Source organism: Bordetella bronchiseptica (assembly GCF_900636925.1).
Classification (GTDB): domain Bacteria; phylum Pseudomonadota; class Gammaproteobacteria; order Burkholderiales; family Burkholderiaceae_B; genus Bordetella; species Bordetella pertussis.
In genome coordinates this window covers 4,354,713-4,466,123 of record NZ_LR134326.1, presented here as the reverse complement: position 1 = coordinate 4,466,123, position 111,411 = coordinate 4,354,713, and the positions used below count along the sequence as shown (strand labels likewise).

Below are 111,411 nucleotides of genomic sequence, written 5' to 3'. Positions count from 1 at the left end.
GCTGTCCTCGAAGGCGCCCGGTCCGGCGTCCTCGACCACCAGCCGGCCGACGCGCCCCGGATGGCGCGCGGCGTAGACGATCGCGTTGATGCCGCCCATGGAGTGGCCCAGCAGGTCGAAGCGCGCCAGCGACAGCTGGTCGGCCACCGCGGCCAGGTCAGCCACATAGGTATCGGTGTAGTAATTGCAGTCCGCGTCCCAGTCGGTCCGCCCGCGCCCGCGCTGGTCGAAGGCGATGACGCGGTATTCCGGCTGGAGCGCGGCCGCGATGCCCGCGAAGGTCTCCGCGTAGCCGCGGATGCCGTGCAGCATCACGACCGGCAGGCCTTGCGGGCTGCCCCATTCCGTGACGTGGAAGTCCAGCCCGGCGTGGGCGAGGCGGTAATCGCGGCGTTGCATGGCGGGCGGGTTCCGGCGAGCGTGTTCAGTTGAGGCCGTCATGGCCCTGGACGTCGCAGGCGGCGAGTCCGCCCAGGCGGGCGTTCAGGCGGCCGCGCGTGGCGAAGGCCCAGATCAGGACGACCTCGTCGCGGTTGGGGCCGTCGTTGAACTGGGCGCTGACCGTATCGTAGTGGGACCGCACGTAGAGCGCATCCTTGTGGGCCAGCGGGATGTCGATGATGGTGCCGGGGCCGCCGCGCTTGCCGGTGGAGGGCACCCACGATTTCGCGCCGCCCAGCGCGTCGCGCACGGGGTTCGCGGCGGGGTTGGTGAGCAGGGCGTTGCCGTGCTCGTATTCGCCGTCGGCGCCGACCAGGCAGGCCTTGCCGTAGCTGGCGATGGCCTGGCCTTGCGCGGCCTCGCGCACGCGCCGGCCGAACTCGGCGCCCAGCCCGGGCGAGGCGTCGATCCACAGCGTAAGGTCTTCCACGTATTTGCCGGCGTACGGATTGTGGATGCACGCGGCCAGGACGATTTTGCGCAGCGGCTCGCCGTCTGCGGGCGCGCCGGTCTCGCCGGCCAGGGTGTCCTCGACCTGCAGATACCATTTGCGGATGTGGTAGACGCTGAAGTTGGGCGTTTTCATTGCTGCTCTGATGAAAGTGGAAGGGGGCGTGGCCGCCCGGTCAGATCGATTGGGGATGGGCATGCACCGGGGCGACGTGGGGCGTCCACGCGACCGAGGTGATCTCGCTGAAATCGCGCCATTCCTTGTACCAACTGCGTCCGCCGTCGGTGGAGCGCAGCAGGTGGCCGTACTTGGTGCCGGCGAACACCAGCGCGGGATCGCTGGGATGGGCGCCGAACGCCCATACGGTCGAGTTGGGCGCGGTGTGCAGCAGCGCGGGCGCCCAGCTCCGGCCGCGATCCTCGGACCGGTAGATGCGGGTGCGCGTGCCGGGCGTGCCGTCGCCTACCGCCAGCAGCAAGGTCTGGCCGGCGGCATCGAGCGGATAGACCGCGCGCGTGTAGTACAGGCCGTCGAAGCGCTCCCTGGATGCCTGGCAGTCGAAGCTGCGCGCCTCGTCGACGCTTTGGCAGACCGAATTCACCGTCACCACGATCTGCGTGGCCGGCTGGCCCGAGGCGGCGGGCAGCAGGGTGATGCTGTGGATGTCCGAGTTGTTGATGCCGCGCCCGGGCGCATCGATGCGCTCCCAGGTGTCGCCGGCATCGGTGCTGCGCCAGGCGCCGCCTTCCTCCACGCCGAACCAGACTTCCTCGGCCCGTTCGGGGTGGGCGCAGACGGTCAGGATGCGCGGCCGGTGCACGCCGCTGCAGAACTCCGGCAGTTCGGGGCTGAGCTGCTCCCAGCTCTGGCCGCCGTCGCGCGAGCGGTACATGCGGGCGCGCGAGGGCGCGCCGGAGCCCGCGAACACCAGGCGCGGATCGCGCGGGCTGAAGGCGACGGACCAGATCGTCTGGCCGTTGGCGGGCGAGTCGACGAGGCTGAAATGCGCGCCGCCGTCGGTGCTCAGGCAGATGCCCGCGTCGGCCCCGGCCAGCACGCGGGCGGGATTGGCGGGGTCGACCGCCAGGCTGCGCACGGTGCCGTCGAATTCGATGGCTTCCTTCAGGCCCAGGCGGTGCCAGCTGGCGCCATTGTCATTGCTGCGCAATATGCCCTGGCCGGCCGTGCCTACCAGAATGGTTCCCTGCATATCGGTCTCCTGTCGATGCGGTCGTGTTCATGAAGGCGCCGTGTGCGGCGCCTCGGGCGTGACGTGATGGATGCGCCTGGGCGTGGCGGCAGGGCCGCGCGCCCAGGTTTCCCCTAGTAGGACAAATCGTGCATCGCTGACAGAATTGTAGTACTGAATTTGTTTAAAGTGAATATATCGTACTACCAGAGCGGATTTTTCATCGTTCGGGTGGACGCAGGGCTTTTCCAACACTCTTGAGGATGCACGGGCATGAAGTTCTATCACGAGGTGCGCGGCTGCTCGCTGGCCGTCGATATCGTCGCGCGCGAGCTGGGGCTGGCGCTGGACCTGCAGTGGGTCGACATGGCCAATAAGCGGCTGGCCGACGGGTCCGATTACCTGAAGGTCAATTCGAAGGGCACGGTGCCGACGCTGGAGCTGCCCGATGGGCAGTTCCTCAGCGAAGGCGCGGTGATCATGCAGTACCTGGCGGACCAGCGGCCGCAGCAAGGCATGCTGCCGGCCGCCGGCACGCTGGCGCGCTACCGGGTGCTGGAGTGGATGAGCTTCATCGCCGCAGACCTGCACAAGGGCGGCTTCATGCCGCTGTTCAAGGCGATCACGCCGCCCGAGTACCGGCGCATCGCCCGCCAGTACCTGGACGGCCGCCTGCAGTGGCTGAACGATCAGCTGGCGGGCCGCGAATTCCTCATGGGCGAGACGTTCACCATCGCCGACGCGCATTGCTACACGATCGCCATGTGGACCCGCGCGCACGACATCGACACGAGCGCATGGCCGCACCTGGAAGCCTACCTGGCGCGCGTGGGCGCCCGGCCCAGCGTGCGCGCCGCCGAGCAGGCCGCGCGCGACGAAGGCGAGCGCCAGCGCGCGGCCGCCGCCCGATGAGGCCATTTTTCAAACCCTGGATGACACGAGGTAGCGCATGAACTGGACCAAACGCATTGCCATTGTGCTGGCCGGCCTGGCGGCCGCGCCGCTGGCCCTGGCGGCCGATCCCGCCGCGCCGTTGAAGCTGGTCGTCGGCTTTCCGCCTGGCGGCGGCACCGACGGGGCGGCCCGTATCGTGGCCGAGCACTTGCCGCAGCAGCTCGGCCGCCCGGTGGTGGTCGAGAACCGCGCCGGCGCGGCCGGCACGCTGGGCGCGCAGGCGGTGCGGCGCGCGCCGCCGGACGGCAATACGCTGTTCTTCGGCACCAGCGCCGAACTGCTGATCAACCCGATCACGCGCAAGACCGCGCCCTACGATGTGCAGAAGGACTTCATGCCGGTCACCGAAGTCGGCAGCGTGGCGTTCGTGCTGGTGGCGCCGGCCTCCTCGACCGTGCGCAGCGTGCCGGACCTGATCGCCGCGGCCAAGGCGCGGCCGGGCAAGCTGAATTTCTCGTCGTTCGGCATGGGCTCGACCAATCACCTGATCGGCGAACTGTTCCTGTCGACCACGGGCATCTCGGCCTCGCACATCCCGTACCAGGGCAGCGCCCAGGCCATGACCGCGCTGCTGGCCGGGGACGTGAATTTCACCTTCGATACGGTGGCGGTGGCCCAGCCGCACATCCAGTCGGGCAAGCTGATCGCGCTGGCCACGCCGTCGCCGGCGCGGCTGGCCGAGCTGCCCGAGGTGCCGACGCTGCGCGAGCTGGGCTACGCGGACCTGACCGCCGAAGGCTGGATGGGGATCTTCGCGCCGGTGGGCACGCCGCCGCAGGACATCGCCAGCCTGAACGCGGCGTTCGCCAAGGTATTGGCGTTGCCCGATGTGCGGGCCAAGCTGGCGGCGCGCGGCGTGGGCATCGTGGGCGGCTCGCCCGAGCAGTACCGCGACAAGCTGGCGACCGAGAGCCGCAAGTGGCGCCAGGTGGCGCAGGACTCCGGCATCTCGCTGGAATAGCGGCGTGCCGCATGGGCCGCGCAGGCGCGGCCCATGGACGTGCGCTCAGCCGCCCAGGCCGTCGGGCCGGGTGGCGAGCACCTTCTGGTAGATACCCAGGGTGTCCAGCAGCGAATCCTGCAGCGCCTGCGGCGACGAGCCGACCCAGTCGTAGCCCTGCCCGGTCATGCGCTGGCTGGCGGCGGCATCCTTGCCCAGGCTGGCGGCAAGCGCCGCGATGGCCTCGCGCCGCGGGGCCGGCGTGCCGGCCGGCGCGAACAGCCCGAACCAGCCGCTGAAGTCCAGTTGCGCCACGCGCTGCTCTTCGAAGGTCCTGGCGTCGGGGAACACGCGCGTGCGCGTCTTGCCGGTGACGCCCAGCACCCGGACCTTGCCTTCGCGCGCCAGCCCTTCCAGCGCGCTGCTGGTGAGAAACACCGCGTCGATATGGCCGCCCAGCAGATCGGTGGCCGCCTGGCTGGAACCCTTGTAGGGCACGTGCGAGAGCCTGGCGCCGGTCGATTGCGCCAGCAGCAAGCCATACAGGTGCGCCGAGGAACCGGTGCCGAAGGTGCCGTAGGTCAGGGCCTGCCCGCGCGCGTCGGCGACGAAATCATCGAGCGTTTTCCAGCGCGACGTGCTGGCGACCGCCAGCACATTGGCCGTGGTGGCCAGCAGCGTGACGGGGCTGAATTCCTTGACGATGAGGGCCGGATCGGCCTTGGCGATGAGCGGGCCGAGCGCGTGGGTGCTGGAGGTGCCCAGCAGAAGGGTCGCGCCGTCGGGCTGCTGGCGCGCGACGTGGCGCGCGGCGATGGCGCCATTGGCGCCGGGTTTGTTCTCGACCACGAAGGTCGTGCCGGGCGCGCGCGACTGGGCGAAGTGGGCGAATTCGCGGGCCAGCTGGTCGGCGCCGCCGCCCGGGGCGAACGGCGCCACCAGGGTGACCAGGGACGGCAGCGCGGCGTCCTGCGCCATGGCGGGCCGGGTGCGCACCAGGGCGCCGCTTGCCATCAGGCCCAACAGCCCGATGTTGAATGTTCTTCGCTTCATGACCGCAATGCTCCTTGGGCAGGGTGGCGGCCCGAGCGGGATGCGCCCGCGCGCTGGCCGCCAAGAATGTTGCTTGGCGGCCAAATCGTACTACGAAATTAATAAAAAAATCTATTTGGTACTACGATTTAAGTTGCCAGCCTCAGGATTGGCGGCTGCGCAGCACCTGCAAGGCGGTGCGCGAAGCCTGGCGCACGTGGTGCAGCGCGGCCTTGCCGGCGGCGATTTCGTCGCGGGCTTTCAGGGCCTCGAAGATCTGGGTCAGTTCGTAGAGCGTCTCGGGCAGGCGGCTGGGCTCGGACAGCGACGTGCGGCGCAGCAGCACGATGCGGTTGTGCAGCTGGCGCAGCATGTTGCCCAGCAGGCGGTTGCCGCAGCCGGCGGCGATGGTGTCGTAGAACGTATCGCTGAGCGCCAGCGTGCGCGGGATGTCGCCCTGGCGCGCCGCCTCGCTGAGCGCGTCGAAGGCGGCGGCCAGCGTTTTCATGTGGCCACTGCCGGCGCGCAGCGCGAAGCCGGTGCAGGTCTGCGCTTCCAGGATGCCGCGCACCTCGTAGATTTCCTCGGCCTCTTCGTAGCTGAGCACCGCCACCACCGGTCCGCGGTTGGGCACGATCTCGATCAGGCCCTCGGCCTCGACCTGGCGCAGCGCTTCGCGCACCAGGGTACGGCTGGCGTTGAGCAATTCCATGAGCTCGCGTTCCTTCAGCCGTTCTCCCGGCATGAAGCGCCCGGAAAGAATCGTCTTGCGCAACGCGTCCTCGGCCTGGCGCCGCAGGGGCATCGAGGCCTTGTCGTCGGTCGCGCCGTCGTGGGGCACGTCGGGTTCCATCATTCTCATCTACTCGCATCAAGGGGGCAGCCCGGCAGATAGTAGTGCAACGGGTCCGCGCCCGTCTCGTGCGCCGGTGTTGTGCCGAAGCCGATTTTTCATTTATCATATTTTTGGAATTGAATTCCATAAAATAGAAAACTGGCGGTCCGGCAGCCATCTGCCGGAGGCGCGGCCCGCGCCGCCCGCCGCTTGCGACCATCACCTGAAAGGATCCAGATCATGACGACAGTGCATAGCGCGACTCCCGAGGAAACCAGGCGCCTGTTGCAGCAGCTGGGCGTAGACCCGGCGCGGTACGACGGCGGCACGCTGGAGGTGCGCTCGCCGATCGACGGGCAGGCGATCGCGCGCCTGCCCGAGCTGACGGCCGAACAGGCGCGCGCCCGCGTGGCCGATGCGCGCCAGGCTTTCCTGGCCTGGCGCAAGGTGCCGGCGCCGCGGCGCGGCGAGCTGGTGCGCCTGCTGGGCGAGGAGCTGCGCGCCGCCAAGGCCGAGCTGGGCCGGCTGGTCAGCATCGAGACCGGCAAGATCCTCTCCGAAGGCGAAGGCGAGGTGCAGGAAATGATCGACATCTGCGACTTCGCCACCGGCCTGTCGCGCCAGCTGTACGGCCTGACCATCGCCACCGAGCGCGCCGAGCACCGCATGATGGAAACCTGGCATCCGGCCGGCCCGGTGGCCATTATTTCGGCCTTCAACTTCCCGGTGGCCGTCTGGGCCTGGAACGCGGCCATCGCGCTGGTGTGCGGCGACTCGCTGCTGTGGAAGCCTTCGGAGAAGGCGCCGCTGACGGCGCTGGCGACCCAGGCGCTGCTGGAGCGGGCCCTGGCTCGGTTCGGCGACGCGCCGGCCCATCTTTCGCAGGTGCTGATCGGCGGGCGCGAGGTCGGCGAGGCGCTGGTCGACGACCCCCGCATTCCCATCGTGTCGGCGACCGGCTCGACGGCCATGGGCCGCAAGGTGGGGCCGAAGGTGGCCGAACGCTTCGGCCGCTCCATCCTGGAGCTGGGCGGCAACAATGCCGCCATCATCTGCCCGTCGGCCAACCTGGACCTGGCGCTGCGCGGCATCGCCTTCTCGGCCATGGGCACGGCCGGCCAGCGCTGCACTTCGCTGCGCCGCATTTTCGTGCACGAACAGATCGCCGATGACCTGGTGGCGCGCCTGAAGCAGGTCTACGAATCGGTCGCCATCGGCGATCCGCGCGACAGCGGCACCCTGATCGGTCCGCTGCGCGACCAGGCCGCCTTCGACGCCATGCAGCGTTCGCTGGCCGATGCGCGCGCGGCGGGCGGCCGGGTGACCGGCGGCGCGCGCGAGCCGGTCGGGGGCCACGACCAGGCCTATTACGCGCGGCCGGCCCTGGTCGAGATGCCGGCCCAGAGCGAGGTGGTCGAGCGCGAGACCTTCGCGCCCATCCTGTACGTGATGCGCTACCGCGACCTGGACGAGGCCATCGCGCTGCAGAACGACGTGCCGCAGGGGCTGTCGTCGTCGATCTTCACCAACGACCTGCGCGAGGCCGAGCGCTTCGTGTCGGCCGAGGGCTCGGATTGCGGCATCGCCAACGTCAACATCGGGCCTTCGGGCGCGGAGATCGGCGGCGCATTCGGCGGCGAGAAGGAGACCGGCGGCGGGCGCGAGGCCGGCTCCGACAGCTGGAAGGCCTACATGCGCCGCACCACCAATACGGTGAACTATGGCAATGCGCTGCCGCTGGCGCAGGGCGTGAAGTTCGACGTGGCCTGACCGGGAAGCCCGCGCCATGAAACCCGATACCCGGTTGGTGCACCTGGGCCGCGATCCCGAGCGGTTCGAGGGGCTGGTGAACATTCCGCCGTGCAGGACCTCGACCTTCCTGCACGCGTCGGTGGCGGATTACCAGGCGGCGGCGTCGCGCAAGCAGGACAGCCTGTACTACGGCCGCTTCGGCAGCCAGACCAGCCGGGCGCTGGAGGCCGCCTGCACCGAGCTCGACGGCGGCCATGGCGCCATGCTGTTCCCGTGCGGGCTGGCGGCCATCACGCGCGTGCTGGGCAGCCTGCTCGAACCGGGCCAGCATCTGCTGATGGCCGACACGGTGTATGGGCCGGCGCGGGCGTTCTGCGAACAGGAGCTGGCCCGGCTGGGCGTCGAGACCACCTGGTACGCGCCGGACGCGGACCTCGACGCGCTGGTGCGGCCCGCCACGCGCGTGATCTACGGCGAGGCGCCCGGTTCGCTGACCTTCGAAATGCAGGACCTGCGCGCGCTGGCCGAGGTGGCGCGCCGCCACGGCCTGGTCTCGGTGGTGGACAACACCTGGGCCACGTCGTGGTTCTGCCAGCCGCTGGCGCTGGGCATAGACATCAGCATCCAGTCGGCCTCCAAGTACATCGTGGGCCATTCGGACGCGATGCTGGGCGTGGCGGTGGCCAACGAGGCACAGTTTCCGGCGCTGCGGCGCGCGGCCGCGCAGTATGGCAACGCCGTCAGCCCGGACGATTGCTATATGGCGCTGCGCGGGCTGCGCACGCTGGGGGTGCGGCTGGAGCGCCACCAGGCCAGCGCGCTGCGCGTGGCGCAGTGGCTGCGCACGCGCGCCGAGGTCGAGCAGGTGCTGCATCCGGCGCTGCCCGACAGCCCCGGCCATGCCTTGTGGCGGCGCGATTTCTCCGGGGCCAGCGGCCTGTTCGGCGTGGCGTTTCGCGCCGGCGACGACGCCGCGCTGGCGCGCTTCGTGGACGATCTGCGGCTCTTTGGCATCGGCGTGAGCTGGGGCGGGTTCGAAAGCCTTGCCTTGCCCAGCCATCCGGTGCGCAATACGTCGGCGGCGGCCCTGGGCGGCCGGCCGCTGGTGCGCCTGCACATCGGCCTGGAAGACCCGGACGACCTGATTGCCGACCTGGCTCGCGCGCTGGACCGCCATATGGCGGCGGCGCGCGGCTGACTATCAATAACGATGAGGGGAATGCAGCAAATGAGCGATATCCAGTATGTCGAGACCAGCCCGCGCTACAGCAAGGCGGTCATCCACGGCGACACGGTGTACCTGGCCGGCCAGGTGGCCGACGACCCGGGCGGTACGGTGCAGGACCAGATGCGGCAGATCCTGGCGCAGATCGACGCGCTGCTGGCGCGTTGCGGTACGGACAAGTCGCGCCTGCTGTCGACCATGGTGCTGCTCAAGGACATGCGCGATCTCGAGGCGATCAATCCGCTGTGGGACGCCTGGGTGGTGCCGGGCCGGGCGCCGACCCGCACGCCCAGCGAGGCGCGGCTGGCCTTGCCGGGCTACCTGGTGGAAGTGCAGGTGACCGCCGCGCGCTGAGCGCCGCCTCTTGCGGCCTGCTTTTTCCAGCCGCCCAGCGCGGCTTTCGGCGCTGCGCATCGCGTGCGCCGCGCCGCGCGGAAAGTCGTGGAAACCGCGTCTTGACAGCGGCAAAAACCGGCTCGTATCATCTCGCATTGATCGATTAATTTGGAATTTGATTCCATAAAATAGAATTATCGAGGCGGCCGACAACCGTCCCGCAGCAGCACCCGCAGCAACCACTCCCGTGCACGCAAGGCCAGGTCCATCGTCGAGCGCGCCGGCACGCAAAGATCATCGAAAGACCAGGAGGTGGTGGTATGAAGAAGCTGATTGTGGCGGCGCTGTTCGCCGTTCTGCCCAGCATGGTGGGCGCGCAGCAGGCGCCCAGGGGAACCATGACTATCGTCAATCCATTCACGGTAAGCGGACTGACCGACCTGGTCGCCCGCATGGTGGCCGAGAAAGCGCATGCCAAGTTTCCCGACGGCGTGGCGGTGGTGAGCAGGCCCGGCGGGGGCGGGTCGATCGGCATCGCGTCGGTGGTCAATGCGCGGCCCGACGGCAGCAGCATCGGCTTCACGCCCACCGGCGCCGTGGTCGATGCGCCGCAGATGATGAAGGGCCTGGCGTACAAGACGCCCGATGACATCGATCCCATCATCAATGTGTTCTCGTCGTACCAGATGCTGGCGGTGCGCGGCGACGCGGACTGGAAGACGGCGCAGGATTTCATCAAGGCCGTGCGCCAGTCGCCCGGCAAGTACAGCCTGGGCCACACGGGCAACGGTACCGCCTCGCACCTGAACATGGCGCAGCTGGTGCAGGCCGCCAAGCTGAACGTGCTGGAAGTGCCGTACAAGGGCTGGGCGCAAAGCAGCGTGGCGCTGCTGGGCGGGCATGTCGACGCCATCGTCATCAATGCCGGCGAGGGCCGCGCGCTGGTCGACGAGGGCCGCCTGCGCATCCTGGGCGTGTTCCAGGCCCAGCGCGTGCCCTACCACCCCGACGTGCCCACCTTCAAGGAGATCGGCTACGACGTGGGCGTGGGCCTGAAGTTCTTCTTCTTCGGCCCCAGGAACATGGACGCCGGCGTGAAGCAATACATCCACGACGCCTTCAAGCAGGCCATGCAGAACGACGATTTCAAGAAGTTCATCGCCTCGCGCGAAGTGGAAGTGGATTACATGGACGGCGCCCAGACCAAGGCCATGCTGTGGTCGGAGTACAAGCAGCACACCAAGCTGCTGGACTCGCTGGGTTTGCTGGCAAAGCAGTGATGCACGGTTACCTGGAGGATATTCATGGCTAGCATCAAGGGGTTGCGGGAAGTGGCGTATTTCGATTGCGCCGGCGGGGGGCAGGTCTACGTGCAGGGCAACTACGCCTACATCGCGCACATGGACGCCCCGGCGGGCACGACGATCGTGGACATCAGCGATCCGCGGCATCCGCGGCAGGTGGCGCACATTCCCATTCCGGACGGCGTGCACACGCACAAGGTGCGCGTCGAGAACGACCTGATGCTGGTCAACTGGGAGTGTCCGCCGCCGTACATCCTGGGCGAGAACTTCCAGGGCGGCCTGGCCATCTATGATGTGTCGGATCCCACCAATCCGCGCCAGATCTGTTTCTGGAAGACCGCCGGCACCGGCGTGCACCGCTTCGACTTCGACGGCCGCCACGCCTATATCACGCCCGAGGTCGAGGGCTATCACCTGAACATCGCGATGATCCTGGACCTGGAGAATCCGGCCAAGCCGCGCGAGGTGGGGCGCTGGTGGATGCCGGGCCAGTGGGTCGCGGGCGGCGAGACGCCCGACGAAGGCTATCGCATGACGTGGTGCCACCAGGTGCTGCGACGCGGCAACCGCCTGTACGTGGCGTACTGGCACGGCGGGATGGTCATCCTCGATATCGAGGACATGAGCAAGCCCAAGCTGGTGTCGAAGTTCGCGTACAGCCCGACCTTCGCGCACCCCACGCATACCGTGCTGCCGCTGCCGTTCGAGCTGGCCGGCCGCAAGATCGCCATCGTGGCCGACGAGGACGTGCGCAAGGTGCGCCCGTCGCCGCCGCCGTTCATGTGGCTGTTCGACATTACCGACGAAACCCAGCCGGTGCCGATCTCCACCTACCAGATCGAAGAGCTGATGGACAAGAACATGCCCGAGTTCACGGGCTGCCACCAGCCGGCCGAGCAGGTGTACGGCACCGAGATCCCGGTGGCGTGGTTCGCCAAGGGCCTGCGCGTGGTCGACGTGAAGAACCCGCACGCGCCGCGCGAGGTGGCGCACTTCGAGCCGGACATCCCGGGCTTCGACCGGGCGCAGACCAACGACGTCTTCCTGACCAAGGAGGGGCTGATGTACATCATCGACCGCAACCGCGGCATGCACATTCTCGAGCGCATCTGAGGAGGAGGGCAGTCATGTCGGAAGCCACGCGCAAGGTGCCGGTGACGGTGTTGACGGGACACCTGGGGGCCGGCAAGACGACCCTGCTCAACCGCATCCTGACCGGCCAGCACGGGCGCAAGTATGCCGTGATCGTCAACGAGTTCGGCGAGATCGGCATCGACAACGATCTGATCGTGGAATCCGACGAGGAAATCTACGAGATGAACAACGGCTGCATCTGCTGCACCGTGCGCGGCGACCTGATCGGCATCCTGCACAAGCTGCTGCGCCGGCCCGGCCGCTTCGACGCCATCGTGGTGGAAACCACCGGCGTGGCCGATCCGGCGCCGGTGGTGCAGACCTTCATGATGGACGAGGAGGTGCGCGAGAAGACCGAGCTGGACGCGGTCATCACCATGGTCGACGCCAAGCATTTTCCGCTGCGGCTGGCCGACAGCCAGGAGGCCGAGGACCAGATCGTCTACGCCGACGTGGTGCTCATCAACAAGGTGGACCTGGTGTCGGCCGGCGAGGCGGACCAGGTCCAGCGCCGGGTGGCGGCGATCAATCCGTACGCGGCCTGCCACCGCGTGCAGCGCGCCGAGATCGACCTGGCGCGCATCCTGTCCATCGGCGCGTTCGACCTGCAGCGCTGCGTCGAGCTGGAGGCGCGGGCCGCGCCGGCCGGTTGCGGCCATGAGCACGAGCACGACGCGCATTGCCAGGGCGGGACCGACCACCACCACCATCATCACGAGATCTCGGTGATGTCGGTGTCGCTGCAGGCCGGCGCCCTGGATGGGCGGCGCTTCTTTCCCTGGATACACAGCCTGGTGGAAAAGCAGGGGCCGGACATCCTGCGCATGAAGGGCATCCTGGCGCTCGATGACGACGCGCGCCGCTACATCATCCAGGGCGTGCACATGATCGTCGAGGGCGAGCACCAGCGCGCCTGGCGCGACGACGAACCGCGCGCCAGCAAGCTGGTCTTCATCGGCCGTGGCCTGGACGCCCAGGCGCTGCGCGCCGGATTCGAGGCGTGCAGATCGCAATGAAGATGCTCAACCGCCTGGACCTCGGCGTGCCGTGCCTGCGGGCCGGGTTCGCCGGCGAACAGGCGTTTTTCCTGGCGATGGACGGCCGCCTGCACGTGCAGCAAGGCGACCAGCGCCGCGTCGTCGCGCTGCATGACGGCGATGTGCTGTCGGCGTGCGCGGCGCCGGGCCAGGCCGATGCGGCCGCCTGGCTGCTGAGCGCGGGCGAGGACGGGCGCGTGATGCGGGCCGGCGCGGGCGAGCCGGACTGCGTGGCCAGCGTGCCGAACAAATGGGTGACGGCGCTGGCCGTGGCCGCCGATGGCGCCCTGGCCTACGCCAGCGGACGCACCGTGTGGCTGGCCGGGGGCGGCGGGGAGGCGGCGGCCCTGCCGCAGGAGCGGCCCGTGCAGGCGCTGCGATTCAGCCATGGCGGACGCTGGCTGGCCGTTGCCGGCTACGACGGCCTGGCGCTGTACGACCGCCAGGCCGGCGGCGAGCCGCAGCGCCTGGACTGGAAAGGCATGCCCACGCGGGTGGCGTTCTCGCCGGACGACCGTTTCGTGCTGGTGGCCACGCGCGATGCCGTGCTGCATGGCTGGCGGCTGGATACCTTGCGGCATTTCCGCATGGTCGGCTATCCGCGCGCGGTGGGCAGCTGGTCGTGGCTGGCCGGCGGGCAATGGCTGGCCACCGACGGCTCGGCCGGGGCGGTCCTGTGGCCGTTCGAGGGAGAGGAAGGACCCATCGGCAGTACGCCGCTGGCCCTGGGCGAGCGGCCCGACGGCGAGGTGAGCGCGGTGGCCTGCCATCCGGCACGGCCCTGGGTCGCGGTCGGCTACGCCGACGGGCTGATGGTGCTGGAGAGCACCGACGGCGCGCTGCGGCGCATACTGGGGCAGGCCGGGCGCGACCGTGTCGCCTGCCTGGCCTGGGATCGGGCCGGCGCGCGGCTGGCCTATGGCACGCCATCGGGGGCGTGCGGCGTGATCCAGGCCGATACGGGCGAGGAGGGCTGAACATGTGCGCGGAAGTGGACTATGAAGACCGCGGCACCTATCGCAAGGTGCCGCCGCCATCGGAGGCGCTGGTCGAGCGCACCCGCCAGGTGGAGGCCGGCATGCCCGGCGAGCGCGTGCCCGAGCAGGCCTGGGGCACGTTCTTCGCGGTGTCGTGCGGCGTGATGGACATGGGCAGCTTCCAGCGCATGTTCGAGGCGCGCCGCATCGCCTTGTCGTACCTGGCGATGCAGCGCGCCCGCTATGCGCGCCGGCACGGCGGCGGCACCGGGCTGCGCTGCATCGGCGATTGACGGGCCGAAGTGGGAGACGATTCCATCTTGTAGAATCCGCTATCCGGACACTGAGCATCGGCGCGCGGCATGGCGCGCTGCGGGATCTTATGGGAAAGACACTGGTCAAGGGTTTGCATTTGCTCGAGCGGCTGGCCGCCAGCCCCGAGCCCATGGGTATTACGGAACTGGCCGCCGATCTCGATCTGGTGCAGAGCAACGTGCATCGCCTGCTGCAGACGCTGATGGAAAGCGGCTATGTGCAGCAGGACGCGCTGACGCGCCGCTACCGCTGCACCATGCGCTTATGGGAGATGGGCACGCAGATCGCCGACCGCATGGACCTGTCGCGCATCGCCCGCCCGCACATGCAGGCGCTGGTCAAGCAGAGCCAGGAAACCGTGCATCTGGCCATCCTGGACGGCGCCGACGTGCTGTACATCGACAAGATCGACAGCCCCCAGCCGGTACGCTCGTATACCCGCGTGGGCGGGCGTGCGCCGGCTTATTGCACCGGCACCGGCAAGATGCTGCTGGCCTATTGCGATGACCTGGCGGCCGCGCTGCCGGCCAAGCTGGTCAAGCATACCGCCCGCAGCATCGCCAGCCACGCGGCCCTGAAGGCCGAGCTGCGGCGCGTGCGCGAGGAGGGATTCTCCGAGAACGCAGGCGAATGGCGCGAGGACGTCTACGGCATGGGCGCGCCGCTGTTCGACGCCACCGGCAAGGTGTCGGCGGCCATCGGCATTTCCGGCCCGCTGGCGCGCATGGACGCCGCCGTGGTGGCGCGCGTGCGGCCCATGCTGCAGGAGACCGCCCGCATCATCTCGCGCGAGCTGGGCTACCGGGGGTAGGGCATGCCATCCGGTGCCTGTCCCCGCGGGACAGATACCGTCTTGGCCATCAAGCGCCGATGGCGTACGGCAGTGTGCCTGTCCCAGCGGGGACAGGCACACGCACTGACAGACGCCATGAAATCTTGCAGGCGCCAGGCCCCAAGCAGGGGCCGGCTCCAGAAGCGAATCCTTGCGTGAAGGCGGGCGTGCCCGATGCGCCCGTCGTCCATGCGGCACGCGCGCGATCCCCTCATGAACAAGCACCCGACGCGGGAATGCGCCATGGCGCGTCCGCGCGCCGGCTCGCGCCCACGAAAAGGGAAAACCCGCATTGAGGCGGGTTATTTCAATCATCTATCATTATATTGTGATTCATATAAATTGCAATGCAATTCATTGATGGGTGGAAGATGTTGATCAGTGCCAGGACTTTGCGCGGCATCATCACGGCCACGCCCACCCCGTTTACGCGGGAAGGCGGCGTGGATCGTGAGGTGCTGCGATCGCATATCGAGTTCCTCATCGGCCGGGGCGCGGCCGGGCTGGCGCCGCTGGGCGGCACCGGCGAGTATCCCGCCCTCTGCGCGCGGGAGCGCGCCGACGTGGTGCGCTGGACGGTGGAGGCGGCCCGGGGCCGCGTGCCGGTCGTCGCCGGCGTGCTGGCCACCGGCTACGAGGACGCCGTGCAGGCGGGCCTGGCGGCCAGGGAGGCCGGCGCCGACGCGCTGATGGTGGTCACGCCGTATTACGCGCTGGCCGGCGACGCAGGCGTGCGCGCCTATTTCGAGCGCTACCGCGCGGCCGTGGACCTGCCCATCGTGCTGTACGAGATTCCGCGCCGCACGAACGTGGAGCTGCGCGCCGAAACCATCGCGGCGATGGCCGGCGACGGGACCATCGTCGGCATCAAGTACAGCGGTTCCGATTTCGCCAAGCTGACCCGCCTGATCCACCTGGCCGGCGACACGCTGGCCGTGCTGTCGGGCGAAGAGCCGTTGTTTCCCGCCGCGGTGGCGCTGGGCGCGGTCGGCGGCGTGCTGGCGATGTCCAACCTGGATCCGGCGCCCTGGGCGCGCATCCAGTCGCTGGTCGAGTCCGGCGAAATGGCGCAGGCCTTGCAGTTGCATCACCGCCAGGGCGCGCTGGCCGATGCGGTCTATTCCGAAATGAACCCCGTGGGCCTGAAGGCCGCCCTGCAACTGAAGGGCTTCGCGTTCGGCGAGGCGCGGCTGCCGTTGCAGCCGGCCGGCCCGCAAACCCTGCTGCGCCTGCAGCAGGCATTCGAAGCACTGGAGTCCTGAATGAATACGATCTCCGACAGCGCGGCCGTTGCCGCCGGGCGGCGTGTCGCCGCGCGCATGGCGCGGGTGACCACATCCAAGATCTACCTGGCCATCGCCAAGGTGGCCGATATGCAGGCCCAGGGAATGCAGGTGGCATCGTTGACCGCCGGCGAACCCGATTTCGACACGCCGGCGCACGTCATCGAAGCCGCCGTGCAGGCCATGCGCGGCGGCGATACGCATTACACGCCGGTGCGCGGTTCGCTTGCCATGCGGGAGGCGGTGCGCCAGAAGTTCCAGCGCGAGAATGGCCTGGCGTTTCGCGACGAAGAGGTGATGGTCGGGACCGGCTCCAAGCAGGTCATCGCCAACGCCCTGGCCGTGACGCTGGAGACCGGCGACGAAGTGCTGCTGCCGGTGCCGTACTGGGCGGCCTATACCGGCATGGTCTACGCCGCCGGCGGCGTGCCCACGTTCGTGGGCACCCGTGCCGAGGACGGCTACAAGCTGACGCCGCAGGCCCTGCGCGCGGCGCTCGGTCCACGTACCCGCTGGGTGATCCTGAATACGCCGAGCAATCCTTCGGGGCTGGTCTACGGCAGCGACGAGCTGCGCGCGCTGGGCGAGGTGCTGCGCGAGCGGCCCGACGTGCTGATCCTGACCGACGAAATCTACGAGCATCTCAACTACACGGCCGAGCCGCCGGCGTCGCTGCGCAAGCTGTGCCCGGACCTGGCCGAGCGGATCGTGGTGGTCAACGGCGTCTCCAAGGCCTATGCGATGACGGGCTGGCGCCTGGGTTTCGCGGGCGGCCCGGCCGACATCATCGAGGCCATGGCCAACCTGCAGGCGCAGACGACGCTGGCGCCATGCTCGATCAGCCAGGCTGCCGCGGTGGCCGCGCTCAATGGCCCGCGCGAATCGATCGATGCGATGGCGGCGGCCTACCGCCGCCGCCGCGACCTGGTCATGCAGATCGCCGGCGGCCAGCCCGGCGTGCGGCTGCAGCGCCCGGACGGCGCGTTCTACGCCATGCTGGACCTGTCCGAGGCGCTGGCCGGCGGCGAGCGCTTTCGCGGCGATCCCGAGCCCGACCAGGCCTTCTGCGAATGGCTGCTGGAGACGCGCCACGTGGCGGCGGTGCCGGGGTCGGTGTTCGGCGCGCCGGGTTCGGTGCGGATTTCCTTCGCGACCGACGAGCAGACCATAGAACGGGGCCTGACCGGCCTTCTGGACGCGGCGGCGCATTGCTAGCCGCGCTTTTCATCGTGCAGCGACTGTGATTGAAAACACGGGCGGCCGCATACCAGGCCGTCCATCCAACGGGGAGTTACAGACATGAATGCAGTGATCCGCAAGATGCCCGCCATGCTCAAGTGGCTGATGGCCGTTCCGCTCGCGCTGGGCCTGGCCCACGCCCATGCCGAGACCGTGCTGGAGAAGGCCCGGGCCAAGAACGAGATCCGGATCGCCACGTCCGACTCGCTCAAGCCCTGGGGCTACATGGACGACACCAACAAGCCCATCGGCTTCAATCTGGATGTCTCGCGCGAGATGGGCAAGCGCATGGGGTTCGGGAAGGTGACGTTCGTGACCGACTCGTACAAGAACTTCATCTCCGGGCTCAACGCCGACCGCTACGACATGGTGGTGGCCATCCTCACGCCCACCGAGGAGCGCCGCAAGTCCGCCGATTTTTCCAATCCGTACATGGTCGTGTCGAAGAATATCTTCGTGCGCGACGACAACACCTCCATCCGTTCGCTGGAAGACCTGGCCGGCAAGCGCCTGGGCGTGGCCGCCGGCACCACCGACGAGGCGTGGGCGCGCCAGCATGTCAAGGACGCGCAGATCCGCGTGTACGACAACTTCTTCCTGGCTCTGCAAGATCTGGCCATCGGCCGCGTGGATGCGCGCATCACCGACCGCGTGACCGGCATGACGGCGGCCAAGGAAGGGCGCTTCCCGGTCAAGATCGCCGGCCCGGACCTGTCGCAGGACATCGGGGCTATCGCCTACAAGAAGGGGCAGGACGATCTGGCGGCCATCGTCAACAAGGTCATCCAGGAAATGGTGGATGATGGCTCGCTGAACGAGATCTCCCGCAAGTGGCTGGCCGGCATCGAGATGGGCGAGGAGCTCAAGAAGCTGCCCAAGGACGCGCGATGATCGAATTGCTGCACAAGGCGGCGCCCATCATCCAGGGCGCCTTGCTGATGACGCTGCTGCTCGGCCTCAGTTCCGCGGTGCTGGGCACCGCGCTGGGGCTGGTGCTGGCGTTGTTCCGGCTGTCGCCGGTCGCGCCCTTGCGCTGGCTGGCGTTCTGGTATGTGTCCATCTTTCGCGGCACGCCGCTGTTGCTGCAATTGCTGCTGATCTATTTCGGCCTGCCGCACTACGGCATCGAGCTCGAGCCGGTGCCGACGGCAATCCTGGCCTTGTCGCTGTGCTCGGCCGCCTACCTGAGCGAGAATTTCCGCTCGGGCATCCTGGGCGTGGACCGTGGCCAGATCGAGGCGGCGCAGTCGCTGGGCATGGGGGCGGCGCGCAGCCTGTTCCGCATCATCCTGCCGCAGGCGATCCGGATCGCCGCGCCCACCATGGGCACGCGCTACATCGCGCTGATGAAGGACACGTCGCTGGCCTCGACCATCACCGTGGTCGAACTGACCAAGATGGCCGAGCAGGTCGGCTCCAATACGTTCCGCTACATGGAGATGTTCATCATCGCCGGCGCGCTGTACTGGGTGATCAACCAGATGCTGACGTTCATCCAGGTCTGGGTGGAGAGCAAGCTGGGCAAGGGGGTGGCATGATGCAACACGACCAAGCAGCCGGGGCGCCGGTGGTCCAGGTCGAAGGGCTGCGCAAGTCCTTTGGCGCCAACGCGGTCCTCAAGGGCGTGGATCTGACGATCCGGCGCGGCGAGGTGGTGGTGGTGATGGGGCCGTCGGGTTCCGGCAAGACGACCTTCATCCGCAGCCTGAATTTCCTCGAAGTGCCGGACGAGGGCGCGATCACGATCTGCGGCACGCAGGTGGCGGTGCAGGCCGGCGCCGGCCTCAAGCGCGAGCAGCGCCGCCGGGTGCGCGAGATCCGCCAGAAGACGGCGATGGTATTCCAGTCGTTCAACCTGTTCTCGCACATGACGGTGATCAAGAACATCATCGAAGGCCCGGTACAGGTCAAGGGCGCAGCCAGGGACCAGGCCATCGAGCAGGCGCGCGCGCTGCTGCGCCAGGTGGGACTGGCCGAGAAGGAGAACGAATACCCCAGCCGCCTGTCCGGCGGCCAGAAGCAGCGGGTCGCCATTGCGCGCGCGCTGGCCATGAAGCCCGAAGTGATCTTCTTCGACGAGCCGACCTCGGCGCTGGATCCGGAGTTGCGCGACGAAGTGCTCAGCGTCATGCGCAAGCTGGCCGACGAGGGCATGACCATGGTCGTGGTGACGCACGAAGTGCGTTTCGCGCGCGACGTGGCCGACCGGGTGATCTTCATGGAGGGCGGCGTGGTGCTCGAGGATGCGCCCTCGGCCAGCTTCTTCGATGCGCCGGCCAGCGAGCGCATCCGGCAATTCCTGCGGAGGGTGCAATGACGGCCGGCGCGCGGCCCGGCTGGGCCGCCGATCCGCTGGTCGAGGCGGTCGGGCGCGAGACGGGCGAGCTCATGCGCGGCATCCGCCATGACCTGCACGCCCACCCCGAACTCAGCTTCGAGGAGCATCGCACGGCCGGCCGGGTGCGCGCCTGCCTGCAGGAGTGGGGCATACCGGTGCTCGACGGGCTGGGCGAGACGGCCGTGGTCGGGGTGCTGCGCGCCGGGGGCGGCGGGCAGGCGATCGGCCTGCGCGCCGACATGGACGCCTTGCCGATTCACGAGACCAATACGTTCGGGCATGCGTCGCGCCATGCGGGCCGCATGCATGCCTGCGGGCATGACGGCCACACGGCCATGCTGCTGGGCGCGGCGCGGTACCTGCAGCGCCATCCCGACTTCGACGGCACGATCTACCTGATCTTCCAGCCGGCCGAGGAGAACGGCCGCGGGGCGCGCGCCATGATCGAGGCCGGGCTTTTCCGCGACCATCCCATGCAGGCGGTATTCGGCCTGCACAACTGGCCTGGCCTGGCGGCGGGCAAATTCGCGCTGACGGCCGGGCCCATCATGGCGTCGTCCTCGCGCGTGAAGGTGACATATACCGGCAAGGGCGGCCACGCCGCCCTGCCCGAGCAGGCCATCGATCCGGTGGCCGCGGTGGCGGCGCTGCACCAGGCGCTGCAGACGGTGGTGACGCGCAATACCGCCGCGCACGACAGCGTCGTGCTGTCGATAACGCAGCTGGGCGGCAGCGACAATCATTGCGTCATTCCCGACCAGGCCTGGCTGGCGGGTTCGTTGCGCACCCTGTCGCCAGCGGTGCTGGAACGGACCTGCGCGCGCATACGGGACATCGCCCAGGGCGTGGCGGCGGCGTTTTCCTGCGCGGCGCGGATCGAGATCGAACACGCGGTGCCGGCCACCATCAACGACGCCGGCGCCACGGCGCTGTGCCGCGACGCGATCGTGCAATGGCTGGGGCCGAAATGGTTAAATGACGGGTTCATCCCGACCATGGGGGCGGAGGATTTCGCCTTCATGCTGCAGGCATTGCCCGGCTGCTACCTGATGCTGGGCAATGGCGGCGGGCGCGAGGGTGAAACGGCGACGGTATGCGGGTTGCACAACCCCGGCTATGACTTCAATGACGAGATCGCCGCCGTCGGCGCCGCCTATTGGGTCAGGCTGGCCGGCCATTGCCTGCCCCGCGGCGGGGCGGGCCCGCTGGCATAGCGCCGGCTACCCGGCCTGCGGAACACACTGCCGCGCCTGGACAGGGCGGCATTCGGAATTTTGGAGGGATCTATGGCGTCCAAGAAGGCCGCTGGCGAGGCGGACAAGGATCATCTGTTCGTCAATAGCGTGGCCAAAGCCTTTCGGTTGCTCGAGGCGTTCGACAAATCCAGGCCCATGAGCGGCTTTTCGCAGGCCGCGCGCGAGATCGGCATGGAAAAGAGCGCCGCCCAGCGCGCCGCACACACGCTGTGGCGGCTGGGCTACCTGGACAAGGTGGGCCGCGACGGCGAGTACCGCCTGTCGCGCCGCTGCCTGGACATCGGCCAGCGTTATCTCGAGACCAATCGTCTCGTCGTGTGCACCAACCCGTACCTGAAGTTCCTGCGCCGCAAGACCAACGCCTCGGTCAACCTGGCCATGCTCGATGGCACGGACACGGTCTTTCCGGTGCGCTATACCAGCCAGGAAATGCTCAACAACGACCTGGGCGAACGGGCGCGCATTCCCGCCTACTGCACGGCCACCGGGATAGCCATCTTCTCGGCCATGCCCGACGAGGCGGTGCGCGAGGTGCTGGAGCGCTCGGATCTCAAGCCGCTGATGCCCAACTCCATCTGGCAGATGGACCGCATCATGGAGCGCGTCGAATCGGCGCGCCGCGACGGCTACGTGCTGGGCGTGGAAGAGGATTTCGCCAGCGACATCACCATTGCCTGCCCGATCAGCGACCCCGCCACGGGCGACGTGGCCGCCATCGGCGTGTCGTATTCCAGCGAAGTGACGGCGGTCGAACAGGTGGTGCAGGACTGGTGCCCGCTGGTCATGTCGACCGCGCGCGAGGTCACCGCCCGGCTGGCCGAAAGCTGATGGCCGCCCCTGTCCCAACCCTTTCCGGAGATCCGCCATGACCGCTGCTTTCGCATCCCTGGGCCAGACCATCGTCGAGCAGGCCGCCCGGCTTGCCAGCCACTCCGACATGGAAGGCGGCCTGACCTGCGCCTACCTGACGCCGGCGCACCGCGCGACGCAGGCGCAGCTGGCGCAATGGATGGAGGCCGCCGGCATGGCGGTGCGCATCGACGCCATCGGTAACGTGATCGGCCGCTACGCCGCCGACCCCGCCGTGCCTGCGCCGCGCGTGCTGATGACCGGCTCGCACTTCGACACGGTGCGCGATGGCGGCCGCTATGACGGCCGGCTGGGCATCCTGCTGCCGGTGGCGGTGGCCGGCGCGCTGCGCGATGCCGGCGTGCGGCTGCCATACCACCTGGACGTGGTCGCCTTCGCCGAAGAGGAGGGCCTGCGCTTCAAGACCAGTTTCCTGGCCAGCGGCGTGCTGGCCGGCAGCTTCGATCCGGCGCTGCTGGCGCGCCAGGATGCCGATGGCGTGACGCTGGCGCAGGCCTTGGCCGCAAGCGGCCTGCCCGGCGCCGGCGACCCCGCGGCGCTGCGGGCCGCCGCGCTGGATCCGGCCACGCTGCTGGGTTTCGTCGAAGTGCACATCGAGCAGGGCCCGGTCTTGCTGCACCACGGGCTGCCGCTGGGCGTGGTGACGCAGATCGCCGGCAGCAGCCGGTTCATGGCCCGCGTCGAGGGCATGGCCGGCCATGCCGGCACCACGCCCATGAACCTGCGCCAGGACGCGGGCGCGGCCGCCGCCGAGATGGTGCTGCTGGTCGAGTCGCGCTGCAGCCAGGTTCCGACGCTGGTGGGCACGGTGGGCCAGTTGCAGGTGCCCAATGGCTCGGGCAATGTGATCCCGGGCGTCTGCCAGTTTTCCATCGATATCCGTGCCGCCGAAGATCCGGTGCGCGAGGCGGCGGTGGCCGACGTGCGCGCGGGCATCGAGCAGATCGCCCGCCGCCGCGGCGTGCGGGTGAGCCTGGACGCGGTGCCGCCGGTGGGTAGCGTGCCGTGCGCGCGCTGGCTGATGGACCAGTTCGGCGCCGCGCTGTCCGAGGCGGGCCTGGCGGTCCATGAGCTGCCGTCCGGCGCCGGCCACGACGCCATGGTGATGCAGCGGATCGCCGACGTGGCCATGCTGTTCGTGCGCTGCGGCAATGGCGGCGTCAGCCACAATCCGCTGGAGACGCTGTCCGCCGAGGACGCGCAGCAGGCCGCCGAGGTGTTTGCCGCTTTCCTGCGCCGCTTCGCGCCGCGCGGCTCAGGCCGCTAGGCGGCGGCTTCGATCCAGCGCGCCCAGCCCAGCAGGGCGGCGTCGCCGCCATGGCTGCCCGCCAGCTGCATGGCCAGGGGCAGGCCGCGCGGGTCGGCGCCGTTGGGCAGGCTCAGGGTGGGCACGCCCAGCAGCGACCAGTTGCGGTTCAACAGCGAATCGCCCGAGGACGCGATGCCGGCGGGCGCGGCGCCCAGCGCGGCCGGGGTGACGATCAGATCGTAGTCGGCCCACAGCTCGGCGTAGGCGCGGCGCGCCCGCCGGGTGCGCTGCCAGGCGGCCCGCAGGGCGTCCGGCGAGCAGGCCTGGCCGGCCTCCAGGGCGGCGCGCAGCGCCGGGCTCAGTTGCTCGCGATGCTGCCGGTACTCATGCAGCAGGGCGCGCGAGGCCTGCTGGTTCATGATGTCGCGCTGGTCCTGGTACAGCGGATGCAGCGCCGGCAGGTCGGGCACCTCGGCTACGCGCGCGCCGTGCCGTTCGAGGCGGCGCAGGCGCGCCAGCAGGGCGTCGCGGCTGCGCGCGTCGATGCGCTCCCAGTGCGGGGTGCGATACAGGCCGATGCGCGGCGCGGCCGACCCGGGCGGCGCGGCCGGCACGCCGGCCAGCACGCCGGCCAGCAGCTGGATGTCGGCCACGGCGCGGGCCATCAGGCCGACCGTGTCGAGCGATTCGGCCATCGGCTTGACGCCCGTGCGGTCGATCAGGCCGAGGCTGGGCTTGTAGCCGACGACGCCGCAGAACGCCGCGGGCCGGATGGTGGAACCGCCGGTCTGGGTGGCCAGCGCCGCCGGCGCCATGAAGTCGGCCACGCAGGCGGCCGAGCCGCCGGACGAGCCGCCCGGCGTGTGTTGCGGCGCGTGCGGGTTGCGGGTGGCGGGCGGGGCCGAGTGGGCGAATTCGGAGGTGGCGGTCTTGCCCAGGATGATGCCGCCGGCGGCTTCGATGGCCGCCACGCAATAGGCGCTCCAGGCCGGGCGGTGCCCCGCGTAGATGGGCGAACCATAGGCGGTGGGCATGTCGGCGGTGTCGATGATGTCCTTGACCGCGATCGGCAGGCCGGCCAGCGGGCGCCGCGGGTCGGGCCGGGCGCCGGCCATGGCGCGCGCCTTGCGCAGCGCGCCCGCGGCGTCGACCCAGGCCCAGGCGCGGATCTGCTCCTCGCGCGCGGCGATGCGGTCCAGGCAGGCCTGGACCAGGTCGACGCTGTCGCAGGCGCCCGCCATCAGGCGTTCGCGCGCCTCGTCCAGGCCAAGCAGGTGCAGGGGCTGCATGGCGCGGATCAGCGCGCCGCGGGCCGGTGCAGGCCGTGCCAGTGCCGGGCGATATCCAGGCGGCGGCACACCCAGACCCGCTCGTGCGCCGCGACGTGGTCGAGAAAGCGCGCCAGGCCGGCGGCCCGCCCCGGGTGGCCGACCAGCCGCATGTGCAGGCCGACGGACATCATCTTCGGCTGGGTGGCGCCTTCGGCGTACAGCATGTCGAACGAGTCGCGCAGGAAGGCGAAGAAGTCGTCGGCGGTGGCGATGCCGCTGCGCACGAACTTGGCGTCGTTGTGCGCCTGGGTGTACGGGATGACCAGGTGGTGGCGGTCGCCGGCGTCCACCCAGTAGGGCAGCTCGTCGTTGTAGCTGTCGGAGTCGTACAGGAAGCTGCCCTGCTCGAGCACCAGCTTGCGCGTATTCACGGTGGGCGCGTAGCGGCAGTACCAGCCGGCCGGCGCCTGGCCGGTGGTGCGTTCGATCGACGCGACGGCGCGCTGCATTTCCTCGCGCTCCTGCGCTTCGGACAGGGCCTGCAGCGGCGTCCAGCGCCAGCCGTGGCAGCAGACGTCGTAGCCGCCTGCGCGGATGGCCTGGGCCACCGCGGGATTGCGCTCCAGCGCCTGGGCGCAGGCGAAGAAGGTGGCGGTCATGCCGCGCTCGCGCAGCAGGCGCAGCACGCGCCAGATACCGACCCGGCTGCCGTACTCGAACATGGATTCGGCCGCCAGGTCGCGGCCCTGGAAGCTGCTGCCGGTGACTTCGGTGAGGCCGAGCTCGCTGCGGCCGTCGCCGTCCTCGAACGAGGCTTCGGAGCCTTCTTCGTAGTTGACGACGATATTGAGGGCCAGGCGGGCCTGGCCCGGCCATTGCGGGTCGGGCGGCGTGCTGCCGTAGCCGACGAAGTCGCGGCGGGTGAGTAGCGAGCGGTCGGTCTGCATCGTCATTCCTCGTGGAAGACAACCAGGGCGTCCTGGTCGAGTTCGGTGTATTCGGTGTCGTCGTCCCGGCCGGTCTTGCCCAGGATCACGGCGACCTGCGAATCCGTGTCGATGGCGGTGAAGGCATAGTGCCAGACGCCGGTCCGGTACGACACGCCCTGGCGGCCGTTGGTGACGAAGGCCCGCAGCGTCGGCAGCGCCAGGGCGCCGTCCGGTCCGGACAGGCCCACCACGACCACGTGGCGCGACGGCACCAGCGGGATGAAGGTTTGCGCCGAGTGCGGATGCCGCTCCAGCGTGCGCACCCGGATGCCATCGAGCGGCTGGCGGTGCAGGCGGTTGACGGTAAAGCCCAGCGTCACGCCCTGGCGCGCCGAGCCGAAGGGCGTGGACAGCGGCCGCTTGGCCGTGTCCCCGCGGTTTTCGACCACTTCGCCATACTGCGAGAAGGCGTCGGCGCTCAGTGTGCTGGCGGATAGATACATGGAAGACATACGTCGGGGATGGGCGTCAGAAGAGTCGGTTGGGCAGCCACAGCGCGATCTGCGGGAAGTAGATCAGCAGCGTGACGAAAACCATCATGGCGAAGGCGAACGGCAGCACGCCGATGTAGACGTCGCTGATGCCGCCGCGCGACAGGCGGATGTTCTGCGCCACGAACAGGTTCAGGCCGACCGGCGGGGTGATCAGCGCCAGCTCCATCATCATGGTCATGAAGATGCCGAACCACAGCGGGTCGAAACCCAGCGAGACGATCAGCGGCACCACCACGCCCACGGTGGTGACCATCATGGCGATGGCCTCCAGGAAGCAGCCCAGTATCAGGTAGAACGCCACCAGCACCCAGATGGTGGCGGTGGGCGACCAGCCGAGCTGGCCGATGTACTCGGACAGCGCCTGCGGGATGCCGGCCAGGCTGAGCGAGAAGTTCAGCACGAAGGCGGTGGTCACCACCAGCACCACCATGGCGGTGGTGCGCAGCGCCGACAGGAAGGCCGCGTGCAGCATGGCGACCGAAAGCGTGCGGTTGGCCGCGGCGATGGCGATGGCGCCCACCACGCCGAGCGCGGCGGCTTCGGTCGGCGTCGCGATGCCGAGGTAGATGCCGCCCATCACCAGGCCGAAGATGAACACCACCGGCAGCACGTCGATCAGCAGCTTGAGCCGCATCGCCAGGGGGATGATCAGTTTTTCGTTGTCCGGGGCGACCTTGCCCAGCAGGGCCATGATCACGATCACCGCCATCATCAGGAGCAGCACGATGATGCCGGGAACGATGCCGGCGGCGAACAGCTTGCCCACCGACACTTCGGCCAGCGCGCCGTACACCACCATGTTGATGCTGGGCGGAATCAGGATGCCCAGCGTGCCGCCGGCGGCGATCGAACCGAGCACCAGCCGTTCCCGGTAGCCCAGGCGCTGCAGCGTGGGCAGGGCCACGGTGCCGACCGTGGCCGAAGTGGCCACGCTGGAGCCGGAGGTGGCGGCAAACAGCGCGCAGGTGGCGATGTTGGTGTGCAGCAGGCCGCCGGGCAGCCACTGCAGCCAGGCCGCCAGCGCCTTGTACATGCGGTCGGCCACGCCGCTGCGCGTCAGGATCTCGCCCAGCAGGATGAACAGCGGGATGGCCACCAGCAGGAACTCGTTCATCGTGCTCCACATGGTGTTGCCTATCATGCTGGGCAGCACCTGCATGCTCATCCAGTCGCTGACCACCGCGGTCATGAAGATCGCGCTGGCCACGTGGATGCCGGCCATCAGGAACAGGACCAGGCCGCCGAAATAAAGGGCTCCGAGCAGCATCAGTGCGCTCCTTCGAGCTTGCCGGCCATGCGCTCGTTGGCCGAACGCAATTCCTCGGCGACCTCTTCGTCGACGCTGGGATTGCCGTAGTTGCGGTTGATGCCGCCCCAGTCGCGGCGCGCCAGCAGCAGCAGGGAGTGCAGCAGCTGCGTGGCCAGCACCAGGCCGAACCAGCACAGCGCGGCGGCCCACATGGCTTGGGGGATCGCCAGCGGCGTGCGCAGCGCGCTGGTGGCCAGCGCCTGCATCGAGTACGAGTCGTACGCCACCCCGGTGGCCTTGACCGCCAGGGTGAGCGCGACCGAGGTCAAGAGCGCCAGCGCGAACACATCGCTGCAGGCGCGCAGGCGCTGCGGCAGCAGGTCGGTCAGCACCGAGATGCGGATGTGCGCGCGGTCGTAGGCGGCCTGCGAGAAGCCGATGGAGGCGCAGATGGCCAGGCAGTAGCCGCCATACTCGTCCACGCCCTGCAGCGAGAAGCTGAAGATCTTGCGGGCCAGCACGTTCAGCGCTATGACCACCGACAGGGCGATCAGCGCCCACCCGGCCGCCAGGCAGGCCCGGTTGGTGATGGCCCGCAGGGCGCCGCACAGCAGTTCCAGAAGTCTAGTCACGATCGGTTCCTGGTGAATGCGGCGCGCCGCCCGGCCGGGGCGGCGCGCCAGGTCAGGTTGCGCTAGCGCGCGATGCCGGCCGCCGCGCCGATGGTGCGGAACCAGTCGTCGCCGCAGGTCTTGGAGAACTTCGAGCAATCCTCGATCCACATCGGCACGATCGAGGTCTTGAGCAGTTGTTTGACTTCGCGCACGTCGGCCTCGGTGGGCTCGACCAGCTGCATCTTGCCGGGCTTGCCGGTGCAGGGCTGCTTGCCGACGTTGCAGTTGATGCCGTCCTCGTGGCCCTTGCGGCTGATGTCCCACAGCGCGGTTTCGAGCTGCTTCATTTCGGCCGACAGGGCGGCCTGCTGGTCGGCCGACAGCTTGTCCCAGAAGGCGTTGCGCGCCACCTGCAGCACCACGCCGGCGCCGCCCAGCGGGATGGGGCTGAGCGAGTGCGCGACCTCGAACCAGTCGTTGCTGTTGCCATACTGGCTGCCGGTGATGGCGCAGTCCACCACGCCCTGCATCAGGCCCTGGTAGACCTCGGGGCCGGCCAGCGTGGCGCCGGCGGCGTTCAGGTCGGCCACCATCTTGGCGGTGTAGGTGCCGCTGACGCGCACCTTCTTGCCTTTGAGATCGTCCAGCGTCTTGATGTCGCCCTTGCAGTACAGGATCTGGAACGGGAACGACCACGCCGTCAGCAGCTTGGCCTTGAAGCGGTCGTTGAGCTCCTTTTCGAGGATGGGGCGGTAGGCGTCCAGGTTCTTCTGCAGCTGGTCGAAGTCGAACGCCGCGCCGGGCAGGTCGGCGCCCATCAGCACCGGCGCGTCGCCGCCCACGAAGCTGATCTGGAACGACACCACGTCGAACGCGCCGCTTTGCAGCGTGCGCAGCGATTCGAAGCCCTTCAGGCCCAGCTCGTCGATGGTGCGGAAGTTGGCCGAGAACGCGCCGTTGCTGCGCTTGGGCAGGTCCTTCCAGAAGGGCCGTTCGACCTGCTGCGATTGCGGCTGGTTGCCGTACCAGCCCAGCACGCGCATCTTGACCTCGTCGGCGCACGCGACCGACGACATCCCCGCGGCCAAGGCGAGCAGCGCGATGGACCGTTGCAGTATTGCCTTCATGATGAATCTCCCCCTGGGTGGCTGTATAGGTGTCATGGAGGCCCGAGGTCCTGCCGCCTCCTTGTTGCAGTTGAATTATGAATAGTCCGATGAAATAATCAATTATTAAATTTTGGATCATTTCTATAAACAGGACTTATAGTGAATCTGCGGCTGATCGAGATATTCCGGGCGGTGATGCAAAGCCACACCACGGTCGGCGCGGCCCGCGCCCTGCAGATTTCGCAGCCGGCGGTCAGCAGCGCGATACGCCAGCTGGAATCGCAAGTGGGGTTCACGCTGTTCGATCGCGTGGGCAATCGCCTGAGCGCGACCGAAGAGGCCAAGATCCTGTTCCGCGACTCGGAGTCGATCTTCCTGTTGTCCAAGGCCCTCAACCACACGGTCGAGGAACTCAAGAACGAGCGGCTGGGCCAGTTGCGCATCGTCGCCACGCCGCAGCTGGGGCATTCGGTGCTGCCGGCGGCCATCAATGACCTGCTCAAGCAGCGGCCCAAGGTGAAGGTGTTCTTCGACGTGCGCCGTTCGTACAACGTGGTCGAGATCATCGAGTCGCGCGCGGCCGACATCGGCTTTGCCATCGCGCTGGAGCCCGAGCTGGAGCAGAAGCTGCACATGCTGCCGGTGGCGCGCGTCCAGATGGTGTGCCTGGCGCCGGCCGACCATCCGCTGGCCCGGCGCAAGTCCGTCACGCCGCAGGACATCTCGCCGTATCCGTTGATCGGGCTGGAGCTGGGCTCGCGGCTCAGTCCGCTGGTGCTCAATGCCTTCAAGCAGGCCGGCACGCCTTACCGCACCGCGGTGGAGGTGCGCTATTCCGAGACGGCCTGCCTGCTGGCGCAGGCCGGCGTCGGCGTGACCGTGGTCGACCTGTTCTCGGCCATGGCCCAGGCCAGGCACGGCGGCGGGCTGAAGATCATCCCGTTCAAGCCGGCCATCGAGGTCGAGGCGTTCGCCGTCTCGGCCAAGAACCGCGTGCCGTCGCGTCTGGCGCTGCTGCTGGTCGAGGAAACGCAGAAATCCATCCGGCGCTTCCAGCCGGCCTGATCATTGCCTCGCGCCGCCGCGAGGGGGGATCGTGGCGCGCATCGGCGACAATGAAGGCCGGCGCGCCATCCGGCGCCGCCCTGTCGCCGAGAGCCCGCCCCATGAGATTGTTGCCGGCCATGGGCGCGCTTGCGCTGCTGCTGCATGCGCCCGCCGCGCCCGCCCAGGACTTCGACCGCCACGGCCACGCGCTGGTGCGCGACGCGCAGGGCTGGGTCTACATCGACCGCGCGCACCGCCCGGTGCTACGGCCTTTCATCTACGACAATGGCCCCGACTACTACGAGGAGGGGCTGGCGCGCTTCGTCGAGCACGGCAGGATGGGGTTCCACGATGAGGCGCTCAACATCGTCATCCCGGCCGAATACGATTTCGTGTTTCCGTTCCAGGGCGGCAAGGCCAGGGCGGGCATGGACTGCCGCGTGCAGCGCCACGGCGAGCACGGCTCGGTGAGCTGCCGGCGCTGGACGACGCTGACCAGGCCCTAGCGCGACTCCATCCAGTCGATGACCAGCCGCATGGTCCGCAGCACATGCTCGATCATCGCTTCGCGCGCGGCGGCGCCGTCGCGCCGCGTCAGCGCGGCAATGATGGCTTCGTGCTGCTGGATGTTCTCTTCCATCAGCCGCGGCGGCATTTTCGAGGCAAAGCCCAGCACGTCCGAGACGCTGCTGCTTTGCAGTTCGCTGACCATGTCCAGCAGCCGCTCGTTGTGGCTCAGTTCGGTGATGAGGTGGTGGAAGTCGAAGTTGTGCTGCAGCCACTCCGACCCGCGCTCGTTGCGCACCCGCGAGCGTAGCGTGCTGGCGTAGTGCTTCTGGTGCTGGGCGAGCAGCTTGAGATGCTTGTCCTCGATCCAGTCGACCGCCAGCCGCGCGGCCAGCCCCTCCAGCTCGGCCCGCACTTCGAAGGCCTCGCGGATGGCGCGCACCGAGGGAATGGCGACCATGGCCCGTCCGGTGTCGGTCAGCGAGATGGCGCGCCGCGCTTCCAGGAAGCGCAGGGCTTCGCGGATCGGGGTGCGGCTGGTTCCGAACTCGCTGGCCAGTTCGTACTGGCTCAAGCTGTCCCCGGGCAGATAGCGGCCGGACTGGATGCGCCGCAGGATCTCTTCCGAGATTTCCGTCGACGATCGGGTCTGGCTCTTGGGGGCGGATCTTGCGCTCATCGGTCTCGTTGTCTATGCGGGACAGCCGGGCCGGCATGCCTGCCGGTCGCGTCCGCGCGGGTTCAAGGCGGGGCGGCGCGCGGCAAAGCGCGCCGGCACAGGCACTGATTGTAGTGAGGATGCTCCCCGGTCCGGAAATGGATGCGCCGGCGTCCGGCTGCCGCCTTGCGGGTAATCCCGGATGCCGGTCCGCGGCCACGTTATGTAGGATCCGTTTTTATCTAAATGGGATCCCATTTTAGACATACGGAATTCTTACACGGAGAGCAACATGAGCGATATCGACCCCATTACTTCAGCCAGGATCCTCAACCCGGGCGGGCGCGGCGGCCCGCTGACCGAGGCCCACCAGCCCATGCGGGCCATGCACCGCGACGATATCGAATGGGAGAACCTGCGCTACGAGGGGCAGTTCTCGAAGATGATGTTCCACCCGGTGCAGGACGACCGCACCATTCCGAACGCCGGCATCGTCCGCTACGAGAAGGGCTCGGGCCATCCCCTGCACAACCATTACTTCGCCCAGATCTGGTACGTGCTGAGCGGCAAGTTCGAGATCGAAGGCAAGGTCTATGGCGAGGGATCGATGATGTTCCATCCCGACCCGCACTACGAGTACGCGCTGAACACCCTGGAGGACGGGGAGATCCTGTACGTCCAGTACATGGGGCCGACCACGCGCCAGCCCGCGATCTACGAAGGCCGCTTCAACATGGAGACGCGCCGTCCGCTGGAGGATGAATCGACGGCAGCCTGAGCGCGCGCGGCGGATCGCCGGGCGCATACGCGGCCGCCAGCCGGCGGCCGCTCACGGGGCGGCCGGCGCGGCGCCACGCAATGAATCGGGAGAACGGTAATGGAAAGGCTGATCCAGGTCCTGGACCTGTTCAGCGACAGGATGGGCCGGCTGGCCAGCATGGTGATGCTGCCCGTCCTGCTCGTCACTTTCGCGGTGGTCGTCCTGCGCTATGTATTCGGGATCGGCCTGATCTGGCTGCAGGACAGCTATGTGTGGCTGACCAGTGTTTTCTTCATCTGCATGGCCGGCAATACGTTCCTGCATGACCGCCACGTGCGCGTCGAGCTGTTCTATTCGCGCATGACCGCCAGGAAGCGGGCGCTGGTCAACGCGCTGGGCGTGCTGTTGCTGCTGTGGCCGACGCTGTTCGTGACCGTGCAGCAGAGCTGGCGGCCGATCGCCCGGTCGTGGCGCTTCCTGGAAGCCTCGCCCAACGCCGGCGGGCTGTCGTTCGCCTATGTGCACAAGAGCCTGGTGTACGTCTTCTGCCTGGTGCTGTTCCTGCAGGGGTTGTCGCTGCTGCTGAAGTCGGCGCGCACGCTGGCCGGCGCGCGCGGCGTTGCGCCGGAGGCCTCGCCATGAGCCTGAGCGACGTGCTTTGCCTGCTGATGTTCGCCACCGTGATGGGCACCATGATGTTCGGTTTCCCGGTGGCGTTCACGCTGTCGGGCGTGGGAGTGGCGTTCGCCCTGCTGGGTTCGGCGCTGGACGTGTTCGAGTGGCGCACCATGGGCGGGGTGATGGGGCGGCTGTACGGCATCATGAGCAACGAGATGCTGGTGGCCATCCCGCTGTTCGTCTTCATGGGCATCATGCTGGAGAAGTCCAAGGCGGCCGAGCGCCTGCTGGTGACCACGTCCAGCCTGTTCGGCTCGCTCAGCGGCGGCCTGGCTTTCACGGTGGTGATGGTCGGCACCCTGCTGTCGGCGGCCACCGGCATGGTCGCCGCGACGGTGGCCACGCTGGCCTTGATCAGCGTGCCGGCGATGCGGCGCGCCGGCTACCAGCCGTCGTACATGGCCGGTTCGATCTGCGCGTCGGGCACGCTGTCGCAGCTCATCCCGCCGTCCACCGTGCTGATCCTGATCGGCGACATGCTGCGCGGCGTCACGCCGCCGGACCGCCCCGGCGGGCCGGTGACCGTCAGCGACCTGTTCGCCGGCGCGGTGCTGCCCAGCGTGCTGCTGGTGGTGCTGTTCCTGGGCTATGTGCTGTACCGGGCGCTGTTGCGGCCGGATACCTGTCCGCCGCTGCCCCGCAGCGCCGGACAGCGCGTCGGCCTGCGGCAACTGCTGGTGGACGCGGTGGCCCCGCTGGCCCTCATCATCGCCGTGCTGGGCTCGATCCTGGCCGGCATCGCCACGCCGACCGAGTCGGCGGCGGTGGGGGCGATGGGCGCCGTGCTGATCGCGCTGCTGTACAAGGCGCTGTCCTGGCCGGTGCTCAAGCAGGTCTGCATGGCGACCGGGCACCTGGTGGCGATGGTGTTCACGATCATGATCGGCGCGGCGATCTTCTCGCTGGTGTTCAAGGGGCTGGGCGGCGAGCACCTGGCGCGCGAACTGCTGTCCAGCGTGCCGGGCGACCTCTATGGCGCCTTGCTGCTGGTGCTGCTGATCGCCTTCGTGCTGGGCTTCTTCCTGGATTCGTTCGAGATCATTTTCGTCGTCATTCCGATCTTCGGCCCGCCGCTGCTGTCGCTGGGCGTGGACCCGCTGCTGTTCGGCGTGCTGCTGGCCGTCACGCTGCAGACCAGCTATCTCACGCCGCCGTTCGGGTTCGCGATTTTCTACCTGCAGGGCGTCTACAAGGATATCGGCGCCGAGACCGCGTACCGCGGCGTGTTGCCCTACATCGCCCTGCAGGTGGGCGCGGTGGCGGCCTTGCTGAGCTTTCCCGCCCTGGCGACCTGGTTGCCCACCGTTCTTTACTGAGCGCGCGTGCGCGCCTTCCCATAACGCACAAGGAGACAACATGAACCCGAATTCGGACAACAAGCGCCGCACCCTGCTGCGGGCCGCGACCGTGGGCGGACTGGGCGCCGTGCTGGCCGGCGCCGCGCCGCCGGCGCTGGCCAAGCCGCGCGTGCGCTGGCGCATGGGCATGGCCTGGACCCGCTCGGCGCCTGGCTACACGACGCCGGTCGTCGCGCTGGCCGATTTCCTCGACAAGGCGACCGGCGGGGCGTTCCAGATCGAGGTGTTCGGCGCCGGCGACCTCGTGCCGGCCATGCAGACCTTCGACGCGGTGCTCGACGGCACCCTCGACTGCGGCCACGGCTATGCCAGCTACTGGTCGGGCAAGTCGATCGCCATGAACGTGGTGATGAGCATGCCGTTCGGCACCACGGCCCAGGAGAAGAATGCCTGGCTGCAGTACGGCGGCGGACAGGCGCTGGCGGACAAGGTGTACGAGCGGCTGGGCGCCAAGTTCTTCCCGCTGGGCAATTGCGGCGTGCAGCCCATGGGGTGGTTCCGCAAGGAGATCAACTCGATCGACGACTTCAAGGGGCTGAAGTTCCGCGTCAGCGGCCTGCCCGGCGAAGTGCTGCGCGAGTGCGGCGTGGCGGTGGTCGGCATGCCGCTGGGCGAAGTGCTGCAGGCCATGCAGTCGGGGGCGGTGGACGCCTGCGAGCTGACCGGGCCGTACATCGACACCACGCTGGGCATCCAGCGCATCGCCAAGAACTATTATTTTCCGGGCTGGCACGAGCCGGAAGGGCAGTTCGACCTGTTCATCAACCTGGACGCCTGGAACAAGCTGAGCCCCGAGTACAAGGAGCTGGTGCGGGTGGGCGCCTACTATGCCAACGGCGTGATGCTCAACGAACTGGTCGCCAAGAACGGCAAGGCCTTCGAGGACCTGCGCACCGAGCACGGGGTGACGGCGCGCCTGCTGCCCGACGACGTGCTCAAGCGCATGCACGAGATCACCAACGACCTGCTGGCCGGCGCCTACGAGCGCGACCCGCTGGCGCGCGAGCTGCGCGACAGCCTGCGCGCCTTCCTGGGCGCGGCCGCGCCCTATTCGGAGTACTCGGAACTGCTGTTCATGCAGGCCCGGGCGAACCTGTCGGGGCGGCCGCGCCTGGGAGGCTGAGCGGCCGGGCCTAGAATGGCGGGCTGACAGACAGGGATTCGAGGGCTTATGGCAGACCGCGTGACCAAGGCTTTCCAGCTTGCGACGCTGAAGATCCGGCTCAACAGCGCGGACCTCGAACGCCTCGACCTGCACCAGCGCATCCAGCGCGCCCTGCGCGCGCTGATCCTCGACGGCGCGCTCGGGCCGGGCGTGCGCCTGCCGGCGACCCGCGCGCTGGCGGGCTCGCTCGGCGTGGCGCGCGACACGGTCGAGAATGCCTATGTGCAACTGCACCGCGACGGCTTCATCGTGCGTCGCCAGGGCTCGGGCAGCTATGTCTCGGAGACGGTGGGCGCGCGCCTGCTGGGCGCGGCGCGCCGGCGTAGCATGGCGGCGGGCGAGCCGCGCGCCGAGCCGGCTCCCGAGGCGGGCCTGAGCCGGCGCGGCCGGCAGATCCACGACAGCGGCGGGGTGCCCGACCAGCGGCAGGTCCGGGCGTTCGCCACCGGCCTGCCCGAAACCCGCACCTTTCCCGTCGACGTCTGGGAGCGGCTGCAGCGCCAGGCCCTGAAAGACCATCGCGCCGGCGTGCTCCTGCATGGCGATCCGCAAGGCGCGCAGCCGTTGCGCCGCGCGATTGCCGCCTACCTGAACCTGGAGCGCGGCGCCCAGGTGGACGCCGAGCAGATACTGGTGCTCAGCAGCACGCGGCAGGCGCTGTTCCTGTGCGCCCAGTTGCTGGTGGACGCCGGCAAGCCGATCCTGATGGAGAACCCCGGCTACTTCGGCGCGCGCAAGGCGTTCGAGGCGGCCGAGGCCCGGATCGTGCCCATCGACGTCGACGCGCACGGCCTGCGCACCGACTTGCTCAAGGCCGACCGCAGCGGCGCGAACTGCGTCTACGTGACGCCCTCGCACCAATATCCCACCGGCGCGACCCTGTCGCTGGAGCGGCGGCTCGACCTGACGGCGTGGGCGGGCGCGCAAGGGCGGTGGATCATCGAGGACGACTACGACAGCGAGTTCCACTACGACGGCCTGCCGACGGCCTGCGTGCAGGGCCTGGACCGCCACCAGCGCACGATCTACCTGGGCACGTTCGCCAAGACGCTGTACCCGGGCCTGCGCCTGGGCTACATGGCGCTGCCGCGCCAGCTGGTGCCGGCCTTCACGCGGGCGCGCGCCATCATGGACGGGCATACGCCGCAGATCACGCAGCTGACCCTGGCCCGCTTCATGGACGACGGGCACTACAACTCGCATGTGCGCGCCATGCGCAAGCTGTATGCGGGGCGTCGCGACGCGCTGCTGGACTCGCTTGGCCAGTCGCTGCGGGGCATCGCCACCGCGGTGCGCCCGCCCGGCGGCCTGCAGGTGCCGTGCCTGCTCGAGCGCGGCTGGTCGGAGGCCAGGACCATCGACCAGGCGGCCGCCGCCGGCATGCGCCTGGCCGGCCTGAGCGGGCTGTACGCGGGCGAGGACGGCCGGCAGGGATGGATTCTCGGCTACGCCTGCCTGGCCGCGCACGAGATCGAGGCGGCCGTGCTGCGGCTGCGGCGCGCCCTGAAGGCCTGAACGCGCCGCTGCCGTCAGTACGGCAGCGGAAAGCGCCGGCTCAGCTCGGCCGCCCGCGCGGGCACGGCGTCGCGGCCGCCGGCCTGGCCGCCATCGCGCAGGCCGCCCAGCACGGCCAGGACCAGGTCGCCGATCTGCCGGAACTCGGCCGGCCCCATGCCGCGGCTGGTGCAGGCCGCGCTGCCTACCCGGATGCCGGAGGTGACGGCGGGGCTGGCGGCGTCGCCCGGGACGGCGTTCTTGTTCACGGTGATGCCGGCTTCTTCCAGCGCCCGTTCGGCGGCGTTGCCGGCCAGCCTCCACGGCCGCAGGTCGACCACGCCGAGGTGGCAGTCGGTGCCTCCCGAGACGATGGACAGGCCGCCTTCGGCCAGGCGCGCGCACAGCGCACGGGCGTTGTCGATCACGGCGCGCGCGTAGGCGCGGAAGCCGGGCTGCAGCGCCTCGCCCAGGGCCACGGCCTTGGCGGCGATGACATGCATCAGCGGGCCGCCCTGCAGGCCGGGGAACACCGCGGCGTCGATGCGCCGGGCGATGTCGGCGTCGTCGGTGAGAATCATGCCGCCGCGCGGTCCGCGCAGGGTCTTGTGGGTGGTGGTCGTGGTCACGTGGGCGAACGGCACCGGCGAGGGGAACGCGCCGCCGGCCACCAGGCCGGCATAGTGGGCCATGTCGGCCACGAACAGGGCGCCGGTCGCGTCGGCGATGGCGCGAAAGCGCGCGAAATCCGGCACGCGCGCATAGGCCGAGCCGCCCGCGATGATGAGCCGCGGCCGCTCGCGCCGGGCCGTGCGCTCGACCTCGTCCATGTCGATGCGGTGCGACACGGGGTCGACGCCGTAGCTCAGCGCCTCGAACCACTTGCCCGACAGGTTGACGCGCGCGCCATGGGTGAGGTGCCCGCCCGCCTTGAGGTCCAGGCCGAGGATGCGGTCGCCGGGCGCGAGCAGGGCGAGGTATACGGCCTGGTTGGCCTGGCTGCCGGAGTGCGGCTGCACGTTCGCGTATTCGCAGCCGAACAGGCGCCGGGCGCGCTCGATGGCGGCCCGCTCGGCAACGTCGACGTGGCGGCAGCCGCCATAGTAGCGGCGGCCCGGATAGCCCTCGGCGTACTTGTTCGTCATGACCGAGCCCTGCGCGTCGAGCACGGCCTGGCTGACGAAGTTCTCGGAGGCGATCAGTTCGATCGAGTGCATTTGCCGCTGGCGCTCGGCGTCGACGGCGCGCCAGATTTCGGGGTCGGCATGCCGCAGGGGCAGCGCGCGCGCGCCGGCGGGCGCGGCGGCGGCGGGAAGCAGGTCGTTCATCGGGTGTCCTGGGACGTAGGAGAAAGCAGGGCAGGCCGGGCCGCGGCGGGCTCGGGCTGGCGGAAATGGATCAGTCCATGCGCGGCCAGCCCGGCCACCAGCCCCCAGAAGGCGCCGCCCACGCCCAGCAGCGTGACATTGGCCGCCGTGGCCAGGAAGGTGATGAGCGCGGTCTCGCGGGTGCGCGCGTCGGCCATGGCGCTGGCCAGGCTGCCGCCTATGGTGCCCAGCAGGGCCAGCCCCGCCAGGGTGGTGATGAAGGTCTTGGGCAGCACCATGAACAGCGTGGCCAGCGTGACGCCGAACAGGCCCACCAGGATGTAGAACACGCCGCAGGCCAGGCCGGCGATATAGCGCTTGCGCGGATCCTCGTGCGCGTCGCGGCCGGTGCAGATGGCCGCGGTGATCGCGGCGACGTTGAAGGTATGGGCGCCGAACGGCGCCATGACCAGCGAGCCCAGCCCGGTCGCCACCAGGATGGGGTTGGCGCTGGTCTTGAAGCCGTCGTTGCGCAGCACCAGCATGCCGGGCATGTACTGGCCGGTCAGGGTGATGACGAAAAGCGGCAGGGCCACGCCCAGCATCGCGTGCAGCGAGAAGCGCGGCATCTCGAACACCGGCGCGGCCAGGCTGAGGTGCAGCGCGGCGAAGTCCACCCGCTGCTGGGCCGCCAGCAGGCCCAGGCCGATGACCAGGATGCCCACCACGGCAAAGCGCGAGGTGTAGCGCTTGAGCAGCGCGTACGAGACCAGCAGCGCGATGACCAGCAGCGGGTCGGCCGAGGCGCCGCCGAAGGCATTGATGCCGAACTGCAGCAGGATGCCGGCCAGCAGGCCGGCCGCGATGCCGGCGGGGATCATGCGCACCAGCTTCTCGAATGCGCCGGACAGGCCCAGCACGACAAAGCCCAGCGCCGCCGCCAGGTAGGCGCCGATGACCTCGCCGTACGGCGTGAAAGGCATGACGGTGGCCAGGAAGGCCACCCCCGGGGTGGACCAGGCCGTGATGATGGGCTCGCGGTAGCGCCAGCTGAGCGCGATGCCGGTCACGCCCACGCCGATGGACACCGCCCAGACCCACGAGGTGGTCTGGGCCGCCGACAGCCCGGCCAGTTCGGCGGCCTGGAAGACCAGGACGAAGGTGCCGCCGTAGTTCACCAGCACCGAAATCAGCGCGGCGACGATGGGGGCAAGGAAATCGGCGGGCCGAAGGACTGCCGTGGGCGTGTGCATCGATGACTCCTGCTATCAGCCATGCCGGGCCGGACGGCCGCGGCAGGTGTCCGATTCTAGGAGCGATATGGCAGGTTGATTCATGCCACATTGTTGGATCGTGGCAGACCACTTTGCGGCCCGCCGGGGCGCGGCGCGGGGCCGGGGTGGTGGCGCGGGCGCGCCTGCGCTAGTATGGCCTGACGCCGCGCCGTGCGATGCGCCGCGCGGATCCGCCTTCCCCACGCAAGGAGTCCGCATGGCCACACTGACGATCAATGGCAAATCCCAGGATGTCGACGCACCCGACGACATGCCGCTGTTGTGGGTCATCCGCGACCGGCTCGGCATGACCGGCACCAAGTTCGGCTGCGGCATGGCGCTGTGCGGCGCCTGTACGGTGCACCTGGACGGCCAGCCGGTGCGCTCCTGTATCACGCCGGTCGCCGCGGCGGCCGGCAAGCGCATCGTCACCATCGAGGCGGTGGGCGAGGACGAGGTCGGCCGCGCCGTGCAGCAGGCCTGGACCGAGATCGGCGTGCCGCAATGCGGCTATTGCCAGTCGGGCCAGATCATGTCGGCCACCGCGCTCATCAAGAGCAATCCCAAACCCAGCGACGAGGATATCGATGCGGCGATGAGCGGCAATATCTGCCGCTGCGGCACCTATCCGCGCATCCGCGCCGCCATCAAGCAGGTGGCCGTCAAGGGGGTGGCCAAATGAACGCGTTCGATCGTTTTGCGCCGTCGCATGCCGCCCTGGCGGACGAACCTTGCGGCCTGGCGCCCGCTTCGCCGGCGCGGCGCGAGTGGCTCAGGACTGCCGCCGCCCTGACCGGCCTGGTGCTGGTGGTGGGGGCCGGCGGGGTGGTGCGCGCCGCCGGCGAGGCGGCCAAGGAAGCAAAGAAGTATGGCGGCGACGGCATGCCGCACGGCACGGTGGACGATCCCCTGGTGTTCGTGTCCATTGCCGCCGACGGCCTGGTGACCATCGTGGCGCACCGCGCCGAGATGGGAACCGGCGTGCGCACCAGCCTGCCCATGGTGGTGGCCGACGAGCTGGAGGCCGACTGGAACCGCGTGCGCGTGATCCAGGCGCCCGGCGACGAGCCTCGCTACGGCAACCAGGATACCGACGGCTCGCGCAGCACCCGGCACTTCTTCCTGCCCATGCGGCGGGTCGGCGCGGCGGCGCGCGCCATGCTGGAGGCCGCCGCCGCGCGCCAGTGGGGCGTGCCGGTGGCCGAGGTGGCCGCGCGCCAGCACGAGGTCGTGCACGAGAAGTCCGGCCGCAAGCTGGGCTACGGCGAGCTGGCGACGGCCGCCGCGGCGCTGCCGGTGCCGGCCGAGGCCGCCCTGCGCCTGAAGCAGCCGGCGCAGTTCCGCTACATCGGCAAGCCGGGCGCGCGCAGCGTGGACATCGAGGACATCGTCACCGGCAAGACCCACTTCGGCATCGACACGCGCCTGGACGGCATGCTGTACGCGTCGGTGGCGCGTCCGGCGGTGCTGGGCGGCAAGGTCAAGGCCTACAAGGCCGAGGCGGCGCTCAAGGTGCCCGGCGTGGTCAAGGTGGTGGAGCTGCCCGCCGGGCCCACGCCGCCGGTGTTCGCGCCGCTGGGCGGGGTGGCGGTGATCGCCTCGGATACCTGGGCCGCGCTCAAGGGCCGCCAGGCGCTGGAGATCGAATGGGACGACGGCCCGCACGCGTCCTATGACTCCGAGGCGTTTCGCAAGACCCTGAGCGAGGGCGCCGGCAAGCCGGCCAAGCCGGTGCGCAATGACGGCGACGCGATGCAGGCGCTGGCGGGCGCGGCCCGCCGCATCGAGGCCGAGTATTACCTGCCGCACCTGGCGCACGCCACCATGGAGCCGCCGGCGGCGACCGCGCGCCTGGCCGACGGCAAGTGCGAAGTCTGGGCCTGCGTGCAATCGCCCTACGGCACGCGCGAGAACGTGGCGCGCCACCTGGGCCTGGACATCGGCGCGGTCACGGTGCACCAGACGCTGCTGGGCGGCGGCTTCGGGCGCAAGTCCAAGTCGGACTTCGTGGTCGAGGCGGCCCTGCTGTCCAAGGCCATGGACGGCAAGCCGGTCAAGGTGACCTGGTCGCGCGAGGACGACCTGGCCAATGACTACTTCCATACCGTGTCGGTCGAGCGGCTGGAGGCCGGCGTGGACGCGCAGGGCAAGGCGGTGGCCTGGCTGCACCGCACGGCGGCGCCGACCATCGGCTCGACCTTCGCGGCCGGCGCCGAGGGCCAGCAGCCGTTCGAGCTGGGCATGTCGGCGATCAACATCCCGTTCGACATTCCCAATTTCCGCGTCGAGTCGGTGCCGGTGCCGGCGCATACGCGCATCGGCTGGTTCCGCTCGGTGTCGAACATCCCGCACGCCTTCGCGGTGCAGAGCTTCGTGGCGGAAATGGCGCATGCGCTGGGCCGCGATCCGCGCGACTACCTGCTGGAGCTGATAGGGCCGCCGCGGCGCATCGCGCCGGCGGCGATGTCCGATGGCTGGAACTACGGCGAATCGCCCGAGCTGTACCCGCTCGACACGGGCCGCATGCGCCATGTCATCGAGGTGGCCACCGGCGCAGCGGGCTGGGGGCGCAAGCTGGCGGCGGGCAGGGGGCTGGGCGTGGCGGTGAGCTACAGCTTCGTGACCTACATCGCCACCGTGGTCGAGGTGGAAGTGGGCCAGGACGGCGCGATCGCGGTGCCGCGCGTGCACGTGGCGGTCGATTGCGGGCCGCAGGTGCATCCGGACCGCGTGCGCGCCCAGGTGGAAGGCGCCTGCATCATGGGCCTGAGCCTGGCCACGCGCAGCGAGATCTCGTTTGCCCAGGGGCGCGCCACCCAGACCAACTTCCACCAGTACGAGGTGGCGCGCATGCCCGAGGCGCCGCGCGAGATCGTGGTGCACCTGGTCGAGCATGGTTTCGACGTGCCGCTGGGCGGCGTGGGCGAACCCGCGGTGCCGCCTTTCGCGCCGGCGCTGTGCAACGCGATCTTCGCCGCCACCGGCAAGCGCATCCGCGCGCTGCCGATACGCGACCAGCTCAAGGCCTGAGCGGGAAGGCGGCGCCGGCCGGCGCCGCCTTCCTGGCGTGGCGCGGGCGTTTTGGCTACGATGCTGCGATGCCCAGCCCGTCCCGTTCTCCCGCCACGGCCTACAAGAAGGCGCCTTCGCTCAAGGGCCTGCCGTCGATCCGGCAATTGCGCGCCTTTGTCGCCGTCTACTACACCGGCACCCTGTCGGCCGCCGCCGAAGCCTTGTCGCTGACCCAGCCCGCGGTGACCATCCTGCTCAAGGAGCTGGAGGAAAAACTGGGCGTGCGCCTGTTCGACCGCACCACGCGCGCGCTGCGGCGCACCACCGCCGCGCTCGAAGCCATCGCCTACGCCGAGCGCGTGCTGGGCGAGCTGGACGCGCTGAGCGCCAGCATGACGGACCTGGCCGACGTGCGGCGCGGCCGCCTGCGGGTGGCGGCCACTTCCACGGTGGCGCAGACGCTGCTGCCCAAGGTGGTGCGCCGCTTCCTGGACCTGCACCCCGGGGTGAAGCTGAGCGTGGACGATTGCGCGCCCGCCATGTTCGCCGAGCATGTCCTGAGCGAGCAGGTGGACCTGGGCGTGGGCACGCTGGAGAGCGCCGTGCCGGGGCTGGAGCAGCATCAGTTCCTGGGCGATCACCTGTGCGCGGTGGCCACCGACGCGGCGTTCGGGCACGGCCGGCCGATGACCTGGAAGCAGCTGTCGGGCCTGCCGGTCATCGTGGTGCAGGCCGGCTACGGCGTGCGCCGCAGCATCGAGCGCGCCGCCCAGCAGGCCGGCGTGGAGCTGCAGGTGGCCTTCGAGGTATCGCTGCTGACCACGGCGCTGGCCATGGCGGCCAGCGGCCTGGGCGTGGCGGTGGTGCCGCAGTCCATCCTGGCCCATACCCACTACACCAACCTGGTGGCGCGCCGCCTGGTGCGCCCGGTGGTGCTGCGCAGCACCTCGGTGGTGTTCAAGGAAGCGCGCGCCCTGTCGCCCTCGGCGCAGGCGTTCGCCGAATTGCTCAGGCGCGAGTTTTCCTCGCCGGCCTAGGCGCCCAGCGCCGCGCTCAGGCGCGCGGCCGCTTCGCGCAGCACCGGGATGTGGGCATCCTTGTAGCGATGCACCGGCATGGTCAGCGTCAATGCGCCGGCCAGCATGCCTTGCGCGTCGAAAACCGGCGCGGAAATCCCCGCCAGTTCGGGCGAGCGGTCGCTCACCGGCGAGGCCATGTAGCCGCGCAGGCGCAGCGCCTCGTAGAACTCGCCCGGCGTATCGCTGAAAGCCATCAGGACATGGCCGCCGGTGCCGCGATCGAGCGGCAGCAGGTCGCCCGCGTGGCTCTGGTCCGATAGGGGCTGCGGCGAGCTGACGCGGTACAGCACCAGCCGGTGGGCGCCCTGGCGCACATGGAACGAGGCGCTTTCCCGGGTTTGCCCGACCAGCTCCTGCAGGGCCGGCAGCACCACATCCTGCAGGTTGAACGAGGCGGCGTAGACGCGGTTCAGGCGCGCGGCCGCCGGCCCCAATGCGTAGCGACCGTCGGGGCGCCGCAACACGAATCCGAAATGCATCAGCGAAGCCAGCAGCCGCAGCACGGTGCTGGGCACCAGGCTGGCGCGCTCGCTCAGCTCGCTGAGCGACAGCGTCTGGTCGGTGACGCGAAACGCGGTCAGCAGCGTCAGCGCGCGGTCGACCGCGGTGACGCCGCCTTCGGCGCTTTGCGCGTGGTCTGCCGGACGGACGGGATATCGGGGCATGGGCGGGCGACGCCGGTCTTGACACGGCAAGAACACGGCATTTATTCTATTAAGCAGAAGTTAATTTTATCAGATAGAAATAACGAGCACAAGTGGAAAAAATCCTGATCAGCGAAGTCGGCCCCCGCGACGGTTTGCAGAACGTCCAGGCGGTCATGCCCACCGAGGCCAAGTTGCAATGGATCGGCGCGCTCGCGGCGGCCGGCCTGCGCGAGGTGGAAGTCGGTTCGTTCGTGCACCCCAAGTGGCTGCCGCAGATGGCGGACGCCGATGCGGTGGTGCCCCGGGCGCGCGCCATCGCGGGGCTGACCGTGCTGGCGCTGGTGCCCAACCTCAAGGGCGCGCAGCGGGCGCTGGCGGCCGGCGCCCACAAGATCACCGTGCCGGTCTCGGCGTCGCAGACGCACAACATGGCCAATGTGCGCATGACCTGCGAGCAGTCGATCGAGGCCATCGCCGCCATCTGCGCGTACCGCGACGAGATGGCCGGCGCGGGCCCGCGCGTCGAGGTCGAGGCGGGCATTGCCTCGGCCTTCGGCTGCTCGCGCGAAGGCGCGGTGCCGGAGCGCTGGGTCATGGAGATGGCCGAGCGGCTGGCGCGGGCCGGCGTGGACTCCATCGGCCTGTCCGACTCCGTCGGCGTCGCCCATCCGCGCCAGGTCAAGCGCATGTTCGGCCAACTGCTGCGCCTGCTCGGCGAGCGCGCGGGCGGCGCGCATCTGCACAACACGCGCGGGCAGGGGCTGGCCAACGCGGTGGCGGCGCTGGAAGCCGGCGTGACCACGCTGGACGCGTCGCAAGGCGGCCTGGGCGGCTGCCCGTATGCGCCGGGGGCAACCGGCAACATCGTGACCGAAGACCTGGTCTACCTGCTCGAGTCCATGGGCGTGGACACCGGCATCGACCTGGAGCGGCTGTTGCAGGCGCGCGCCATCCTGGCCGCCGCGCTGCCTGGCGAACCCCTGTACGGCCATCTGGCCGACGCCGGCGTGCACCGGGGATTCCGCTATGCCGATCCGGCCCGCGCCGCGCTGGCCGCGCCCGAGGGGGCGTTCTGCCCGGGCGGCGCGCAACCCACGGAGGCGGCATGAACACGGCCGATGCCATGCTGCCCCTGCAAGGCCTGCGCGTCATCGAAATGACACACATGGTGATGGGACCCACCTGCGGGCTGGTGCTGGCGGACCTGGGCGCCGAGGTCATCAAGGTCGAGCCGCCCGGCGCGGCCGAGCGGCCGGGCGAGCACACCCGCTACCTGAAGGGCGCGGGCGCCGGATTCTTCGCCGCCTGCAACCGCAACAAGCAAAGCGTCATCCTGGACCTGGACACGGCCAGCGGCCGCGAAACGCTGTACGAGCTGGCGGCCGGCGCCGACGTCTTTCTGGAGAATTTCCGGCCCGGCGCGCTGGCGGAGCGCGGGCTGGGCTACGAGGCCTTGTCGGCGCGCAATCCCGGCCTGGTCTATTGCTCGCTCAAGGGCTTCCTGGACGGACCCTATGCCGAGCGCACGGCGCTGGACGAGGTCGCGCAGATGATGAGCGGGCTGGCCTACATGACCGGCCCGGTCGGCCAGCCCCTGCGCGCCGGCGCGCCGGTCAACGACATGATGGGCGGCATGTTCGGCGCCATCGCCGTCATGGCGGCGCTGCGCCAGCGCGAGCGCTCGGGCCGCGGCCAGCACGTGGTCAGCGGCCTGTTCGAGAACGCGGCCTGGCTGGTATCGACCCACATGCTGCAGCAGGCCATCACCGGCGTGGAGCCGCCGCCCATGTCGGCCGGCAGGCGCGCCTGGGGCGTCTACGACGTGTTCCAGTCCTCGGACGGCAAGCAGATATTCATCGGCGTGGTGACCGAGCGGCAGTGGCAGCGGTTTACCGAAGCGCTGGGCGAGCCCGAACTGCGCGATCCCGCCTACGGCGACAACAACGCGCGCGCCCAGGCGCGCCCGACGCTGATTCCCCTGGTGGGCCGGCTGCTGGCGCGGCGCACGCTCGACGAGCTGCAGGATCTCTGCACGCGGGCCGGGCTGCCGTTCGCGCCCATCGCGCGGCCCTGGGACCTGTTCGATGACCCGCACCTGAACGCCGCCCAGGGCTTGCTGCCCATCACCCTGACCGATGGACGCCCGGCGAAGGTGCCCGGCCTGCCCATCCAGTTCGATGGCCGGCGGCTGGGCGTGCGGCGCGACGTGCCGCGCCCGGGCGAACACAACGAAGCAGTCCTGAGCACCCTGACCGGCACGGCCGGACGCAACCAAGAGGAAAAGCAATGAAGCTGATCAACGGCGTCGAAGTCCGCGACACGCTGGAAGAACTGATTGCCCCCGCCCATACCGCCCTGGTGGTGGTGGATGTGCAGAACGATTTCTGCCACCCCGACGGCCACTTCGCGCGCCATGGCAAGAACATCGACACGATCGCCGGCATGCTGCCGGCGCTGGTGCCGTTCGTCAACGCCGCGCAGGACATGGGCATCTTCACCGTGTTCGTGCAGCAGCTCACGCTGCCGCACGGGCGCAGCGATTCGCCCGCCTGGCTGCGCCTGAAGTGCCGCGACGGCAAATCCCCGGAATACACCATGGTGGGTAGCTGGGGCGCGCAACTGGTCGACGGCCTGCAGCCGCGCGCCGGCGACGTCATGGTGCAGAAGTTCCGCCCCGACGCCTTCGTGCGCACGCCGCTGGACGGCATCCTGCGCGCGCAGGGCATCGAGTCGCTGGTCATCGTGGGCACGACCACCGAAGGGTGCGTCGAGTCCACCGTGCGCGGCGCGTCCTACCACGATTACTACGTGATCCCGGTCACCGACCTGATCACCGGCCCCATTGCGCAGCTGCACGCCAATTCGCTGGCGTTCATGCGCGCCCGCTATCCGGCGGCCGAATCGGCCCAGGTGCTGCAAACCTGGCGCGCGGCCCGCGGCGCCGCGGCCGCCTGACGGGAGACGCATCATGACCGTGTCGCATGTATTGCGCGTGGCCGGCCGCGCGCTGCTGGCCGCCTGCCTGCTGGCCGCGCCGGCCGTCCAGGCCGCCGGCTATCCCGACCGCCCGGTGCGCCTGCTGGTGGGTTTCGCGCCCGGCGGTCCGACCGACCTGGCCGCCCGGCTGGTGGCCAAGCACCTGGGCGCCGACCTGGGCCAGGCGTTCATCGTCGAGAACCGTGCCGGCGCGGGCGGCAACATCGCCACCAAGGACGCGGCCGGGGCCACCCCCGACGGCTATACCGGCCTGGTCGCCGGCATCAACATCACCATCAATCCCTGGATGACCGCCGACATGCACGTCGACAGCCGCAAGGACCTGCTGCCGGTGCGCATCGTGGCGATCGCGCCGACCATCCTGGTGGTGCGCAACGATTTTCCGGCGCGCGACTTTCAGGAATTCCTGCGGGAAGTGCGCAAGCATCCCGACACCTACAACTCCGCCGCGCCCGGCTCGTCGCCGTTGCTGGCGACCGAGCTGTTCTCGCAGCAGACGGGCACCCGCATCACGCCCGTGCCCTACAAGGGAGCGTCGCCGGCCATGATCGACCTGATCGCCGGCCACGTGGACCTGTCCTTCGCGACGCTCGGCTCGGTGCTGCCGCACATCAAGAGCGGCAAGGTGCGGGCGCTGGCGTTGGCGGCCCCCGAGCGCGACGCGCAGCTGCCGGACGTGCCCACCTTCGCCGAGCTGGGCATGCAGGATTTCCGTTTCGATGCCTGGGCGGGCGTATTGATGCCGGCCGGCACGCCGCCGGCGGTGATCGACACGCTGGCGCGCTCGCTGGACAAGCTGGCCGGGTCCGCCGAGTTCGAGGCCCAGGTGCTGGAACTGGGCATGAAACCCGTCGTGCAGGATTCGCCGTCCGCGTTCGCCCGCACCATCGATACCGAGCTGGGCCTGTACAAGACGCTGGCCCAATCCGTGCGCGGCAAGATCGCGCAATGACCCGTGTCGCGGCCGGCATGCGCGCCGCGACGATCCACCAGAAATATGGAGTTCTCTTGATCACTTCCGCACATGGAAAAGACTATCCCCTGGGGCTGCGCCAGGCCCAGGGGCGCAACGCGGCGCTGCGCCGCCTGCTGGCCGCGCCCGAGCTGCTGGTGGCCCCGGGCGCCTACGACTGCGTGGGGGCGCGGCTGGTCGAGCAGGCAGGCTTTGCGGCGATCTACCTGACCGGGTCGGGCATGTCCATGTCCGCCCTGGGCGCGCCCGACGTCGGCCTGATGTCGTTCTCCGAGATCCTCGACCGCGCCGCGCGCGTGGCCGACATGGTGTCGGTGCCCGTCATCGTCGACGCCGACACGGGCTACGGGGGGCCGCTGAACCTGATCCGCACCGTGCGGGCCTTCGAGCGGGCCGGCCTGTCGGGCATCCAGATCGAAGACCAGGCCTGGCCGAAGAAGTGCGGCCACGAGGGCGGGCGCAATCTGGTCTCCAGCGCCGAGATGCAAGGGCGCATCAAGGCCGCGGTCGACGCCCGGATCGATCCCGATCTGGTGATCATCGCGCGCACCGACGCGCGTAGCGACCACGGGCTGGATGCCGCGCTGGAGCGCGCGGCGCGCTATGCCGAGGCGGGCGCCGACGTGATCTTCGTCGAAAGCCCCGAGAACGAACAGGAGCTGGCGGCCATCGCCGCGGCGGTAAAGGCCCCCGTGCTGGCCAATATGGTCGAGGGCGGGCGCACCCCCATCCTGCCGGCCAGCCGGCTTGCGCAACTGGGCTTTGCCATGGCGATCTATCCGAACGCCCTGACCCGCTGCTTCGCGCATGCCGGGCTGGAAATGCTGCGCGGGCTGGCCGCCGACGGCAGCACGGCGGGCTCGGCCGCGCGCATGCTTTCGCACCGGCAGCTGTGGTCGCTGTTCGAGTACGAAAAGTGGATCGCCACCGAGCAGCGCCTGGGCGGAGCCTGAGCCGGCCCCGGCCGGCGCGCCTGACGCAGCACCCTACATACCAACATACACAGCAGGGCAGACCCCAAGGGAGAAATCATGAAAAAGCAACTCATCGGCGCCGTCGTCGCGACGGCCATGTTCGCCGCGCCGCTGGCGGCCACGGCGGCCACGTGGATGGCCTATACCTTCGGACCCTCCGAGAACCTGGCCAACGTGCAGGGCATGAAGCGCGTCATGGAGGACATCGAGAAGAACACCGGCGGGGAGGTGAAATTCCGCCTGCGGCTGGCCGGTTCGCTGCCGATCCAGGCCACCGACATCACCCAGGCCGTGGGCAACGGCACCGTCCGCTTCGCCGACGACGGCTTCTACCTGGGCAATGTGCGCATCGCCGGCATCCTGCGCCTGCCCATGCTGCTGCGCTCGCAGGAGGACTTCGACAAGGCGTACGCCATCATGAAACCCTATGTCGAGCGCGACTTCGGCAAGCAGGGCGTGGTGGTGCTGGGGCATTTCAGCTTCCCGCACCAGGTCATCTTCTCGGCCCGCAAGCTGGAGAGCCTGGCCGACATCAAGGGGCAGAAGCTGCGTGTTTCGTCACCCGAGCAGGCGGCCTTCGTGCAGCGCGCCGGCGGCATTCCGGTGACCCTGGGCGGGGCCGAAGTGCCTTCCGCGCTGTCGGCCGGCACGATCGACGGCGCGCTGACGGCCAGCGCCGGCGGCGGAAAGATCTGGGGCGACATGCTCAAGTACAACCTGCGCCTGCCGGTCAACTATTTCGACGGCTTTTACCTCGTCAACAAGAAGGCGTTCGAGGCGCTCAGCCCCGAGATGCAGGCGAAGATGCGCGAGTCCGTGGCGCGCCAGGCGCCCGGCACGACGGCGCAGATCGCCAAGGAAGAGGGCGAGGTGACCGACGCCCTGCGGCAAAAGGGCATGGTGATCGTGCCGTCCACGCCCGCCATGGAGCAGGCCGCCACCGATCTGGTGAGCGGGTACTGGGAAGACTGGGCGCGCGAGCAGGGCCCCGAGGCCGTGCAGGCCCTGGCGGAAGTCCGCAAGGCCCTGGGCCGCTGAAGCGTCGGGAGGCATCGCATGAACAAGCCTCAATCGCCGGCCCGGCCAGGCGGCCTGCCGCTGGTATCCGGCCTGATGCGCCTGCAGCGCCTGTTGTCCGAACTGATCGTGCTGGCCATGACGCTGCTGATCGCCGCGGAAGTCATCTGCCGCGCCCTGTTCGGGTTTTCGCTCATGATCGTCGAGGAGGTGGGCGGCTATCTGCTGGTCGCCCTGGTTTTCCTGGGCATGGGGGTGGCCCTGCACGACGGCGTGCTGTTTCGCGCCGAATTCGTGATCAACGCGCTGGGCGAGCGCGCGCGCCTGATTCTGCAGTGCGTGTTCGACGCGGTCTGCCTGGCCGGCATGGCGATGCTGTCCTGGCAGCTTGGCGTGCAGGTCTACGAGTCCTATGTGCGTGGCGTGCGCGCCGCCACGACGCTGGCCACGCCCCTTTACCTGCCGCAGCTTTTCATGGTGGCGGGTGCGCTGTCGACGGCGCTGGTGCTGCTGTCGCAGCTGCTCGAGGGCATGACCCGTCTCAGGAGCCCGCATCATGAGTGAAATGACCCAGTTCGTGCTGGTGATCGCAGTGTTCCTGGTCCTGCTGCTGGCGGGCATGTGGATTCCGTTCGCGATCTTTCTGTCCGCCAGCCTCTATATCGTGCTGTACGCCGGCTGGGATGGCCTGAGCGGCTTCGGGCTGAGCTCGTGGGGCAGCATGAACAGCTTTACGCTTACCGCCATTCCGCTGTTCATCCTGATGGCCGAGATCATGCTCGAAAGCGGGCTGAGCCAGCGCGTGTACCGCGGGCTGGCGCGCATCGTGCGCCGGCTGCCCGGCGGGCTGCTGCAGACCAATATCGCCGGGTGCGCGGCGTTCTCGGCCATCAGCGGCTCGTCGGTCGCGACGGCGGCGGCCATCGGTTCGGTGGCGCTGCCGCAGCTCGAGGCGCGCGGCTATTGCCTCAAGCTGTCGACCGGCACGCTGGCCGCGGGCGGCACGCTGGGCATCCTGATCCCGCCCAGCATCGCCATGATCATCTACGGCACCTTCACCGAGACGTCGATCGCCAAGCTGTTCATGGCGGGCGTCGTGCCGGGGCTGGCGCTGGTGGTCCTGTTCATGTGCTATGTGGCGGTGCGCTGCCTGGTCAATCCGCGGCTGGCGCCGCCGCCCGAGCAGCAGGACACGCCGCCGCCGCTGCGCCAGACGCTGGCCGACCTGCTGCCGTTCGGCGCGCTGATCGTCGGCGTGATGGGCAGCCTGTACGCCGGCCTGGCCACGCCCACCGAGGCGGCGGGCGTGGGCGCATGCCTGGCGGCGCTGATCGCGCGCATCTGGGGCGATTGCTCGATCGCCACGCTGCGCCGGTCGCTGGCCAAGACGGTCAAGGCCTGCGGCGCCATCCTGTTCATCGTGTATGCCGCGTTCCTGTTCTCGTACGCGATCGCCATGACGGGCCTGACCGACAGCCTCACCGACCTGCTCGACGCCTGGCAGCTGAGCCGCCTGGAGCTGCTGCTGGCCGTCGTGCTGCTGTACACGGTGCTGGGCTTCCTGATGGACAGCATCGGCATGATGGTGATCACCGTGCCCATCCTGCACCCCATCCTGGCCAGCTACGGCGTCGACCCGATATGGTTCGGCGTGCTGCTGGTCGTGCTGATCGAGCTGGGGCAGATCACGCCGCCGGTCGGCATGAACCTGTTCGTCGTCAAGAGCGTGTCGCCGTCGGCCCGCCTCAAGGACGTCGTGGTGGGTTCGCTGCCGTTCTGCCTGCTGATGTATGTCCTGATCGCCTGGCTGATCTACTCCCCCCAATTGGCCCTGTGGTTCCCGGGCCGGATGACCGGATAAGCGCATGTTCAATCCTCCTTCCCTCATCGCCGCCGAGGTGTTCTGCAGCGTGCCCGAGCGGTATCGCAAGCGGGACCAGAGCGCCGAATGGCTGCGCGTGCAAAAGCGCGGCGCCACGGCCCACAGCTTCCTGGAAGGTCCGGCCTTCGACCGGGCCGGCAACCTGTACGTCACCGACATCCCGTACGGACGCGTGTTCCGGATCAGCCCGGCGGGCGACTTCGAGCTGGTTGCCGAATACGACGGCGAGCCCAACGGCCTGAAGGTGCATCGCGACGGCCGCATCTTCATCGCCGACCACAAGCACGGCATCATGCTGCTGGACCCGGCCAGCGGCGCCGTCGTCCCGTACCTGGACCGTCCCCGCCTGGAGCGCTTCAAGGGCGTCAACGACCTGTTCTTCGCGCCCAACGGCGACCTGTACTTCACCGACCAGGGACAGTCCGGACTGCAGGACCCCAGCGGCCGCGTCTATCGCTACAGCGCGCAGGGCCAGCTGAGCTGCCTGATGGACAATATTCCCAGCCCCAACGGCATCGTGCTCGCGCCCGACGGAGGCAGCCTGCTGATCGCCGTGACCCGCGCCAATTCCGTCTGGCGCGCGCCGCTGCTGGCCGATGGCGGCGTGTCCAAGGTGGCGGCGTTTCTCAACCTGTCGGGCGGCTTCGGTCCCGACGGCCTGGCGCTGGACCAGGCCGGCGGCCTGGCCGTCTGCCATCCGGGCCTGGGCTCGGTGTGGCTGTTCGACGCCGACGGCGAGCCGCTGGCGCGCATCCGCTCGCAGACCGGCAAGGTCATCACCAACTGCGCCTTTGGCGGGCCGCAGCGCCAATGGCTGTACATGACCGAGGCCGATTCCGGCCTGGTGCTGCGCGCCCGCATGCCGGCGCCAGGCATCGACCTGCTGGAGGGCCAGCCATGAAACCGTCCACGCCCACCCGGCTCGTCGACGTGGCCAAGGTCATACGCAGCAAGAATGCCGGCCCGCTGCAAACCACGCTGGACCTGATGTTCGCCACGGCCGAACACTATCGCCTGGCGCGCGACAGCGAGGCGCTGAGCGCGGCCAGCGTGGCGCGCCTGTATGGCGTCGCGCCCGATTGGGTGCGCGTTATTCCGTACGAGGCCGCGCACGCCATCAAGATCGTGCTGGACCGCCCGCTGCCGGCCGGCCAGCCGGGCGACCGCGACGTGTACGGCGCCCAGCAACATTACCCTCTCCTGGATCTCACACTATGACGACGGCTGTGCAATCCCTGCTGGCGGCCGGGCTGAAGCCTGGCCAACCCTTGCGCGCGCTGGCGGCGTCCGGCCAGCTGGGCTATGGCATTCCCACGCCCGCCTTCCATGCCGGCATGGCGCGCGACCCGCATTTCGTCGGCTGCGACATGGGGTCGATCGACGTCGGGCCGTACTACCTGGGGTCGGGCCGGCTGGCCACCTCCGAGGCCATTACGCGGCGCGACCTGACGCTGGTGCTGCGCGGCGCGCGCGAGCGCAACGTCCCGCTGCTCATCGGCACCGCCGGCACCTCGGGCGCGGCGCCGCACCTGTCCCGGACCCTGGAGATGCTGCGCGACATCGCGCGCGCCGAGCGTCTGGATTTCAAGATGGCGGTCATCGGCGCCGATATGCCGCGCGACCTGGTGGCGCGGCAGCTGCAGGCCGGGCGGGTGCATCCGCTGGGCCGCATCCCGCCCCTGGACGAGGCGGCGGTGCGCGATGCCGCGCACATCGTCGGGCAGATGGGCAACGAGGCCTTCATCCGCGCGCTGGCCTGCGAGCCGGACGTGATCGTCGCCGGGCGGGCCTGCGACACTGCGGTGTTCGCCTCCATACCGGTCATGCTGGGCTACGACACCGCGCTGGCCGTGCACATGGCCAAGATCATCGAATGCACCTCGATCTGCTGCGATCCGGGCGGCCGCGACGCCATCCTGGGCACGCTGGAGCGCGACAGCTTCACGCTGGAGAGCATGAATCCGGAGCGCGCCGCCACGCCGGTCTCGGTGGCCGCCCACAGCCTGTACGAGCAGGCCGACCCGATGACGGTGCAGGAGCCCGACGGCACGCTGGACGTCGGCCAGGCGCGCTTCGAGGCGGTGGACGCGCGCCGCACGCGCGTCAGCGGCGCCACCTGGCGCGAGGCCAGCCAGAAAACCGTCAAGATCGAGGGCGCGCAGTGGGTGGCCGAGCGCGCCGTGGTGTGCGCCGGATCCTGCGATCCGCGCGTGATCGCCAACCTGGCCGCCATCGAGGCCGGCGTGCGCAAGAACGTGGCCGCCGTCCTGGAAGGCAGCGTGGCGGATTACGAGCTGGTCTTCCGGGTCTATGGCGCGGGGGCCACCCAGGTCTACCCGGGCGCGCGCATCGCCGCCGGCGCCGAGGTGTTCTTCCTGCTGGAATGCCTGGCGCCCACCGCCGACGCGGCGCTGGCCGCCGCTACGGTGGCCAAGCAGTATCTGCTGCACCATGGTTTTCCGGGCCGGCTTTCGACCGGCGGCAACATCGCCTTTCCGTTCACGCCGCCCGAGCTGCGCGCCGGCACGGCGTACCGCTACAGCGTCTACCACGTCATGGAGTGCGACGACCTGCCGGGACTGTTCCCGGTCGAGGTCGAGCAGGTGCGCGGCGGCGTCCAGGTGGCGGGCGGCTAGCGCCCGCCATCGCGTCCATGGGGGCGGACGCTAGCCGCCCAGCGCCTGCGACAGCTTGCGGGCCAGCGCGACCACGCGCGGGCCCAGCGCCGCCACGGCGGCTTCGTCCAGGCGCGTGGCCGGGCCGAACAGGCCGATCGAGCCGGCCACCCGGTCGCCGTTGAAGAACGGCGCGGCCACCGCCGCCGCGCCGACGATGAGTTCGTCGCGGCTGGTCGCATAGCCGAGCTGGCGCGTCTGCTTCAGCTCGCGCCGGAATCGCGCCGGATCGAGCGGCAGCCCGCGCGTGTACTGCTCCAGGTGGTCGAGCGCGTCTTCCTTGAAAGCCAGGATGGCGCGCCCGGTGGCGCCCATGGCGATGCGCTCGGTGTAGCCCACGCCGCGCTTGAAACTCAAGGGTTGCGGGCTGGGCAGCTCGGCCAGGCAGAGCCGCATTTCGCCCTGTTCGACGAAGATGGCCACCGTTTCCTGGGTTTCGTTCCACAGTTCGCGCAGCAGCGGCTCGGCCAGCGCGGCCAGGTCCTGGGTTTCGGTCCAGATGTGCGACAGGCGCGCGACCGCCGGCCCCAGCCGGAAGCGCTGCGGGTCGCCGCTGGCGGTGATGAAGCCCTTGGCTTCCAGGGTGTACAGCAGCCGGTAGAGCGTGGGACGGCTCAGGCCCACCCGCTGCAGCAGCTGGCTGGCGGTGAGCTCCGCGTCCTGGCGCGAGAACGCCAGCAGGATGTCCAGCGCCCGGTTCACCGCGCGCACGCTGTCGCCGCCTTTTTCCGGCTTTTCTTCGAGTTCGGCGCTGTCGCTGTCTTTCACTTCCAAAGTCCTCTCCATGTCGTAGGCCGCGCAGCCCTGCCCAAGTCTACCGCGTGGCGCGCCGGCGACCGGGCGCGCCGGTCCGGGTTATTGCGTTCGATCAAGTTGTCCGTATAATGAGAACGCAGTACGCAGTACGGACAACGAAACGGGAGACAGGACGATGAGGAAATCATTCTTGAGTGGGGCGGCCGCGCTGCTGGCGCTGGCCTGTGCGCTGGGCGCGCCGGGCGCGCGCGCCGCGTATCCGGAGCGGCCGGTCAGCGTGGTGGTGGGGTTCGCGCCCGGCGGCACCAACGACATCCTGGCGCGGCTGATCTCGGCCAAGCTGCAGGCCCGGCTGAAACAGCCTTTCGTGGTGGAGAACCGCGCCGGCGCCAACTCGATCATCGCGGCCGAGTACGTGGCGCGCGCCCAGCCCGACGGCTACACGATCTTCGTGGCCTCCAGCGGCGCGCTGACGATCAACCCGGCGATCTACACCAAGCTGGGCTACGACCCCCAGCAGGCGTTCAAGCCGGTGGCCATGCTGGGCGTGTTCCCGCTGGTGGTGGTGACCAACGCCGAGTCCAAGGCCGAGCGCCTGGCCGACCTGAAGACCCTGGCGGCGCAGCGTTCCGACCACACGCTCAACCATGGGGTGGGTTCGTCGACGTTCCAGCTGGCGGCCGAGTACTACGCCCGCCAGACCGGGCTGTCGCTGATGCACATCAGCTACCGCGGCACGGGGCCTTTGCTGTCGGCGCTGCTGGCCAACGAGGTGGACGTGGGTTTCGCCGACGTGGCGGCGGTGGTGTCGCAGATCGGCGCGGGCAAGCTCAAGCCGCTGGCGGTGACCACGGCCGAGCGTTCCAGCGTGCTGCCCGACGTGCCCACCATCGCCGAGGCCGGCGTGCCCGGCTACGACGTGCCGGTCTGGACCGGCCTGGTCGTGCCCAAGGACACGCCGGACGAGGTCGTGCGGGCGCTGCAGGGCGCGCTGAAGGAAATCCTGGCCGATCCCGACACCCTCGCGCAGTACCGCCCGCTGGGCATGGAGCCCGGCAACGTGGACGGCGCCGCGCTGCAACAGCGCATTGGCGACGACATCGCGCGCTGGACCAAGGTGGCGCGGGAAGCGGACATCAAGGCGAATTGAGATCGTAGCGGAGCAGATGCCATGGACACGGTGCCCATCACTCTATTGTTTTCCGATGGCGCGGCGCGCCGTATCGACGCCCGCTGCGGCGCCAGCATCGTGCAGGCGGCCGGCGACGCCGGCCTGGGCCTGTTGACCGATTGCAGCAACGGCCAGTGCGGTACCTGCACGGCCACGCTGGTGTCGGGCGCCATCGAGCTGGGCGATTACGACCGCGCCGTGCTGCCCGATGGCGACCGGGCCGATGGCGCCATCCTGACCTGTGTGTCGCGCATCACCGGGCCCTGCGTGGTCGAGCTGCCGTACGAGGTCGACGAGGCGCAGGCGCAGCCCTTGCCGCCCATGGCGGGCACGGTGGTCGCGCTGGAGCAGATCGCGCAGGAAACCATGCTGCTGGAGGTGGAGGTGGCCGAGGCGGTCGGCTTCCAGCCCGGCCAGTACGTGCGCATCCGGCCCGAGGGGCTGGACGCGTGGCGCTCGTATTCGATGGCCTGCGGCTCGGGCGAGCGGCGGCTGCGCTTCTATGTCCGGCTGGTCGAAGGCGGGGTGTTCTCGACCTGGCTGACCCAGGCGGCCAGGGTGGGCGCGTCCGTGGCGCTGAGCGAGCCGCACGGCAGTTTCTTCCTGCGCAGCGAAGCGCGTCCGCGCCTGTTCATCGCCGGCGGCACCGGGCTGGCGCCGTTCCTGTCGATGCTGCAGGCCATCGCCGCGGACCCCGCGCAGCAGGAGATTCCCACCACTTTGCTGGTGGGCGCGCGCTCGGGCGCCCACTTGTTCGCGCTGGACCAGCTGGCCGCCTTGCGCGAGCGCTGGCCGGCGCTGCGGGTGCGCCTGGCCGCCGAGTCCGAGCCGCGCGGCGAATGCCATACCGGCTACGCCACCGACCTGCTGGCCGGACTGGGACTGGACCCCGCCACGCGCGTGTACCTGTGCGGGCCGCCGGCCATGGTGGAAGCCGGCCGCGGCGCCGCCGAGGCCGTCGGGCTGGCGCGCCGGGACATGCTTTGCGAACGCTTCAATTAATCGATTTCACCAGGATGCCGAACATGCAACCCACGCATTACGACCGCATGGTCGATCTCAAGCAGGGCACGATCAGCCGCGAAATCTTCTCCAGCAAGGAGATCTTCGAGGAAGAGCTGGAAAAGATCTTCACCCGCGCCTGGCTGTTTGTCGGGCATGAAAGCCAGATTCCCAATCCGGGCGATTTCTACACCTCGCGCATGGGCGCGGAGTCGGTGATCCTGACGCGCGACAAGAAGGGCAAGGTGCACGTGTTCCTCAACTCGTGCCGCCACCGCGGCATGAAGGTGTGCCAGTACGACCATGGCAATACGCAGCTGTTCACCTGCCCCTATCACAGCTGGAGCTACACCACCGAGGGCAAGCTGTTCGGCGTGCCGCAGTACAAGGCCATCTACGACGGCAACCTGTGCAAGGAAGACTGGTCGCTGATCGAAGTGCCCAAGCTGGAAACCTACAAGGGCACCGTGTGGGCCAGCTGGGACAAGAACGCGCCCGATTTCCTGACCTACCTGGGCGACGCCAGGACGCACCTGGACCTGGCGCTGGACCACCGCGACGGCCGCGAGGGCGGCTCGGAGGTGCTGGTGGGCGTGCACAAGTGGATCATCCCGTGCAACTGGAAGTTCGCCGCCGAGAACTTCCTGGGCGATACCTATCACAACGTCAGCCACCGGTCGGTGGACCTGATCGGCATCGGCCCGAGCGCCGAGGTGGGCGTCAAGGGGCGGCGCGACAACGAGCTGGAATACGCGCGCCACCTGTGGGTCAACTTCCCCGCCGGCCATGGCGTGCACAGCGCCATCGTGCCCGAGAACGCGCCGTTCGTGGATACGTTCCAGAACAACCCCATCATCGCCGAGTACTTCCGCCACTGCCATGAAGAGCGCAAGCGCCGGCTGGGCGAGGAGCGCAGCCGCCTGGTGCCGTTCGTCGGAACGATCTATCCCAACGTGTCGTTCCATGGCAAGCAGCCGCGCAACCTGTGCATCTGGCACCCGCACGGCCCGGAGGCGACCGAGGCCTGGCGCTTCTTCCTGGTCGACGCCGACGCGCCGCAGGAAGTGAAGGACTTCCTGCGTACCTACTACATGCGCTATTCGGGGCCGGCCGGCATGACCGAACAGGACGACATGGAGAACTGGAACTACGCCACCGCCGGCAGCCGCGGCGTGATCGCCAAGCGCTATCCGTACAACTATCAGCAATCGCTGGGCGCGGTGACCAACGCGGGGCCGGTGCCCGGCAACGTGAGCCTGCAGGTCAGCGAGGAGAACCCGCGCCAGTACTACCGGCGCTGGCGCGACTACATGAACGGCGCCGACTGGGACACGCTGCTGGGCAGGAACGACAGCGGCCCGGCGAGTTTCGCGCAATGAGCGCGCAGGGCAACGGCCCGGTCACCATCGTGACCGGCGGAACCTTCGGGCTGGGGCAGGCCATCACGCTGTCGCTGGCGCGGCGCGGCTATCGGGTGCTGGCCTTCGGCCTGGAGTCGGCCCAGGCGTCCAGCACGGCGGCCGGCTTCGACGGCCTGCGCGCGGCGCTGGCCGAGGCGGGCCTGCAGGAGCGGGTGGCCGTCATGGCGGCGGACGTCGCCGACGAAGCCGATACCGGCCGCGTCGTGGACGAGGCCCTGCGGCGCTACGGCCGCGTGGACGGGCTGGTGAACAACGCAGCCATCGGGCCGCTGGGCACGGTGCTGAGCACCGAGCCCGCCATGGCGGACCGCATCCTGGCGGTCAACGTCAAGGGCGTCTACCTGATGAGCCGCGCGGTCATCCCGCACATGCGCGCCCAGGGCGGCGGCGCCATCGTCAACATCGGTTCGGGCGCCGGCTACGGCAAGCCGGACATGGCGATCTACGCGGCCAGCAAGGGCGCCGTGCTGGCGCTCTCCAGCGCCATGGCGTACGACCATTTCCACGACCGCATCCGCGTCAATGTGGCCATTCCCGGCGGGGGCGGCATCGTCTCCGGCATGAGCGTGGGCCGGGTGGGCGGCGACGAGGCGCTGTTCCGGCGGCGCCAGGCGGCGGGCAGCGCGGCGGGCCGTCCGGCCAGCGGCGAGGACCTGGCCAATGCGGTCGCCTTCCTGCTTTCCGGCGAGGCCGAGGCCATATCCGGCACGGTGGTCGACGTCGGATGTTTTGCCAACCAGGGCGGGCCGGTGCCGGCGCGCCCGAGCACGAATCGAGGACACAGCCATGACTGAAACCCTGGCCTGCGCGGACAGCCCGGCCATTGCGCCGCTGGCGCGCGACGCGCGCTACTACGAACTCAAGCGCGAGATCGAAGAGCATATGTACGACGAATGCGAGCTGCTGGACACGCGCCAGTTCTCGCGCTGGCTGGATACCCTGGCCGAAGACCTGGTCTATTTCATGCCGATGAACTTCAACGTCAAGTTCGGCCGGCACGCGCAGGACGAGCATACGCGCGTGGAGAAGGACATGAGCTGGTTCAACGAAGGCAAGTGGACGCTGACCAAGCGCGCCGAGCAGATCATGACCGGCGTGCATTGGGCCGAGGAGCCGCTGTCGCGCCTGTGCCGGGTGGTCAGCAACGTGCAGCTGACCGCCATCGCCGAAGGCGCCGACGGCGCGCTGGAGGTCGATGCGCGCAGCCGCTTCGTCATGTACCAGAACCGTTGCGAGTACGAAGAGTATTACTTCACCGGCCGGCGTTACGACCGCCTGCGCCGCGTCGGCGACGGCTGGCAGCTGGTGCGGCGCGAAATTCACCTGCCGCAGAACGTGCTGCTGGCCAAGAACCTGACGATGTTTTTCTAGGAGGACGCTGTGCTCAATCTCATGCAGTTGCAACCCGGCCAGCTGCTGGCGCTGCGCGACGGCCGCAAGGGCGAGGTCGTGGAAAACATGGGCGACGGCATCTGGGTGCAGGTGCGCTGGCTCGACCAGGAGGGCCGGCCGCTGGACGGCGGCGAGGACGAATTGGTGCACTGCGAGGAGGTGGCCGGCCTGGCCTGAGGCGGCGGCGTGGTCTCCGGATATATATGGGAATTTTATAAATGGATAAAAAAGCCTCGTTTGTCCTGCCCATGGGTGGTCAATACACTGGGTTCACTACGAACTGATTGATACGGGTCAAACCATGGGCAGTACAGAAAAACATCCTGTCATCGTCGTCGGCGCGGGTCCGGTGGGGCTTACCGTGGCGATGGACATGGCGTCGCGCGGGGTTTCCGTGCTGGTGCTGGAGCGCCGTCACCGCGGCGAGGCTCCGAGCGTGAAGTGCAACCACGTCTCGGCCCGCTCGATGGAGGTGTTCCGCCGCCTGGGCGTGGCGCAGGCCGTGCGCGCCGCGGGCCTGCCCGACGAGTATCCGCATGACGTGGCCTACCGCACCAGCGCCACCGGCATCGAGCTGACCCGCATTCCCATTCCGGGGCGCGCCGGACGCCAGCGCAAGGATACGGGGCCGGATACCAACTGGCCCACCATGGAGCCGCCGCACCGCATCAACCAGATCTACCTGGAGCCTATCCTGTTCGAGCACGCGGCCGGGATGGAGCGCATCGCCATCCGCAACCGTGTCGAAGTGACGGAGATCGAGCAGGACGACGAAGGCGTGACCGTGCACGCCCGCGACCTCGACAGCGGCGAGTCGCTGCGCATGCGCGCCGACTACCTGGTCGGCTGCGACGGCGGGCGTTCCGCCATCCGCACGGCCATCGGCGCCAAGCTGGTCGGCGACGCGGTGATCCAGCGGGTGCAGTCCAGCTACATCCGCGCGCCCCAGCTGCGCCAGCTGTTCAAGCACGAGCCGGCCTGGGCGACCTTCACGCTCAACCCGGCGCGTTGCGGCAACATGTACGCCATCGACGGCAAGGAGCTGTGGCTGGTGCACAACTACCTGCGCGACGAAGAGCCGGATTTCGAGTCGGTCGACCGCGACCTCTGTATCCGCCGCATCCTGGGCGTGGGCGAGGATTTCGAGTACGAACTGATCAGCAAGGAGGACTGGTATGGCCGCCGCCTGGTGGCCGACCGCTTCCGCGACCGCCGCGTCTTCATCTGCGGCGACGCCGCGCACCTGTGGGTGCCGTACGCGGGCTACGGCATGAACGCCGGCATCGCCGACGCGGCCAACCTGGCCTGGCTGCTGGCCGCCACCGTCAACGGCTGGGCCGACGCGCGCATCCTCGACGCCTATGTGAGCGAGCGCCATCCCATTACCTCGCAGGTGTCGTACTTCGTGATGGACCATGCGCACGCCATGGCGACCGAGCGGCGCATCGTGCCCGAGAACATCGAGGCGCAGGACGAGGCCGGCGCCGCGGTGCGCGCGCAGGTCGGCGAGCGCGCCTACGCCCTGAACGTGCAGCAATACTGCTGCGCCGGGCTGAATTTCGGCTATTTCTATGACCAGTCGCCGCTGATCGCCTATGACGGCGAATCCCAGCCGGCCTACACCATGGGCGATTTCACGCCGTCCACGGTGCCCGGCTGCCGCACGCCGCATTTCCAGCTGGCCGACGGCGCGTCGCTGTACGACGCCATGGGCGACGGTTACACCGTGCTGCGCCTGAAGGCGGGCGTGGACGTGCAACCGCTGGTCGAGGCCGCGGCGCGGCGCGGCATGCCCCTGCGCGTGCTGGACCTGGAGGGCGAAGACGCGCCGCCCGCGTACCGCCACGCACTGGTGATTTCCCGCCCCGACCAGCACGTCGCCTGGCGCGGCGACACGCTGCCGGCCGATCCGCAGGCGCTGGTGGACCAGCTGCGCGGCGCGGCCTGAGCGACGCCCGGCAAGCACAACCATAATGGAGACAGCAACCATGAAACTTCTTTCCCACTTCTTCAAGGCCGCCGCCATCCTGGCGGTATCCGGCGCGGCCTGCGCCGCCGACGCGCCCATGACGCTGGTGGTGCCGTACGCCCCGGGCGGGGCGACCGATATCCTGGCGCGCACCGTGGCGCAGCACATGGGCGACGAACTGAAGCGCTCGATCGTGGTGGAGAACCGGCCCGGCGGCGGCACCATCATCGGCGCACAGCTGGTCTCGCGCGCCGCGCCCGACAGCGGCATGCTGCTGATGGCCACCAGCACCACGCTGGCCATCAACCGCACGATGTACAAGTCGTTGCCGTATGACCCGCAGGCGTTCGCGCCGGTCGGCCTGGTGGCCGAAGTGCCGCTGGTCGTGGTGGTCAACCCCTCGGTCAAGGCCGACAGCCTGGCCGACCTGGTGGCGCTGGCCAAGGCCAACCCCGGCACCCTGACCTTCGGCTCGGCCGGCAGCGGCAGCCCGCAGCACCTGTCGGCGGAAATGTTCCGCGCCGCCACCGGCGCCTCCATGACGCACGTGCCCTACAAGGGCACGTCGGCGGCGCTGAACGACCTGCTGGGCGGGCAGATTTCCATGATGTTCGCCGACCTGGCGCCGGTGCTGGCCCACATCCGCTCGGGCAAGCTGCGCGCGCTGGCCGTGACCTCGGCCCAGCGCCAGCCCAATCTGCCCGACACGCCCACCGTGCGCGAAAGCCAGGTGCCGGGCACGGCTGACTACGAGGCGGTGGCCTGGCAAAGCCTGGTGGCGCCGCCGGGCACGCCGGCCGGGACCGTGCAGGCCTATAACGCCGCGCTGGTGAAGGTGCTGGGCGAGGCCGACGTCAAGGCGCGCTTCGAGGCCAATGGCGTGTCGGTACGCACCAGCACGCCGCAGGAACTGGCGGACTACATCCGCACCGAAGGCGACCGCTGGGCCAAGGTGGTCAAGGCCTCCGGCGCGTCGGCCGACTGAGCGGCCCGCGCGCGCAACCTACGCAACGTTCGAGGATTATCACGATGTCCGATCCGCTTTCGCAGCTTTACGACGATCCGCCCTATCGGCTTTCCGGCGTCGTGTACGGCGCGCTGCTGAACCAGCGCGAAGCGCTCGACCGCCTGGGAGAGGCGGTCAACCAGCCGCCCTACAAGGCCCCGCCCAAGGGGCCGGTGCTGTATATGAAGCCGCGCAACACGCTGGCGCGCGATGGCCAGGCCATCGCGCTGGCGGCCGACGTGCCGGCCATGCGGCTGGGCGCGACCCTGGGCCTGGTGCTCGGACGTACCGCCTGCCGCGTCGACGCCGCCGAGGCGCTGGACTACGTCGCCGGGGTGGTGCTGGTGGCCGATCTGACGGTGCCGCACGACAGCTTCTACCGGCCTTCGGCGCGCTTTATCGCGCGCGACCGCTCGTGCTTCATCGGCCCGCGCATCGTGCCGCTGGCCGAGGCGGGCGACCCGGACGCAATGGTGATCCACGTCACGGTCGACGGCAAGCCGGCCCAGGCCGCCTCGATGGGCGGCCGGGTGCGTCCGGCGGCCCGGCTGCTGGCCGACGTGACCGATTTCATGACCCTGTCGCCCGGCGACATCCTGTTGCTGGGCACCTGCGTGGACCAGCCGCAGGTGGGCCGCGGCCAGGCCTTCGCGCTGGCCGCCGAGGGCATGGGTGAACTGCATGGAGAAACGCAATGAAGCGCGCACGCGTTGCCTACGGCGGGGCCATACACAGCGCCACGCCGCATGAACAGGGCCTGCTGCTGGCCGATGGCCGGGTGGTGGCCGAGGATGCGGTGGTGTGGCTGCCGCCGGTGGAAGTCGGCACCCTCATCGTGCTCGGCCTGAACTACGCGGACCACGTCAAGGAGCTGTCCAAGGAGCTGACCGTCACCACGCGCGACGAGCCGCTGGTGTTTTTCAAGGGGCCGGGCGCGGTGGTGGGGCATCGCGCCCAGACGCGCCGCCCGCGCGACGCCACCTACATGCACTACGAGTGCGAACTGGCGGTGGTGATCGGCAAGCCGGCCAAGGACGTCAAGGCGGCCGACGCCATGGCCCACGTGGCCGGCTACACCGTGTGCAACGACTACGCCATCCGCGACTACCTGGAGAACTGGTACCGGCCCAACCTGCGCGTGAAGAACCGCGACACCTGCACGGTGATGGGCCCCTGGCTGGTCGACGCGGCCGACGTCGCCGACCCGCACGCGCTGGCGCTGCGCACGCTGGTCAACGGCAAGGTCACGCAGCAGGGCAGCACGGCCGACATGATCAACGACATTGCGGCGCTGATCGAATACCTCAGCGGTTTCATGACCCTGATGCCGGGCGACGTCATCCTGACCGGCACGCCGGACGGGGTGGTCAACGTCGAGGAGGGCGACGAGGTGGTCTGCGAGATCGAAGGCATCGGCGCGCTGGCCAACACCATCGTCGGCGACGCCGTATTTGGACGATAAGGAACGAACATGCGGATTGAACATCTGATCGACGGCAAGGCCGTCGCCGGCAAGCAGTACTTCGAGACCATCAACCCGGCCACGCAGGAGACGCTGGCGGAGGTTGCCGCCGGGGGCGAGGCCGAGGTGCACGCCGCGGTCGCGGCGGCCAAGGCGGCGTTTCCGAAGTGGGCCGGCCTGCCGGCCGCCGAGCGCGCGCGCCTGGTGCGCAAGCTGGGCGACCTGATCGCCGCCCACGTGCCCGAGATCTCGCGCACCGAGACCAACGATTGCGGCCAGACCATCGCGCAGACCGGCAAGCAGCTGGTGCCGCGCGCGGCCGACAATTTCTATTATTTCGCCGAGATGTGCACGCGGGTCGATGGCCATACCTATCCCACGCCCACGCACCTGAACTACACGCTGTACCACCCGGTGGGCGTGTGCGCGCTGATCAGCCCCTGGAACGTGCCGTTCATGACCGCGACCTGGAAGGTCGCGCCGTGCCTGGCGTTCGGCAACACCGCCGTGCTGAAGATGAGCGAGCTTTCGCCGCTGACCGCGGCGCGCCTGGGCGAGCTGGCGCTGGAGGCGGGCATCCCGCCGGGCGTGCTCAACCTGGTGCACGGCTACGGCCGCGACGCCGGCGAGCCGCTGGTGGCGCACCCGGACGTGCGCGCCGTGTCCTTCACGGGCTCGACGGCCACCGGCAACCGCATCGTGCAGGCGGCCGGGCTGAAGAAGTTCAGCATGGAACTGGGCGGCAAGAGCCCGTTCGTGATCTTCGACGACGCCGACCTGGACCGGGCGCTCGACGCGGCGATCTTCATGATCTTCTCCAACAACGGCCAGCGCTGCACGGCCGGCAGCCGCATCCTGGTGCAGCAAAGCATCTACGCCGATTTCACCCAGAAGTTCGTCGAGCGCGCGCGCCGCATCCGCGTCGGCGACCCGCTGGACGAGGGCACCATCGTCGGGCCGCTGATCAGCCCGGCCCACCTGGCCAAGGTGCGCGGCTATATCGAGCTGGGCAGCAAGGAAGGCGCCACGATGCTGTGCGGCGGGCTGGACCGCCCGTCGTACGCACCCGAGCTGGATGCGCGCGTGCGCGACGGCAACTTCGTCTGGCCCACGGTGTTCGCCGACGTCGACAACCGCATGAAGATCGCCCAGGACGAGATCTTCGGGCCGGTCGCCTGCCTGATTCCGTTTCGCGACGAGGCCCACGCCATCGAGCTGGCCAACGACATCGAGTACGGCCTGTCGAGCTATGTCTGGACCGAGAGCGTCGGCCGCGCGCACCGCGTGGCGGCCGCCATCGAGGCCGGCATGTGCTTTGTCAACAGCCAGAACGTGCGCGACCTGCGCCAGCCGTTCGGCGGCACCAAGGCCTCGGGCACCGGCCGCGAGGGTGGCACCTGGAGCTACGAAGTGTTCTGCGAGCCGAAGAACGTCGCGGTGTCGCTGGGCAATCATCACATTCCGCACTGGGGAGCATGACCATGGGCAAGCTGGCCTTGGCCGCCAAGATCACGCACGTGCCGTCGATGTACCTGAGCGAACTGGACGGGCCCAACAAGGGTTGCCGCCAGGCCGCCATCGACGGGCACAAGGAGATCAGCCGGCGCTGCCGCGAGCTGGGCGTGGACACCATCGTGGTGTTCGACGTGCACTGGCTGGTGAACAGCGACTACCACATCAATTGCGCCCCGCGCTTCTCGGGCTGCTACACCAGCAACGAGCTGCCGCACTTCATCAAGAACATGGACTACGAGTACCCGGGCAACCCGGCGCTCGGCCATCTGATCGCCGACGTGGCCAACGAGATGGGCGTGGCCACGCGCGCGCACAGCGAAACCTCGCTGGGCATGGAGTACGGCACGCTGGTGCCCATGCGCTACATGAACGAAGACCAGCATTTCAAGGTGGTCAGCGTGTCGGGCTGGTGCGTCTGGCATGACCTGGCCACCAGCGTGCGCTTCGGCCAGGCGGTGCGCAAGGCCATCGAAGAGCGTTACGACGGCACGGTGGCGGTGCTGGCCAGCGGATCGCTCAGCCATCACTTCGCCGAGAACGGCACCGCGCCCGAATACATGCACAAGGTCTGGGATCCGTTCCTGGAGCAGGTGGACCGGCGCGTGGTCGAGCTGTGGGAGCAGGGCGATTGGCAGACCTTCTGCCCCATGCTCAAGCTGTACGCCGAGCAATGCTGGGGCGAGGGCGGCATGCACGACACCGCCATGCTGCTGGGCGCGCTGGGCTGGACCGACTACGACCAGCCGGTCGAGGTGGTCACGCCGTATTTCGGCAGCTCGGGCACCGGCCAGATCAACGCGATTTTCCCCGTCTCGCCGCTGAAGGTGTGATATGCCGCATCTCGTCATTCTCTACTCGGGCAACCTGGACCGCGACCTGGACATGGGCGCGGTGTGCCGCGGGCTGGCCGACGCCATGCTGACGGTGCGCGATGACGAGGGCCGCCAGGTGTTCCCCACCGGCGGCACGCGCGTGCTGGCCTATCCGGCGCCGCACTACGCCATCGCCGACGGCGGCCAGGCCGGCCGGGACGCCGGCGAATCGGGCGACTATGGCTTCGCCTACCTGAACCTGCGCATGGGGCGCGGACGCAGCGAGGCCGTGCAGCGGCGCGCCGGAGAAACCATCGCGCAGGCGGCCCGGGCCTTGCTCGCGCCGCTTTTGCAGCAGCGCCGCGTCGGCCTGACCTTCCAGATCGACGTGGGCGCCGAGGTTTACGATGCCAAGTTCGGCAACCTGCATGCCTTGTTCCAGAAAGGGGAAAAATAATGCTGAGCGAAGCGCTGATCGGCGAGCTGGCCGCGCAACTGTATGAGTCGGAGAGGACGCGCGTGCAGGTGGAGCACTTCTCCAAGCGCCATCCCGAAATCACCATCGAGGACGGCTACCGCATCAGCCGCGCCTGGGTCGCCATGCAGCGGGCCGACGGCCGCCGGGTGATCGGCCACAAGATCGGCCTGACTTCGCGCGCCATGCAGCAGGCCAGCCAGATCGACGAGCCGGACTACGGCACGCTGCTGGACCACATGCTGTACACCTGCCAGCCCGGCCAGGAGCTGGCGATTCCGTTCGAGCGCTTCATCGCGCCGCGCGTGGAGGTCGAGCTGGCGTTCGTGTTGAAGGCGCCGCTGCGCGGCCCCGAGGTGACGGTCGAGCAGGTGCTGGCGGCCACCGAATACGTCACGCCGGCCATCGAGATCATCGACTCGCGCATCGAGCAGTTCGACCGCCATACCCGGGCCATGCGCAAGGTATTCGACACGATCAGCGATAATGCAGCCAACGCCGGCGTGGTGACCGGCGCACAGCGCGTGTCGCCGCAGGCGCTGGATTTGCCGTGGTGCGGCGCCGTCCTGCGCCAGAACGGTGTCGTGGAAGAGACCGGCCTGGCCGCTGGCGTGCAGGGGCACCCGGCCATCGGCGTGGCGTGGCTGGCCAACAAGCTGGCGCCCTGGGGCGAAACCCTCGAACCCGGGCAGCTTGTGCTGGCCGGCTCCTTCACCCGCCCGGTGGCGGCGCGCAAGGGAGATGCGTTCGAGGCGGACTACGGTCCGCTCGGCGCGATGAGGTTTCGCTTCGTATAAGGATGGTCATGGATATTCCTCGCAATACGTTCAAGGCCGCGCTCAGGCAAGGCCAGGTGCAGATCGGTCTGTGGGTCGGCCTGGCCGACCCCTACGCGGCCGAAGCCGTGGCCGGCGCCGGCTATGACTGGCTGCTGATCGACGGCGAGCACGCGCCCAACGACGTGCGCCAGATGCTGTCGCAGCTGCAGGCGGTGGCGCCGTATCCGGTGCATCCGGTGGTGCGGCCGGTCATCGGCGACGTGCCGCTGATCAAGCAGATCCTCGACATCGGCGCGCAGACGCTGCTGGTGCCGGTGGTCGAATCGGCCGAGGAAGCGGCCACCATGGTGGCCGCCACCCGTTATCCGCCGCGCGGCATACGCGGCGTGGGCAGCGCGCTGGCGCGTTCGTCGCGCTGGAACCAGATCCCGGACTACCTGCACAAGGCCGACGAGGAAATGTGCGTGCTGGTGCAGGTGGAAACCCGCGCCGGCATGGAGCAGCTCGACGCGATCACGCAGGTCGAGGGCGTGGACGGCGTGTTCTTCGGCCCGGCCGACCTGTCGGCCTCGATGGGACACCTGGGCAACCCCGGCCACCCCGACGTGCAGGCGGCCATCCTGGACGCGATCCGGCGCGTGCGCGCCGCCGGCAAGGCGCCCGGCATCCTGACGGCCGACGTCAAGCTGGCGCGGCAGTACATCGAGGCCGGCGCGCTGTTCGTGGCCGTGGGCGTGGACACCACCTTGCTGGTGCGCGGCGCCCGCGACCTGGTGCGCCAGTTCAAGGACGAGCCGGCCGCGCAGCCGTCCGGCCCGTCGGTGTACTGAAGCCGCCGCCGCACGGCGGCGGGCCGTTCCGGACAGCCGGCCTGCCATGACGATCCAGCAGCTTCGCGCCTTGATGGCGGTGGTCTCGCATGGCGGCTTTCGCGCCGCCGCGCGCGCGCTCGACGTGTCGCAAGGCGGGCTGACCAAGAGCATCGCCGCGCTCGAACAGGAATATGGCGTGGACCTGATCGAGCGCAGCGCCAAGGGCGTGCTGCTCACGCCCAAGGGCGCGGCCTTCGTGCCGCTGGCGCGCGCCATCGTCGAGGAGGCCGAGCGCGCCGAGGGCTGGCTGCGCGCGCAATCCGGGGAGCTGTCGACCAGCGTGTCGCTGGGCGTGTCGATCGAACCGTCGATTCGCCTGGCGCCGGCGGTGTTGCGCGATTTCCGCAAGGCGCTGCCCGATACCAGCGTGCACCTGACCCAGGGCGTGGCCCTGGACCTGCTGGGCGCGCTGCGCGAGAACCGGATCGAGCTGGCCGTCATCCGGCTGCCGCGCAACTTCGATTCCAGCGACCTGAAGGTCCAGCGCCTGTACCAGTCCGAGCCGGTCATTGTCGGGCGCGCGGGCCATCCCGGCGCGGGCGCGGCGTCGCTGCGCGAGCTGGTCAAGTATGACTGGGTGGTGGTGGGCGACACCTCGCGCCAGGGGGCGATGAACGACGACAGCATCTGGGAGCTGTTCGATCGCGAAGGCCTGGGCCGGCCGCGCTTCGCGGCGGTGTGCAATTCGCTGCTGAGCATCGTCGCCATGCTGATGGAGTCCGACGCGCTGGCGCGCGTGCCGCGCGCGCTGCTCGATCATTCGCTGGCGCGCCGCAACCTGATTCCCATCCCGGTGGCCGAGCCGCCGGTGCCGTACTGGATCGCCACGGTGCACAAGGCGTCGCGCCGCCTCTCGCCCGAAGCGCAGACCCTCAACGCCATGCTGTCTTCCTACGCGCGCATTTCCGGCGCGCTGTCGCCCGAACGCCGCCCCGGCGAGCCCTGAGGCCCGCGCGCCGTCGCGCGCGCGGCGCCGCTGATCGCCGCGAGGAATCGCGAGCACCGCAAACGCATGGCCTTGGTCCCGTTCCCGCGCCCACAATAGCGCCGCCGCAGCAATGCGCGATAACGACACGGGAGACACAACCATGCAAGCCATTTTCAAGGGCCTGATCATCGCCGCCACGGCGCTGTCCGCTGGCGCTGCCACGGCCGCGCCCGCCTATCCGTCCAAGCCGGTCACGCTGATCGTGCCGTTCGCGCCCGGCGCCTCGGCCGACGGGGTGGCGCGCCTGCTGGGCCGCAAGCTGGCCGATGGCCTGGGCCAGCCGGTGGTGGTCGAGAACCGCCCCGGCGCGGGCGGCACCACCGGCCTGATGGCGCTGGCGCACGCGGCGCCCGACGGCTATACGCTGGCCATCGGCGCCACCGGCGCCATCGCGGTGAACCATCACCTGCCCGATGCCGCGCCGCTGGACGCGGCCAAGCAACTTGCGCCGGTGGCCAAGGTGGCCGACATTCCGCTGGTGTTCATCGCCAGCCGGCAGTCGCAGCTGCGCAGCATGCAGGACATCGCCGCGCAGGCGGCCAGGACCAAGGGCGGCCTGAGCTATGGCACCTCGGGCCAGTTCACCTCGCAACACCTGGCGGGCGAGCTGTACGCCGACATGGCCAAGACCGCGCTGGTCGCCGTGCCGTATCGCGGCAGCAGCCCGGCCCTGACCGACGTGATCGCCGGCCAGGTGCCGCTGGCGGTGGTGGACCTGACCTCGGCCTTTCCGCAGATCAAGGCGGGCAAGGTGACCGGCCTGGCGGTCACCGGCACGCGGCGCGCGATCGCCGCGCCGGATATTCCCACCGTGGCCGAACTAGGGTTCCCGGGCTACGCGGCCAGCGGCTGGCTGGGCATGTTCGCGCCGGCCGGCACGCCGGCGCCCGTCGTGGCCCAGGTCTCGGCGCAGCTCGAGACCATCCTGGCCGACCCGCAGGTCGGCGCCGAACTGCTGACCCTGGCGGTCGAGCCGGCCTATCTCGACCCGGCCGAATTCGCCGCTTACGCCCGGGCCGAATCGGACAAGTGGGGCAAAGTCATCGGTGCGATGGGCCAGGCCAAGAGCCAGCCCTGAGCAGCAACGCAGTTGGAGAGAAACAGCATGAAGGCAGCAATGACCGGCGGTGAAGTATTCGTGGAAGGGCTGGTGCGCAATGGGGTGAAGGATCTGTTCTTCATCCCGGGCATCCAGCTGGACTGGGCGGTGGAGGCGCTGCGCAAGCGCGCCGGCGAGATCAACCTGTACGTGCCGCGCCACGAGCAGACCACGACCTATATGGCCGATGGCTACTATCGCGTCACCGGCAAGCCCGGCACCGCCATGGTGGTGCCGGGCCCCGGGGCGCTGAACGCCGGCGCCGGGCTGGCGACCGCCTACGCGTCCGGTTCGCGCATGGTGTTCGTGACGCCGCAGATCCATGCCGACGGCGTGGGCAAGGGCTACGGCCTGCTGCACGAAATCAAGGACCAGAGCGGCTTCGTCCAGGGCCTGACCAAATGGCATCGCTTCGTCGGCGCGCCGGCCGATATCGGTGCCTCGGTGGATGCCGCCTATGCGCAGGCCGGCCAGGGCCGCGCGCGGCCGGTGGGCCTGGAGATTCCGCACAATTACTTCCAGGCCGAGGTGGCGGGCCAGGACGAGGCCGTGCCGCCGGCGCGGCCGGCCGAGCCGCCCATGCTCGACGAGCAGGCCATCGCCGCGGCGGCGGCGCTGATCGGCCAGGCCCGCCTGCCGGTGCTGTACGTGGGCGGCGGCGTGTTCCCGACCGGCGCGCACGAAGCGGTGCGGCGGGTGGCCGAGCGCATCGGCGCGCCGGTGGTGATGAGCGACAACGGCCGCGGCGCGCTGCCCGACCATCATCCGCTGGCCATGAATTCGCTGGCCGGGCGCGCGGTATTCCAGCACGCCGACGTGGTGGTCGTGGTCGGCAGCCGCTTCATCGACGCCCTGATGCCGGCGGCGTCGTGGCCGGCCGGCCGCGCCCGTTTCGTCTACATCAACATCGACGCCGCCGACATGACGGCGCCGCGCGCGCCCGACGTGGCCATCGCCGCCGACGCGGCGCACGCGCTGGCAGCGCTGGAGGAACGGCTGCGCAGCCGCACCGCCTTCACGCACGAGCAGGCGGCGCGGGTCAAGGCCTGGGCGCAGGCGCAGATCGACCGGATCGAGCCGCAGGCCGCCTATATCCGCGCCATGCGCGATGCGCTGCCCGAGGACGGCATCTTCGTCAACGAGCTGACGCAGGTCGGCTATCTGTCGCGCATCGCCTTTCCGGTCCACGCGCCGCGCACCTATATCGGGCCGGGCTACCAGGGCACGCTGGGCTATGGCTTTCCGGTGGCGCTGGGCGCGGCCGTGGGCGGCGCGGGGCGCCGCGTGCTGTCGATCACCGGCGACGGCGGCTTCGGCTGGAACCTGCAGGAACTGGCCACCGCCCGGCGCTACAACCTGCCGGTGACGCTGGTGGTGTTCAACGACGGCCATTACGGCAATGTGCGCGCCATCCAGAAGCGCGAGTTCGGCGCCGAGGTGGCGGTGGACCTGTGCAACCCCGATTTCCAGCTGCTGGCGCGCGCGTTCGGCATTCCGTCCGAACAGGTGGACAGCCCGGCGGCGCTGGGCGCGGCCATCAAGGCGTCGCTGTCGGGCGGGCCGGCGCTGATCGAAGTGAAGATGGGCGAAGTGCCCAGCCCCTGGCACCTGCTGCGCCTGCAGCCCATGGCCGGCATGGCCGGGCCGCAGGCCGCCGCCAATCCGCTCGATGGAGACTATTGATGGATTACGCCGAGTTCTATGCCGACGGGGCATTCCATCCATGCGGCGGCGCCGCCGTCCTGCCGGTGTACAACCCCGCCACCGAGCAGGCCGAAGCATCGGTGCGCGCCTGCTCGGCGGACGACCTGGAGCGGGCCGTGCGCGCCGCGGCCGCGGCCGGCCCGGGCTGGGGCGCCGCGCCGCCGGCGCAGCGCCGCGACGCGCTGGACCGGCTGGCCGAGGCCTTGCGGCAGCGCGCCCCGGACATCGTGGCGGGCCTGGCGCGCGAGATCGGCTGCCCGGTCTGGCTGGGCGAACTGATGCAGGTGCCCATGGCGATGAAAGGCATGGCGCACGCGCGCGACGGCATGGACGCCATCGCCTGGCGCGAGCGCATCGGCAACGGCCTGGTCGAACGCGTGCCGGTGGGCGTGATCGCGGCCATCACGCCCTGGAACTTCCCCCTGCACCAGATCGTCGCCAAGGTGGCGGCGGCCCTGGCCGCCGGCTGCACCGTGGTGCTCAAGCCCAGCGAGCTGGCCCCCGGCGCGGCCTGGCAATTCATCCAGGCCTGCCACGACGCGGCCTTGCCGCCCGGCGTGGTCAACCTGGTCTGGGGCGACGCCGCCATCGGCCAGGCGCTGGTCGCGCATGAGGCGGTGGACCAGGTCAGCTTCACCGGCAGCACCGAGGTGGGGCGCAGCATCATGGCCGAGGCGGGCCGCCACCTGAAGCGGACCACGCTGGAGCTGGGCGGCAAGTCGGCCGCGGTGCTGTTGCCCGACGCCGAGCTCGAACGCGCGCTGCCGGTGGTGCTGCGCATGGCGGTGGCCAACAGCGGTCAGGCCTGCGTGAGCCAGTCGCGCCTGATCGTGCCGCGCCAGCGGCTGGCCGAGGCCGAGCAGGCGCTGGCCGCGCTGGCGCAGGCCTGGCCGCAGGGCGATCCCCTCGACGCCGCGACCCGGCTGGGGCCGCTGGCCAACGCGCGCCAGTTCGAACGCGTCAACGCCATGGTGAGCCGGGCGCTGCAGCAGGGCGCGCGCCTGGTGGCCGGCGGCCCCGGCCGTCTCGCGGGCCAGGCGCGCGGCTGGCACGTGCCGGTGACGATCCTGTCCGACGTGACGCCGGACATGGAGCTGGCGCAGGAGGAAGTGTTCGGCCCGGTGCTGGCCCTCATGCCGTACGAGGACGGCGGCCAGGATGGCGGCGAGGGGCAGGCGCTGGCGCTGGCCAACGCCACCCGCTATGGCCTGTCGGGCGCGGTGTGGTCGGCCGACGCCGCGCGCGCCGCCGCCTTCGCGCGGCGCATGAAGACCGGCCAGGTCATCATCAACGGCGCCGACCAGAACCTGGCCACGCCGTTCGGCGGACGCGGCGCGTCCGGCGTGGGCCGCGAAAACGGGCGCTTCGGCATCGAGGAGTGCCTGACCTGGCAGTCGCTGCACGGGGCGCCGTAGCGCGGCAACGTATGCCCGGCGCGTTCGCCGATGAAATTTTCTATATAAAGAAAAATTCCGGTATAGTCGATTCGTTGCGTCATAACCTCGGACAGGCAAGCGACGATGGCATACGACCCGGGCATTCAGGCATATGTGGAGCGCGCGCGCCGCGCATTGGGCGACATGGCGGGGCTGAAGGCCCTGAGCCTGGCGCAGCGGCGCGTGCGGGCCGACCGCTACGCGGCGCTGGTGCGCGAGCCTTATCCCGAGTCGCTGGAGGTCAGCGATACCTACATCGTCCAGCCCGGCCACGAGATTCCCGTGCGGGTGTACCGGCCGCGCGCCGAGGGGCCGCTGCCGACCATCGTCTACCTGCATGGCGGCAGTTTCGTGGCGGGCAGCCCGCAAGGCCACGATTTCATCACCACCAGCCTGGCGTGCAACACCGGCGCGCAGGTATTGAGCGTGCACTACCGGCGCGCGCCCGAGAACCCCTATCCCGCGCCCACCGACGACGCCTACGCGGCCCTGTGCTGGGCGCAGCGCGAGGCCGAACTGCTGGGGGTCGACCCGGAGCGCATCGCCGTGGCCGGCGACAGCGCCGGCGGCAACCTGGCCGCGGCCTGCGCGCTGATGGCGCGCGATCGCGGCGGGCCGGCGTTGCGCATGCAGGCCCTGATCTATCCGACGCTGGATGCCGACCTGGATACGCCCAGCTACCTGAACAACACCGCAGACGCCTTCCTGACCCGCGAGGCGATGGCGTTCGCGGTCAACGCCTTCCTGCCGCAGGGGCTGGATACGCGCGACGGCTATGCGCTGCCGCTGCGCGCGGCCGATCACGCCGGGCTGCCGCCGGCCTACCTGCTGCTGGCCGACCACGATCCGCTGCTCGACGACGGCACGCGCTACGCCGCCAGGCTGCGCGAGGCCGGCAATGCGGTGCAGCTGCGCATCGGCGCGGGCATGATCCACGGTTTCCTGCGCGCGCGCCGCCTGAGCGCGACGGCCGACGCCGAGTTCCATCTGCTGTGCGCGGCGCTGCGGCAGGCGCTCGGCCTGCCCGAGCCGGCGGCGCGCTGGTAGCGCGCGCGGCCTAGAAGTGCCGCTGGGCGGCCGGCTCGTGGGCGATGATCCAGAGGATGCTGGCCGGCTCGTCGTAAGGGTTGCGAAAGACGTGCGGCGTGGCGCCGTCGAACTGGAAGCTGTCGCCGCGTTGCAGCTGCAGCGTCTGGCCGTCCAGCTCCAGTTCGAAGGCGCCTTGCAGCACCATGCCGCCCTTTTCGGCGGCGTAGCTCAGCGGCGGCGCGCCGGAGGTGCCGCCGGGCTGGATGTTCAGCACCATGAATTGCAGCCGCTGGCCGGCCGGCGGCGTGAGCATTTCCTTGGTCATGAGCGGCGTGCCGAACTGCATGACGCGGCGCGTGCCGTTGCGCCGCACGTGGGCGGCCAGGTCGCCGGCGCCGGCCGCGTCGGCGGCTGTCTCGTCATCGGCCTCGAACAGGGCGCTCAGCGGCACGTCGAGAGCCTGGCGGATGCGCGCCAGCGTCTTCAGCGAGGGGTTGCCCAGGTCGCGCTCGATCTGGCTGAGCATGCCGGTGGCCACGCCCGAGCGGGCCGCCAGCGTCTGCAGCGATATTTTCTTTTCCTTGCGGATGCGCCGGATGGCCTGTCCGACGAGGCGGGTGTCGTCTGCTTGCATGAAGGGGAAAGGGCGAGCGCTCAGCGCGGTGTCTTCAGGCCCATGCCGTCGAGGATGGGAATCCACTTGGCGTAGTCTACTTCGAACAGCTGCTTGGCATCGGCCAGCGAGCCGCTCATGGGCACCAGCCCCATCTGCGTCAGGCGCTGCTGCAGCGCGGGGTCGGCCATGGCCTTGCCGAGCGCGTCGTGGATGCGCGCCTCGACCTCGGGCGGCGTGCCGGCCGGCACGAACAGGGCCTGCCAGGGCTGCATCTTTTCCTTGATGACCTCGCCCAGGCCCGCCTCGGCCACGGTGGGCACCTCGGGCAGGTCGGCCAGCCGCGTTTCGGTGAACGAGGCCAGGGCGCGGATCTTGCCGCTCTTGACCAGTTCCTTGATGACCGGCGGGGTGTCGACCAGGTAGGCGTTGCGGCCTTCGACCAGGTCGACCAGGGCGGGCGAGCTGCCGCGGTACGGCACGTGCACGACCTTGGCGCCGATGGCGTCGGCGAAGTATTGGGCGGTGACGTGGCCGGAAGTGCCCGCGCCGGCCGAGCTGAAGTTGTAGGCGCCCGGCTTCTGCCTGAGGTACTCGGCGAAGGACTTGAGGTCTTGCGCGGGCGAGGAGGCCGGCACCACCAGCACCAGCGGCACCTTGGAGATGAGCGCCACGGCGGAGAAATCCTTGACCGGGTCGTACGGCAGCTGCGGCGCGGTGCCGGCCAGCAGGATCTGCGTGGACATGCCGCCCAGCAGCAGCGTGTAGCCGTCGGGCTTGGCCCGCGCCACGGCCTGGTTGCCCACCAGGCCGCCCGCGCCGGCGCGGTTCTCGACGATGACGGTCTGGCCCAGCGCCTGGCCCATGCGTTCGGCGATCAGGCGCGCCACGATGTCCGAGTTGCCGCCGGTGGCAAAGGGCACGACCAGCGTGACCGGGCGTTCGGGATAGGCGGCCTGCGCGGTGGCGGCGCCGGCCAGCAGCGCGACGCCGGCGGCGCGGCGGGTCAGTCTGGCCAGGCGGGAAAGCAGGGACTTGGACATGCGGGACCTCGACGCAAGAAAGTACGGCGGTTGAGTGGTTTGCTGTTTGTGGAAAATTATAGGCAGGCTATTGGAAAATTTTCTATATAAAAGAAAATTTTCGGGGAAAACCCTGGCAGGGCGCACGGGTGGGCGCGGCGAAGAATCATTCAGTAACGTTTGTATCGATTTGCGTTATTCGTGCGGGCGGGATGGCCTATCATGCCGCGCGCTCTCGCGGGCGTGCGCCCGGCGCATCGTGCAAGGCGCTTTGTGTCATTGAACCGATAACCACTAGAACGAGAGAAACCGATGATTCGCCGACTGCTGTTGATCCTGATGCTGTGCGCGCCCCTGGCGGCGTGCGAGACGCTGCAAAGCGGGCAGGGGGGCGCCGACAAGTACAGCCCGACCGCCTTGCGCGAGAACCTGAAGAAAGGCGTGACGACGGTCGAGGACGTGCGCCGCATCTACGGCGAGCCGCGCAGCATCAATCAGGGCCCGGAAGGCGTCACGATGATGGTCTACGACCCCGACACCAGCCGCAACGACATGTTGTCCACCGCCATGAGCGCGGTCGGGCTGGGTTCGGTCGGCGGCGCGGCCAGGCCCGAGAGCCGTTCGCTGTATGTCCATTTCGAGCGCAACCGCGTTGAAAGCTACAGTCTGTCGAGCAGCAAGAATTGACGCCGGCCGCGCCCGCCGGGCGCGGCGCCACTACGCAGGAGTCCCGAACATGTTGAAAACGCTATGCAAGACGGCCCTGGCCGCCGGGGCCGCGCTGGGCCTGGCCGGCGCGTGCGCCGCCCAGGGCGCCGAGACCCACCTGGCCATGGCCGAGATGGGGGGCACGATGCACGCCGCCGCGCAGGCCTGCGGCGACTACAAGCCAGCCGAGCTGAGCGACATGAAGGCGCGCCAGCAGCAGGCCATGGCCGGCATGGGCGTGTCCGCCGAGCAGTTCGAGACCGCGTTCGCGGCCGGCCTGGAAAAGGGCCGGCAGCAGATCGCCGGCGCCAGCGCCCAGCAGAAGCAGCAGATGTGCGAGCAGCTGCGCGCCATGCCCCGGCAGTAGCCCGGGGTTTCAGCCCCGCCGCGCCGCGCGGCTGAAATCCGGCCGCCGCTTCTCGATGAAGGCGGTGACCGCCTCGCGGTGCTCGGGCGTCTTGTGGGCGATGGCCTGGGCGGACGCCGACTGCTCCAGCAGGCTGTCCAGCCCCAGCTCCTGGCCTTCGCGCAGCAGGCGCTTGGTCAGCCGCAGCGTGGCCCCGGGGTTGGCGGCGATGCGCTCGGCCAGCTGGCGCGCCTGCGCCAGCAACTGGTCGTGCGGCACGACGCGCGAGACCAGGCCGCAGGCCAGCGCCTCGGCCGCCGCCATGGCATCGCCCGTGAACGACATTTCCAGCGCGCGCGACATGCCGACCACGCGCGGCAGCAGCCATGCGCCGCCGTCGCCCGGCACGATGCCGACCTTGATGAAGCTCTCGGCGAAGCTGGCCTGCTCGGAGGCGATGCGGATATCGCACATGCAGGCCAGGTCGCAGCCCGCGCCGATGGCCGCGCCGTTGACGGCGGCGATGGTGGGCACATCGATGTTGTAGAGGGCGCGCGTGAGCCGCTGGATGCCGTGGCGGTATTCCTGGCGGATGTCGGCGGCGCTGATGCTGTCGTCGAAAAAGCGCCGCATGTCCTTGACGTTGCCGCCCGAGCTGAAGACGGGATCGGCGCCGGTGAGGATGATCACGCGCACGGAATCGTCGCGCGCGACTTCCTCGCACAGGTCGACGATTTCCTGCACGGCGGTATTGCCGGTCAGGGCGTTGCGCGTTTCCGGCTGGTCGAGGGTGACGGTCCAGATGGCGCCGTCGCGGTCGTGGCGCAGGAATTTGCTCATGGTGTTCGTTTCCGGGTGAGAGACAGGGGTTGGGTTCAGGCCGCCAGCATGTGCAGGCCGCTGCCCAGGTGGGCCGCGCCGTCGATCTGGATCAGTTGCCCGGTCATCAGGTGGGCGGCCGGCGTGGCCAGGAAGGCTACCAGTTCGGCGACTTCCTCGACCCGCGTGGGCCGGCCCATGGGCGTGGCCTCGACCAGGCGGTCGAGCATGGCGCGCGCGGCTTCGCCGGCCAGGCCTTCGGTGATCACCGCGCCGGGGCCGATGCAGTTGAGCGCGATGTCGTCGCGCGCCCATTCCAGCGCCAGGGTGCGCGTCAGGCCCAGCACGCCGGCGCGCGCGGCGATGGAGTGCGCGATGCCCATCGAGCCGCGGTCCACGCCCGACAGCGAGATGTTGACCACCGCGCCCTTGCGCGCCTTCAGGAACGGGTAGGCGGCCTTGGTGACCACGAATACGGCGTTGAGGTTGACGTCGATGACGGCATCCCAGCCCTTGCGGCTGATCTCGGCGGCGGGCGCGAAGAACTGGCCGCCGGCGTTGTTGACCAGCAGGTCCATGCCCTGGCGCTGGCCGACTTCGGCCACCAGCGCCTCGATGGCGGCGGTCTCGCGCACGTTGCACGGCGCGTGGTCGAAACGCCCGGACAGGCCTTGCGCCAGGCTGGCGGTCTCGGCCAGCGGCTCGGCGCGGCGGCCGGTGCCGAACACATTCATGCCCAGCGACAGCAGGCGCAGCGCGATGCCGCGGCCGATGCCGGAGCCGGCGCCGCTGACGAAGGCGCTGCGGCCGGCCAGCGCGTCGGCGCGCAGCACGCGCAAGTCATCGATGGGGGGAGCGGAGGATGAGGTCATGGACGGCTTTCCTGAAAAAGGGTTTCCTGAAAGAGTCGAACGGGCGTCAGCCGGCGCGCCGGCCGCCGCCCACGTGCGGGGTGGCGGTGCGCGGCAGCCGCTGGCCGTCGAACAGCGCCGGGAAGGCCGGCACGTGTTCGCCCGAGGGCAGCGGCCGCGACACCGCGCCGGGACGCAGGCCGCGGATCATGGCCAGCGCTTCCTCGGGCGGGCGGACGTTGCCGGCCGGGATCTGCAATTCGTGCATGCGCGCCAGCACCGCCTCGCGCCGCTGCGGCAGGGTCCAGGCCTCGACCTGCGCGTCGAAATGGGCGGCGCGCCGCAGGCGTTCCGTGAAGGGCGCGTCCTCGGCGCCGATCAGCGGGCGCAGCCGCGCCCAGTAGGTGTCCACGCCGCCGAGGATGTAGACGTGGCCGTCGGCGCAGCGGTAAATGCTCGACGGCGCCGAGGCGCGGTCGCGGTTGCCCATGGGCGGGCCCAGCGCGTCGCCTTCGCTGACGGCCAGCGCCGCCGGCCCGATCAGCATGGCGGCGGCCACCTCCATCATCGACAGGTCGATCAGGCAGCCCTGGCCGGCCGGGTCCAGCATGGCCATGGCGCAGCTCATGCCGGTGTACATGCCGCTGAACATGTCCACCGGCCAGCTGGTCGACAGGCGCGGCGAACCGTCTTCATCGCCGTTGAGCAGCGCGAAGCCGGACTCGCACTGGGCGATGGTGTCCATGCAGACGCGCTCGTCCTGCTGGCCATAGCCCGACACCAGCGCGATGACCAGGCGCGGAAAGCGCGCGCGCAGCGCCGGCCCCCGCAGGTCCAGCTTTGCCAGCGAGGACGGCGCCAGGTTGCAGATGAAGGCGTCGGCCGTCTCGAGCAGGGCGTCGAGCGCGGCGCGGTCGGCCGCCACGCGCAGGTCCAGCACCTGGCTGCGCTTGCCGGTGTTGAAGCTGCGCGCGTAATAGCTGCCGTAGGCGTTGCCCTGCAGCGTGCGCACCCCATCGCCTTGCGGCGATTCGATCTTGACGACATCGGCGCCGAAGTCGGCCAGGTACTGGGCCGCGGTGGGGCCGGCGATGAATTGCGAGAGGTCGACCACCCGGCGGCCCGCCAGCGGCCGGGGCAGGTGCGCGGCGGGCTCAGGCATGGATCACCCGCTTGGCCTTGTGCACGGTGCGCGGCAGCGTGCCGGACTCGACCACCTCGACCTGGAAGCGCACCTGCAGTTTTTCGCGCAGGCGCTGCGACAGCCGCTCGCCCACGTCGGCGGCCGCGCCGCTCTCGCGCTCGACCCGCAGCTTCACGCCGGTCAGGAATCCGGTGTTCGGATCCTTGAGGCTGTCGTCGAGCACGATGACGTATTCGTTGGTCAGGCCGGGGAAGGCGCGCACCACGTCCTCGATGGCCGAGGGAAACAGGTTCACGCCGCGCACGATCAGCATGTCGTCGCTGCGGCCCAGCACGCCGCCGGTCAGCCGCGCGTGGGTGCGGCCGTCGGGAGCGGGGTGGCTGTCGCGCACCACGATGTCGCCGGTCCACCAGCGCACCAGCGGGCAGGCCTGCTTGTCCAGGTGGGTCAGCACCAGCACGCCGCGCTCGCCGTCGGCCACCGGCTCGTGGGTCTCGGGGTGCAGGATCTCGACGTAGATGAAGTCCTCGGCCAGCGTGGGCCCCAGCTGCGCGGCGGTATCCCAGCCGATGGGCTGGCATTCCAGCGCGCCGTAGCAGTCGTACATCCTGGCGCCCCACTGGCGCTCGATGCGTTCGCGGGTGCCGGGGATGCTGGCGCCGGGCTCGCCGCCCACGCACACCATGCGCACCGGCGAGGTGGCCAGGTCGCGGCCCATGGCCTGCGCGGCCTCGGCCATGTGGGCCATGAAGGAGGGCGTGCCGATCACGCATTGCGTGCCGTACTGGTAGATGGTTTCGATCTGCCGCTGCGTGTCGCCGGAGGAGGCGGGGATGACCAGCGCGCCGACGTGCTGGGCCGCCAGCGTGGCCCCCAGGCCGCCGACGAACCAGGCGTAGTTGAACATGCACTGGAAGACGTCGCCGCGGCGCAGTCCCTGGCCGTACAGGTAGCGCGCGTACAGGTCGGCCCAGCGCTCGATGTCGGCCTGGGTCCACAGCACCGGCGCGGGGCGCGCGGTGGTGCCCGAGGAAAAATGCACCCGGACCGCTTCGCCCGGCGCGACGGCGGCCAGGCTGCCGAAGGGGGGCTCGGCCTGCAGTCCGGCCAGGTAGTCGCGCTTGTGCGTAAAGGGCAGGCGGCGCAGGTCGTCCAGGCTTTTCAGGTCGCCGGGCTCGAAGCCGGCGGCCGCGAAGACCTGGCGATAGTGATTGCTGGTGCGCGCCACGCGCTGCAGCTGGCGCCGCAGCGCGTCGAGCTGGAACTGTTCGATGCGGTCGCGCGACCAGGTCTCGGCCTCATCCCAGATCGTATCGGAATAAGGCTGTCTCTCTTGCTGCTTCATCGTTGGAGTCCTTGAGTAGGCCCCGCAGCGCGTAGGCCGCCAGGGCATGCGCGATATCGTCTATCGCCTCTTCGCTTTGCAGGCGGCGCTGGCTGTACCAGACGGTGGCCCAGTTCAGCGCGCCGAAGAACGGTTTGCTCAACAGGCGCGGCGGCAGGTCCACGAACGAGCCCTCGCGGATGCCGTCGTCGATGACTTCCACGAACATCTGCTCGTAGTCGTCGCGCATCTTGACCACCGCGCGCAGCCGCTTGGCCGCCGAGGAGGCTTCCAGCAGGTGGCGCTCCAGCCCTTGTACCGCGACTTTCTGCATCGGCATCTCCTTGAGCAGGATCTGCGTGTGCCGCAGCGCCATGGCCGCCAGCCGGCCGACGGCGCCGCCGCCCTCCCTGGCCAGCGGCTCGACCTGGGCGGTCAGGCGGTTCATGGCGGTGACCTGTACGTCGAAGAACAGGTCAGCCTTGCTGCGGTAGTGGTGATAGATGCGGCCCTTGGTGGAGCCCAGCCGCTGGGCGACGGCGTCGATGGAGGTGGCCGCGTAGCCGAACTCCATGAACAGTTCCGCGGCCGCCCGCAGGATTTCGTCTCGCGACTCGCCGCCGTTGGCGTCGGCGGGCGTCTGGTGTGCACTGGCCATTGATACCTCTTCTGCATTGCCGGATTCAGTTCGCCGCTTCTTCCGCCTCCTTGCGCACCGCGCGCGACAGCACCAGCCGCTGGATCTCGGAAGAGCCTTCGTAGATCTCGAGGATGCGCTGGTCGCGGTAGAGACGCTCCGCCACGGTGGGCTTGCAATAGCCCAGGCCGCCCCAGATCTGTACCGTATTGTCCACCACCCGGTGCGATACCTCCGAGGAGAACAGCTTGGCCATGGCGCCCAGGTTGGATACGTCCTGGCCGGCGTCGTAGGCGCGCGCCGCCTCGTAGAGCATCATGCGCGCGGCCGAGATCTCGGTGGCCATGTCGGCCAGGCGAAAGCCGATGGCCTGGTTCTCGCCGATGGGCTGGCCGAAGGCCCGGCGGGCGACGGCGCGGCCGGCGGCCTCGCGGTAGGCGCCCAGCGCCACCCCGAGGGACTGGGCCGCCACCATGATGCGGCCCACGTTCAGGGTCTGCAGCGCCAGCCGCAGGGCGCGGTTGAGTTCGCCCACGCGGGCGCTGTCGGGCACCACCAGGTCCAGCTTGAGGTTGGAGGTCTGGGTGCCGCGGATGCCCATCTTGTCCGACAGTTCGTCGATCTCGGCGCCCGGCTGCTCCTTGTCGACCATGAAGGCCGACACGCCGCGTCCGCCGGCGGCCGGATCGGTCTTGGCGAACACCACGTAGTAGCGCGACGCGCCGCCGTTGCCGATCCAGTATTTCTCGCCGCGCAGCCGCCAGCCGTCGCCCTCGCGGGTGGCGGTGGCCTCGATGGCGGCGGCGTCCGAGCCGGCGATGCGCTCGGACAGCGCGAAGCTGGTGGCGCGGCCCAGGGTCATCTCGCGCAGGTAGAAGTCCTTCTGCGCGTCGGTGCCGGCCAGCAGGATGGGAAAGGCGCCCAGCTGGTAGGCGCACATGATGGCCGAGGTCGAGGCGCAGTGCGTGCCCAGGGCCTCGACCGCCGCCACCGTGGTGGTCAGGTTCGCGCCCTGCCCGCCCCACTGGGTGGGCAGGAACAGCCCGGCGAACTTGTGCTCGACCAGCGCTTCGATGGTTTCCCAGGGATAGCGCTGGTCGCGGTCCAGTTCGGGGGCCAGCGGGCCGAAGCGCTCGCGGCCCAGGCGTTCGGCCAGGGTTTGCCAGCGCGTGGCGGCGTCGTCCAATGCGGGTTTCCAGATGACAGTCACTTTGGGTTCTCCAGGGTAGTCGCGACAGGGGTGGCGGGCTGGCGGCGGCGCGCCAGGCGGGCCAGCGGCCGGACCAGGCCCATCAGCCCCTGCGGAAAGAAAGCCAGTACCAGCACCAGCAGGCTGCCGAGCACGATCTTGTCGACATAGCCGCCGAACGAAAAGAATTTCTCCTGGATCAGCACCAGCGCGGTGGCCAGCAGCGGGCCGAGCAGCTGGCGCCGCCCCACCAGCACCACGGCGGTCAGCATCAGGATCAGGAAGTAGGTTTCCAGGATGTCGGCGCTGACGTAGGCGCGCTGGTAGGCGTACAGCCAGCCGGCCGCCGCGCTGATGGGCGCCGAGAACAGGAACACCTGCAGCCGCACGCGCGCCGGGTCGATGCCGCTCATGGTGGCCAGCCGCGGGTTCTGGTGCACCATGATGGCGGCGGTGCCCAGCCGCGAGTGGCGGAAGCGGTCGATCAGGTAGATGACCACGACCAGCAGGCCGAAGGCGTAGGGCCACAGTTCCTCGTCGTTGCCGGCGGTCAGCGACAGGCCGGCCACCGACAGGTCCAGGGTGGGCAGGCCGCGCAGGCCGTCCGAGCCGCCCAGGAAAGCCCAGTTGGCCGCCACCGTGACCGCCACCACCGCCACGGCGTAGGTGACCAGCGAGAAGACGAACTCGCGCAGCCGCAGCGTGACCAGCCCGACCACCGCCGAGACGCCCAGCGCGGCCACGATGGTGGCCGCCAGCGTGGTCCAGGCGCCCGCGCCGGTGCGGGTCGAGAGCAGGGCGGTGACGTAGGCGCCGGTGGCGAAGAACACGGTGTGCCCCAGGCTGACTTCGCCCAGGTCCGAGACCACCACGTCCAGTCCGTAGGACATGACGGCGAGGATGGCGATCAGCACGGCCGCACTGTAGATGGCGGGGCTGCCGCCCAGCCAGGCCGGCAGGTAAAGGACGATGACGGCCAGCGGCAGGAGCGCGGCGCGGCGCAGCGGCAGGCGGATCATCAGTGCACCCCCCGCGCCGCGCCGGCGCTCAGGCCGCCCGGGCGCAAGACCAGCACGCCGATCAGCACCAGGAAGGCGGCCGCCGTGGCGTAGGCCGGCGAGACCAGGGCGCTGAACAGGGCGGTGAACACGCCCAGCGCCACGCCGGCGGCATAGCTGCCGGTGACGCTGCCGATGCCGCCCAGCACCACCACGACGAAGGTGATGATGACTTCCTCGAAGCCCATCGAGGTGAGGATGGGCGTGCGCGGCGCCACCATGCCGGCGGCAAACGCCACCGCGGCGCCCTCGAAGGCGAATACGCCATAGTAGATGCGGCGCACGTCGACGCCGGCCAGCTGCGCCAGCTTCGGGTCTTCGGCCACCATGCGCACCAGGCGTCCGGCGCGCGAGCCTTCCAGCAGCCACTTCAGGCCGGCGAACACGGCGATCGCGGCGACCACGATGGCGGCGTCCTGCCAGGTGACCCACAGTTCGCCGACCTCGATATCGCGCTGCGACCAGGCGGTGTCCAGGATCTGCCCGGTCGAGCCGAAGATCAGCGAGGCCGCGCCCTGGATGACGTAGCCGAAGCCCAGCGTCATGATCATGATGGACACCAGGTTCTGCTCGAAGGTGGCGCGCAGCATGATGCGCTGCATGGCCAGGCCGATCAGCGCGCCCAGCGCCATGGCGGTGGGCAGCGCCAGCAGGTAGGGCATGCCGGCCGAGGTGGTGGCCCACCAGGTGACGAAGGCGCCCACCATGTACATCTGGCCATGGCCGAAGTTCACCAGCCGGGCCACGCCCAGCAGCAGGGTCCAGCCGATGGCGATCAGCGCGTAGGCATGGCCCAGCACGATGCCGTTGATGAGCTGTTGCAGTAGATTCATGCGGCGTGCGCTCCGAGATAGGCCTGGGCGATGCGCGGATCGGCGCCGACGCTGGCGGCCGGGCCTTCCAGCACCAGCCGGCCGCGCTCGAGCAGCAGCAGGCGGTCGACCACTTCCATGGCGGCGCGCACGTTCTGCTCCACCAGCAGGATGGACAGGCCCGAGCGCGCCAGGGTTTGCAGCGTTTGCAGCACCTGCGAGACCAGCATGGGCGCCAGGCCGATGGACGGCTCGTCCAGCAGCAGCACGCGCGGACCCATCATCAGCGCGCGGCCGATGCCCAGCATCTGGCGTTCGCCGCCGGACAGCTGCGCGCCCAGGTGGCGGCGCCGTTCGGCCAGGCGCGGGAACAGCTGGAAGACTTCGTCGCGGGTATAGAAGCGGCGGCCGTCCGTGCTGCCCGCGTCGAAGGCGGCGCTGAGGTTCTCCTCGACGTTCATGCTGGCGAAGATCAGCCGTCCCTCGGGCACCAGCAGCAGGCCGGCGCGCACCCGCTGGTGGGTGGGCGTGGCGTCGATGCGCCGGCCGTCGAGGCGGATTTCGCCGCGCACCGTGGGGCGGCCGCGCGACCAGCCGAGCAGGGCGTTGACCAGGGTGGACTTGCCGGCGCCGTTGGCGCCGATCACGCCGACGATTTCGCCGCGCCCCACCGACAGCGCGTCCAGGCCGAGCGCGCGGTTGCCGGCGTAGCCGACTTCCAGTTGCCGTGCGCTCAGCACGGCCTGGTCGCTGGGCGGGGCGTTCATTGCGCGCTCCCGAGATAGGCTTCCAGCACGCGCGGGTCGTTCTGGATGGCGGCCGGGGCGCCGCAGGCCAGCGGACGGCCCAGGTTGAGCACGCAGATCCGGTCGGCCACGGCCATGATCAGTTCCATATGGTGTTCGATGACGACCAGCGCCACGCCTTCGCTTTTCAGTTCGCCCAGCAGCCGCACCAGCGCGGCCATGTCGGCGCCGCCCAGGCCGGCCGCCGGTTCGTCCAGCAGCAGCACGGTGGCGCCGCGGCCGTAGGCCAGCGCGATCGACAGCATGCGCTGCATGCCATAGGAGATCTCCTTGGGATGCAGGTCGTGGCAGGCGGCCGGCACGCCGAAGCGCTCCAGCTGGCCGGCCGCCCAGGCGCGCGCCTGGGCGCGGCGGCGCGCCGCGCCCAGCGGGTTGAGCGCGCTGGCCAGCAGCCCCGCCTGCGCCTGTTCGCCCAGCACCGCCATCATGTTCTCCAGCACGCTCAGGTCGTCGAAGAACGCGTTCTGCTGGAAGGCCCGCTTGATGCCCAGCGCGGCCAGGCCGTGCGCGGGCACGGCGCTGATGTCGCGCCCGTGCAGGCACACCGTGCCGGTGCGCGGTATCAGCGCCGACACCGCGTCATAGCACGAGCTCTTGCCCGCGCCGTTGGGGCCGATGATGCCCAGCAGCTCGCCGGCCCGCACTTCCCAGCTGACGTCCTCCAGCGCGACCAGGGCGCCGTAGCGCACGCCCAGCGCCTGCACGCTGAGCGCGGGCGCGGGGGCGGTGGCCTCGGGCTGCGCGATCATGGCTGGACCACGATCTTGCGGCCGTCGACGCGGAACAGGTAGTAGTTCGACTTCAGCTGGCCGTTGGGTTCGAACTGCAGGTCGCCCATGGCGGTGCCCTTGAACGCGCCGCCGCGGATGCGCTTGGCGATGGCCTCGCGGTCCAGCGTCTTGAGCTCGTTGGCAGCCATGGCCCACACCTGCAGCGAGGTGGCGCCCAGCGCCATGAACTTGTCGGGCGTGTACTTGAACATCTCCTGCGTCTTGGCCACGAAGCGCTGGTTGGCCGGGTTGGACGCGAACGGCTCCACGTCGGGGAAGTAGATGTCGGCGCCGATCAGGCCGTCGGCGGCGTCGCCCGCCACGTTGATGACGCTGGGGGCTACGGTGCCCACCGCGCTGACCAGCTTGCCCGGCAGGCGCGACTGCCTGGCCTGGCGGATGATGGCCGGCATGCCCAGGCCTTCGTTGGCGTTGATGGCCACGGTGACGTCGGGCTTGGCCGCGCGCACGTTGGTCATGGCGACCCGGAAGTCGGCCTGCGTGAACGGGAATTTCTCTTCGGCCACTTTTTCGTAGGCATAGCCCAGCTTCTTGAGCGAGGCCTCGATGGACTCCTGCGCGCCGTTGCCATAGGCGTCGTTCTCGGTCAGGAAGGCCACGCGCTTGGCGCCCACCGATTTGATGTAGTCGGCGATCACCGCGCCGTCCTGCGAGTTGGAGCTGTTCAGGCGGATCGCCAGCGGGTTGCCTTCGCCCGAAAGAATCGGGTCGGCCTTGGAGATCGCCGTGATGTCCAGCACGCCGGCGCGCGCGATGACCGGCTGCATGGCCAGCGTGACCGGGCTGTTCCAGCCTTCGATGATGACCGACACGCCGGCGCTGATCAGTTCGGTGGCGCGCGAGACGCCGACCGCGGGCGTGGACTCGTCGTCGCGCGACACGATCTCGATCTGGCGGCCCATCACGCCGCCGCTTTCGTTGATGACCGCCGCCATGGCCTGGATGGCCTGCGTGACGTGCTGGCCCTGCGGCCCGGCCCCGCCCGAAAGGGGAAAGATCACGCCGACTTTGATGGGGGTCTGTTGCGCCTGTGCCGCCGCGCCCAGGCTCAATGCCAGCAGCCCCGCGGTGAACAGTCTGTGTATCCGCTTCATGCCTGTCTCCTGATCGTTATGCGAGCGGCGCGGTGCGCCGTCGCTTTCTGTACGGCGCCCGGGGACGCCGTTCTTCACGGTGAAACGTTGCTAGCGATGAAAGCCGGCCGCTCCGCCGCGCGCCTCTGCGGGCGGTCCGGCGGGTCGGTGCAACTAACATACCATCAGGTATTTTTTGAAGTCAATGAAGTTCATCGAATTCGATCATTGGCGATTTCCCTAATAAAAACAAAGGATTTTTCGGCTGCACTTAATTCTTTTGAAAAAATACCATCCGGTATGTATTATGGCCGGACTGCCATTCCATCCGCGAGGTTGCCTGCCATGGATACACAAGGAATCAGCGCGCTTGTCACCGGCGGCGCATCGGGCTTGGGGCTGGCCGCGGCGCGCCGCCTGCTGGCGGCCGGCGCGCGCGTGGTCATCGCCGACCTGCCCGGCTCGCCGGGCGAGGAGGTCGCGCGCGAGCTGGGGCCGGATGCGCGTTTCGCGCCGGCCGACGTTACCCGCGAAGACGACATGAATGCCGCCTGCGACCTGGCCGAGTCGCTCGGCCCGCTGCGCGCGCTGGTGCATTGCGCCGGCCGCGGCGGACCGGTGCGCCTGCTCGACAAGGAAGGCAACCCCGGGCCCATGGATACCTACGCCGACATCGTGCGCGTCAACCTGCTGGGCACGTTCAACACGCTGCGGCTGGTGGCGGCGCGCATGGCGCGCAATCCGCTCACGCCCGAAGGCGAGCGCGGCGTGTGCGTGCTGACGGCGTCGGTGGCGGCCTACGAGGGTCAGATCGGCCAGATCGGCTATGCCTCGTCCAAGGCCGGCGTGGTGGGCATGACCATCGTGGCCGCGCGCGACCTGGCCAGCAAGGCGATCCGGGTCTGCACCATCGCGCCCGGTATCTTCGACACGCCCATGCTGGCGCGCGTGTCGGCCGAGGCGCGCAAGACGCTCGCCGCATCGGTGCCCCATCCGGCAAGGCTGGGCAGCCCCGACGAGTACGCGCAACTGGCCCAGCACATCATCGGCAACGCCATGCTCAACGGCGAAACCATCCGCCTGGATGGCGCGCTGCGCATGGCGCCGCGCTGACCCATCCGACCGACCCCGAAGGAGACGCCACCATGAGCGTGCAAGCCCCCGATGCCGCGGAAGTCCTCGTCGACCGTGCCGACGGCATTCTCACCATCACCATCAACCGGCCGCAGGCCCGCAACGCGATCAACCCGGCGGTGGCGCGCGGCATCGCCGCGGCGGTCGACGAGCTCGACGCCAGCGACGAGCTGCGCATCGGCATCCTGACCGGCGCCGGCGGTTCGTTCTGCGCCGGCATGGATCTCAAGGGCTTCCTGCGCGGCGAGCTGCCCAGCATCGAGGGGCGCGGCTTCGGCGGGCTGACCGCCCGGCCGCCGCGCAAGCCGCTGATCGCGGCGGTGGAGGGCTATGCGCTGGCCGGCGGCTTCGAACTGGTGCTGGCCTGCGACCTGGTGGTGGCGGCCGACAATGCGCAGTTCGGCGTGCCCGAGGTCAAGCGCGGGCTGGCGGCCACGGCCGGCGGCCTGGTGCGCCTGCCGCGCCAGCTGCCCTACCGCATCGCGCTGGAGCTGGCGCTGACCGGCGACATGTTCCCGGCCCGGCGCGCCCACGGCTATGGCCTGATCAACCAGCTGACCGAACCCGGCCAGGCGCTGGACGCGGCGCGCGAACTGGCGCGGCGCATCGTCGCCAACGGGCCGCTGGCCGTGGCCGCCAGCAAGCGCGTGGTGGTCGAGTCGCAGGACTGGCCGGCCGACGAGGTGTGGGAGCGCCAGGCGGCGCTGACCGACCATGTGTTCGAGTCGGCCGACGCGCGCGAGGGCTCGGCGGCCTTCGCGGAAAAGCGCCAGCCCGTCTGGCAGGGGAAGTAGGCCATGGCCACCGATACGCGTTTCGACGGCCCCGGGCCCGATGCCTGCTATCACGCGGCGCTGGCCGAGGGCCGGCTGCTGCTGCAGCATTGCGAGGACTGCGCGGCGGTGCGCTTCCCGCCCGCGCTGGTGTGCCGCGCCTGCGGCGGCGCGCGGCTGGCCTGGCGCGAGTCGTCCGGCCGGGGCAGCGTGTACGCCGCCACCACGGTGCGCGACCGCGCCGGCGACTACAACGTGTCGCTGGTCGAGCTGGAGGGCGGCGCCCGCATGATGAGCCGCGTCGAGGGCATCGAGGCTGCGCGGGTGCGCATCGGCCAGCCGGTGCGCGCGCGCATCGTGGCGGGCGAGGAACCCTATGTGGTGTTCGCGCCGCACGACGGAGGCGCCGCATGAGCCGCGCGCTGCGAGGCCGCGCCGTCATCGCCGGCATCGGCAATACCCACCGCTGGCAGGCGCCCGGGCGCACGCCGTTCGACCAGCTGCAGGAGGCGGCCGTGCTGGCGCTGGAAGACTGCGGCCTGGCCATGGCGCAGGTCGACGGCCTGTTCTGCGCCATGTCCACCTCGGGCCTGCCGGTGCTCAACGTGGCCGAGCGGCTCGGCATCCGGCCGCGCCATGCCGACGGCACCATGGTGGGCGGCGCGTCGTTCCTGTTCCACCTGCAGGCGGCCATCGCGGCGCTGGAGACCGGGCTGTGCGAGGTGGCGCTGATCTGCTATGGCTCCAACCAGCTTACCGCCGGCGGCAAGCTGGCCTCGATGCCGGACCCGCAGCCGTACGAGGCGCCGTTCCGGCCGCGCTATCCCATGTCCAGCTATGCGCTGGCCGCGGCGCGCCATATGCACCAGTACGGCACCACGCGCGAACAGCTGGCCGACGTGGCGGTGGCCGCGCGCCTGTGGGCGCGGCGCAATCCGCACGCCTACGCGCGCGACCCGCTGGCCCGCGCGGATGTGCTGGGCGCGCGCATGATCAGCGACCCGCTGACCAAGGCCGACAGCTGCCTGGTGACCGACGGCGGCGCCGCGCTGGTGCTGGTGCGCGCCGAACGCGCGGCCGATCTGCCGCGTCCGCCGGTCTATGTGCTGGGCACCGGCGTGGCCGTGAGCCACCGGCAGATTTCGGCCATGCCCGACCTGACCGTCACCTGCGCGGTGGAGTCGGGCCGGCGCGCGTGCGAGATGGCCGGCGTGGCGCCGCGCGACATGGACCACGTGATGCTGTACGACGCCTTCACCATCAACACGCTGCTGTTCCTGGAGGACCTGGGCTTCTGCGCCAAGGGCGAGGCCGGCGCGTTCGTCGAGAGCGGCGCGATCGCGCCGGGCGGCAGCCTGCCGGTCAACACCAATGGCGGCGGCCTGTCGTGCAACCATCCGGGCATGTACGGGCTGTTCACCGTCATCGAGTCGGTGGCGCAGCTGCGCGGCGAGTGCGGCGAGCGCCAGGTCGAGGGCGCGCGCCTGTCGATGGCGCATGCCAACGGCGGCGTGCTGTCGAGCCAGGCCACCGTTATCCTCGGCACGGCCGAGACGCTGTGAGGGCGGCCATGGCGATCGATCCCGACCGACTGCTGGCCGCCGAGATCCCGGCGGTGGAGCAGCAATACGACTGGCGCCAGTGCGTGCTGTACGCGCTGGGCATCGGCGCGGGGCTGGACCCGGAAGACGGGCTGGACCTGCCGTTCGTCGACGAGACCCGCCTGAAGGTCGCGCCTACCTTCGCCTGCGTGCTGGCCGATCCGGGGTTCTGGATGCGCGACCTGCCGCTGGGCCTGGACTGGCTGCGCACCGTGCACGGCGAGCAGTCGATGCGCGTGCATCGGCCGCTGGCCGGCCGCGCCTCGGTGCGCGGGGTGACGCGCATCGTCGATGTGGCCGACAAGGGGCGCGACAAGGGGGCGTTGATCTACGCCGAGCGCGAGCTCATCGACCTGGCCGACGGCGCGCCGCTGGCCACGCTGAGCCAGACGGTGTTCTGCCGCGGCGACGGCGGCTTCGGCGGCAAGCCTTCGGCGCGTCCGCCGCCGCCGCCGGTGCCGGCGCGCGCGCCCGACGCGAGCGTCCATGCGCGCACGTCGCCGCAGTCGGCGCTGATCTATCGCCTGTCGGCCGATCTCAATCCGTTGCATATCGACCCGGCCGTGGCGCGCCGGGCCGGCTTTCCCCGCCCCATCCTGCACGGCATGGCCAGCTTCGGCGCGGTCGGTCAGGCGCTGGTCAAGGCCTGCTGCGGCGGCGAGCCGGCGGCGGTGCGCGGCATGGGCGGGCGCTTTTCGGCGCCGGTGTTCCCGGGCGAAACCGTGCGCGTGGACATCTGGCGCGCCGGCCCGGGCCGCGCGGCCTTCCAGGCCCGCGTGGCGGCGCGCGACGTGGTGGTGATGGACAACGGCACGTTCGACTACGAGGCCTGAGTCCGCCGCATTCCAACCCGACTCAAGGAGGCAGCATGACCGGCTCGACGGCAGGCAAGGTATTGGTGGTGGGCGCGCTGGGCGTGGTGGGGCGCGCCGCGCTGGAACACTTCGGCCAGCGGCCGGGGCTGGCGCGGGTGGGGCTGTCGCGCCGCGCGCCCGATTTCGCGCCCGAGGCGACCTGGATTTCGGCCGACCTGCGCGACGCGCAGGCCACGCGCGCGGCGCTGGCGGCCCATGGCGACGCCACGCATGTGGTGTACGCCGCGCTCAACGAGCAGCCCGACCTGCTCAAGGGGTGGCGCGACAGCGGCAACGTCGATCTCAATACGCGCATGCTGCGCAATACGCTGGACGCGTTGCGCGAGGCGCCGCTGCGCCACGTGACGCTGCTGCAGGGCACCAAGGCCTACGGCGTGCACACCGGCCGCCCCATGCCGGTGCCCGCCCGCGAAACCGACGCGGTGCGCGATCACGCCAATTTCTATTTCGACCAGCAGGACCTGCTGGCCGAACGCGCCGCCGCGCAGGGCTTTGCCTGGACCATCTTCCGGCCGCAGATCGTGCTGGGCGTGGCGCTGGGCAGCGCCATGAACCCGGTGGCCACGCTGGGCGCCTACGCGGCGCTGTCGCGCGAGGCCGGCCAGCCGCTGCGCTATCCGGGCCATCCGCACCTGCTGACAGAGTGCACCGATGCGCGCCTGATCGCCCGCGCCATCGCCTGGGCCTGGGACGAGCCGCGCGCGCACGGCGAGGCGTTCAATATCGCCAACGGCGACGTGGTGCTGTGGCAGCCGGTGTTCGAGCGCCTGGCCGCGCTGTTCGGCATGCCGCTGGGAGAGCCGGTCGACACGCGCATGCGCGAGGCCATGCCCGAGCAGGCCGAGCGCTGGCGGGCCATCGCCGAACGCGAGCGCCTGGCCGTGCCGCAATTGCGCGACCTCATCGGCCTGTCGTGGCAGTATGCCGACGCCACCTGGGCGGCGCGCCACCCGCTGCCGGTGCCGCCGCTGGTGTCGACCATCAAGCTGCGCCAGGCCGGCTTTGGCGACTGCATCGATACGCAGGAGTGCATCGTCGAGCACTTGCGCGAGATGCAGCGCCTGCGCTATTTGCCGCGCTGAGCGCGGGGCCGGGCGGCGGCCCGGCCCTTGTCCCTACTGCACCGGCGGGATGCCCGCCTGCTTGATCAGTTCCCCCCAGCGCTGGCTTTCGCGCTGGGTGATCCGGGTCAGCTCGGCCGGTGTGCTGGTGCGCGCCTCGTTGCCCAGCTTGCGCATGGCCTCGGCAAAGCGCGTCGAGCCGGTGATTTCGCGCAGCGCCGCGTTCAGCTTTTCCACCACGGGCGCCGGCGTGCCGGCCGGCGCGAACACGGCGTACCAGGTCTCGCCCACGATGGACGGGTAGCCCAGCTCGCGGAACGTCGGCACATCGGGCATCAGGGGCTGGCGTTCGGCGCTGAGCACCGCCAGCGCGCGGTACTGGCCGGCCTGCACGTTGGGCAGCGCGCTGGTCAGCGCCTCGACGTTGGAGTCGACGATGCCGCCTATCATGTCCATGGTGGCCGGCGCCGCGCCCTTGTAGTGCACCTGGGTCACCTGGGCCCGCAGGCCGGTGGCCACCAGTTCGCCCAGCAGGTGCACCATGCTGCCCTGGCCGTTGGTGGCGTTGTTGATCTTGCCGGGATGGGCCTGGGCGTAGGCCACGTATTCGGCCACGCTGCGGGCCGGGAAATCCTTCTTCACCACGAAGGCGAACGGCACCGTCGCGATCGCGGCTACCGGCGCGAAATCCTCCAGCGTGTACGGCATCTGCCGCATCAGGTGCGGCGTGACGGTGAACGTGCTGCCCGAGGAAAGCAGCAGCGTGTAGCCGTCCTTGGGCGCGCGCGCCACGTAGGTGGCGCCGATCAGGGTCGAGGCGCCGGCCTTGTTGTTGACCACGAACGAGCCGCCCAGGGTTTCGCCCAGTTGCTGGGCCAGCTGGCGGCCCACCACGTCGCTGGTGCCGCCGGGCGGAAACGGGATGACCAGGGTCACGGGCTTGTCGGGATAGCGGGCGGCCGGGTCTTGCGCGAGGGCGGCGGCGGGCAGGGCGAGCGCGGCGGCCAGCGCCAGCGCCTTGATTCGTACGGACATGGCGAGTCTCCTGTCGTTGTCTTGCGCGGCGCGCCGCGGAGGCGGGACGCCGCGAGGTGCGGCAGTGATGCGTGTCGCGGCGGCGGCGCCGCGCGGGCGGGTCAGACCGTGGCGATGGGCGTGGCCGGCGAGCCGACCGCGCCGGGCAGGCGCAGCGGCGGGGCGGTCAGCAGGAAGCTGGAGCGGTCGTGCTGGCGCAGCCATTGCGCCAGTTCGGCGAAGTACCAGAGTTCGCCCAGGTTCAGGCCCAGCTTGAACAGACAGTGCGCGTGCAGCGGCAGGCCCGGGTAGTGTTCGCCCTTGCCGGGGCCGGCCGGATAGGCTTCGACGGCGAAGTTGTCGGCGCAGATGGCGACGATGCCCGAGTCGGTGATCCACTGCAGCAGCTTCTCGTCGCGGCCGTCGAGCACCGCGCAGGAGCGCGCCAGCACTTCGCCGTCGGGCTGCTTGTTCATCTCCAGCACGAGATCGGCGAAGCCGGTGTACAGGCACAGGAAGTCGCCGGGCTCGACGCTGGCGCGCTGCGCGTCCAGCGCGGCCATCAGGCCGTCGTAGCCGACCAGCGCGCGCTCGCGCCCGTGCCGGCGCTCCAGGTCCACCAGCACGCCGCGCCCCTGCACGCCGGCGGTGGCCAGCCGTTCGATGCCGATGGCCTTGGCGCCCAGGTTGTCGGGCGCGTCGTCGGGACCCACCACGTCCACGCCGCCGCGATAGCCGTTGTAATAGACCTTCTCGGGTATGCCGTCGTCGTTGGCGTCGAACATCTGGCCGACGTGGCCCAGCCCGTCCCATTGGGTGGAGTACTGCGTGTACATCAGCACCGCGTCGTCGGACACCACGTCGCTGAAGCAGCCGCACACGTTGGACAGGCGGAAGTTGTAGTTGTGGCTGGGGCCGCGCTTTTCGTAGAAGAAGCGCGGCGCCTTGCGGTGCTGGAACAGGGTGTTGCCGCCCGGGTAGTCCAGCGGCAGGCTGAGGCAGAAGGCGATGCCGTGCTCGACCTCGCGGATGGCGCGCAGGCGCGCCTGCGGCGTGAGCAGGTTCATGCGGCCTATCTGATCGTCGGGACCGAAGTCGCCCCAGTTCGATCCTTCCGGACGCTTTTTCCAACGGGGGGAATCCATGGCGATGACTTCCTTGCTGAGAGTTGGAGGGGAAGGCATGCGGGGGTCGCCGCCAGCCGGTTCCTGCGACCGGATTCGCATGACGAAGTCAACATACCATTTGGTATGTCATGGGTCAATTGGTGAAACGCCGCGATCGAATATATGAGTATTTAGCTCGTAAATACTCAGCTTTTCCCTTCTTATTAGGCGTTAATCCATAGATACCAAGTAGTATTTATTGGGGGCGGAAAAGTCGGCGTCAAGAAATTTTGGCTGGCGGGCATCAGGTGCCTGTCCCCGCGGGGACAGGCACCTGTGGGGGGCGGGCAGTCGGGTGCCCGTCCCGGCCGGGACAGATACCGTCCTGGCCGTCGCGTCGATGGCGTACGGCAGTGTGCCTGTCCCGGCGGGGACAGGCACACGTACGGGCCGAGGCCATGAAATCTTGCAGGCGCCAGTCCCCATGCGGGGACAGACGCCCGTGGCGCGGGCCATTCACTGTCCCGTCGGCACCAGCTGGTTGGCGTCCAGGCGGCGTTGCGCCCAGCGCGCGTATTGCAGCGCGGCCAGCCGGTTGGCGTGGCCGATGGCCTGGCGCCATGCGGCGCAGGCCTGCTCCAGATCGCCCAGCAGCAGCAGCGCGTCGCCGCGCAGGCACAGGGTCTCGGGCATCATCCCGGCGATGCGGAAACGCGCGCACAGCAGGTCGGCGCGGTCCAGCGCCAGCAGCGCGCGGTCCGGCCTGCCCAGGGCGTTGAGGGCGCAGGCCAGCAGGCACTGGCCGGCCACTTCGGCGGTGGGCAGGGCGCGCCGTATCGTTTCCAGCGCCGGTTCGAAATTGTCGAGCACCGACGCATCGCCCTGCAGCGCGGCGGCCAGGTCCACATAGCAGCTGGTCAGGGCGTAGAGGAATTGCGGGCGCAGCGGATGCGCATCCATCGATTGCTTGAGCGCGCCGGCCACCATGCCCATTTGGGCCCAATCCTCGTACAGATAACTGAACTTGACCAGCATCATGCTGCTGGTGGCCAGCATCAAGGGGTTGTTGTCCTGCTGCGCGTAGGCCATGGCGGTCTGCACGCTTTGCATGGCCTCGTCGCCGCGCCCCTGGGTGGCGACGGTCAGCGCCAGCATGGCGTGGATCAGCGCGCCGGCGTTCTCGCCCAGGATGGGCGCCGGGCCGATATCGGTATGCGGGAACACCAGCCCGTGCAGCGCCTGGCGCAGCAGGCGTTCGGATTCGATGACATCGCCTTTCCAGAGTTCGCAGATGGCCATCGCGTACAGCGCCCAGGTGCGCCAGCCGCTCTTGCCGTGCTCGTTGGCCATGTTCAGCAACTGGTGCGAGAGGCTGACGGCCTCGTCGTAGTCGCCGCTGTGCTGGCAGGTGTTCCATAGCGCCCAGAGCGCGGTGAAGCGGCTCTGCGGGTCGCCGGGACTGACGCGCACCGCCAGCGTGTAGGCCTGGGCGGCCGCCATCGACCCGGGGCCGTCCAGGTTGCCGGCCAGTTCGCCGCGGACCATGTGGCAGGCGAACTCGAATTCGTCGCGCTCGGCATCGGATTCGATCTGCTGCCGCAGCGCCAGGGCATTGTCCAGATAGCGGTGCGCCTGCGCATAGTCGCCGCGCCTGACGACCTCCCAGACGGCGGTGCGCCACCATTGCGCGGCCTGCGGGTCGCCCGCCTGCTGCAGGTGGCGGGCGATCTCGTGCGGCGCGCCGGCGTTTTGCTGCAGGTGCTGGGCGATGCGCTGGTGCAGCGCGCCGCGCTGTTCGCGCAGCATGTAGCGGCGCACCGCCTGCGCGATGGGCGGCGGGCAGCGCCAGCCCTGGTTCGCGTCGCCGTCCAGCAGGCCATGGCGGCCCAGGGTTTCGAGGCGCGTGGCCAGGGCGGCGGCGGCGGTCTGCAGCACTTCGGCCAGCCGGCCGGCGTCGGCCGGGGCATCGCCGCACAGCAGGCACAGCATCTGCAGCGCGTGGCGCTCGGGCTCGGCCAGCAGGTTCAGCTGCAGCGCCACGCGGTCGGCCAGGCTGGGTACGCCTTGCGGCAGTGCCAGTTGCGCGGCGCATCGGGCCAGCTCGCCGGCATACAGCGGGTTGCCCATGCTCTCCTGCTGCACCTGGGCGCGCTGGCCCTGGCTGAGGCGGTAGGTGCGCGCCAGCGAGGCGGCCAGCTGCGCGGTGGCCTCGCGGTCCAGCGGCGGCACGGTGATGGCCTGGTGGTCCCAGACCGGCGCGTAGACGTCGCGCGCCGTGGCCAGCAGCAGGGTGGGGCCGGAGACGACGCGGCCGGCCAGGTGTTCGATCAGGCCCAGGCTGGCCGGATCCATCCAGTGCAGGTTTTCCCAGACGATGAGCTGCGGCCGGCCGGCCGGCGTGCGCTGCAACAGGATGGAGGTGAGGATTTCGGTCAGGTCGATATCGTGCGGCGCCTCGCCGCGCCCGCCGTCGTCGGCGCCATGCAGCCATTGCCACAGGCGTTCGGCCGCGGCGGCGCGCAGGCCCGTGTGCGCGCGCAGGCGCTCGACCAGATGGGCGTGCGCGGCGCGGCCGGCGCCAGGCTCGGTCTCGGCGATGCCGCTGTGGGCGCGCAGCCATGCCTTGACCGGGTGCCAGGGCGCGGCGGCCATGTGTTCCTGGCCGGCCAGCAGGTAGGCCTCGCCGCCGGATTGGCGCGCATATTCGATCAGCGCCTGCGCCAGGGCGGTCTTGCCGATGCCGGCCACGCCGCGCAGCAGCACGGTCTGGGGCCGCTCGCGGCCCTTGAGCTGGTTCCACAGGGCCGTCAGGCGTTCGAACTCATGGTTGCGGCCGAACATGCGGCGCGCCGGCGCGTGGGCCGTGGGCGCGCCCAGCGCCTGGTGGTCGTCGCTGCGCCGGCCGGTCTGCACCAGCTGCCATTCGGACAGGCGCACCGCGCATGCCTGCGTCACCAGGGTCTCGCGGTCGCGCGCCTGCCAGGCCAGCCGGACGGCCTGCCGCGCGGCCAGGCCGCCGGCGTCGGGCTGGCCATCCGGCTCGGTCAGGGCGACGCCGGCATGCAGGCCCATGCCCAGCGTCACGCCGTCGGGCAGGTCGGCCGCGGCCAGCCGGTCGGCCAGGCGCGCGGCCGGATGGGCAGGACGCTCGGACAGCGCCGGGTAGCCGAAATAGGCCAGCACGGTACTGGTGGCGCGCGGCGCCAGCCAGCCGCCCAGCGCCAGCGCGTGGCGCTCGATGAGCAGCATGGCGCGTTGCTGGATGTCGATGGCGCGCTCGGCGTCGTCGTGGCAGGTGGCCGCGTCGATGTCGACGTTGATGGCCAGCACCGCCAGCGGCCGGTACAGGCCGGGCCGGATGCGGGCCGGCTTGGCGGCGATGGCCGGCATGGCGTGCTGGCCGGGCTCCAGCAGCGCCCAGGTCTCGTTGCTGGGCGCCGCGCCCAGGCGGTCGGCCAGCACCTGGGTGCAATGGTCGAAGGCGCGCATGGCGGCCTCGCGGTCGTCCAGGGCCACCAGCAGGCGTATCAGGTGGCGATGGCAGGCTTCGTCCTCGGGCCAGCGGCTGACCCAGCGCTTGGCGAGCACCAGCGCTTCCTGTTCGCGGCCCTGGCCGATATGGAAGTCGGTCAGCTGGCTGCGCGCCAGCGCCAGTTCGATCTCGATGCGCGCCTGGCTGCCATCGCGCCAGCCGCGCATGGACTCGCCATCGGGCAGGTCGATGCCGGCCAGCAGGGCGCCCTGGTAGGCGGCCAGCTTGTCGGCGGCGCTGTAGTCCAGCCGCGGATGCAGGCCCAGCACGGCCAGCGCGTCGATATCCAGCAGCGCCGCGTCCAGCGAGAGACTGTCCTTCTCGATGCGCAGCATTTCGGGCGCCTGGGCGAACACCTTGCGCAAGGCATGCAAGGCATGGCGCAGGCGCGCCCGGGCATCGTTGTCGGGCAGCTCGGGCCATAGCCAGGCCGCCAGCTCGCGGCGGCTGATGCGCTCGCCCGGCGCCAGCGCCAGCACGGCCAGCAACAACTTGGCTTTTTCGTATGGAAAGGCGCCGGTGCGATCCACCCCCCGCACCACGAGTTCGAAGCCCCCCAGCAGCCGCAGGCGCGAAAAGGGCAGCGCCCCGGTGTCTGCGTACGGCTGCGCCGCCGGTGTTTCCCCCACTACTTGGACATTCACGACTGTTTTCTTGTTTGCGTTTAATTTACGTTTGTTTACGGTTCAACTATAGCAAGAATGTGTTGAATTAATTCAACACGCTTTAAACCGTTGGGTTCCTAGAATGCCTACGCTTCGGTGTCATACCGGTGTCCAAGGTTTCCATGAACGCGTTTTCCCTGCCCCGTCCGCTTCACTTCGTGCCCCTGCCTGGCGTTCCCGCGCCGTGGCTGGCCGGCGCCCGCGCGCCGCTGCCGGCGGCGCGCGGCCGGACCGATGGCGCCGGCGCGGCGGCCAACGATGCCCTGGCCGGCGCGGCGTTCGACAGCGCCGCCTACGCGAGGCCGGACGATGCCCTGGCCGAACTGGGCGCGTGCGGCCTGCTGTCCTTGCGCGCGCACCGCGCCGGCGGCGCGCGGCGCGCGCGCATCCACGGACAGACCGGGCCTGGCGCCGCGGCGCTGGACTGCCAGGCGGGCGGCTTCAGCGTGGCGCGCGAGGCCGCCGCCATCGCCCGCGATGCCCGCCGGGGCGCGCTGGCCGTGGTGCTGCGCGCGGGCGACGTGCGCCTGGCGCAGGACGGCGGCGAACGGGCCGCGGCCGCGGCGGGCGATTGCCTCCTGCTGGATCTGGCGCGTCCCTGGCGCCTGGACCTGTCCGACGATTTCGCCGGCTACCTGGCCTGGACCGAGGGCGCGGGGCAGCCCGCCTCGGCGGGCACGGTGGCCCCTGGCGCCAGCGTGACGGCGCACCGGCTGGCCGGCATGCTGCCGGCGCTGGCGGCCGGCCCCTTGTCCGCGACGCAGCTGCGCGGCCTGCACGATACGGTCGCCGCCGCCCTGGCCCGCGCCGATGGCGCCGCCCTGGGAGACGGCCATTGCCACCCGCTGGCGCAGATCCGCGCCTATATCGACGCATGCCTGCACGACCAGGGCTTCGGCTACGAGGCGGTGTGCCAGCGTTTCGCCCTGTCGCGCTCGACCCTGTTCCGCCTGTTCAAGGCGCACGGCGGGTTCGCCCGCTACCTGAAGATGCGCCGCATGCAACAGTGTTTCGATCTGCTGACCTCGGAACGGATGCGGCATGACAACGTGAAGGCGGTCTACCTGTCGTGCGGCTTCGACAACGCCCAGCAGTTCAGCCGCGTCTTCAGCGGCGTGTACGGCGTGGCGCCCAGCGTGCTGCGCCAATTGACGCGCCAGCGCTTCCACGCCGGCTAGGGCATCAACAGATAACCCGTCATGGTGGCCGCCTGGCCGTTGTCCAGGTTGGCTTCGGTCTTGCTCCAGGGCGCGCCGTCCTGGGTCAGGTCGCCGGCGCGGCTGTCCTCGCGCAGCCGCCCGAAGCGCGCGTCGATCTGGTTGTCGACCTGGCGATCCAGCATGGCGGCCAGTTCCGGCGTCAGGCGGCGCAGCTCCATGACATTGCGCGTCACGGCCTGGTAGGTGGTGGGCGTGGTGGCGGCTTCGGACCAGTTGGCTGCGCGCAGGCAAACCTGCAGCTCCTGCGGCAGGCCCTGGCTGTCCTGGTACACATAGCGGTCTTCCAGGCCGGGGCCGCGCCCTTGCGGCGGGCGTATGCCCGCGCGCAGCATCAAGGTGCTGAGCTCGGGATTGGTGTCGGTATTGCACAGAGGCCGGTCCAGCGCGGCGTTGACCCGGCCGGTGGGATTGGCCGGATCGTCGCCGGGCGGCAGGCCGGTGGCGGCCACGTACTGGCTGTAGGCCATGGCCCAAGGCTGCACGAAATCGCTGATCATGCGCTGGTTGACGGCGTTGCGGTAGACATCGCGCCCCACCGTCACCGCGCCGATGATGAGCGCGATGATGACCAGGACCACGGAGATTTCCACCAGGGTGAAGCCTTGCTGGGCGCGTGCGCGCCGGGCGGTATTGCGGTTTTGCATGGATGGGCCAGGGCGGACGCGCCGCCTCAATATAGGAAGACGCCGGAGCGCGCGGCCGCCAGGCTGTGCGCCTGCACGTTCTCGTTGAGGGTGATCAGCTCGTCGGCCAGGTTCTCGGTGGCGTCCTTGATGCGGGCCAGCTGATCGACCAGGTCGGCGGCTTCGATGGCCACCGCGGCGGACTTGGCGGCATTGGCGATGGCGTGCGCCTCGGCGGCGATGTAAAGCGGGATCAGGTATGACTGCACGCCGAACGACCAGAGGGTCTGCGAGGTGGAATTGAGCACGCCGGCCGTGCCGGTCAGCACGCCCACGCCGGCCTCGACCGCCTTGGCGTCGGACAGCTTCTTGGACGCCACCGCCAGCTGGTGCAGCACATCGAGCTGGTAGTAGTAGTCGCGGGTGGACTGGGTCAGCATGTGCGCGGCCAGCGAGGCGTTGGCGTGGGCGCGGGCGCTGGCCGACATGGCGTCGCCGCAGCGCAGGCGGTCCCACAGTTCGCGCGGGCTGGCGCTCAGGCCGGCCGGCTGGTCGCTGACCGCCGAGGCGCCGCGCGCCGGCGCGAAGGCCGGCCCGCGCGAGATGCGGCCGTCGCCGGCGGCGCCGGCGCCGTGTCCCGCGCCCGGCGCGACGGGCAGCGCCAGGGCATAGGCCTGCAGGCGCTGTCCGCCCGCGCCGGCGGCGCCGCCATCGATGTGCAGGCGGTCGGCGTGGTCGGCCGATTTCATGGCGGCGTTCAGGCGCAGGCACAGGTCCTGGCCGCGCGGTCCGGGGCTGTTGACCGGATCGCCGTCGAAACTGTCGAGCATGCGCAGCGGCTGCTGGTGCGCGGCCATGCCGGTGCGCAGGGTGGTCAGGATGGGAGTGTCGGCGCTCAGGTCGATGGCCGCGGCGCCGCGCAGGACGCCGTAGCGGATCTGGCCGGCGCGCGGCTCGGGCAGCCCCAGCGTGGCGTAGGGCAGGTAGCCGCTGGCCTCGCCCGCGCCGCAGTTTTCCATGCCGGCGGTGCTGCTGGCCGGGCAGGGCAGGCGGGCGTGTGCCAGCGCGTAGCCGATCAGCGCGCGGTCGGCCCGCGCCAGCAGGTCGTCGACCTGGCCGGCCTGGGTGTTGCGGCCGCTGAAGTCGATGAAGCGCCACAGCGCCACGGTGATGATGCCCAGGATGACCAGCGAGATGGCGGCCTCGACCAGCGAGAAGCCGCGCTGGCGGCGCGCCCGGCGCGAAACGTGCATGCTCATGGTTGCAGGCCCCTGCCCAGCACCAGCTGGGCGTTGTCGATTTCGTTGCGCGCGTAGTCTTCGACCCGCGCCTGGTAGACATGGGTCGCGGCGCGGAACACCATGGCCCGATCCAGCGCCTTGTCCTTCTCGTCGCGCGTATCCGAGGCCGACTTGAGCGAGTAGCCGGCGGCGGCCAGCACCGCGGTGGACTTGCCCATGCTGATGACGGCCGAGGCGGTGCCGATGGTCATGCCGGCGATCATGGCGGCCGCATGCGCCATCTGGTAGGTGGCGAGCATGACGGTGAGCTGGGCCATGCTGACCTGGTAATCGGCGTAGTCGCGCTCGGCCACTCGGATGTCGTAGTGGCGTTCGCTGTAGGTGGCGTAGAGCGCGGCGATGGCGCGCAGGTCCTGCGCGGCGAAGGCGCTGTGCGCGGCGCCGGCGGCGCGCGCCAGATAGGCGGGGCAGTGCAGCTGGGCGGCCAGTTCGCCCACTCCGGTTTCCTGCCGCAGCGGCGCGGCGCCCTGGCCGTCGCCTTGCGCCGACACGGCGAACGCGTGCGGCGGCGTCGCGGCCGCGCCGTCGGCGCGCTGCAGCCGCACCAGGTCGGCGCAGAAATCCAGGTCGTTGCGCTGCGTGCGGGCCAGCTCGGTGGCGGGCAGCGCCGGGTTGGCGGGCGTGAAGCTGACCGCGGCCGGGCTGGCCAGCGCGCCGCGCACCTGGTAGCCCAGCCGCGGATCGGCCGCCAGGCCCAGCGTTTTCCAGGGCAGCAGCGCCTGCACGCCGCCGGCCGCCGCGGCGTTCTCCAGCCCGTCGTTCGAGCCGGGCGGCGCCGGCCAGGGCAGGCGGCCGTGGCTTTGCACGAAACCGGTCAGCGCCTGGCGCGCCTGCTCCAGCGCCGCCTGCTGCGCGGGCGCGCCGCCGGCCTGGCGCAGCACCGGCAGCAGATTCCACAGCATGACCCCGAACAGGCCGGCCACGGCCAGCAGGGTGGCGGCTTCCAGCAGGCTCCAGCCGCCTTGGCGGCGCATGGCGAGGCGGTCAGTCATTGCGCAACTCCACCGGCGCGGTGCTGCCGTAGTGCATCGAGGCGTTCATCAGTTTCTGCGCCTGCTGCCAGGGGTTGTAGAGATTGCCGTCGTAGTCGTCGGCGTGCTGGCCGTCGCGGGCCGCTTCGCACACGGCGCGCGCATTGGCCTTGTCCTTCTCGAGATCGCGTATCTGCTGGTCCTTGTCGGCGATGTCGGCCTCCAGCGCCGGTTCGGCGTCGGCGATGTGCTTGTAGTCGCGGCTGGCGTTGTAATACCTGGCGATCAGCAGGCCGCACATGTTCAGGAACGCCGAGGTCTTCTGGCCGGTGCAGTAGGCGAAGTAGACGATAGGCGGCGGCGACGGATCCGCGTCGGTGGGCGGCTGCGGCTTGGAGATCTCCACCGAGTCCGCGCGCGATTGCAGCGCCGAGAAGGCCTGCCGCGCGCTTTTGCGCTGCGTGTCGCGCTGCTTGAGCAGTTCCTGCTTGTCGCGCTTTTCCTGCTCCAGGTCGCGCTGCTTCTGTTCTTCCTTGGCCAGCTGCTCGACCAGCCGCGCGCGCACGTCCCGCCAGTATTCCTTGCTCATTTCGAATTGCTCGGCCGAGGCGCCGTCCGGCTTGATCACCGCCTTGTCCTGGTCGATGTCGTCGATCTGCTTGCGCATGGAGTCCATGCCCTTCTTGCTGTCCTTGATGCGCTGGTCGATGCTGTCGATCTCGCTCTTGACGGCGTCGTAGGCCTGCTCGGCGACGATGCGCGCGGCGGTGATGCGGGCGATTTCCTGGCGATGGGTTTCGCTGCTGCCCTGGCGCGGCTCGTTGCGGAACTCCTTCTCGGCGTCCTCGATGATCTTGCGCAGCCGCGCCATTTCCTCGCGGTTCTTGGCCAGTTCGGCGCGGTTCTCGTCGGCCTCCCGGCGGATCTCGTCCTGCTGCTCGGCGATGGCGTCGACCATGGAGCAGATGGCCGGATCCTCGGAGTCGGGCGCGCCGTACTTGCCGTCCAGCTTGGAGGTGGCTTCCTTGACCTGGGCGTCGGCCAGCGCGATGGGCGCATACATCGAGGCGTGCATGGCCAGCGCGGCGCTGGCCTGCACCAGCGCGACCTTGGCGGTGGTGAGCGCGGCGGTGTGGATGGGGATCTGCCAGCAGAAGCCGGGCGCCAGGATGATGCTGGCGCAGCCGGCCACCGCGTTGCCCAGGAACACCGAGCTGACCGTGATGTTGCTGACGGCGGTCTTGATGGCCGCCGCGTCGCCCAGCAGGCCGGCCGTGTTCAGGGCATAGGCCAGCAGCACGCTGGTGCGCGCGCTGCTGGCCGAGGCCACGTTCTCGACCCGCTGCGCCACCACCTGCTCCATCGCGGCGCGGCTGGCGGCCATGGCGTCCAGCGAGGCCATGACCGGGGCGCATTGCAGCGTGCGCGCCAGCTGGGCGGCGCCGGCCACGCGCACGCGGTCGCCGTATTGCGCGTCGTGCGCGCGCGCCGGCCATTCCAGCGTGTTGGCGGCGGTGGCGTTGGCGCCGCCGAACAGGCCGGCGCCGCTGCCCTTGCCGGCGATCGCCAGCCCGTAGGCCACGTTGACCACGCGTCCGCCGGGGTCGCGCACGTGCGCGGCGGCGGTCGTGCCGGCGCGCGCGTCGGGGGCATTGAATTGCCAGGTGTCGGATGTGGCGGCCGGCAGCTGCAGCGGCGAGATGGCATGCAGGGCCTGGCACAGGTCGGCGGTGCTGCTCTGGTCGCCGTCGCGCACGTAGTAGTCGCCGGCCGCGGGGGCCGAGGGCTTGTACTCGGGGCGCTTGGCGCGGTAGCGGCTGTCGGCGCCGGGCGCGCCCTGGCGCGCCAGGTCCAGGCCGCTGGCCGCGTCGCGGTAGACCAGGTAGCGGATGGCCGGCGCGGTCCCTTCGGGGCGGCTGGCCTGCAGATCGGGGCGCAGCGCCAGGGCGCCGTGCTGCTCCAGGGTGCGCATCGGCAGCCAGCCCTTGCCGTTGGGGTTGGCGCCGCAATCCTCGAGGCCGTCGGCGGTGCTGGCCGGGCAGGGCAGGCGGCCGAAGGCCGACGCGTAGCCGTCGAGCAGCTGGCCGGCCCAGGCCAGGGCGGCGTCCTGCTGGCGCGCCTGGCGCGACTCGGCGCCGGCCTGGATGAGCAGATAGCCGGCCGTCATGGCCAGGCCGATCACGGTGATGAGGACGGCGGTCCAGACCAGGCTGATGCCGCGCTGGGCGGCCGGCCGGCCGGGCGGCGGGGAAAGGCGTGGGGCGGACATGGGCGGGCTCACATCGGACGGGCGGCCATCGATTGGCGCACCAGGTCGTAGACCGGCAGCAGCAGGGCCACGATCAACAGGGTGAACATGGCGCCGGCGATCAGGATCACCAGCGGCTTGATCACTTCGGACAGCATGGCGATGACGCGCGCCAGCCGGGTGCCGTATTCCTTGGCCAGGTAGCTGAGCTGGCGGTCCAGCGTGCCGGTCTCCTCGCCGACGGCGATCATGCGCATCATGATGGGCGGAAAGCCGCCGACGTGGCGCATGGCGGTGGAGATGCCTTCGCCGCGTTCCATGATCTGGCGGACCGCCACGATGCGGTCGCGGTAGTAGTCGTCGCCGATGGCGCGGCCCAGGATGGACAGGCTCTTGACCACGTCCAGTCCGGCGTGGATGAGGATGGCCATGTACTCGGCGAAGAAGGCCAGGCCCGACGAGGTGACGATCACCCGGCTCACCGGCAGCCGGTGCAGCAGGTAGAAGCCGGCGCGGCGCATCGGCCTGAAGTAGCGCCACGCCAGCCACAGCGAAACGAACAGCACCGCCATGCCCAGGGTGACCTTGCCGAAATGGCGCGTCAGCCAGGCCGCGCCGTCGAGCACGGCGATGGTCAGCGCCGGCAGCTTGGCGTTCATCTGCTGGAACAGGCCGACGAGGTTGGGGATGACATAGTGGATCCAGAACCCGGCGGCGCCGAAGATGGCCAGGAACACGAAGGCCGGGTAGATCAGCGCCTGGCGCGTATCGGCCTTCATGGCGGCGATGCGTTCCAGGTGCTCGGCCGATTCCAGCAGCATGCGGTCCATCGAGCCGGTTTCGTCGCCGATCAGGATGAGGTTGCGCACCGTCTCGGGAAAGATGTCGGGCTGGCGGCCCACCGCTTCGCTGATCGGCGCGCCGGCGTCCAGGTCTTCCAGCAGGCGCCGGCCCACGCGCGCGACGTTGCTGCGCTTGCTGGCGTTTTCCTCCGAGACCGTGCGCACTGCTTCCAGCAGCGGGATGCCGCTGCCGGTCATCACGGCCAGGTCGCGCAGCATGCCCGACAGTTCCTTGGGGCGGATGCCGGGGCGAAACACATCCGAAATGCTGCGGTGCGCCTCGGCGGCCCAGCGCGGCATGCGCCGCAGCCGCACCACGGTGGCGCCGTATTGCCGCTCCAGCCACAGCCGCGCCGAGGCGTCGCGCTCGACGCTCAGCTTGACCAGGCCGCTGCGCAGCTTGCCGTTGGGCAGCAGCAGGCGGTAGTAGTACAGGTTCATGACGCCGGCCCGTCCCCGACCACGCGCAGCACTTCCTCGGCGGTGGTCTGGCCGCGCCGCACGCGCTCGCGCGCCAGCTCGGCCATGCCGCGAAAGCCGCGCGCATGCGCCAGCGAGCGGATGGCTTCGCGGCCGGCGGTGTCGGCGATGGCGTTGGCCAGCGTTTCGTCGATTTCCAGGATTTCGTAGGCCGGCAGGCGGCCCAGGTAGCCGGTCTGGCGGCAGCGGCCGCAGCCCGCGCCGCGCCGGCCGGTGGCGTGCTCGTCCACGCCGAGCCAGGCGCGCTCGGCCGCCGTGAAGGCCACTTCGGCGGCGCAGAACGGGCAGTTCTGCCGCACCAGCCGCTGGTTGACCACCACCAGCAGGTTCTCGGCGATCGACTGCGAGTCCAGCCCCAGCGGCTGCAGGCGCGGCACCACGCCGAACACGCTGGTGACGTGCAGCGTGGACAGCACCAGGTGGCCGGTGGCCGCGGCCTCGACCGCGGCCTGCGCGGTCTCGGCGTCGCGCATTTCGCCCAGCAGGATCACGTCCGGATCGTGCCGCAGGAAGTGGCGCAGCGCCGTGGTGAAGTCGTAGCCGGCGCGCCGGTTGACCTCGGTCTGCCCGGCGCCGGGCACGCGGTACTCGAGCGGGTCTTCCACCGTGAGCACGTTGCGCTCGATCAGCGACTGCATGCGCAGCGCGGCGTGCAGCGAGCTGCTCTTGCCCGAGCCGGTGGGCCCGGTGATCAGCACCAGGCCGTTGGGCTTGGCGAACAGCCGTTCGAGCCGCTCCACGTCTTCGGCGAAAAAGCCCAGGTCGGCCAGGCCGGACAGGTTGTTGTGCTCGGGCAGCAGGCGCATGACCATGCGCTCGCCATGCTCGGTGACGATGGTCGACACGCGGATGGTCAGCGCGGCGTCGAGGATGTGGGCGCGGAAGCTGCCGTCCTGCGGACGGCGCTGGTCCGAGATGTCCATCTCCGCCGTCAGCTTGATGTAGCCCAGCAGGCGCTGCAGGCTGGGCGGCAGCGCCATCATCGGGCGCAGCACGCCATCGACGCGGAACAGCACGTGCAGGCTGCTGGCCTCGGCGGTGATGTGGATGTCGGTGGTGCGCTCGCGCACCGCCAGGTGCAGCAGGTAGTCCAGCACCTTGTCGGGGCTGAAGGCGTGGTCGGGATCGTCCGAGAGGCGGCGCACTTCGCGCGCCAGCAGGCTTTCCAGCGGGTTCTGCGCGAAGTAATAGCTGTGGCGGATCAGGCGGGTGACCAGCGAGAACTCGGCCTGCATGAAGCGGCAGCGCAGGCTGGTGCGCTGCAGGACCAGCGCCGCCACGCGCGCCGGCACCGCTTCGCCCAGCAGCACTTGCAGCTCGCCGTCCTGGCGGCGCAGGGGCAGGAAATTGTGGGTCAGGCACAGTTCGCGGTTGAACATGGCCAGCACCTGCGGGTCGGCCTCGGGCAGCACGTCGCCGGCGACGAACTCGATGCCTTGCAGTTCGGCCAGCGTGGCCACCACCACGCGTTCCTCGGCCAGGCCGTTCTGGATCAGCAGGCGGCTCAGCGGCAGCGGTTCGACCGTGTGTTTCTGTTCGGCGTATAGCAGTTGCACCGGCGTGAGCAGCCCGCGTTCGACCATCAGGCCGCCCAGCGTCGTGCTGGCGGGCTGGCCGGTTTCGGCGGCGGGCGCCGGGCTCAGGGTAGTTTCAGTCATGCGTAACGGGTTCCTCGATGAGGGCGGGCGCCTCGGCGGGCAGCGCCAGCGCGGCCAGCAACAGGGTGGCCGGGTCGGGGCTGCCGGTGGCGGGCAAGGCGTGGTCGCGCTGGAAGCTGGCCAGCGCCTGGCGCGTCTGCGCGCCGTAGATGCCGTCGGCGCGCGTGGCCAGCAGGCCGGCCGCGCCCAGGCGTTGCTGCAGGGCCTGCACCGAGGGGTGCGGGCCGCCGCTGGCGAAGTCTTCCGGGCGCCAGGGGGCGCGCCAGGCCAGGTCGGTGCGGCCGTCGCGCTCGCGCGCGCACAGGCCGGGGCGGCCTTGCGCCAGCGCCGCCACGCCGGCCGGCGCATCGGACACCCACAGCAGGCCGGCGGCATCGGCGCCTGCGGCGGCCAGCGCGGCCAGGCAGGCGTCGAAGGCGTGCGCCGGGGCCGGCGCGGCCTGGGCGGCAGCCGCCGCGGGGGCGGTGGGCGCGGCGCGCCATGGCCCGGCCGCGTAGAGCGCGCCGGTGCCCAGCACGCCGGCGGCCAGCACGGCCGCCGCCATGGGCAGGCGCGCGCGGCGCGTGGCGCGCGGCGCCGTGGCGTGCGCCATGCCGGCCTCGGCGGCGGCGCGGCGCACCAGCGCGGCGTCGATGCGTCCGTGGCCCTGTTGCAGCACGCCGTACAGCGCGCGGTCGAGGATCTGGTGGATGCGGCGCGCATTGCCGCGGCTGCGCCGGTACAGCGCCGCGACCGCGCGCGGCGACAGGTCGATGCGTCCGGCCGCGCCGCTGACCGCCAGGCGGAACGCGGCATAGCGGCCGGTCTCGGCGCGGTCCAGCGTGTGCAGGCGGATGTGCTCGCCGATGCGGCTGGTCAGCTGGCGGATCTCGGGACGGGCCAGCCGCTCGGCCAGCTCGGGCTGGCCGCACAGCACGATCTGCAGCAGTTTCTCCTGGCCGCTTTCCAGGTTCGACAGCAGCCGCAGCAGCTCCAGGCTTTCCAGGCTCAGGTTCTGCGCGTCGTCGATGCACAGGACGCACAGCGCGCCGGCGCGCCATTGCTCCAGCAGGAAGGCGTTCAGGCGTTCGACGTGATCGGCCGCCGAGCCGTGCGCGGGCAGGCCGAAGTCCTTGAGGATGGCCGCCAGCAGCGCCTCGCCCTGCAGGAAGGTATTGAAGACCAGGCTGGTCCTGAGCGCCTGGCGTTCGGCCAGCGCGGCCAGCAGCTGGCGCAGGAAGGTGCTCTTGCCGGTGCCGATCTCGCCGGTCAGCAGGATGAAGCCCTTGCCGCTGGCCAGGCAGTGCGCGGCCTCGGCCTGGCGCGCCTGCAGCCATTCGGTATGGAAGTAGTGTTCGGCGTCGGGCGTGGGCGGAAAGGGCGGCGTGTGCATGCCCAGGCGCCGGTGCGCCGGATCGGCGAGGGCGTCAGCGTTGCTCATGGCCGATCTGCTCCTGCAGGGCGCGCACGCCGCGCGAATCGGGATGCTGCTGGCGCAGCCGCTCGAGCAGCGCGCGCGCGTCGGCCACCCGGCCCTGGCGCGCTTCGATGATGGCCAGGTTCAGGCCGGCGTTCTCGTCGTTGGGCAGGCGCGCCAGCAGGGCGCGATAGCTCTCGGCGGCGGCGCGGTCGTTGCCGCCGTACATGTGCAGCCAGGCCTGGCGCCGCAGCAGGGTCAGGCTTTCGCCGGGCAAGGCGGCGCGCAGGCTGTCGAGCTGGCGCCGCGCCGTGCCCAGGTCGCCGGCCGCGGCGGCGCGGTCGAAAGCCTCGGCCATGGCCGCCACCGCATTGGCGTTGGCCGCGCCGGCGCGCGCCGGCTTGTCCTGCACGATGAAGGCGCCGGCCGGCACGCTGGGCGGCTCCATGCGCGCGGCCGGCGCTTCGTACGAGGCCGCCGCCAGCGCCGCGCCCGGCATGCCCGCGGCGGGCAAGGGAAAGCCGACCGCCGGCGCCGCGGGCGGCGCCATGGCGGCCAGCTCGGCCTGCATTCTTTCCAGGCGTTCCTGGTTGGCCATCATCTGGCGCAGC

Annotated in this window: 109 protein-coding genes (2 of these 109 running past the window's edge); 69 read left to right on the top strand and 40 right to left on the bottom strand. The window is 70.0% G+C overall.

The window, feature by feature from the left end:
- The 3 genes in view from EL288_RS20845 to EL288_RS20835 are tightly spaced (at most 40 nt apart) and all read right to left on the bottom strand, a layout consistent with a single transcriptional unit that may run on beyond the window.
- On the bottom strand, positions 1–399 hold the 5' end (the start) of the coding sequence (locus tag EL288_RS20845) for an alpha/beta fold hydrolase (protein ID WP_003808075.1). The gene continues 459 nt to the left of window position 1, outside the view; 399 of the gene's 858 nt are visible here — the first part of the coding sequence; the start codon lies at positions 397–399; its stop codon lies beyond the left edge, outside the window.
- Between the two features lie 25 nt (positions 400–424).
- Positions 425–1,027, bottom strand: a complete 603-nt coding sequence (locus EL288_RS20840) for an amino acid synthesis family protein (RefSeq protein WP_003808076.1) — start codon at positions 1,025–1,027, stop codon at positions 425–427.
- 40 nt (positions 1,028–1,067) lie between these two features.
- Positions 1,068–2,102 (bottom strand): WD40/YVTN/BNR-like repeat-containing protein, encoded by a 1,035-nt coding sequence (locus EL288_RS20835; RefSeq protein WP_003808077.1) that lies wholly within the window; start codon positions 2,100–2,102, stop codon positions 1,068–1,070.
- 252 nt (positions 2,103–2,354) lie between these two features.
- Here EL288_RS20835 and gstA point away from each other — a divergent pair, with 252 nt between their 5' ends.
- Positions 2,355–2,993 carry a glutathione transferase GstA gene (gene gstA, locus EL288_RS20830; RefSeq protein WP_003808078.1) on the top strand — a complete coding sequence of 213 codons (639 nt, stop codon included), beginning with the start codon at positions 2,355–2,357 and terminating at the stop codon, positions 2,991–2,993.
- 37 nt (positions 2,994–3,030) lie between these two features.
- Complete coding sequence (locus EL288_RS20825) at positions 3,031–3,996, top strand: Bug family tripartite tricarboxylate transporter substrate binding protein (protein ID WP_003808079.1); 966 nt, start codon at positions 3,031–3,033, stop codon at positions 3,994–3,996.
- Between the two features lie 45 nt (positions 3,997–4,041).
- Here the strand turns inward: EL288_RS20825 and EL288_RS20820 are convergent, their stop codons facing one another.
- Together EL288_RS20820 and EL288_RS20815 are read right to left on the bottom strand one after the other, a co-directional pair.
- Positions 4,042–5,028: a tripartite tricarboxylate transporter substrate binding protein gene (locus EL288_RS20820; protein WP_003808080.1), complete on the bottom strand. Its 987-nt coding sequence runs from the start codon at positions 5,026–5,028 to the stop codon at positions 4,042–4,044.
- Positions 5,029–5,170: 142 nt separating this feature from the next.
- Positions 5,171–5,863 carry a GntR family transcriptional regulator gene (locus EL288_RS20815; RefSeq protein WP_225665731.1) on the bottom strand — a complete coding sequence of 231 codons (693 nt, stop codon included), beginning with the start codon at positions 5,861–5,863 and terminating at the stop codon, positions 5,171–5,173.
- 219 nt (positions 5,864–6,082) lie between these two features.
- On the opposite strand from EL288_RS20815, the gene amaB reads away from it, so the two are divergent.
- The 17 genes from amaB (at position 6,083) to EL288_RS20730 (ending at position 23,007) form a co-directional block, all read left to right on the top strand.
- On the top strand, positions 6,083–7,612 hold the full coding sequence (gene amaB, locus EL288_RS20810) for an L-piperidine-6-carboxylate dehydrogenase (protein ID WP_003808082.1): 1,530 nt from the start codon (positions 6,083–6,085) through the stop codon (positions 7,610–7,612).
- Positions 7,613–7,628: 16 nt separating this feature from the next.
- The gene (gene metC, locus EL288_RS20805; protein ID WP_003808083.1) at positions 7,629–8,792 is read left to right on the top strand and encodes a cystathionine beta-lyase; all 1,164 of its coding nucleotides are present in this window, start codon (positions 7,629–7,631) and stop codon (positions 8,790–8,792) included.
- Between the two features lie 30 nt (positions 8,793–8,822).
- Positions 8,823–9,173, top strand: a complete 351-nt coding sequence (locus EL288_RS20800; protein ID WP_033458313.1) for a RidA family protein — start codon at positions 8,823–8,825, stop codon at positions 9,171–9,173.
- A gap of 302 nt (positions 9,174–9,475) precedes the next feature.
- The gene (locus tag EL288_RS20795) at positions 9,476–10,435 is read left to right on the top strand and encodes a tripartite tricarboxylate transporter substrate binding protein (protein ID WP_003808085.1); all 960 of its coding nucleotides are present in this window, start codon (positions 9,476–9,478) and stop codon (positions 10,433–10,435) included.
- A 24-nt stretch (positions 10,436–10,459) separates the two neighbouring features.
- Positions 10,460–11,572, top strand: coding sequence for an LVIVD repeat-containing protein (locus EL288_RS20790; RefSeq protein WP_003808086.1), 1,113 nt, complete (start codon positions 10,460–10,462; stop codon positions 11,570–11,572).
- A 14-nt stretch (positions 11,573–11,586) separates the two neighbouring features.
- On the top strand, positions 11,587–12,609 hold the full coding sequence (locus tag EL288_RS20785) for a CobW family GTP-binding protein (RefSeq protein ID WP_003808087.1): 1,023 nt from the start codon (positions 11,587–11,589) through the stop codon (positions 12,607–12,609).
- The gene (locus tag EL288_RS20780; RefSeq protein WP_003808088.1) at positions 12,606–13,607 is read left to right on the top strand and encodes a WD40 repeat domain-containing protein; all 1,002 of its coding nucleotides are present in this window, start codon (positions 12,606–12,608) and stop codon (positions 13,605–13,607) included. Before EL288_RS20785 ends, EL288_RS20780 begins: the two co-directional genes overlap by 4 nt.
- 2 nt (positions 13,608–13,609) lie before the next feature.
- The gene (locus EL288_RS20775; protein WP_003808089.1) at positions 13,610–13,900 is read left to right on the top strand and encodes a hypothetical protein; all 291 of its coding nucleotides are present in this window, start codon (positions 13,610–13,612) and stop codon (positions 13,898–13,900) included.
- Positions 13,901–13,989: 89 nt separating this feature from the next.
- On the top strand, positions 13,990–14,733 hold the full coding sequence (locus EL288_RS20770; RefSeq protein WP_003808090.1) for an IclR family transcriptional regulator: 744 nt from the start codon (positions 13,990–13,992) through the stop codon (positions 14,731–14,733).
- A gap of 368 nt (positions 14,734–15,101) precedes the next feature.
- Positions 15,102–16,016, top strand: a complete 915-nt coding sequence (dapA, locus tag EL288_RS20765) for a 4-hydroxy-tetrahydrodipicolinate synthase (protein ID WP_331866624.1) — start codon at positions 15,102–15,104, stop codon at positions 16,014–16,016.
- A complete protein-coding gene (locus EL288_RS20760; RefSeq protein WP_003808092.1) occupies positions 16,017–17,252 on the top strand; it encodes a pyridoxal phosphate-dependent aminotransferase in 1,236 nt (411 codons plus the stop codon).
- Positions 17,253–17,336: 84 nt separating this feature from the next.
- Positions 17,337–18,167, top strand: a complete 831-nt coding sequence (locus EL288_RS20755; RefSeq protein ID WP_003808093.1) for an ABC transporter substrate-binding protein — start codon at positions 17,337–17,339, stop codon at positions 18,165–18,167.
- Positions 18,164–18,814 (top strand): amino acid ABC transporter permease, encoded by a 651-nt coding sequence (locus EL288_RS20750; RefSeq protein ID WP_003808094.1) that lies wholly within the window; start codon positions 18,164–18,166, stop codon positions 18,812–18,814. Before EL288_RS20755 ends, EL288_RS20750 begins: the two co-directional genes overlap by 4 nt.
- A complete protein-coding gene (locus EL288_RS20745; protein WP_003808095.1) occupies positions 18,814–19,593 on the top strand; it encodes an amino acid ABC transporter ATP-binding protein in 780 nt (259 codons plus the stop codon). Before EL288_RS20750 ends, EL288_RS20745 begins: the two co-directional genes overlap by 1 nt.
- The gene (locus EL288_RS20740; protein WP_015064559.1) at positions 19,590–20,828 is read left to right on the top strand and encodes a M20 aminoacylase family protein; all 1,239 of its coding nucleotides are present in this window, start codon (positions 19,590–19,592) and stop codon (positions 20,826–20,828) included. Before EL288_RS20745 ends, EL288_RS20740 begins: the two co-directional genes overlap by 4 nt.
- A gap of 72 nt (positions 20,829–20,900) precedes the next feature.
- Positions 20,901–21,698, top strand: coding sequence for an IclR family transcriptional regulator (locus tag EL288_RS20735; RefSeq protein ID WP_003808097.1), 798 nt, complete (start codon positions 20,901–20,903; stop codon positions 21,696–21,698).
- Positions 21,699–21,735: 37 nt separating this feature from the next.
- Complete coding sequence (locus tag EL288_RS20730) at positions 21,736–23,007, top strand: Zn-dependent hydrolase (protein WP_003808098.1); 1,272 nt, start codon at positions 21,736–21,738, stop codon at positions 23,005–23,007.
- Here EL288_RS20730 and EL288_RS20725 read toward each other — a convergent pair.
- From EL288_RS20725 to EL288_RS20700, 6 genes are all read right to left on the bottom strand, one after another.
- Entirely contained in the window at positions 23,004–24,278 is a 1,275-nt protein-coding gene (locus EL288_RS20725) for an amidase (protein ID WP_015064557.1), read from the bottom strand. The two genes, EL288_RS20730 and EL288_RS20725, sit on opposite strands and share 4 nt — an antisense overlap.
- Positions 24,279–24,286: 8 nt before the next feature.
- Positions 24,287–25,213 (bottom strand): allantoinase PuuE, encoded by a 927-nt coding sequence (locus tag EL288_RS20720; protein WP_003808100.1) that lies wholly within the window; start codon positions 25,211–25,213, stop codon positions 24,287–24,289.
- Positions 25,210–25,692 carry an ureidoglycolate lyase gene (locus EL288_RS20715; protein ID WP_225665729.1) on the bottom strand — a complete coding sequence of 161 codons (483 nt, stop codon included), beginning with the start codon at positions 25,690–25,692 and terminating at the stop codon, positions 25,210–25,212. Before EL288_RS20715 ends, EL288_RS20720 begins: the two co-directional genes overlap by 4 nt.
- 25 nt (positions 25,693–25,717) lie before the next feature.
- Positions 25,718–27,010, bottom strand: a complete 1,293-nt coding sequence (locus tag EL288_RS20710; protein ID WP_003808102.1) for a TRAP transporter large permease — start codon at positions 27,008–27,010, stop codon at positions 25,718–25,720.
- Entirely contained in the window at positions 27,010–27,624 is a 615-nt protein-coding gene (locus EL288_RS20705; protein ID WP_003808103.1) for a TRAP transporter small permease subunit, read from the bottom strand. The genes EL288_RS20710 and EL288_RS20705 overlap by 1 nt, the downstream gene beginning before the upstream one ends.
- Positions 27,625–27,686: 62 nt before the next feature.
- On the bottom strand, positions 27,687–28,733 hold the full coding sequence (locus EL288_RS20700) for a TRAP transporter substrate-binding protein (protein WP_003808104.1): 1,047 nt from the start codon (positions 28,731–28,733) through the stop codon (positions 27,687–27,689).
- 141 nt (positions 28,734–28,874) lie between these two features.
- On the opposite strand from EL288_RS20700, the gene EL288_RS20695 reads away from it, so the two are divergent.
- Complete coding sequence (locus EL288_RS20695) at positions 28,875–29,780, top strand: LysR family transcriptional regulator (protein WP_003808105.1); 906 nt, start codon at positions 28,875–28,877, stop codon at positions 29,778–29,780.
- A gap of 101 nt (positions 29,781–29,881) precedes the next feature.
- Positions 29,882–30,268 (top strand): WG repeat-containing protein, encoded by a 387-nt coding sequence (locus tag EL288_RS20690; RefSeq protein WP_003808106.1) that lies wholly within the window; start codon positions 29,882–29,884, stop codon positions 30,266–30,268.
- On the opposite strand, the gene EL288_RS20685 is transcribed toward EL288_RS20690, so the two are convergent.
- Complete coding sequence (locus EL288_RS20685; protein ID WP_003808107.1) at positions 30,265–30,948, bottom strand: GntR family transcriptional regulator; 684 nt, start codon at positions 30,946–30,948, stop codon at positions 30,265–30,267. The genes EL288_RS20690 and EL288_RS20685 overlap by 4 nt on opposite strands.
- A 271-nt stretch (positions 30,949–31,219) precedes the next feature.
- On the opposite strand from EL288_RS20685, the gene EL288_RS20680 reads away from it, so the two are divergent.
- The 5 genes from EL288_RS20680 (at position 31,220) to pdxR (ending at position 36,403) form a co-directional block, all read left to right on the top strand.
- Positions 31,220–31,705 (top strand): cupin domain-containing protein, encoded by a 486-nt coding sequence (locus tag EL288_RS20680; protein ID WP_003808108.1) that lies wholly within the window; start codon positions 31,220–31,222, stop codon positions 31,703–31,705.
- A 99-nt stretch (positions 31,706–31,804) separates the two neighbouring features.
- Positions 31,805–32,329: a TRAP transporter small permease subunit gene (locus EL288_RS20675; RefSeq protein WP_003808109.1), complete on the top strand. Its 525-nt coding sequence runs from the start codon at positions 31,805–31,807 to the stop codon at positions 32,327–32,329.
- The gene (locus EL288_RS20670; protein ID WP_010925918.1) at positions 32,326–33,681 is read left to right on the top strand and encodes a TRAP transporter large permease; all 1,356 of its coding nucleotides are present in this window, start codon (positions 32,326–32,328) and stop codon (positions 33,679–33,681) included. Before EL288_RS20675 ends, EL288_RS20670 begins: the two co-directional genes overlap by 4 nt.
- Positions 33,682–33,721: 40 nt before the next feature.
- Positions 33,722–34,846, top strand: a complete 1,125-nt coding sequence (locus EL288_RS20665; RefSeq protein WP_033458311.1) for a TRAP transporter substrate-binding protein — start codon at positions 33,722–33,724, stop codon at positions 34,844–34,846.
- Positions 34,847–34,906: 60 nt separating this feature from the next.
- Positions 34,907–36,403: a MocR-like pyridoxine biosynthesis transcription factor PdxR gene (gene pdxR / locus EL288_RS20660; RefSeq protein WP_033458324.1), complete on the top strand. Its 1,497-nt coding sequence runs from the start codon at positions 34,907–34,909 to the stop codon at positions 36,401–36,403.
- Between the two features lie 14 nt (positions 36,404–36,417).
- Here the strand turns inward: pdxR and EL288_RS20655 are convergent, their stop codons facing one another.
- Positions 36,418–37,710: a serine hydroxymethyltransferase gene (locus EL288_RS20655; protein WP_003808113.1), complete on the bottom strand. Its 1,293-nt coding sequence runs from the start codon at positions 37,708–37,710 to the stop codon at positions 36,418–36,420.
- Positions 37,707–38,942, bottom strand: coding sequence for a benzoate/H(+) symporter BenE family transporter (locus EL288_RS20650; protein WP_003808115.1), 1,236 nt, complete (start codon positions 38,940–38,942; stop codon positions 37,707–37,709). Before EL288_RS20650 ends, EL288_RS20655 begins: the two co-directional genes overlap by 4 nt.
- 238 nt (positions 38,943–39,180) lie before the next feature.
- On the opposite strand from EL288_RS20650, the gene EL288_RS20645 reads away from it, so the two are divergent.
- The 3 genes from EL288_RS20645 (at position 39,181) to EL288_RS20635 (ending at position 43,012) form a co-directional block, all read left to right on the top strand.
- The gene (locus EL288_RS20645; RefSeq protein ID WP_003808116.1) at positions 39,181–39,645 is read left to right on the top strand and encodes a (2Fe-2S)-binding protein; all 465 of its coding nucleotides are present in this window, start codon (positions 39,181–39,183) and stop codon (positions 39,643–39,645) included.
- On the top strand, positions 39,642–41,993 hold the full coding sequence (locus tag EL288_RS20640; RefSeq protein WP_033446579.1) for a xanthine dehydrogenase family protein molybdopterin-binding subunit: 2,352 nt from the start codon (positions 39,642–39,644) through the stop codon (positions 41,991–41,993). The genes EL288_RS20645 and EL288_RS20640 overlap by 4 nt, the downstream gene beginning before the upstream one ends.
- Positions 41,994–42,061: 68 nt before the next feature.
- Positions 42,062–43,012 carry a LysR family transcriptional regulator gene (locus EL288_RS20635; RefSeq protein ID WP_010925920.1) on the top strand — a complete coding sequence of 317 codons (951 nt, stop codon included), beginning with the start codon at positions 42,062–42,064 and terminating at the stop codon, positions 43,010–43,012.
- Here EL288_RS20635 and EL288_RS20630 read toward each other — a convergent pair.
- A complete protein-coding gene (locus tag EL288_RS20630; RefSeq protein WP_003808119.1) occupies positions 43,009–43,719 on the bottom strand; it encodes an IclR family transcriptional regulator in 711 nt (236 codons plus the stop codon). The genes EL288_RS20635 and EL288_RS20630 overlap by 4 nt on opposite strands.
- Before the next feature lie 92 nt (positions 43,720–43,811).
- Here EL288_RS20630 and EL288_RS20625 point away from each other — a divergent pair, with 92 nt between their 5' ends.
- From EL288_RS20625 to EL288_RS20575, 11 genes are all read left to right on the top strand, one after another.
- Positions 43,812–44,810: a hydroxymethylglutaryl-CoA lyase gene (locus EL288_RS20625; protein WP_003808120.1), complete on the top strand. Its 999-nt coding sequence runs from the start codon at positions 43,812–43,814 to the stop codon at positions 44,808–44,810.
- Entirely contained in the window at positions 44,807–45,991 is a 1,185-nt protein-coding gene (locus tag EL288_RS20620) for a CaiB/BaiF CoA transferase family protein (RefSeq protein WP_003808121.1), read from the top strand. Before EL288_RS20625 ends, EL288_RS20620 begins: the two co-directional genes overlap by 4 nt.
- On the top strand, positions 45,988–46,656 hold the full coding sequence (locus tag EL288_RS20615) for a cysteine hydrolase family protein (protein ID WP_003808122.1): 669 nt from the start codon (positions 45,988–45,990) through the stop codon (positions 46,654–46,656). Before EL288_RS20620 ends, EL288_RS20615 begins: the two co-directional genes overlap by 4 nt.
- Positions 46,657–46,669: 13 nt before the next feature.
- Entirely contained in the window at positions 46,670–47,650 is a 981-nt protein-coding gene (locus tag EL288_RS20610) for a Bug family tripartite tricarboxylate transporter substrate binding protein (RefSeq protein WP_003808123.1), read from the top strand.
- 56 nt (positions 47,651–47,706) lie between these two features.
- On the top strand, positions 47,707–48,624 hold the full coding sequence (locus tag EL288_RS20605; protein WP_225665727.1) for an isocitrate lyase/PEP mutase family protein: 918 nt from the start codon (positions 47,707–47,709) through the stop codon (positions 48,622–48,624).
- A 78-nt stretch (positions 48,625–48,702) separates the two neighbouring features.
- A complete protein-coding gene (locus EL288_RS20600) occupies positions 48,703–49,683 on the top strand; it encodes a TRAP transporter substrate-binding protein (protein WP_003808125.1) in 981 nt (326 codons plus the stop codon).
- 18 nt (positions 49,684–49,701) lie between these two features.
- Positions 49,702–50,226, top strand: a complete 525-nt coding sequence (locus EL288_RS20595) for a TRAP transporter small permease (protein ID WP_003808126.1) — start codon at positions 49,702–49,704, stop codon at positions 50,224–50,226.
- Entirely contained in the window at positions 50,219–51,523 is a 1,305-nt protein-coding gene (locus EL288_RS20590) for a TRAP transporter large permease (RefSeq protein ID WP_231858406.1), read from the top strand. Before EL288_RS20595 ends, EL288_RS20590 begins: the two co-directional genes overlap by 8 nt.
- A gap of 4 nt (positions 51,524–51,527) precedes the next feature.
- Entirely contained in the window at positions 51,528–52,445 is a 918-nt protein-coding gene (locus EL288_RS20585) for an SMP-30/gluconolactonase/LRE family protein (protein ID WP_003808128.1), read from the top strand.
- The gene (locus EL288_RS20580; RefSeq protein WP_003808129.1) at positions 52,442–52,762 is read left to right on the top strand and encodes a DUF4387 domain-containing protein; all 321 of its coding nucleotides are present in this window, start codon (positions 52,442–52,444) and stop codon (positions 52,760–52,762) included. Before EL288_RS20585 ends, EL288_RS20580 begins: the two co-directional genes overlap by 4 nt.
- A complete protein-coding gene (locus EL288_RS20575; protein WP_003808130.1) occupies positions 52,759–54,180 on the top strand; it encodes an acyclic terpene utilization AtuA family protein in 1,422 nt (473 codons plus the stop codon). Before EL288_RS20580 ends, EL288_RS20575 begins: the two co-directional genes overlap by 4 nt.
- A gap of 30 nt (positions 54,181–54,210) precedes the next feature.
- Here the strand turns inward: EL288_RS20575 and EL288_RS20570 are convergent, their stop codons facing one another.
- Positions 54,211–54,987 carry an IclR family transcriptional regulator gene (locus EL288_RS20570; protein ID WP_003808131.1) on the bottom strand — a complete coding sequence of 259 codons (777 nt, stop codon included), beginning with the start codon at positions 54,985–54,987 and terminating at the stop codon, positions 54,211–54,213.
- A gap of 163 nt (positions 54,988–55,150) precedes the next feature.
- Here EL288_RS20570 and EL288_RS20565 point away from each other — a divergent pair, with 163 nt between their 5' ends.
- The 20 genes from EL288_RS20565 (at position 55,151) to EL288_RS20470 (ending at position 75,125) form a co-directional block, all read left to right on the top strand.
- The gene (locus EL288_RS20565) at positions 55,151–56,125 is read left to right on the top strand and encodes a Bug family tripartite tricarboxylate transporter substrate binding protein (protein WP_010925923.1); all 975 of its coding nucleotides are present in this window, start codon (positions 55,151–55,153) and stop codon (positions 56,123–56,125) included.
- A gap of 21 nt (positions 56,126–56,146) precedes the next feature.
- The gene (locus EL288_RS20560; RefSeq protein ID WP_003808133.1) at positions 56,147–57,148 is read left to right on the top strand and encodes a 2Fe-2S iron-sulfur cluster-binding protein; all 1,002 of its coding nucleotides are present in this window, start codon (positions 56,147–56,149) and stop codon (positions 57,146–57,148) included.
- Between the two features lie 14 nt (positions 57,149–57,162).
- Positions 57,163–58,527 carry an aromatic ring-hydroxylating oxygenase subunit alpha gene (locus EL288_RS20555; RefSeq protein ID WP_003808134.1) on the top strand — a complete coding sequence of 455 codons (1,365 nt, stop codon included), beginning with the start codon at positions 57,163–57,165 and terminating at the stop codon, positions 58,525–58,527.
- Positions 58,524–59,363, top strand: a complete 840-nt coding sequence (locus EL288_RS20550; RefSeq protein ID WP_003808135.1) for an SDR family NAD(P)-dependent oxidoreductase — start codon at positions 58,524–58,526, stop codon at positions 59,361–59,363. The genes EL288_RS20555 and EL288_RS20550 overlap by 4 nt, the downstream gene beginning before the upstream one ends.
- Positions 59,356–59,940 carry a 3-phenylpropionate/cinnamic acid dioxygenase subunit beta gene (locus EL288_RS20545; RefSeq protein WP_003808137.1) on the top strand — a complete coding sequence of 195 codons (585 nt, stop codon included), beginning with the start codon at positions 59,356–59,358 and terminating at the stop codon, positions 59,938–59,940. Before EL288_RS20550 ends, EL288_RS20545 begins: the two co-directional genes overlap by 8 nt.
- Positions 59,941–59,949: 9 nt before the next feature.
- A complete protein-coding gene (locus EL288_RS20540) occupies positions 59,950–60,138 on the top strand; it encodes a hypothetical protein (RefSeq protein ID WP_003808139.1) in 189 nt (62 codons plus the stop codon).
- Between the two features lie 124 nt (positions 60,139–60,262).
- Entirely contained in the window at positions 60,263–61,909 is a 1,647-nt protein-coding gene (locus tag EL288_RS20535) for an FAD-dependent oxidoreductase (protein ID WP_003808140.1), read from the top strand.
- Between the two features lie 40 nt (positions 61,910–61,949).
- Entirely contained in the window at positions 61,950–62,915 is a 966-nt protein-coding gene (locus EL288_RS20530; RefSeq protein WP_015064547.1) for a Bug family tripartite tricarboxylate transporter substrate binding protein, read from the top strand.
- Between the two features lie 44 nt (positions 62,916–62,959).
- Positions 62,960–63,634, top strand: coding sequence for a fumarylacetoacetate hydrolase family protein (locus tag EL288_RS20525; protein ID WP_003808144.1), 675 nt, complete (start codon positions 62,960–62,962; stop codon positions 63,632–63,634).
- Positions 63,631–64,398 (top strand): fumarylacetoacetate hydrolase family protein, encoded by a 768-nt coding sequence (locus EL288_RS20520; RefSeq protein WP_003808146.1) that lies wholly within the window; start codon positions 63,631–63,633, stop codon positions 64,396–64,398. The genes EL288_RS20525 and EL288_RS20520 overlap by 4 nt, the downstream gene beginning before the upstream one ends.
- 9 nt (positions 64,399–64,407) lie before the next feature.
- Positions 64,408–65,877, top strand: coding sequence for a 5-carboxymethyl-2-hydroxymuconate semialdehyde dehydrogenase (gene hpaE / locus EL288_RS20515; protein ID WP_003808148.1), 1,470 nt, complete (start codon positions 64,408–64,410; stop codon positions 65,875–65,877).
- A 2-nt stretch (positions 65,878–65,879) separates the two neighbouring features.
- Entirely contained in the window at positions 65,880–66,743 is an 864-nt protein-coding gene (hpaD, locus tag EL288_RS20510) for a 3,4-dihydroxyphenylacetate 2,3-dioxygenase (protein ID WP_033446591.1), read from the top strand.
- Position 66,744: 1 nt separating this feature from the next.
- Positions 66,745–67,182 carry a 5-carboxymethyl-2-hydroxymuconate Delta-isomerase gene (locus EL288_RS20505; protein WP_003808154.1) on the top strand — a complete coding sequence of 146 codons (438 nt, stop codon included), beginning with the start codon at positions 66,745–66,747 and terminating at the stop codon, positions 67,180–67,182.
- Positions 67,182–67,997 carry a 2-oxo-hept-4-ene-1,7-dioate hydratase gene (gene hpaH, locus EL288_RS20500; protein WP_003808156.1) on the top strand — a complete coding sequence of 272 codons (816 nt, stop codon included), beginning with the start codon at positions 67,182–67,184 and terminating at the stop codon, positions 67,995–67,997. Before EL288_RS20505 ends, hpaH begins: the two co-directional genes overlap by 1 nt.
- Before the next feature lie 8 nt (positions 67,998–68,005).
- Positions 68,006–68,809: a 4-hydroxy-2-oxoheptanedioate aldolase gene (hpaI, locus tag EL288_RS20495; protein ID WP_033446592.1), complete on the top strand. Its 804-nt coding sequence runs from the start codon at positions 68,006–68,008 to the stop codon at positions 68,807–68,809.
- Between the two features lie 46 nt (positions 68,810–68,855).
- Positions 68,856–69,797 carry a LysR family transcriptional regulator gene (locus EL288_RS20490; RefSeq protein WP_080561910.1) on the top strand — a complete coding sequence of 314 codons (942 nt, stop codon included), beginning with the start codon at positions 68,856–68,858 and terminating at the stop codon, positions 69,795–69,797.
- 142 nt (positions 69,798–69,939) lie between these two features.
- Complete coding sequence (locus EL288_RS20485) at positions 69,940–70,917, top strand: Bug family tripartite tricarboxylate transporter substrate binding protein (RefSeq protein WP_003808163.1); 978 nt, start codon at positions 69,940–69,942, stop codon at positions 70,915–70,917.
- A gap of 27 nt (positions 70,918–70,944) precedes the next feature.
- Positions 70,945–72,621 (top strand): thiamine pyrophosphate-dependent enzyme, encoded by a 1,677-nt coding sequence (locus EL288_RS20480; RefSeq protein ID WP_003808165.1) that lies wholly within the window; start codon positions 70,945–70,947, stop codon positions 72,619–72,621.
- On the top strand, positions 72,621–74,057 hold the full coding sequence (locus tag EL288_RS20475) for an aldehyde dehydrogenase family protein (RefSeq protein WP_033454239.1): 1,437 nt from the start codon (positions 72,621–72,623) through the stop codon (positions 74,055–74,057). The genes EL288_RS20480 and EL288_RS20475 overlap by 1 nt, the downstream gene beginning before the upstream one ends.
- A gap of 105 nt (positions 74,058–74,162) precedes the next feature.
- On the top strand, positions 74,163–75,125 hold the full coding sequence (locus EL288_RS20470; RefSeq protein ID WP_003808170.1) for an alpha/beta hydrolase: 963 nt from the start codon (positions 74,163–74,165) through the stop codon (positions 75,123–75,125).
- Positions 75,126–75,135: 10 nt separating this feature from the next.
- Here EL288_RS20470 and EL288_RS20465 read toward each other — a convergent pair whose 3' ends face one another.
- A complete protein-coding gene (locus EL288_RS20465; RefSeq protein ID WP_003808172.1) occupies positions 75,136–75,741 on the bottom strand; it encodes a helix-turn-helix domain-containing protein in 606 nt (201 codons plus the stop codon).
- 20 nt (positions 75,742–75,761) lie between these two features.
- Positions 75,762–76,763 carry a tripartite tricarboxylate transporter substrate binding protein BugE gene (locus EL288_RS20460; RefSeq protein ID WP_003808174.1) on the bottom strand — a complete coding sequence of 334 codons (1,002 nt, stop codon included), beginning with the start codon at positions 76,761–76,763 and terminating at the stop codon, positions 75,762–75,764.
- 291 nt (positions 76,764–77,054) lie between these two features.
- Here EL288_RS20460 and EL288_RS20455 point away from each other — a divergent pair, with 291 nt between their 5' ends.
- Entirely contained in the window at positions 77,055–77,429 is a 375-nt protein-coding gene (locus EL288_RS20455) for a hypothetical protein (RefSeq protein ID WP_003808176.1), read from the top strand.
- A gap of 49 nt (positions 77,430–77,478) precedes the next feature.
- Positions 77,479–77,817 (top strand): lipoprotein, encoded by a 339-nt coding sequence (locus EL288_RS20450; protein ID WP_003808182.1) that lies wholly within the window; start codon positions 77,479–77,481, stop codon positions 77,815–77,817.
- Between the two features lie 9 nt (positions 77,818–77,826).
- Here the strand turns inward: EL288_RS20450 and EL288_RS20445 are convergent, their stop codons facing one another.
- The 11 genes from EL288_RS20445 to EL288_RS20395 are packed head-to-tail and all read right to left on the bottom strand — an operon-like array spanning position 77,827 to position 88,321.
- On the bottom strand, positions 77,827–78,636 hold the full coding sequence (locus EL288_RS20445) for a crotonase/enoyl-CoA hydratase family protein (protein WP_010925927.1): 810 nt from the start codon (positions 78,634–78,636) through the stop codon (positions 77,827–77,829).
- 35 nt (positions 78,637–78,671) lie between these two features.
- On the bottom strand, positions 78,672–79,487 hold the full coding sequence (locus tag EL288_RS20440) for an SDR family oxidoreductase (RefSeq protein WP_003808186.1): 816 nt from the start codon (positions 79,485–79,487) through the stop codon (positions 78,672–78,674).
- A gap of 46 nt (positions 79,488–79,533) precedes the next feature.
- Positions 79,534–80,628 (bottom strand): CoA transferase, encoded by a 1,095-nt coding sequence (locus tag EL288_RS20435; RefSeq protein ID WP_003808188.1) that lies wholly within the window; start codon positions 80,626–80,628, stop codon positions 79,534–79,536.
- Positions 80,621–81,955: a phenylacetate--CoA ligase family protein gene (locus EL288_RS20430; protein WP_126622027.1), complete on the bottom strand. Its 1,335-nt coding sequence runs from the start codon at positions 81,953–81,955 to the stop codon at positions 80,621–80,623. The genes EL288_RS20435 and EL288_RS20430 overlap by 8 nt, the downstream gene beginning before the upstream one ends.
- Positions 81,909–82,592 (bottom strand): TetR/AcrR family transcriptional regulator, encoded by a 684-nt coding sequence (locus tag EL288_RS20425; protein WP_003808193.1) that lies wholly within the window; start codon positions 82,590–82,592, stop codon positions 81,909–81,911. The genes EL288_RS20430 and EL288_RS20425 overlap by 47 nt, the downstream gene beginning before the upstream one ends.
- Positions 82,593–82,617: 25 nt before the next feature.
- Positions 82,618–83,781, bottom strand: coding sequence for an acyl-CoA dehydrogenase family protein (locus EL288_RS20420; RefSeq protein WP_003808195.1), 1,164 nt, complete (start codon positions 83,779–83,781; stop codon positions 82,618–82,620).
- Positions 83,778–84,779, bottom strand: coding sequence for a branched-chain amino acid ABC transporter permease (locus EL288_RS20415; RefSeq protein WP_010925928.1), 1,002 nt, complete (start codon positions 84,777–84,779; stop codon positions 83,778–83,780). The genes EL288_RS20420 and EL288_RS20415 overlap by 4 nt, the downstream gene beginning before the upstream one ends.
- Positions 84,779–85,651: a branched-chain amino acid ABC transporter permease gene (locus tag EL288_RS20410; protein ID WP_003819480.1), complete on the bottom strand. Its 873-nt coding sequence runs from the start codon at positions 85,649–85,651 to the stop codon at positions 84,779–84,781. Before EL288_RS20410 ends, EL288_RS20415 begins: the two co-directional genes overlap by 1 nt.
- Entirely contained in the window at positions 85,648–86,397 is a 750-nt protein-coding gene (locus EL288_RS20405; RefSeq protein WP_003808203.1) for an ABC transporter ATP-binding protein, read from the bottom strand. The genes EL288_RS20410 and EL288_RS20405 overlap by 4 nt, the downstream gene beginning before the upstream one ends.
- The gene (locus tag EL288_RS20400) at positions 86,394–87,185 is read right to left on the bottom strand and encodes an ABC transporter ATP-binding protein (RefSeq protein ID WP_050486052.1); all 792 of its coding nucleotides are present in this window, start codon (positions 87,183–87,185) and stop codon (positions 86,394–86,396) included. Before EL288_RS20400 ends, EL288_RS20405 begins: the two co-directional genes overlap by 4 nt.
- Entirely contained in the window at positions 87,182–88,321 is a 1,140-nt protein-coding gene (locus EL288_RS20395; protein WP_003819485.1) for an ABC transporter substrate-binding protein, read from the bottom strand. The genes EL288_RS20400 and EL288_RS20395 overlap by 4 nt, the downstream gene beginning before the upstream one ends.
- Before the next feature lie 324 nt (positions 88,322–88,645).
- Between EL288_RS20395 and EL288_RS20390 the strand changes: the two genes are divergently transcribed.
- From EL288_RS20390 to EL288_RS20365, 6 genes are read left to right on the top strand one after another with little or no spacing between them, the layout of a single operon-like run.
- On the top strand, positions 88,646–89,413 hold the full coding sequence (locus tag EL288_RS20390; RefSeq protein WP_003808206.1) for an SDR family NAD(P)-dependent oxidoreductase: 768 nt from the start codon (positions 88,646–88,648) through the stop codon (positions 89,411–89,413).
- 32 nt (positions 89,414–89,445) lie between these two features.
- Complete coding sequence (locus EL288_RS20385; RefSeq protein ID WP_003808209.1) at positions 89,446–90,228, top strand: crotonase/enoyl-CoA hydratase family protein; 783 nt, start codon at positions 89,446–89,448, stop codon at positions 90,226–90,228.
- Positions 90,229–90,231: 3 nt separating this feature from the next.
- Positions 90,232–90,621 carry a Zn-ribbon domain-containing OB-fold protein gene (locus EL288_RS20380; RefSeq protein WP_003808211.1) on the top strand — a complete coding sequence of 130 codons (390 nt, stop codon included), beginning with the start codon at positions 90,232–90,234 and terminating at the stop codon, positions 90,619–90,621.
- A complete protein-coding gene (locus EL288_RS20375; RefSeq protein ID WP_003808213.1) occupies positions 90,618–91,769 on the top strand; it encodes a thiolase in 1,152 nt (383 codons plus the stop codon). The genes EL288_RS20380 and EL288_RS20375 overlap by 4 nt, the downstream gene beginning before the upstream one ends.
- 8 nt (positions 91,770–91,777) lie before the next feature.
- The gene (locus EL288_RS20370; RefSeq protein ID WP_033446584.1) at positions 91,778–92,641 is read left to right on the top strand and encodes a MaoC/PaaZ C-terminal domain-containing protein; all 864 of its coding nucleotides are present in this window, start codon (positions 91,778–91,780) and stop codon (positions 92,639–92,641) included.
- A 35-nt stretch (positions 92,642–92,676) separates the two neighbouring features.
- Positions 92,677–93,765 carry an SDR family oxidoreductase gene (locus EL288_RS20365; protein ID WP_003808216.1) on the top strand — a complete coding sequence of 363 codons (1,089 nt, stop codon included), beginning with the start codon at positions 92,677–92,679 and terminating at the stop codon, positions 93,763–93,765.
- Between the two features lie 33 nt (positions 93,766–93,798).
- Here the strand turns inward: EL288_RS20365 and EL288_RS20360 are convergent, their stop codons facing one another.
- The 3 genes from EL288_RS20360 to EL288_RS20350 form a co-directional block, all read right to left on the bottom strand.
- Positions 93,799–94,779: a Bug family tripartite tricarboxylate transporter substrate binding protein gene (locus tag EL288_RS20360; protein ID WP_003808218.1), complete on the bottom strand. Its 981-nt coding sequence runs from the start codon at positions 94,777–94,779 to the stop codon at positions 93,799–93,801.
- Between the two features lie 101 nt (positions 94,780–94,880).
- Positions 94,881–95,903, bottom strand: a complete 1,023-nt coding sequence (locus EL288_RS20355; RefSeq protein WP_003808221.1) for a cyclase family protein — start codon at positions 95,901–95,903, stop codon at positions 94,881–94,883.
- A 477-nt stretch (positions 95,904–96,380) separates the two neighbouring features.
- Positions 96,381–100,040: an AAA family ATPase gene (locus EL288_RS20350; RefSeq protein ID WP_015064530.1), complete on the bottom strand. Its 3,660-nt coding sequence runs from the start codon at positions 100,038–100,040 to the stop codon at positions 96,381–96,383.
- A 143-nt stretch (positions 100,041–100,183) separates the two neighbouring features.
- Between EL288_RS20350 and EL288_RS20345 the strand changes: the two genes are divergently transcribed.
- The gene (locus EL288_RS20345) at positions 100,184–101,239 is read left to right on the top strand and encodes a helix-turn-helix transcriptional regulator (RefSeq protein WP_225665714.1); all 1,056 of its coding nucleotides are present in this window, start codon (positions 100,184–100,186) and stop codon (positions 101,237–101,239) included.
- Here EL288_RS20345 and EL288_RS20340 read toward each other — a convergent pair.
- The 8 genes from EL288_RS20340 to EL288_RS20305 all read right to left on the bottom strand — a co-directional run.
- Complete coding sequence (locus EL288_RS20340) at positions 101,236–101,955, bottom strand: type II secretion system protein (protein WP_003808234.1); 720 nt, start codon at positions 101,953–101,955, stop codon at positions 101,236–101,238. The two genes, EL288_RS20345 and EL288_RS20340, sit on opposite strands and share 4 nt — an antisense overlap.
- The gene (locus tag EL288_RS20335; protein ID WP_003808237.1) at positions 101,952–103,163 is read right to left on the bottom strand and encodes a type II secretion system protein; all 1,212 of its coding nucleotides are present in this window, start codon (positions 103,161–103,163) and stop codon (positions 101,952–101,954) included. Before EL288_RS20335 ends, EL288_RS20340 begins: the two co-directional genes overlap by 4 nt.
- Positions 103,160–104,197 (bottom strand): type II secretion system protein, encoded by a 1,038-nt coding sequence (locus tag EL288_RS20330; RefSeq protein WP_126622026.1) that lies wholly within the window; start codon positions 104,195–104,197, stop codon positions 103,160–103,162. Before EL288_RS20330 ends, EL288_RS20335 begins: the two co-directional genes overlap by 4 nt.
- Complete coding sequence (locus EL288_RS20325; RefSeq protein ID WP_230594798.1) at positions 104,190–106,445, bottom strand: hypothetical protein; 2,256 nt, start codon at positions 106,443–106,445, stop codon at positions 104,190–104,192. Before EL288_RS20325 ends, EL288_RS20330 begins: the two co-directional genes overlap by 8 nt.
- Before the next feature lie 8 nt (positions 106,446–106,453).
- Positions 106,454–107,707 (bottom strand): type II secretion system F family protein, encoded by a 1,254-nt coding sequence (locus EL288_RS20320; protein WP_033459344.1) that lies wholly within the window; start codon positions 107,705–107,707, stop codon positions 106,454–106,456.
- Complete coding sequence (locus tag EL288_RS20315) at positions 107,704–109,329, bottom strand: GspE/PulE family protein (protein ID WP_003808244.1); 1,626 nt, start codon at positions 109,327–109,329, stop codon at positions 107,704–107,706. Before EL288_RS20315 ends, EL288_RS20320 begins: the two co-directional genes overlap by 4 nt.
- A gap of 67 nt (positions 109,330–109,396) precedes the next feature.
- The gene (locus EL288_RS20310) at positions 109,397–110,824 is read right to left on the bottom strand and encodes an ExeA family protein (RefSeq protein WP_231844141.1); all 1,428 of its coding nucleotides are present in this window, start codon (positions 110,822–110,824) and stop codon (positions 109,397–109,399) included.
- Positions 110,811–111,411 carry the 3' portion of a tetratricopeptide repeat protein gene (locus EL288_RS20305; RefSeq protein WP_003808247.1) on the bottom strand. Its footprint extends 302 nt past the window's final position, so the window shows 601 of its 903 coding nt (coding positions 303–903); the start codon falls outside the window, past its right edge; the stop codon is at positions 110,811–110,813. The genes EL288_RS20310 and EL288_RS20305 overlap by 14 nt, the downstream gene beginning before the upstream one ends.

Bases quoted from the DNA above. Each gene is read 5' to 3' on its own strand.
- EL288_RS20530 (WP_015064547.1), top strand. From the start codon at position 61,950: ATGAAACTTCTTTCCCACTTCTTCAAGGCCGCCGCCATCCTGGCGGTA.
- EL288_RS20320 (WP_033459344.1), bottom strand. From the start codon at position 107,707: ATGAACCTGTACTACTACCGCCTGCTGCTGCCCAACGGCAAGCTGCGC.
- metC (WP_003808083.1), top strand. From the start codon at position 7,629: ATGAAACCCGATACCCGGTTGGTGCACCTGGGCCGCGATCCCGAGCGG.
- EL288_RS20590 (WP_231858406.1), top strand. From the start codon at position 50,219: ATGAGTGAAATGACCCAGTTCGTGCTGGTGATCGCAGTGTTCCTGGTC.
- EL288_RS20395 (WP_003819485.1), bottom strand. From the start codon at position 88,321: ATGAAGCGGATACACAGACTGTTCACCGCGGGGCTGCTGGCATTGAGC.
- EL288_RS20545 (WP_003808137.1), top strand. From the start codon at position 59,356: ATGACTGAAACCCTGGCCTGCGCGGACAGCCCGGCCATTGCGCCGCTG.
- EL288_RS20485 (WP_003808163.1), top strand. From the start codon at position 69,940: ATGCAAGCCATTTTCAAGGGCCTGATCATCGCCGCCACGGCGCTGTCC.
- EL288_RS20465 (WP_003808172.1), bottom strand. From the start codon at position 75,741: ATGCAAGCAGACGACACCCGCCTCGTCGGACAGGCCATCCGGCGCATC.
- EL288_RS20780 (WP_003808088.1), top strand. From the start codon at position 12,606: ATGAAGATGCTCAACCGCCTGGACCTCGGCGTGCCGTGCCTGCGGGCC.
- hpaI (WP_033446592.1), top strand. From the start codon at position 68,006: ATGGATATTCCTCGCAATACGTTCAAGGCCGCGCTCAGGCAAGGCCAG.
- EL288_RS20740 (WP_015064559.1), top strand. From the start codon at position 19,590: ATGACGGCCGGCGCGCGGCCCGGCTGGGCCGCCGATCCGCTGGTCGAG.
- EL288_RS20400 (WP_050486052.1), bottom strand. From the start codon at position 87,185: ATGATCGCGCAGCCCGAGGCCACCGCCCCCGCGCCCGCGCTCAGCGTG.
- EL288_RS20615 (WP_003808122.1), top strand. From the start codon at position 45,988: ATGAAGCTGATCAACGGCGTCGAAGTCCGCGACACGCTGGAAGAACTG.
- hpaD (WP_033446591.1), top strand. From the start codon at position 65,880: ATGGGCAAGCTGGCCTTGGCCGCCAAGATCACGCACGTGCCGTCGATG.
- EL288_RS20745 (WP_003808095.1), top strand. From the start codon at position 18,814: ATGCAACACGACCAAGCAGCCGGGGCGCCGGTGGTCCAGGTCGAAGGG.
- EL288_RS20715 (WP_225665729.1), bottom strand. From the start codon at position 25,692: ATGTATCTATCCGCCAGCACACTGAGCGCCGACGCCTTCTCGCAGTAT.
- EL288_RS20440 (WP_003808186.1), bottom strand. From the start codon at position 79,487: ATGACCTCATCCTCCGCTCCCCCCATCGATGACTTGCGCGTGCTGCGC.
- EL288_RS20825 (WP_003808079.1), top strand. From the start codon at position 3,031: ATGAACTGGACCAAACGCATTGCCATTGTGCTGGCCGGCCTGGCGGCC.
- EL288_RS20690 (WP_003808106.1), top strand. From the start codon at position 29,882: ATGAGATTGTTGCCGGCCATGGGCGCGCTTGCGCTGCTGCTGCATGCG.
- EL288_RS20760 (WP_003808092.1), top strand. From the start codon at position 16,017: ATGAATACGATCTCCGACAGCGCGGCCGTTGCCGCCGGGCGGCGTGTC.
- dapA (WP_331866624.1), top strand. From the start codon at position 15,102: ATGCAATTCATTGATGGGTGGAAGATGTTGATCAGTGCCAGGACTTTG.
- hpaH (WP_003808156.1), top strand. From the start codon at position 67,182: ATGCTGAGCGAAGCGCTGATCGGCGAGCTGGCCGCGCAACTGTATGAG.
- EL288_RS20630 (WP_003808119.1), bottom strand. From the start codon at position 43,719: ATGCCCCGATATCCCGTCCGTCCGGCAGACCACGCGCAAAGCGCCGAA.
- EL288_RS20720 (WP_003808100.1), bottom strand. From the start codon at position 25,213: ATGACGATGCAGACCGACCGCTCGCTACTCACCCGCCGCGACTTCGTC.
- EL288_RS20790 (WP_003808086.1), top strand. From the start codon at position 10,460: ATGGCTAGCATCAAGGGGTTGCGGGAAGTGGCGTATTTCGATTGCGCC.
- EL288_RS20535 (WP_003808140.1), top strand. From the start codon at position 60,263: ATGGGCAGTACAGAAAAACATCCTGTCATCGTCGTCGGCGCGGGTCCG.
- EL288_RS20575 (WP_003808130.1), top strand. From the start codon at position 52,759: ATGACGACGGCTGTGCAATCCCTGCTGGCGGCCGGGCTGAAGCCTGGC.
- EL288_RS20335 (WP_003808237.1), bottom strand. From the start codon at position 103,163: ATGAGCATGCACGTTTCGCGCCGGGCGCGCCGCCAGCGCGGCTTCTCG.
- EL288_RS20770 (WP_003808090.1), top strand. From the start codon at position 13,990: ATGGGAAAGACACTGGTCAAGGGTTTGCATTTGCTCGAGCGGCTGGCC.
- EL288_RS20795 (WP_003808085.1), top strand. From the start codon at position 9,476: ATGAAGAAGCTGATTGTGGCGGCGCTGTTCGCCGTTCTGCCCAGCATG.
- EL288_RS20835 (WP_003808077.1), bottom strand. From the start codon at position 2,102: ATGCAGGGAACCATTCTGGTAGGCACGGCCGGCCAGGGCATATTGCGC.
- EL288_RS20375 (WP_003808213.1), top strand. From the start codon at position 90,618: ATGAGCCGCGCGCTGCGAGGCCGCGCCGTCATCGCCGGCATCGGCAAT.
- EL288_RS20675 (WP_003808109.1), top strand. From the start codon at position 31,805: ATGGAAAGGCTGATCCAGGTCCTGGACCTGTTCAGCGACAGGATGGGC.
- EL288_RS20700 (WP_003808104.1), bottom strand. From the start codon at position 28,733: ATGAAGGCAATACTGCAACGGTCCATCGCGCTGCTCGCCTTGGCCGCG.
- EL288_RS20600 (WP_003808125.1), top strand. From the start codon at position 48,703: ATGAAAAAGCAACTCATCGGCGCCGTCGTCGCGACGGCCATGTTCGCC.
- EL288_RS20610 (WP_003808123.1), top strand. From the start codon at position 46,670: ATGACCGTGTCGCATGTATTGCGCGTGGCCGGCCGCGCGCTGCTGGCC.
- EL288_RS20755 (WP_003808093.1), top strand. From the start codon at position 17,337: ATGAATGCAGTGATCCGCAAGATGCCCGCCATGCTCAAGTGGCTGATG.
- EL288_RS20560 (WP_003808133.1), top strand. From the start codon at position 56,147: ATGGACACGGTGCCCATCACTCTATTGTTTTCCGATGGCGCGGCGCGC.
- EL288_RS20595 (WP_003808126.1), top strand. From the start codon at position 49,702: ATGAACAAGCCTCAATCGCCGGCCCGGCCAGGCGGCCTGCCGCTGGTA.
- EL288_RS20355 (WP_003808221.1), bottom strand. From the start codon at position 95,903: ATGGATTCCCCCCGTTGGAAAAAGCGTCCGGAAGGATCGAACTGGGGC.
- EL288_RS20410 (WP_003819480.1), bottom strand. From the start codon at position 85,651: ATGAATCTACTGCAACAGCTCATCAACGGCATCGTGCTGGGCCATGCC.
- EL288_RS20425 (WP_003808193.1), bottom strand. From the start codon at position 82,592: ATGGCCAGTGCACACCAGACGCCCGCCGACGCCAACGGCGGCGAGTCG.
- gstA (WP_003808078.1), top strand. From the start codon at position 2,355: ATGAAGTTCTATCACGAGGTGCGCGGCTGCTCGCTGGCCGTCGATATC.
- EL288_RS20800 (WP_033458313.1), top strand. From the start codon at position 8,823: ATGAGCGATATCCAGTATGTCGAGACCAGCCCGCGCTACAGCAAGGCG.
- EL288_RS20820 (WP_003808080.1), bottom strand. From the start codon at position 5,028: ATGAAGCGAAGAACATTCAACATCGGGCTGTTGGGCCTGATGGCAAGC.
- EL288_RS20580 (WP_003808129.1), top strand. From the start codon at position 52,442: ATGAAACCGTCCACGCCCACCCGGCTCGTCGACGTGGCCAAGGTCATA.
- EL288_RS20445 (WP_010925927.1), bottom strand. From the start codon at position 78,636: ATGAGCAAATTCCTGCGCCACGACCGCGACGGCGCCATCTGGACCGTC.
- EL288_RS20315 (WP_003808244.1), bottom strand. From the start codon at position 109,329: ATGGTCGAACGCGGGCTGCTCACGCCGGTGCAACTGCTATACGCCGAA.
- EL288_RS20360 (WP_003808218.1), bottom strand. From the start codon at position 94,779: ATGTCCGTACGAATCAAGGCGCTGGCGCTGGCCGCCGCGCTCGCCCTG.
- EL288_RS20840 (WP_003808076.1), bottom strand. From the start codon at position 1,027: ATGAAAACGCCCAACTTCAGCGTCTACCACATCCGCAAATGGTATCTG.
- EL288_RS20645 (WP_003808116.1), top strand. From the start codon at position 39,181: ATGGCCACACTGACGATCAATGGCAAATCCCAGGATGTCGACGCACCC.
- EL288_RS20385 (WP_003808209.1), top strand. From the start codon at position 89,446: ATGAGCGTGCAAGCCCCCGATGCCGCGGAAGTCCTCGTCGACCGTGCC.
- EL288_RS20470 (WP_003808170.1), top strand. From the start codon at position 74,163: ATGGCATACGACCCGGGCATTCAGGCATATGTGGAGCGCGCGCGCCGC.
- EL288_RS20710 (WP_003808102.1), bottom strand. From the start codon at position 27,010: ATGCTGCTCGGAGCCCTTTATTTCGGCGGCCTGGTCCTGTTCCTGATG.
- EL288_RS20785 (WP_003808087.1), top strand. From the start codon at position 11,587: ATGTCGGAAGCCACGCGCAAGGTGCCGGTGACGGTGTTGACGGGACAC.
- EL288_RS20475 (WP_033454239.1), top strand. From the start codon at position 72,621: ATGGATTACGCCGAGTTCTATGCCGACGGGGCATTCCATCCATGCGGC.
- EL288_RS20520 (WP_003808146.1), top strand. From the start codon at position 63,631: ATGAAGCGCGCACGCGTTGCCTACGGCGGGGCCATACACAGCGCCACG.
- EL288_RS20430 (WP_126622027.1), bottom strand. From the start codon at position 81,955: ATGAAGCAGCAAGAGAGACAGCCTTATTCCGATACGATCTGGGATGAG.
- EL288_RS20635 (WP_010925920.1), top strand. From the start codon at position 42,062: ATGCCCAGCCCGTCCCGTTCTCCCGCCACGGCCTACAAGAAGGCGCCT.
- EL288_RS20505 (WP_003808154.1), top strand. From the start codon at position 66,745: ATGCCGCATCTCGTCATTCTCTACTCGGGCAACCTGGACCGCGACCTG.
- EL288_RS20725 (WP_015064557.1), bottom strand. From the start codon at position 24,278: ATGCAGCCCCTGCACCTGCTTGGCCTGGACGAGGCGCGCGAACGCCTG.
- EL288_RS20585 (WP_003808128.1), top strand. From the start codon at position 51,528: ATGTTCAATCCTCCTTCCCTCATCGCCGCCGAGGTGTTCTGCAGCGTG.
- EL288_RS20370 (WP_033446584.1), top strand. From the start codon at position 91,778: ATGGCGATCGATCCCGACCGACTGCTGGCCGCCGAGATCCCGGCGGTG.
- EL288_RS20815 (WP_225665731.1), bottom strand. From the start codon at position 5,863: ATGATGGAACCCGACGTGCCCCACGACGGCGCGACCGACGACAAGGCC.
- EL288_RS20345 (WP_225665714.1), top strand. From the start codon at position 100,184: ATGAACGCGTTTTCCCTGCCCCGTCCGCTTCACTTCGTGCCCCTGCCT.
- EL288_RS20555 (WP_003808134.1), top strand. From the start codon at position 57,163: ATGCCGAACATGCAACCCACGCATTACGACCGCATGGTCGATCTCAAG.
- EL288_RS20735 (WP_003808097.1), top strand. From the start codon at position 20,901: ATGGCGTCCAAGAAGGCCGCTGGCGAGGCGGACAAGGATCATCTGTTC.
- EL288_RS20680 (WP_003808108.1), top strand. From the start codon at position 31,220: ATGAGCGATATCGACCCCATTACTTCAGCCAGGATCCTCAACCCGGGC.
- EL288_RS20435 (WP_003808188.1), bottom strand. From the start codon at position 80,628: ATGCCTGAGCCCGCCGCGCACCTGCCCCGGCCGCTGGCGGGCCGCCGG.
- EL288_RS20330 (WP_126622026.1), bottom strand. From the start codon at position 104,197: ATGACTGACCGCCTCGCCATGCGCCGCCAAGGCGGCTGGAGCCTGCTG.
- EL288_RS20490 (WP_080561910.1), top strand. From the start codon at position 68,856: ATGACGATCCAGCAGCTTCGCGCCTTGATGGCGGTGGTCTCGCATGGC.
- hpaE (WP_003808148.1), top strand. From the start codon at position 64,408: ATGCGGATTGAACATCTGATCGACGGCAAGGCCGTCGCCGGCAAGCAG.
- EL288_RS20415 (WP_010925928.1), bottom strand. From the start codon at position 84,779: ATGATCCGCCTGCCGCTGCGCCGCGCCGCGCTCCTGCCGCTGGCCGTC.
- EL288_RS20620 (WP_003808121.1), top strand. From the start codon at position 44,807: ATGAACACGGCCGATGCCATGCTGCCCCTGCAAGGCCTGCGCGTCATC.
- EL288_RS20310 (WP_231844141.1), bottom strand. From the start codon at position 110,824: ATGAGCAACGCTGACGCCCTCGCCGATCCGGCGCACCGGCGCCTGGGC.
- amaB (WP_003808082.1), top strand. From the start codon at position 6,083: ATGACGACAGTGCATAGCGCGACTCCCGAGGAAACCAGGCGCCTGTTG.
- EL288_RS20365 (WP_003808216.1), top strand. From the start codon at position 92,677: ATGACCGGCTCGACGGCAGGCAAGGTATTGGTGGTGGGCGCGCTGGGC.
- EL288_RS20655 (WP_003808113.1), bottom strand. From the start codon at position 37,710: ATGAACGACCTGCTTCCCGCCGCCGCCGCGCCCGCCGGCGCGCGCGCG.
- EL288_RS20325 (WP_230594798.1), bottom strand. From the start codon at position 106,445: ATGTCCGCCCCACGCCTTTCCCCGCCGCCCGGCCGGCCGGCCGCCCAG.
- EL288_RS20650 (WP_003808115.1), bottom strand. From the start codon at position 38,942: ATGCACACGCCCACGGCAGTCCTTCGGCCCGCCGATTTCCTTGCCCCC.
- EL288_RS20480 (WP_003808165.1), top strand. From the start codon at position 70,945: ATGAAGGCAGCAATGACCGGCGGTGAAGTATTCGTGGAAGGGCTGGTG.
- EL288_RS20670 (WP_010925918.1), top strand. From the start codon at position 32,326: ATGAGCCTGAGCGACGTGCTTTGCCTGCTGATGTTCGCCACCGTGATG.
- EL288_RS20390 (WP_003808206.1), top strand. From the start codon at position 88,646: ATGGATACACAAGGAATCAGCGCGCTTGTCACCGGCGGCGCATCGGGC.
- EL288_RS20380 (WP_003808211.1), top strand. From the start codon at position 90,232: ATGGCCACCGATACGCGTTTCGACGGCCCCGGGCCCGATGCCTGCTAT.
- EL288_RS20730 (WP_003808098.1), top strand. From the start codon at position 21,736: ATGACCGCTGCTTTCGCATCCCTGGGCCAGACCATCGTCGAGCAGGCC.
- EL288_RS20750 (WP_003808094.1), top strand. From the start codon at position 18,164: ATGATCGAATTGCTGCACAAGGCGGCGCCCATCATCCAGGGCGCCTTG.
- EL288_RS20455 (WP_003808176.1), top strand. From the start codon at position 77,055: ATGATTCGCCGACTGCTGTTGATCCTGATGCTGTGCGCGCCCCTGGCG.
- EL288_RS20775 (WP_003808089.1), top strand. From the start codon at position 13,610: ATGTGCGCGGAAGTGGACTATGAAGACCGCGGCACCTATCGCAAGGTG.
- EL288_RS20640 (WP_033446579.1), top strand. From the start codon at position 39,642: ATGAACGCGTTCGATCGTTTTGCGCCGTCGCATGCCGCCCTGGCGGAC.
- EL288_RS20565 (WP_010925923.1), top strand. From the start codon at position 55,151: ATGAGGAAATCATTCTTGAGTGGGGCGGCCGCGCTGCTGGCGCTGGCC.
- EL288_RS20460 (WP_003808174.1), bottom strand. From the start codon at position 76,763: ATGTCCAAGTCCCTGCTTTCCCGCCTGGCCAGACTGACCCGCCGCGCC.
- EL288_RS20665 (WP_033458311.1), top strand. From the start codon at position 33,722: ATGAACCCGAATTCGGACAACAAGCGCCGCACCCTGCTGCGGGCCGCG.
- EL288_RS20450 (WP_003808182.1), top strand. From the start codon at position 77,479: ATGTTGAAAACGCTATGCAAGACGGCCCTGGCCGCCGGGGCCGCGCTG.
- EL288_RS20550 (WP_003808135.1), top strand. From the start codon at position 58,524: ATGAGCGCGCAGGGCAACGGCCCGGTCACCATCGTGACCGGCGGAACC.
- EL288_RS20405 (WP_003808203.1), bottom strand. From the start codon at position 86,397: ATGAACGCCCCGCCCAGCGACCAGGCCGTGCTGAGCGCACGGCAACTG.
- EL288_RS20685 (WP_003808107.1), bottom strand. From the start codon at position 30,948: ATGAGCGCAAGATCCGCCCCCAAGAGCCAGACCCGATCGTCGACGGAA.
- EL288_RS20525 (WP_003808144.1), top strand. From the start codon at position 62,960: ATGTCCGATCCGCTTTCGCAGCTTTACGACGATCCGCCCTATCGGCTT.